Source organism: Wohlfahrtiimonas populi (genome assembly GCF_002006795.1).
Taxonomy (GTDB): Bacteria; Pseudomonadota; Gammaproteobacteria; order Cardiobacteriales; family Wohlfahrtiimonadaceae; genus Wohlfahrtiimonas; species Wohlfahrtiimonas populi.
In genome coordinates this window covers 1-92,539 of the sequence record NZ_MVDN01000010.1, presented here as the reverse complement: position 1 = coordinate 92,539, position 92,539 = coordinate 1, and the positions used below count along the sequence as shown (strand labels likewise).

At 36.9% G+C, this 92,539-nt stretch carries 93 protein-coding genes, 3 pseudogenes and 2 riboswitches; of the genes and pseudogenes, 56 read left to right on the top strand and 40 right to left on the bottom strand.

Annotated features, from left to right (window positions below):
• Positions 1-103 precede the first annotated feature (103 nt).
• The 15 genes and pseudogenes from dapA (at position 104) to BZK16_RS10995 (ending at position 14,046) form a co-directional block, all read left to right on the top strand.
• The gene (gene dapA / locus BZK16_RS11065) at positions 104-967 is read left to right on the top strand and encodes a 4-hydroxy-tetrahydrodipicolinate synthase (RefSeq protein ID WP_077928955.1); all 864 of its coding nucleotides are present in this window, start codon (positions 104-106) and stop codon (positions 965-967) included.
• A gap of 11 nt (positions 968-978) precedes the next feature.
• The gene (locus tag BZK16_RS11060) at positions 979-2,460 is read left to right on the top strand and encodes an aldehyde dehydrogenase (protein ID WP_077928954.1); all 1,482 of its coding nucleotides are present in this window, start codon (positions 979-981) and stop codon (positions 2,458-2,460) included.
• 64 nt (positions 2,461-2,524) lie between these two features.
• Complete coding sequence (gene abaF / locus BZK16_RS11055; RefSeq protein ID WP_077928953.1) at positions 2,525-3,835, top strand: fosfomycin efflux MFS transporter AbaF; 1,311 nt, start codon at positions 2,525-2,527, stop codon at positions 3,833-3,835.
• Positions 3,826-4,095 (top strand): annotated as a pseudogene (locus BZK16_RS11050) (fosfomycin efflux MFS transporter AbaF); the annotation flags it as partial. The gene abaF and the pseudogene BZK16_RS11050, both read left to right, overlap by 10 nt.
• An 82-nt stretch (positions 4,096-4,177) precedes the next feature.
• Positions 4,178-4,957, top strand: a complete 780-nt coding sequence (locus BZK16_RS11045) for an AraC family transcriptional regulator (RefSeq protein ID WP_077928951.1) — start codon at positions 4,178-4,180, stop codon at positions 4,955-4,957.
• Positions 4,958-5,051: 94 nt separating this feature from the next.
• Positions 5,052-6,347, top strand: a complete 1,296-nt coding sequence (locus BZK16_RS11040; RefSeq protein ID WP_077928950.1) for a 2-hydroxycarboxylate transporter family protein — start codon at positions 5,052-5,054, stop codon at positions 6,345-6,347.
• Between the two features lie 16 nt (positions 6,348-6,363).
• Positions 6,364-6,642 carry a citrate lyase ACP gene (locus BZK16_RS11035; protein ID WP_077928949.1) on the top strand — a complete coding sequence of 93 codons (279 nt, stop codon included), beginning with the start codon at positions 6,364-6,366 and terminating at the stop codon, positions 6,640-6,642.
• Positions 6,642-7,508: an HpcH/HpaI aldolase/citrate lyase family protein gene (locus tag BZK16_RS11030; protein ID WP_077928948.1), complete on the top strand. Its 867-nt coding sequence runs from the start codon at positions 6,642-6,644 to the stop codon at positions 7,506-7,508. The genes BZK16_RS11035 and BZK16_RS11030 overlap by 1 nt, the downstream gene beginning before the upstream one ends.
• On the top strand, positions 7,508-9,052 hold the full coding sequence (citF, locus tag BZK16_RS11025; protein WP_198932457.1) for a citrate lyase subunit alpha: 1,545 nt from the start codon (positions 7,508-7,510) through the stop codon (positions 9,050-9,052). The genes BZK16_RS11030 and citF overlap by 1 nt, the downstream gene beginning before the upstream one ends.
• Positions 9,053-9,116: 64 nt before the next feature.
• Positions 9,117-10,127: a [citrate (pro-3S)-lyase] ligase gene (gene citC, locus BZK16_RS11020; RefSeq protein WP_077928946.1), complete on the top strand. Its 1,011-nt coding sequence runs from the start codon at positions 9,117-9,119 to the stop codon at positions 10,125-10,127.
• A complete protein-coding gene (citG, locus tag BZK16_RS11015; RefSeq protein WP_077928945.1) occupies positions 10,124-10,990 on the top strand; it encodes a triphosphoribosyl-dephospho-CoA synthase CitG in 867 nt (288 codons plus the stop codon). Before citC ends, citG begins: the two co-directional genes overlap by 4 nt.
• 3 nt (positions 10,991-10,993) lie before the next feature.
• Positions 10,994-11,539 (top strand): citrate lyase holo-[acyl-carrier protein] synthase, encoded by a 546-nt coding sequence (citX, locus tag BZK16_RS11010; RefSeq protein WP_143691169.1) that lies wholly within the window; start codon positions 10,994-10,996, stop codon positions 11,537-11,539.
• Between the two features lie 19 nt (positions 11,540-11,558).
• A complete protein-coding gene (locus BZK16_RS11005; RefSeq protein ID WP_143691168.1) occupies positions 11,559-11,732 on the top strand; it encodes a citrate lyase holo-[acyl-carrier protein] synthase in 174 nt (57 codons plus the stop codon).
• A gap of 22 nt (positions 11,733-11,754) precedes the next feature.
• A complete protein-coding gene (locus tag BZK16_RS11000; RefSeq protein WP_077928942.1) occupies positions 11,755-13,368 on the top strand; it encodes an ATP-binding protein in 1,614 nt (537 codons plus the stop codon).
• A 3-nt stretch (positions 13,369-13,371) separates the two neighbouring features.
• On the top strand, positions 13,372-14,046 hold the full coding sequence (locus tag BZK16_RS10995) for a response regulator (RefSeq protein WP_077928941.1): 675 nt from the start codon (positions 13,372-13,374) through the stop codon (positions 14,044-14,046).
• Between the two features lie 44 nt (positions 14,047-14,090).
• Here the strand turns inward: BZK16_RS10995 and nhaA are convergent, their stop codons facing one another.
• Both nhaA and BZK16_RS10985 read right to left on the bottom strand, forming a co-directional pair.
• Entirely contained in the window at positions 14,091-15,236 is a 1,146-nt protein-coding gene (nhaA, locus tag BZK16_RS10990) for a Na+/H+ antiporter NhaA (protein ID WP_077928940.1), read from the bottom strand.
• Positions 15,237-15,457: 221 nt separating this feature from the next.
• Positions 15,458-16,333, bottom strand: a complete 876-nt coding sequence (locus tag BZK16_RS10985; protein WP_408645574.1) for a substrate-binding domain-containing protein — start codon at positions 16,331-16,333, stop codon at positions 15,458-15,460.
• Between the two features lie 194 nt (positions 16,334-16,527).
• On the opposite strand from BZK16_RS10985, the pseudogene BZK16_RS10980 reads away from it, so the two are divergent.
• The 5 genes and pseudogenes from BZK16_RS10980 to BZK16_RS10960 all read left to right on the top strand — a co-directional run.
• Positions 16,528-16,677, top strand: a pseudogene (locus BZK16_RS10980) (ATP-binding cassette domain-containing protein); the annotation flags it as partial.
• 18 nt (positions 16,678-16,695) lie between these two features.
• On the top strand, positions 16,696-18,189 hold the full coding sequence (locus tag BZK16_RS10975) for a sugar ABC transporter ATP-binding protein (RefSeq protein ID WP_077928937.1): 1,494 nt from the start codon (positions 16,696-16,698) through the stop codon (positions 18,187-18,189).
• Positions 18,190-18,231: 42 nt separating this feature from the next.
• Positions 18,232-19,272: an ABC transporter permease gene (locus BZK16_RS10970; protein WP_077928936.1), complete on the top strand. Its 1,041-nt coding sequence runs from the start codon at positions 18,232-18,234 to the stop codon at positions 19,270-19,272.
• Positions 19,273-19,289: 17 nt separating this feature from the next.
• Entirely contained in the window at positions 19,290-20,276 is a 987-nt protein-coding gene (locus BZK16_RS10965; RefSeq protein WP_077928935.1) for a nucleoside hydrolase, read from the top strand.
• Positions 20,254-20,673 carry a nucleoside hydrolase gene (locus BZK16_RS10960; RefSeq protein ID WP_077928934.1) on the top strand — a complete coding sequence of 140 codons (420 nt, stop codon included), beginning with the start codon at positions 20,254-20,256 and terminating at the stop codon, positions 20,671-20,673. Before BZK16_RS10965 ends, BZK16_RS10960 begins: the two co-directional genes overlap by 23 nt.
• Positions 20,674-20,729: 56 nt before the next feature.
• Here the strand turns inward: BZK16_RS10960 and BZK16_RS10955 are convergent, their stop codons facing one another.
• The 8 genes from BZK16_RS10955 to BZK16_RS10920 form a co-directional block, all read right to left on the bottom strand.
• Positions 20,730-21,530 carry an ABC transporter ATP-binding protein gene (locus tag BZK16_RS10955; RefSeq protein ID WP_077928933.1) on the bottom strand — a complete coding sequence of 267 codons (801 nt, stop codon included), beginning with the start codon at positions 21,528-21,530 and terminating at the stop codon, positions 20,730-20,732.
• A complete protein-coding gene (locus tag BZK16_RS10950) occupies positions 21,527-22,438 on the bottom strand; it encodes an ABC transporter permease (protein ID WP_077928932.1) in 912 nt (303 codons plus the stop codon). The genes BZK16_RS10955 and BZK16_RS10950 overlap by 4 nt, the downstream gene beginning before the upstream one ends.
• A gap of 17 nt (positions 22,439-22,455) precedes the next feature.
• Complete coding sequence (locus BZK16_RS10945; RefSeq protein WP_077928960.1) at positions 22,456-23,652, bottom strand: ABC transporter substrate-binding protein; 1,197 nt, start codon at positions 23,650-23,652, stop codon at positions 22,456-22,458.
• 146 nt (positions 23,653-23,798) lie between these two features.
• Positions 23,799-24,842: a hypothetical protein gene (locus BZK16_RS10940; protein ID WP_077928931.1), complete on the bottom strand. Its 1,044-nt coding sequence runs from the start codon at positions 24,840-24,842 to the stop codon at positions 23,799-23,801.
• A 131-nt stretch (positions 24,843-24,973) separates the two neighbouring features.
• Positions 24,974-25,750 (bottom strand): alpha/beta fold hydrolase, encoded by a 777-nt coding sequence (locus BZK16_RS10935; RefSeq protein WP_077928930.1) that lies wholly within the window; start codon positions 25,748-25,750, stop codon positions 24,974-24,976.
• Between the two features lie 97 nt (positions 25,751-25,847).
• Positions 25,848-27,236 (bottom strand): 2-oxoadipate dioxygenase/decarboxylase HglS, encoded by a 1,389-nt coding sequence (gene hglS, locus BZK16_RS10930; protein WP_077928929.1) that lies wholly within the window; start codon positions 27,234-27,236, stop codon positions 25,848-25,850.
• 33 nt (positions 27,237-27,269) lie between these two features.
• A complete protein-coding gene (locus BZK16_RS10925; RefSeq protein ID WP_077928928.1) occupies positions 27,270-28,514 on the bottom strand; it encodes a 2-aminoadipate transaminase in 1,245 nt (414 codons plus the stop codon).
• Between the two features lie 124 nt (positions 28,515-28,638).
• Complete coding sequence (locus tag BZK16_RS10920) at positions 28,639-29,580, bottom strand: LysR substrate-binding domain-containing protein (protein ID WP_233145282.1); 942 nt, start codon at positions 29,578-29,580, stop codon at positions 28,639-28,641.
• 269 nt (positions 29,581-29,849) lie between these two features.
• Here BZK16_RS10920 and BZK16_RS10915 point away from each other — a divergent pair, with 269 nt between their 5' ends.
• The gene (locus BZK16_RS10915) at positions 29,850-31,112 is read left to right on the top strand and encodes a dicarboxylate/amino acid:cation symporter (protein WP_233145281.1); all 1,263 of its coding nucleotides are present in this window, start codon (positions 29,850-29,852) and stop codon (positions 31,110-31,112) included.
• Between the two features lie 204 nt (positions 31,113-31,316).
• Positions 31,317-31,880, top strand: a complete 564-nt coding sequence (gene trpF / locus BZK16_RS10910; protein ID WP_077928927.1) for a phosphoribosylanthranilate isomerase — start codon at positions 31,317-31,319, stop codon at positions 31,878-31,880.
• Here the strand turns inward: trpF and BZK16_RS10905 are convergent.
• Positions 31,870-32,544 (bottom strand): Dph6-related ATP pyrophosphatase, encoded by a 675-nt coding sequence (locus BZK16_RS10905; protein ID WP_077928926.1) that lies wholly within the window; start codon positions 32,542-32,544, stop codon positions 31,870-31,872. The genes trpF and BZK16_RS10905 overlap by 11 nt on opposite strands.
• A gap of 116 nt (positions 32,545-32,660) precedes the next feature.
• Between BZK16_RS10905 and BZK16_RS10900 the strand changes: the two genes are divergently transcribed.
• The gene (locus tag BZK16_RS10900; protein WP_077928925.1) at positions 32,661-33,443 is read left to right on the top strand and encodes an SDR family oxidoreductase; all 783 of its coding nucleotides are present in this window, start codon (positions 32,661-32,663) and stop codon (positions 33,441-33,443) included.
• A 126-nt stretch (positions 33,444-33,569) separates the two neighbouring features.
• Positions 33,570-33,998, top strand: coding sequence for a large conductance mechanosensitive channel protein MscL (gene mscL / locus BZK16_RS10895; protein ID WP_077928924.1), 429 nt, complete (start codon positions 33,570-33,572; stop codon positions 33,996-33,998).
• 65 nt (positions 33,999-34,063) lie between these two features.
• Here the strand turns inward: mscL and BZK16_RS10890 are convergent, their stop codons facing one another.
• From BZK16_RS10890 to BZK16_RS10840, 11 genes are all read right to left on the bottom strand, one after another.
• Positions 34,064-35,578 carry a fumarate hydratase gene (locus tag BZK16_RS10890; RefSeq protein WP_077928923.1) on the bottom strand — a complete coding sequence of 505 codons (1,515 nt, stop codon included), beginning with the start codon at positions 35,576-35,578 and terminating at the stop codon, positions 34,064-34,066.
• Positions 35,579-35,652: 74 nt separating this feature from the next.
• Positions 35,653-36,474: a 4-(cytidine 5'-diphospho)-2-C-methyl-D-erythritol kinase gene (gene ispE, locus BZK16_RS10885; protein ID WP_077928922.1), complete on the bottom strand. Its 822-nt coding sequence runs from the start codon at positions 36,472-36,474 to the stop codon at positions 35,653-35,655.
• Position 36,475: 1 nt separating this feature from the next.
• On the bottom strand, positions 36,476-37,030 hold the full coding sequence (gene lolB / locus BZK16_RS10880) for a lipoprotein insertase outer membrane protein LolB (RefSeq protein ID WP_077928921.1): 555 nt from the start codon (positions 37,028-37,030) through the stop codon (positions 36,476-36,478).
• A gap of 97 nt (positions 37,031-37,127) precedes the next feature.
• Entirely contained in the window at positions 37,128-38,558 is a 1,431-nt protein-coding gene (locus BZK16_RS10875) for an APC family permease (RefSeq protein WP_077928920.1), read from the bottom strand.
• A 358-nt stretch (positions 38,559-38,916) separates the two neighbouring features.
• Complete coding sequence (locus BZK16_RS10870; protein WP_077928919.1) at positions 38,917-39,576, bottom strand: tetratricopeptide repeat protein; 660 nt, start codon at positions 39,574-39,576, stop codon at positions 38,917-38,919.
• A 150-nt stretch (positions 39,577-39,726) separates the two neighbouring features.
• On the bottom strand, positions 39,727-40,146 hold the full coding sequence (locus tag BZK16_RS10865; protein ID WP_077928918.1) for a hypothetical protein: 420 nt from the start codon (positions 40,144-40,146) through the stop codon (positions 39,727-39,729).
• On the bottom strand, positions 40,139-41,035 hold the full coding sequence (locus BZK16_RS10860; RefSeq protein WP_077928917.1) for a tetratricopeptide repeat protein: 897 nt from the start codon (positions 41,033-41,035) through the stop codon (positions 40,139-40,141). Before BZK16_RS10860 ends, BZK16_RS10865 begins: the two co-directional genes overlap by 8 nt.
• A gap of 25 nt (positions 41,036-41,060) precedes the next feature.
• Positions 41,061-41,645: a Maf family protein gene (locus BZK16_RS10855; RefSeq protein ID WP_077928916.1), complete on the bottom strand. Its 585-nt coding sequence runs from the start codon at positions 41,643-41,645 to the stop codon at positions 41,061-41,063.
• Complete coding sequence (gene kdsA, locus BZK16_RS10850; protein WP_077928915.1) at positions 41,645-42,463, bottom strand: 3-deoxy-8-phosphooctulonate synthase; 819 nt, start codon at positions 42,461-42,463, stop codon at positions 41,645-41,647. Before kdsA ends, BZK16_RS10855 begins: the two co-directional genes overlap by 1 nt.
• Before the next feature lie 4 nt (positions 42,464-42,467).
• Positions 42,468-42,863, bottom strand: a complete 396-nt coding sequence (locus BZK16_RS10845) for a methylglyoxal synthase (RefSeq protein ID WP_077928914.1) — start codon at positions 42,861-42,863, stop codon at positions 42,468-42,470.
• Positions 42,864-42,877: 14 nt separating this feature from the next.
• Complete coding sequence (locus BZK16_RS10840; protein ID WP_077928913.1) at positions 42,878-43,207, bottom strand: outer membrane protein assembly factor BamE; 330 nt, start codon at positions 43,205-43,207, stop codon at positions 42,878-42,880.
• Between the two features lie 131 nt (positions 43,208-43,338).
• Between BZK16_RS10840 and BZK16_RS10835 the strand changes: the two genes are divergently transcribed.
• Together BZK16_RS10835 and BZK16_RS10830 are read left to right on the top strand one after the other, a co-directional pair.
• Positions 43,339-44,202, top strand: coding sequence for a ribonuclease D (locus tag BZK16_RS10835; protein WP_077928912.1), 864 nt, complete (start codon positions 43,339-43,341; stop codon positions 44,200-44,202).
• Positions 44,203-44,216: 14 nt separating this feature from the next.
• The gene (locus BZK16_RS10830; RefSeq protein WP_077928911.1) at positions 44,217-44,423 is read left to right on the top strand and encodes a YqaE/Pmp3 family membrane protein; all 207 of its coding nucleotides are present in this window, start codon (positions 44,217-44,219) and stop codon (positions 44,421-44,423) included.
• On the opposite strand, the gene BZK16_RS10825 is transcribed toward BZK16_RS10830, so the two are convergent.
• Entirely contained in the window at positions 44,420-45,337 is a 918-nt protein-coding gene (locus BZK16_RS10825) for a LysR substrate-binding domain-containing protein (protein ID WP_077928910.1), read from the bottom strand. The two genes, BZK16_RS10830 and BZK16_RS10825, sit on opposite strands and share 4 nt — an antisense overlap.
• A 119-nt stretch (positions 45,338-45,456) precedes the next feature.
• On the opposite strand from BZK16_RS10825, the gene BZK16_RS10820 reads away from it, so the two are divergent.
• The 3 genes and pseudogenes from BZK16_RS10820 to BZK16_RS10810 all read left to right on the top strand — a co-directional run bounded on the left by BZK16_RS10820 (position 45,457) and on the right by BZK16_RS10810 (position 48,898).
• Entirely contained in the window at positions 45,457-46,542 is a 1,086-nt protein-coding gene (locus BZK16_RS10820; RefSeq protein WP_077928909.1) for a tartrate dehydrogenase, read from the top strand.
• A gap of 53 nt (positions 46,543-46,595) precedes the next feature.
• A pseudogene (locus tag BZK16_RS10815) lies at positions 46,596-47,904 on the top strand (MFS transporter).
• Between the two features lie 10 nt (positions 47,905-47,914).
• Entirely contained in the window at positions 47,915-48,898 is a 984-nt protein-coding gene (locus BZK16_RS10810; protein WP_077928908.1) for an asparaginase, read from the top strand.
• 64 nt (positions 48,899-48,962) lie between these two features.
• Here BZK16_RS10810 and BZK16_RS10805 read toward each other — a convergent pair whose 3' ends face one another.
• A complete protein-coding gene (locus BZK16_RS10805; RefSeq protein ID WP_077928907.1) occupies positions 48,963-49,655 on the bottom strand; it encodes a hypothetical protein in 693 nt (230 codons plus the stop codon).
• A 102-nt stretch (positions 49,656-49,757) separates the two neighbouring features.
• Between BZK16_RS10805 and BZK16_RS10800 the strand changes: the two genes are divergently transcribed.
• Together BZK16_RS10800 and BZK16_RS10795 are read left to right on the top strand one after the other, a co-directional pair.
• Positions 49,758-50,267: a hypothetical protein gene (locus tag BZK16_RS10800; protein ID WP_077928906.1), complete on the top strand. Its 510-nt coding sequence runs from the start codon at positions 49,758-49,760 to the stop codon at positions 50,265-50,267.
• Between the two features lie 84 nt (positions 50,268-50,351).
• Positions 50,352-50,540: a YgaP family membrane protein gene (locus BZK16_RS10795; protein WP_077928905.1), complete on the top strand. Its 189-nt coding sequence runs from the start codon at positions 50,352-50,354 to the stop codon at positions 50,538-50,540.
• A gap of 58 nt (positions 50,541-50,598) precedes the next feature.
• Here BZK16_RS10795 and BZK16_RS10790 read toward each other — a convergent pair whose 3' ends face one another.
• Together BZK16_RS10790 and prfB are read right to left on the bottom strand one after the other, a co-directional pair.
• Entirely contained in the window at positions 50,599-51,087 is a 489-nt protein-coding gene (locus tag BZK16_RS10790; protein ID WP_077928904.1) for a P-loop NTPase family protein, read from the bottom strand.
• A 61-nt stretch (positions 51,088-51,148) separates the two neighbouring features.
• Positions 51,149-52,244, bottom strand: a protein-coding gene (gene prfB / locus BZK16_RS10785; RefSeq protein ID WP_096777519.1) for a peptide chain release factor 2 whose coding sequence is annotated in 2 segments (ribosomal slippage) — positions 51,149-52,171 and positions 52,173-52,244 — 1,095 coding nt in all. Because the reading frame shifts where the segments join, the coding sequence is not laid out codon by codon here.
• Between the two features lie 231 nt (positions 52,245-52,475).
• Between prfB and adhP the strand changes: the two genes are divergently transcribed.
• Positions 52,476-53,495 carry an alcohol dehydrogenase AdhP gene (gene adhP / locus BZK16_RS10780; protein ID WP_077928902.1) on the top strand — a complete coding sequence of 340 codons (1,020 nt, stop codon included), beginning with the start codon at positions 52,476-52,478 and terminating at the stop codon, positions 53,493-53,495.
• An 89-nt stretch (positions 53,496-53,584) separates the two neighbouring features.
• On the opposite strand, the gene BZK16_RS14630 is transcribed toward adhP, so the two are convergent.
• The 3 genes from BZK16_RS14630 to trxA form a co-directional block, all read right to left on the bottom strand.
• Positions 53,585-54,235, bottom strand: a complete 651-nt coding sequence (locus tag BZK16_RS14630) for a DUF4145 domain-containing protein (RefSeq protein ID WP_233145280.1) — start codon at positions 54,233-54,235, stop codon at positions 53,585-53,587.
• Positions 54,236-54,326: 91 nt separating this feature from the next.
• Positions 54,327-54,833: a thiol peroxidase gene (tpx, locus tag BZK16_RS10770; RefSeq protein WP_077928901.1), complete on the bottom strand. Its 507-nt coding sequence runs from the start codon at positions 54,831-54,833 to the stop codon at positions 54,327-54,329.
• A 140-nt stretch (positions 54,834-54,973) separates the two neighbouring features.
• Positions 54,974-55,297 carry a thioredoxin gene (gene trxA / locus BZK16_RS10765; RefSeq protein WP_077928900.1) on the bottom strand — a complete coding sequence of 108 codons (324 nt, stop codon included), beginning with the start codon at positions 55,295-55,297 and terminating at the stop codon, positions 54,974-54,976.
• Between the two features lie 170 nt (positions 55,298-55,467).
• Between trxA and BZK16_RS10760 the strand changes: the two genes are divergently transcribed.
• The 9 genes from BZK16_RS10760 (at position 55,468) to BZK16_RS10715 (ending at position 62,342) form a co-directional block, all read left to right on the top strand.
• Positions 55,468-56,958: a DEAD/DEAH box helicase gene (locus tag BZK16_RS10760; RefSeq protein WP_077928899.1), complete on the top strand. Its 1,491-nt coding sequence runs from the start codon at positions 55,468-55,470 to the stop codon at positions 56,956-56,958.
• A gap of 255 nt (positions 56,959-57,213) precedes the next feature.
• Positions 57,214-57,489, top strand: a complete 276-nt coding sequence (locus BZK16_RS10750; protein ID WP_077928956.1) for a hypothetical protein — start codon at positions 57,214-57,216, stop codon at positions 57,487-57,489.
• A complete protein-coding gene (locus tag BZK16_RS10745; RefSeq protein WP_077928897.1) occupies positions 57,486-58,673 on the top strand; it encodes a class I SAM-dependent methyltransferase in 1,188 nt (395 codons plus the stop codon). The genes BZK16_RS10750 and BZK16_RS10745 overlap by 4 nt, the downstream gene beginning before the upstream one ends.
• Positions 58,674-58,688: 15 nt before the next feature.
• A complete protein-coding gene (locus BZK16_RS10740) occupies positions 58,689-59,189 on the top strand; it encodes a YcxB family protein (RefSeq protein WP_077928896.1) in 501 nt (166 codons plus the stop codon).
• The gene (locus BZK16_RS10735) at positions 59,182-59,946 is read left to right on the top strand and encodes a molybdenum-dependent transcriptional regulator (RefSeq protein WP_077928895.1); all 765 of its coding nucleotides are present in this window, start codon (positions 59,182-59,184) and stop codon (positions 59,944-59,946) included. Before BZK16_RS10740 ends, BZK16_RS10735 begins: the two co-directional genes overlap by 8 nt.
• Positions 59,947-59,950: 4 nt before the next feature.
• A complete protein-coding gene (locus BZK16_RS10730; protein ID WP_077928894.1) occupies positions 59,951-60,568 on the top strand; it encodes a GDSL-type esterase/lipase family protein in 618 nt (205 codons plus the stop codon).
• Positions 60,569-60,619: 51 nt separating this feature from the next.
• The gene (locus BZK16_RS10725; protein ID WP_077928893.1) at positions 60,620-60,922 is read left to right on the top strand and encodes an ArsR/SmtB family transcription factor; all 303 of its coding nucleotides are present in this window, start codon (positions 60,620-60,622) and stop codon (positions 60,920-60,922) included.
• 42 nt (positions 60,923-60,964) lie between these two features.
• A riboswitch (PreQ1 riboswitch) is annotated at positions 60,965-61,009 on the top strand.
• Positions 61,010-61,012: 3 nt separating this feature from the next.
• Positions 61,013-61,681 (top strand): 7-cyano-7-deazaguanine synthase QueC, encoded by a 669-nt coding sequence (queC, locus tag BZK16_RS10720; RefSeq protein ID WP_077928892.1) that lies wholly within the window; start codon positions 61,013-61,015, stop codon positions 61,679-61,681.
• Entirely contained in the window at positions 61,674-62,342 is a 669-nt protein-coding gene (locus BZK16_RS10715; RefSeq protein WP_077928891.1) for a 7-cyano-7-deazaguanine/7-aminomethyl-7-deazaguanine transporter, read from the top strand. The genes queC and BZK16_RS10715 overlap by 8 nt, the downstream gene beginning before the upstream one ends.
• A gap of 125 nt (positions 62,343-62,467) precedes the next feature.
• Here the strand turns inward: BZK16_RS10715 and BZK16_RS10710 are convergent, their stop codons facing one another.
• Positions 62,468-63,610: a DUF6138 family protein gene (locus BZK16_RS10710; protein ID WP_077928890.1), complete on the bottom strand. Its 1,143-nt coding sequence runs from the start codon at positions 63,608-63,610 to the stop codon at positions 62,468-62,470.
• Positions 63,611-63,683: 73 nt separating this feature from the next.
• Complete coding sequence (locus BZK16_RS10705; RefSeq protein WP_077928889.1) at positions 63,684-64,895, bottom strand: multidrug effflux MFS transporter; 1,212 nt, start codon at positions 64,893-64,895, stop codon at positions 63,684-63,686.
• A gap of 277 nt (positions 64,896-65,172) precedes the next feature.
• Between BZK16_RS10705 and BZK16_RS10700 the strand changes: the two genes are divergently transcribed.
• Positions 65,173-66,135 (top strand): DMT family transporter, encoded by a 963-nt coding sequence (locus BZK16_RS10700; protein ID WP_077928888.1) that lies wholly within the window; start codon positions 65,173-65,175, stop codon positions 66,133-66,135.
• A 122-nt stretch (positions 66,136-66,257) separates the two neighbouring features.
• Here BZK16_RS10700 and BZK16_RS10695 read toward each other — a convergent pair whose 3' ends face one another.
• From BZK16_RS10695 to BZK16_RS10670, 6 genes are all read right to left on the bottom strand, one after another.
• Entirely contained in the window at positions 66,258-66,389 is a 132-nt protein-coding gene (locus BZK16_RS10695; protein WP_077928887.1) for a DUF2474 family protein, read from the bottom strand.
• On the bottom strand, positions 66,389-67,381 hold the full coding sequence (gene cydB / locus BZK16_RS10690; protein WP_077928886.1) for a cytochrome d ubiquinol oxidase subunit II: 993 nt from the start codon (positions 67,379-67,381) through the stop codon (positions 66,389-66,391). The genes BZK16_RS10695 and cydB overlap by 1 nt, the downstream gene beginning before the upstream one ends.
• Entirely contained in the window at positions 67,381-68,715 is a 1,335-nt protein-coding gene (locus BZK16_RS10685; RefSeq protein WP_077928885.1) for a cytochrome ubiquinol oxidase subunit I, read from the bottom strand. The genes cydB and BZK16_RS10685 overlap by 1 nt, the downstream gene beginning before the upstream one ends.
• Before the next feature lie 137 nt (positions 68,716-68,852).
• Entirely contained in the window at positions 68,853-70,271 is a 1,419-nt protein-coding gene (locus BZK16_RS10680; RefSeq protein WP_077928884.1) for an aminotransferase-like domain-containing protein, read from the bottom strand.
• Positions 70,268-71,275: a phosphatidate phosphatase App1 family protein gene (locus BZK16_RS10675; RefSeq protein WP_233145284.1), complete on the bottom strand. Its 1,008-nt coding sequence runs from the start codon at positions 71,273-71,275 to the stop codon at positions 70,268-70,270. Before BZK16_RS10675 ends, BZK16_RS10680 begins: the two co-directional genes overlap by 4 nt.
• 12 nt (positions 71,276-71,287) lie before the next feature.
• The gene (locus BZK16_RS10670) at positions 71,288-71,929 is read right to left on the bottom strand and encodes a hypothetical protein (protein ID WP_077928882.1); all 642 of its coding nucleotides are present in this window, start codon (positions 71,927-71,929) and stop codon (positions 71,288-71,290) included.
• A gap of 106 nt (positions 71,930-72,035) precedes the next feature.
• Between BZK16_RS10670 and BZK16_RS10665 the strand changes: the two genes are divergently transcribed.
• On the top strand, positions 72,036-72,461 hold the full coding sequence (locus BZK16_RS10665; protein WP_077928881.1) for a PACE efflux transporter: 426 nt from the start codon (positions 72,036-72,038) through the stop codon (positions 72,459-72,461).
• A gap of 77 nt (positions 72,462-72,538) precedes the next feature.
• Positions 72,539-73,399: a KPN_02809 family neutral zinc metallopeptidase gene (gene ypfJ / locus BZK16_RS10660; protein WP_077928880.1), complete on the top strand. Its 861-nt coding sequence runs from the start codon at positions 72,539-72,541 to the stop codon at positions 73,397-73,399.
• Here ypfJ and BZK16_RS10655 read toward each other — a convergent pair.
• Positions 73,396-74,007 (bottom strand): TetR/AcrR family transcriptional regulator, encoded by a 612-nt coding sequence (locus tag BZK16_RS10655; RefSeq protein ID WP_077928879.1) that lies wholly within the window; start codon positions 74,005-74,007, stop codon positions 73,396-73,398. The two genes, ypfJ and BZK16_RS10655, sit on opposite strands and share 4 nt — an antisense overlap.
• 139 nt (positions 74,008-74,146) lie before the next feature.
• Here BZK16_RS10655 and BZK16_RS10650 point away from each other — a divergent pair, with 139 nt between their 5' ends.
• Positions 74,147-75,352, top strand: coding sequence for an MFS transporter (locus BZK16_RS10650; protein ID WP_077928878.1), 1,206 nt, complete (start codon positions 74,147-74,149; stop codon positions 75,350-75,352).
• Positions 75,353-75,424: 72 nt separating this feature from the next.
• On the opposite strand, the gene BZK16_RS10645 is transcribed toward BZK16_RS10650, so the two are convergent.
• The gene (locus tag BZK16_RS10645; protein WP_077928877.1) at positions 75,425-77,305 is read right to left on the bottom strand and encodes an acyltransferase family protein; all 1,881 of its coding nucleotides are present in this window, start codon (positions 77,303-77,305) and stop codon (positions 75,425-75,427) included.
• Between the two features lie 141 nt (positions 77,306-77,446).
• Here BZK16_RS10645 and BZK16_RS10640 point away from each other — a divergent pair, with 141 nt between their 5' ends.
• Together BZK16_RS10640 and BZK16_RS10635 are read left to right on the top strand one after the other, a co-directional pair.
• Positions 77,447-77,923, top strand: coding sequence for a MarR family winged helix-turn-helix transcriptional regulator (locus tag BZK16_RS10640; RefSeq protein ID WP_158076851.1), 477 nt, complete (start codon positions 77,447-77,449; stop codon positions 77,921-77,923).
• A 16-nt stretch (positions 77,924-77,939) separates the two neighbouring features.
• Positions 77,940-78,575 carry a peroxiredoxin-like family protein gene (locus BZK16_RS10635; protein WP_077928875.1) on the top strand — a complete coding sequence of 212 codons (636 nt, stop codon included), beginning with the start codon at positions 77,940-77,942 and terminating at the stop codon, positions 78,573-78,575.
• A 64-nt stretch (positions 78,576-78,639) separates the two neighbouring features.
• Here BZK16_RS10635 and metH read toward each other — a convergent pair whose 3' ends face one another.
• Positions 78,640-82,308 (bottom strand): methionine synthase, encoded by a 3,669-nt coding sequence (gene metH / locus BZK16_RS10630; protein WP_077928874.1) that lies wholly within the window; start codon positions 82,306-82,308, stop codon positions 78,640-78,642.
• Positions 82,309-82,404: 96 nt separating this feature from the next.
• Positions 82,405-82,506: riboswitch (SAM riboswitch) on the bottom strand.
• Positions 82,507-82,700: 194 nt separating this feature from the next.
• On the opposite strand from metH, the gene BZK16_RS10625 reads away from it, so the two are divergent.
• From BZK16_RS10625 to BZK16_RS10585, 9 genes are all read left to right on the top strand, one after another.
• The gene (locus BZK16_RS10625; protein ID WP_077928873.1) at positions 82,701-84,380 is read left to right on the top strand and encodes a hypothetical protein; all 1,680 of its coding nucleotides are present in this window, start codon (positions 82,701-82,703) and stop codon (positions 84,378-84,380) included.
• Positions 84,380-86,116 (top strand): hypothetical protein, encoded by a 1,737-nt coding sequence (locus tag BZK16_RS10620; RefSeq protein WP_077928872.1) that lies wholly within the window; start codon positions 84,380-84,382, stop codon positions 86,114-86,116. The genes BZK16_RS10625 and BZK16_RS10620 overlap by 1 nt, the downstream gene beginning before the upstream one ends.
• Before the next feature lie 85 nt (positions 86,117-86,201).
• Positions 86,202-87,155 carry a uridine-preferring nucleoside hydrolase UriH gene (uriH, locus tag BZK16_RS10615; protein WP_077928871.1) on the top strand — a complete coding sequence of 318 codons (954 nt, stop codon included), beginning with the start codon at positions 86,202-86,204 and terminating at the stop codon, positions 87,153-87,155.
• Positions 87,145-88,533, top strand: coding sequence for a uridine transporter UriT (gene uriT, locus BZK16_RS10610; protein WP_077928870.1), 1,389 nt, complete (start codon positions 87,145-87,147; stop codon positions 88,531-88,533). Before uriH ends, uriT begins: the two co-directional genes overlap by 11 nt.
• Positions 88,534-88,657: 124 nt before the next feature.
• Entirely contained in the window at positions 88,658-89,137 is a 480-nt protein-coding gene (locus tag BZK16_RS10605; protein WP_077928869.1) for a copper resistance protein NlpE N-terminal domain-containing protein, read from the top strand.
• Between the two features lie 123 nt (positions 89,138-89,260).
• Positions 89,261-89,956, top strand: coding sequence for a M15 family metallopeptidase (locus tag BZK16_RS10600; protein ID WP_077928868.1), 696 nt, complete (start codon positions 89,261-89,263; stop codon positions 89,954-89,956).
• A gap of 21 nt (positions 89,957-89,977) precedes the next feature.
• Positions 89,978-91,198, top strand: coding sequence for a DUF819 family protein (locus BZK16_RS10595; protein ID WP_077928867.1), 1,221 nt, complete (start codon positions 89,978-89,980; stop codon positions 91,196-91,198).
• 177 nt (positions 91,199-91,375) lie between these two features.
• Complete coding sequence (locus BZK16_RS10590) at positions 91,376-91,759, top strand: lysozyme inhibitor LprI family protein (RefSeq protein WP_077928866.1); 384 nt, start codon at positions 91,376-91,378, stop codon at positions 91,757-91,759.
• A 73-nt stretch (positions 91,760-91,832) separates the two neighbouring features.
• Positions 91,833-92,210 (top strand): lysozyme inhibitor LprI family protein, encoded by a 378-nt coding sequence (locus BZK16_RS10585; RefSeq protein ID WP_158076850.1) that lies wholly within the window; start codon positions 91,833-91,835, stop codon positions 92,208-92,210.
• Positions 92,211-92,539 lie beyond the last annotated feature (329 nt).

Sequence of the window (92,539 nt, the reverse complement as noted above, 5' to 3'; positions counted from 1 at the left end):
TTTTTTTTATGTTTTTCATCAAGAAAACTTAAGTCAAATAATAGAATCTAGATATAGCAGCTACAAAATTGCTACTAATTTATAATTGACTTAGGAGGATTGTATGAGATTTCAAGGTATTTATGTGCCATTAGTTACACCATTCAAAGCAGATAAAAGTTTAGATGTTGAAACATTAAAAATATTAGTGCAAAGCTTTATTGATAAAGGTGTCTCTGGTTTAGTGGCATGTGGTACGACTGGTGAATACTATACTTTTTCAGAAGAGGAGCGCAAGACAGTATTAACAACAGTGGCAGAAATTGCTAAAGGGAAAGTTACATTAATTGCAGGGATTAATGATCTTTCGACAGAAGGTGCTTGCCGCCGTGCAAAAGAAGCAGAAGCATTGGGTTATGAAGCCTTTATGTTGTCTCCACCTGCGTATAGTTTACCTGATCAAGCAGGGGTTATTGCGCACTATGAAACAGTTGCTCAAGCAACAAATTTGCCAATCATTATGTACAACTTCCCAGCACGCGTAGGTGTTTCAATTGAATATGAAACAGTGGTGCATTTGGCAAAAAATCCTAATATTGCAGGAATTAAAGAAAGTAGCGGTGATTTCAGTAGAGCTTTACGTTTATTGCAGACTGATTTCAAAGATTTTGAAGTTGTTTGTGGTTGTGATGATCAGCCTGTTGATTTCTTTTTCTGGGGCGCAAAAAGCTGGATTGCTGGTGCAGGTAATGTATTCCCTGAAGAACAAGTGGCATTATTTAATGCAACGCAAAATAATGATTGGGATCTGGCTCGCAAGATCATGAAAGAGATCTATCCGGCCATTCACTCTATGGAATCAGGTAACTATAACCAAAAAGCAAAACTAGGTTGTTTGAAAGCAACAATTGATGTAGGCACAGTACGTTTACCATTGTCAGATCTATCTCATGAAGAGAAAGAAGAATTTTTGAAATTTTTTCGTTAAGGGAGGCAATTATGATTAAGACAAAAGAAGAAATATTTCAGTTAGCGAAAGATGGAAAGCTTTGGGCAGGGAATTTGATTGCAGAACATACTAGTTCAGCTGGAAAAATTGAGTGTGTTTCTCCCATTGATAATGTTGTGATTGGTTATATTGCTGATGGGAATGCTCAAGATATTGATGCGGCAGTGAAAGTTGCTCGAAATACATTTGAGGGTGGTGAATGGAGTCAAAAATCGCCAGCTGAGCGAAAAGCCGTAATGTTGAAGTTTTCTGCATTGTTAGAAACACACAGTGAAGAACTAGCTGCATTAGACTGTGTGGATGCAGGTAAGCCCATTACAGAATGTTTAAATACAGACATTCCAGCGACGATTGATACATTTTATTGGTATGCAGAAGCGATTGATAAAGTATTCGGAAAAATTGCACCCACAGCGAATGATGTGATGGGTTTGATTGTGAATGAGCCCATTGGTGTTGTAGGCGCGGTTTTGCCATGGAATTTCCCTGCACAAATGTTCGCTTGGAAAGTTGCACCTGCATTAACAGCAGGGAATTCAGTAATTGTTAAACCGGCAGAATTAACCTCACTCAGTGCTTATCGTATGGTGGAACTAGCCTATGAAGCTGGTGTGCCTAAAGGCGCTTTGAGCTTAGTGTGCGGATTTGGGGAAAAAGTAGGCGAGCCGTTGGGTCGACATATGGATGTGGATATTGTTTCCTTCACAGGTTCCACAGAAGTTGGGCGTTATTTCTTAAAGTACTCCGCAGAAAGCAATTTAAAAGAGATTGTTTTGGAATGCGGTGGTAAAAGCCCGCAAATTGTCTTTGAAGATGCTGATCTTGATGCTGCCGTTCCCCATATTTTAGCTTCAGCTTTTTGGAACATGAGTGAAAACTGTAGCTGCGGTTCTCGTTTGCTTGTTCATGAAAATGTTAAAGATGCACTATTGACTAAGTTAAAAGAAGGTTTGAAATCGTGGAAAGTAGGCAATCCACTAGATCCTGAAGTTTCAATTGGCCCAATGGTGGAAGAGGCCCATTTCAATAAAGTTAAATCTTTCATTGATGTCACTTTAAAAGAAGGTGGCAAGCTAATTACAGGTGGGAATATTCATAGTGATTTAGGTAGTGGCTGGTATGTAGAGCCAACGATTTTTGATCATGTCACAAAAGATATGACACTTTTCCAAAATGAAGTTTTTGGCCCTGTTTTAGCTGTGTGTAGCTTTACAACAGATGATGAGGCGGTGACTTTAGCCAATGATTCACATTATGGATTAGCAGCATCGTTTTATACCGAAAATCTCAAACGTGCTTTTAAGGTTGCCAATGGCATTAAGGCTGGAACAATTTCAGTGAATGGTTTTAGTGAAGGTGATATTACAACACCATTTGGAGGTTTTAAACAGTCAGGTTTTGGCGGCAAAGATAATGGCTTAGAAGCTTTTGAACAATATATACAACAAAAGGTTATTTGGTATATGAATTAACCTAAATTAAGGGATTAAACATCTATTAGAGTTTCCTAATGGATGTTTATAAAGAGGTAAGGATATGAAGAAGAATAAGGCATCAAAAGAGTTAAAATTGGCGGTTGCTGCTTCTACAGTGGGATCCGTTGCTGAATGGTATGAGTTTTTTCTATATGGAACTGCATCTGCCTTAGTTTTTGGGCAAGTATTTTTTAAACAAACAGGTAATGCTATTGACGGCATTTTGGCGGCATTTGCTTTGTATGCTGTAGGTTTTTTAGCAAGACCTTTGGGTGGATTGGTATTTGGTCATTTTGGTGATAAATATGGCCGTAAAAAACTATTACAAATTAGTTTAATTATGGTGGGAATTACAACCTTTTTGATGGGCACAATTCCAGGTTTTGACAGCATTGGTTATTGGGCACCCATTTTATTAGTTTCACTACGTTTAATACAAGGTTTTGCATTTGGTGGTGAATGGGGTGGTGCTGTGATCTTAGTGTCTGAACATAGCCCACCAGATCGTAGAGGATTTTGGGCAAGTTGGCCGCAAGCAGGTGTACCATTAGGGAATTTAGTTGCAACGATTGTTTTATTAATTCTCTCTACAACTTTAACGCAAGAACAATTTTTAGACTGGGGATGGCGTGTTGCATTCTGGTTCTCTGCTGTTGTTGTATTAATTGGCTTATGGATTCGTAAAAGTGTGGATGATGCTCCCGTATTTAAAGAAGCACAAAAACAGCAAGAACTTAGAGAAGATAAACAGTTGGGGATTGTAGAAGTTTTAAAACATCACAAAAGAGCAATTGTTGCAGGCATTGGTGCACGATTTGTAGAAAATATTTTGTATTACATGGTTGTAACTTTTTCAATTAGTTATTTGAAGTTGGTTGTTGAAAAAGACACGACTGAAATATTACTGATGATGTTTGGTGCCCATTTTGTACATGTATTTTTTATCCCATTAATGGGGCATTTAAGTGATATTCACGGTAGAAAGCCTATATTTATGATAGGTGCGGTCTTGACTGCAACATGGGGGTTCTTTGCATTCCCAATGATGGATACAGGCAATGACTGGATCATTATATTAGCAATTATTATTGGGTTATTTTTCCAGTCAATGACATACTCGCCTTATTCTGCATTGATGACAGAGCTATTTCCAACACATGTACGCTATACATCCTTGTCATTGTGTTACCAAGTTGCTCCTATTTTAGCAGGATCATGGGCGCCATTAATTTCTTTAGCATTGTTAAATAAATTTCAGAGTTCAATCCCTATCGCTATTTATTTAGTTTTTGCAAGTTTGGTATCAATCATCTGTATTTCATTGGTAAAGGAAACAAAAGGAAAAGAGTTAACATTTGANTCCAGTCAATGACATACTCGCCTTATTCTGCATTGATGACAGAGCTATTTCCAACACATGTACGCTATACATCCTTGTCATTGTGTTACCAAGTTGCTCCTATTTTAGCAGGATCATGGGCGCCATTAATTTCTTTAGCATTGTTAAATAAATTTCAGAGTTCAATCCCTATCGCTATTTATTTAGTTTTTGCAAGTTTGGTATCAATCATCTGTATTTCATTGGTAAAGGAAACAAAAGGAAAAGAGTTAACATTTGATAAAGCAGAATAGAAATATTGCAATCTTGAGTTGAACTGGATAAATTCTATAGAGTTTATCCAGTTTTTTATGGCTTGAGTATTGAGAAATAGCTATGTTGAGTGAAGCAGGTTTTGATTTTGAATTAAGTAATGCGGCATTTGAAGTCGATGATTTACAAGGCTTCTTAAAGCATATTCGATTAGTTATGCCATTGATTAATCAACTACAAAATATTACTTTTTTCGTAAAAGATACTGAGGGTAATTATGTGATTGCCAATCAGAATTTAGTTTATCGTTCGCAAAAAAAAGATGTTTCTGAATTAATTGGTCAAAAAGCAGAAGAAGTCTTTGGAGTAGTTGGTGCGGCATTCACTAATCAAGATTTAGAAGTCATGACAAATAAACCTCTCATTAATCATTTAGAATTACATCACTATAAATCGGGTTTATTGGGATGGTGCATGGCAACAAAAATTCCATTAATAGATCCGATGGGTATTGTTGTTGGAATGGTTGGAATGGCAATAGATTTACAAGATGAAAAAGAAAATAGGCCAAAGATTAACTCTAAATTGAGTAAAGTTGAACAATATATAAGCCAAAATTTTCAAGAAAATATGACAATTGAAGATTTAGCACATATTGCCAACTTGTCAAAGTCACAACTCAATCGTCAATTTAAAAATATTTTTCAGATGACACCATTACAATTAATCCATAAGAAACGTTTTGACTTAGCGATTTCTTTATTATCTCAAGACATTTCTATTACAGAAATTTCATTAAAGTGTGGCTACAGTGACCACAGCGCATTTAGCCGAAAATTTAAAGAAGTGACACAAATGTCACCCAGTGAGTTTAAAGAGAGAGTTTACCAAACTAAGTCTTAAGTTTAATTACTTTCATTAGTTACGTAAGTAGTGAAAATGTAGTTTGCCATGTTACAAAGAATTTACTTTTTATAGTAATTTTGGGGACTCAAACATGGCGGAGAATAGTAGTTTTTCTAATAAAGGCAAGTGGATGGAGATGCAAATAGGCATTCTTCCATTACCTGTTTATATTGTATTGGCAGCCATTATTTTATTAGCTGCTTATGTGGGTAAATTACCTGTCGATATGATTGGTGGTTTCGCGCTTATGATGATTATAGGTATGTTATTAGGCGATTTGGGCTTAAAAATTCCTATTTTAAAAGATATTGGTGGACCAGCAATATTATCTATTTTTATTCCATCAATTCTCGTTTTTTATAATGTTTTTAATAAAAATACCATTGATGCGATTACTGCTGTCACTAAAACATCTAACTTCTTGTATTTTTATATTGCTTGCTTGGTTACAGGTAGCATTTTAGGCATGGTTAGAAAAACATTAATTAGTGGATTTGTACGATTATTTGTACCATTAATTGTTGGTACAGTGGCATCTTGTATTGTTGGTACATTAGTAGGAACAGTATTGGGTTTAGGGACATTTGAATCTTTCTTCTATATTGTTGTGCCAATTATTTCTGGTGGTATTGGTGAAGGTATTTTACCTTTATCTATTGGTTACTCTGCTGTTTTGGGTAAAAGCCCAGAAGATTTTATTGGTATGTTAGTACCTGCTGCGATGTTGGGCAATGTTGTAGCAATTATGTCTGCTGGCTTTTTACATCGTTTAGGCATCAAGAAACCACATCTAACAGGTAATGGAACACTTGTTAAATCAGGTGATGAAATTTTTGAAGAAAAAAAAGAGCTTCCATTTAATGTTTCTTTAATGGGGGCTGGCATGGTTTTAGCATGTAGTGCTTTTATTTTGGGTGGTTTGTTGAATACGATTATTCCAATTCCCGCTCCAATCATTATGATTATCAGCGTTGCATTAATTAAATTACTTGCGATTTTGCCAGAAAAAATGGAAGTGGGAGCCTATCAATTCTATCGCTTTGTTGCGACTAATTTAACATGGGCATTATTGGTAGGTGTCGGGGTTTTATACACACCATGGGATAAAGTATTACAAGCTATTAGTCCTGCTTATGTCATTACCGTTGTTGCAACTGTTTTAACAATGATTACATCAGGCTTTTTTGTGGGTAAATATATGAAGATGTATCCGATTGAGGCAGCTATTGTTACAGGAACTCACAGTGGATTAGGTGGTACAGGCGATGTTGCAATTTTATCAGCAGCAAATCGTATGGAGCTTATGCCTTTTGCACAAATTGCGACCCGTTTAGGTGGTGCAGGTGTTGTTGTGCTTGCTGTCATTATCATGCGATTGATGGCTTAAAATTTTGGAGACCAACATGATTAAAGTAAGCGCAGGCACACTAGAATCTAATGACATTTGGATAACATTAGAAGTTTTAGAAAACGGTGACGATATCACTATTGAGTTAGAAAGTATTGTCATGGCTCAATTTGGTGATTCTATTAGAGAAACATTATTAAATTTGGTTCAAACGAGAGCTAAGAGTTGTGCCCTTTTGATTAAGGCTATAGATAAAGGTGCTCTACCATACACTATCGAAGCAAGAATGGTAACTGCATTATCGAGAGCCAATCTTTTAAAAGGAGAAAAATAATGAATTTATTAAGATCGTTATTATTCTTACCTGGTAACAATCCTGGGATGTTACAGAATGCTGGAGTCTTTGGAGCAGATGGTATTATTTTTGATTTGGAAGATGCAGTTTCTCCTCTTGAAAAAGATTCAGCAAGGCACTTGGTTTATTATGCATTGACTAATAATGAGTATGGTCCAACCAAAACTATTGTAAGAATTAATCCATTAATTTATGGTGGGCGTGATGATATCGCAATGATTGCTCAGGCAAAACCAGATGCTTTAATGCTTCCTATGATTCAACATCCGAATGAATTGTTAGAAATCATTGAATTAATAGATCATCATGCAGATGGTAAAAAAATAGATGTTATTCCATTAATTGAAACAGCTGGTGGAATCGCAAATATTGATGCAATTGCAGGCACAAGTGACCGAATTTTAGCATTGGCTTTTGGCGCTGAAGATTATAGTGTTTCTATTGGTACAGAAAGAACAACAGAAGGCACAGAAATATTATTTGCAAGGCAAAAAATAGTTAATGCCGCTGCTGCGCACGGCTTAACTGCGATTGATACACCGTTTACTGATGTGCAAGATAAAGAAGGTTTATTGAAAGATACTCTTTATGCTAAGCAAATAGGATTTAAAGGCAAATTAGCGATTAATCCACGACAAATTGATAGTATTCACAAGGCTTTTACACCATCTAAAAATGAAATTAAGTGGTCAATGAGGGTTTTAGAGGCAATCAATATTGCAAAACAAACAGGTTCAGGTGTGATTGCATTAGATGGAAAAATGATTGATGCCCCGATTGTATCACGCGCAGAAAGAACAATTAAAATCGCCCAACATTTAAATTTAATTATGGGGGAACAATAATGAAAAATTTAGTTGGTAGAGAATTGCCAGAATTTATAGAAGGTTATGGTGTCGTTAAGCCATTTAATGGTGCATTCAGCACAACACCAGATATGAATCGATATGCGCCTAAAGTTAAATACTCATTACCTGCTCAGGATAAAATCTTAGAGGATTTAGAGGCTGTATTTAAGAAAATTCCTATAGTTGATGGTATGACATTAGGTTTCCATCATCATTTTAGAAATGGTGATTTTGTTGTTAATAAAGTGATGGCTGTCGCGCATAAGCTCAATATTAAAAATTTAACAGTCGCACTGAGTTCTATTTTTCCTGTACATGCGCCATTAGTTGATTACATGAAAGATGAGACAGTTACTCAAATTGATACAAATTATATGTCAGGGCCAGTTGCTCAGGCAATTTCTGAAGGCAAGCTGAAAAAACCTGCCATTTTGAGAACTCATGGTGGAAGGGCAAGAGCTATAGAGTGTGGACAATTAAAGGTTGATGTTGCTTTTATTGCAGCACCTTGTGTTGATACATATGGCAATATTAATGGTGTAGAAGGTGATGTTGCATGTGGCTCTTTAGGTTATGCTTTTCCTGATATGGAATATGCTGAACATGTCGTGGCTGTAACGAATAATATATTGCCTTATCCTTTGAATCGTATTTCTATACCACAAACACGAGTCGACTATATTGTAGAATTGGATGAAATTGGTGACCCTAAAGGAATTGTGTCAGGCACAACTACTATTACAAAGGACCCCGTGCAATTAAAGATTGCTTCACTAGCCGCAAAAGCGATTGAGTGTTCAGGATTATTAAAAAATGGTTTCTCTTTTCAAACAGGTGCAGGCGGTGCATCTTTAGCAGTGGCTGAATATATTCGAGAAATGATGAAAGAACAAAATATTACGGGTAGTTTTGCACTAGGTGGTATTACAGGTTATTTAGTTCAAATGTTAGAAGAAGGATTATTTAAGAACCTATTAGATGTTCAAGGGTTTGATTTAGAAGCCGTTAGATCTTTAAGAGATAATCCAAATCATATTGAAATTGGCGCTGGCATGTATGCTAATCCATTTAATTCAGGTTGTGTTGTCAATCAACTAGATTGCGTAGTATTAGGGGCAACTGAGATGGATACATCATTCAATGTTAATGTTACCACAAGCTCCAATGGTTTAATTATGGGAGGATCAGGTGGGCACAGTGATACAGCTGCAGGTGCTAAATTAACAATTGTAACAGCTAATTTATTACGTAGCCGTTTACCAATTATTTGTGATGACATTATGGTAATCACTACACCTGGTGAAACTGTAGATGTGTTAGTGACAGAGTATGGTATTTGTGTGAATCCACGTAGACAAGATTTAATTGAGTTATACACGCAGAATAAACTTCCATTATTTAGTATTGAAGAGATGAAAGAGCTTGCTGAAAAGAAAGCTGGCAAATCTCAGGTTGCTGAAGTTAATAAAGATCGAATCGTTGGCATTTTAGAATATAGAGATGGCACTGTTATTGATCTTATTTATTCAATAAAAAAATAATTAGTTAGATGATAGGTTTTACATTGTGATAGTAAAGCCTATCCTAAAATAATATGGGAGCGATATGTCATATATTTATAATCATATTACGAAGGAGCATAATGTTGCGTACCAAGAAATAAAAGAGTTTCTAGAGCAAAATAATCTTTTAATGGATTGTAATGTGACAGATTTTATAGAAGTACGCGATAAGTCTATGTTGGTAGCTTGTGCAGGTTTGGATGGCAATATTATCAAATGTGTTGCAATTAATGAAAATAATAGAGGCTCAGGAATATCACTGTCTATGCTGAGTGAAGTACAAAAACTAGCGATATCACAAGGTTATTCAGAGCTTTTTTTATTTACCAAGCCATGTAATGTAGAGCTGTTTAAAGCCGCAGGATTTTACCCAATCATCATCCATGACCAAGTGGTACTGATGGAGAATAGCCAGAATCGTTTCGCAAAATTTTGTCATCATTTAACACAATATCAAAAAATCGATGGTGTAAGTGGTGCAATAGTTATGAATGCTAATCCTTTCACTCTAGGCCATCAGTATTTAATCCAGAAAGCTTTAGAAAATTGTGATTGGTTACATGTTTTTGTTGTACAAGAGAATTTATCATTTTTTAGTTTTGAAGATCGTTATCAGTTAGTTCAAGAAGGAACAAAACAGTTCGATAGGGTAACGGTTCATAAAGGATCTGACTATATTATTTCTCGTGCATCATTTCCTAATTATTTTTTAAAAGATACTAATTTAGTATCAAGCAGTCATGCTGGCTTAGATCTATCAATTTTTAGAAAATTTATTGCGCCAGCATTAAACATTAGTTGTCGTTTTGTAGGAACAGAGCCCACAGATATGATTACTCGGCAATATAATGGAGAAATGGTGCATTATTTACAGGAAACACAAGATGAGTCTCTTACCATTAATGTAATAGAGATTCCTAGGATATCAATCACAGAAAATGTTATATCAGCATCTTCTGTTAGGCGATATTTAGCAGATCAAAATTTTGATGCAATTGCTCAGTTAGTACCAGATTCTACGTTGAAATATTTAGTAGAAAGGTATAAGAAATGAAGTTGTTAGAATATACATTCTTGAATAATCTTGCAGTAACAGCTTTAAAGTCTGAAGTGTTATTGAGCCCGAAACCTGGCTTGGTTGATCGTTTGAACAATGGTGCACATTGTGACATGAATGTTGAATTATTCATGAAAAGTGCAGACATTATTTCAACTTACATGGAACATTTTGTATCTATAGGGTGGGAAAATAGGTTTTTGCCATCAAGTATGCTGTTGTCAATTATTAGAGAAGTTGGGATCCAGTGTGAAGCAGATATGTTTAATGTAACGCATGGTATTAATACACATAAAGGCGCAATTTTTTCGTTTGCTTTGATCAGTGCTGCTATGGGGAAGCATTGGGATAATATTGGTAAGGTTTCAATTGATGATTTATGTAATGAGGTTGCTAATATTTGTTCGGGTATTGTTAACAAAGAGTTGAAAAATTCAGATGAGCAGAATACTGCTGGGCAAAAAATTTTTAAAAAATATGGTATTGCTGGCGCACGAGGAGAAGCTGAAAATGGCTTTCGGTCAGTGAGACTGATTACTTTGCCTATTCTAGAGGAGTTATCAGGTCAGCATTCTGAAGAACAAATATATTTACACATATTAATGAGCCTAGTTGCATATACCAATGATACAAATATTATTTCACGCAAAGATATGAAAGGATTGATGTTTGCACAAGATATTGCTAAATATTATTTAGATTCAGGCAGCGTTTTTAATGATCACAATTTAATGCGTTTAAAAGGTATTGATAACCTTTTTATCCTTAATAATATCAGCCCAGGTGGTTGTGCTGACTTATTAGCTATTACATTATATTTAAAAGCATTTCAGGAATGGCAAATAAGTAGAGGTATTTAAGTGATGCAATATCGCGAAATGCTAAATGGTACACAAGTCACACTAGATGAAGTTTTATTATCTAAAGAAACTAGACAAAAGACACAATTACAATTGTTACATCAGCATGATGGCACACTTGTTTACTTGACCTTAGTAGCTCCTGGTAATATCAAAAATAATGATGGTTTTAGATATGTTTTCTATAGAGCATTACTGGACTTTGAGAAACAATGCATACAACAGAAACTATCAATCATTTGTCATGGACGAATTATTGAAAACACTGGATTAGAAGCATATTGGATGGTTAAAACTGAAGACATGTATAGTGTAAAAAAGCTCTGTATAAATCTAGAAGAACAGATGATATATGGGCGATTATGCGATTTTGATGTCATCATTTGTAATGCGATGAGTCATCATATAGTTTCTCGAAGTGATTTAAATTTATCAGGTCGGAAGTGCCTTGTATGTGGTTCATTTGCACATGTTTGTGCTAGATCACAAAAACATTCTTATACAGATGTTTTAGATAGTGTAAGTGATATTATTTATCANCGATTTTGATGTCATCATTTGTAATGCGATGAGTCATCATATAGTTTCTCGAAGTGATTTAAATTTATCAGGTCGGAAGTGCCTTGTATGTGGTTCATTTGCACATGTTTGTGCTAGATCACAAAAACATTCTTATACAGATGTTTTAGATAGTGTAAGTGATATTATTTATCAAAGTATTCAAGATACATTAGTGATTTAATTCAAAGTAATAGACTTATCATATGATGAAATTTTTCAGTAAAATAAAGCTGCAAACTAAAATATTACTCTTAGGAGGAGTGATATTAATCTTAGCCATCAGTGTGGGTGGTGTAGTTATTTTAAGGATTGTGGATACATATTTTAATGATATTGCTTTAAACAGAGGCAATCATGCAATGAGTGAAATTATTAACCAACCACTCGTTGCTCAATCGCTTATAAACCCAACACTTGAAAACTCGAAAGAATTGGTGAATTTAACAAATATTATTCAACGTGCATCAATTGTAGATTTTATAGTGATCATAGATATGGATGGCATTCGTTTAACACATCCTAATCCAAACAAAATTGGATTGTTAGTAGAGGGTGATGATGTCAGTGATGTATTTTTAGGCAAATCTTATATATCTACAGCTGCTGGCACTTTAGGAAGATCTTTGAGGTTGTTTGAGCCTGTTTATAATGGAAAACAACAAGTTGGTGCTGTCATTATTGGCATTACAGTAGAGTCTATTAGTTTAATGGCAGCTAAAATATATATGCCAATTATGTATTTTTTGGCCTTCATTTTATGTGTGACAGTTGTATCAACAGTTTATTTAGCTAAGCATATTAAAAAAATATTAAATAATTTAGAGCCACATGAAATAGCAAGGATGCTGGAAGAAAAAAACTCTATGTTTCGCACAGTTAAAGAAGGCGTCATTGTGATCAATACGTCTGGCTATATTTCACTGATCAATGATGCAGCTAAAAGAATCTTAGGATTAGATAATCGAATTGAAGGAAATTTTTTTCAGCAGAATATTTATAAAATTGATGATTATTTGGCTAATTCTAGGTTGGAAGATGTTATGAAGTCTCAGATGCCTGAATATGATAGCGAACAAAAATTGGATAATACGATTATTATCACAAACAGAGTACCATTAATTGTCAAAGGAAAAGTCGTTGGAGCAATGGCGACTTTTAGAGATATGACTGAACTCAGAAAATTGGCTGAGCGATTAACAGGTGTTAAGCGTTATTTAGAAGCACTTCGAGTGCAGCAACATGATTTTTCAAATAAGATGCATGTTATTCACGGATTATTCAGTACACAAAATTATAGCGATTTGGGGGATTATCTTAATGAACTCATGTATGAATTGAATGAAGAAGAATATAGTTTAACTGCATCTGTGAAAGATCCAATTTTACAAAGTTATTTACACAGCAAGTTAAGACATGCTAATGAGTTAGGTGTTAACTTAGATATTGATATTCATAATAATATTGATGTCATAGACAATAAAAGTATCGCCTATTCTTTAGTGACTTTATTAGGTAATTTAATCAACAATGCATTTGATGCTGTCGCCAATGAAGATGCTAAGGATGTTACTGTTATTATGTCATTACATGAAGGTCAGCTTTTATGCATGATAGAGGACAGTGGAAAAGGTATTAATCCTGATGATTTAGATAAAATTATGAATAAAGGTTATTCTTCTAAAGGAGAAGGTCGAGGTTATGGCTTATATATTATTCTTAATATATTGAGTGAGTTAAACGGTAAAATTAGTTTTGATTCTGGAAAAAAAGCTGGCTTTGGTGTTAGCATACAAATACCTCAGAAGAATATTTGGTAAGTTATGATGATATCAGTTTTAATAGTTGAAGATGATCCAATGGTAGCAGAGCTGAATCGCTTGTATACTGAGAAGATTGATGGCTTTCATGTTATTAAAATTGTTAATAATGGGCGAGATGCTATCGATTTTTTGAGTAATCATAGTGTGCATTTAGTTTTACTGGATGTGTTTATGCCACATATGCAGGGATTAGCAGTGCTCAAAAAAATAAAATCATCATTCTCAGATGTGAATGTCATTATGATTACTGCTAATAGGGCAAGTTTAGATATTAAAACTGCATTAAATCATGGTGTGATAGATTATATTGTGAAGCCTTTTACCTTTGAAAGATTTCAATCAACACTTTTAGCTTTTAGTCAAAGATACAAAATATTGCATTCAGAGGAAGAGTTGACACAATCTGCTTTGGACAAAATTATCTCTATAGATATACCTAAATTACAAAGCCAACACCCTAAAGGAATTAATGAGCAAACATTATTAACAATTAAAAAACTCATAAAAGATTTTACTCATACTTTTACTGTGGCTGAGATTGCCGATATTAGTGGTTTGTCACGCATATCATTAAAGAAATATTTAGACTATCTTGAAAATCAAGGAGAATTAGAAAGTGAGTTGCTCTATTCCACAATGGGTAGACCTGCGAAGCTATACAAAATATCTAATTAGTTTCTAAAAAGGCTGAATACATTTCATATCCAGCCTAGTTATGATTACTTAATTTGCGGATGTAATCTCAAGATCATATAACCCAATCCACCTGATAAGAATGAGCCTATGAATACGCCGATTTTGCTTAAATCCTGCAATTCAGGTGAAACAAATGCCAACATGCTGATGAATAAACTCATTGTAAAGCCAATGCCACACAATAATGCAACACCATAAACTTGTAGCCATGTTGCACCATTTGGACGCTGGAATAAGCCTAATTTTTCGCCCAAATATACAATGCCAAAAATACCAATTTGCTTACCAAAGAATAAGCCTAAAGCAACACCTAAAACGACAGGATGAGCAAGCATAGATAATTCTAAACCAGCAAATGAAACGCCAGCATTGGCAAAGCCAAAGATAGGAATGATTAAGAAACTTACCCAATTGCTTAAGCTATGTTCCCACGCAATCAATGGTGGTTCACCTTTTGCATTAAGCGCAACATTATTGAGTGGAATGGTTAAGGCTAAAGTTACACCTGCTAAAGTTGCATGAATGCCTGATTTTAAAACCATGAACCATAAGATTAAGCCAAAGATTAGATATAAATACGGCGATGTTACTTTTTTGAAGTTCAAGAATACGAGCGCAATGATGCTGCCTAATGCGCCTAATAGATAGACTAAACTCAATTCTTGTGTGTAAAACACAGCAATGATGATAATGGCTGCTAAATCATCAATGATGGCTAAAGCAGTTAAAAATATCTTGAGTGATAAAGGTACTCGGCTACCTAACAAAGCCAAAATACCTAATGCAAATGCGATATCTGTCGCTGTTGGGATCGCCCAACCATTCAAAGCAGCAGCATCGCCTTTGTTGAGATAGAAATAGATGACAGCTGGTACAGCTAAACCTGCCAATGCCGCCAATCCTGGTAAAATTCGTTGTGAATTAGTGGCCAATTCGCCCACTAAAAATTCACGTTTAAGCTCTAAGCCAACGTAGAGAAAAAAGATAGCCATCAACGCATCATTAATCCAGTGCAAAATGGATAAACCTGCAACATAGCTATTTAAAATTGAGAAATATGATTCTGCCAATGGACTATTGGCAATGAGTAATCCCAGCAATGCCGAGATCATTAAAACGATGCCACCTGCTGTGGGTAAAGCAAAAAAGTACTGAAGTTTTTTATACATCCATTCTCCCAAAGTTGTATTTTATAAAAAACGTAAATTTACTAGAAAGTGATAGTAAAACACAATATTTTTATTTAAAAATCGATAAAAATTATAAATATATTTATTTTAAATATAAAAATTAGCATTGTTTTTGGAAGATTGTCCTTTGTTTTTAAAGCATAAAAAAACAGCCATAAAAATATGGCTGTTTATGTTGAATAATGAATGAGTTAGGCTATTTATTGCACATTGCTTTTATCAATGACAATTAAATCTTGGTAGAAACGCTCAGGAACTTCTTCTTTTTTGATGCGTTTAACTGCAAATTCTAAGCCTTTTGCTGCTTGTGCGCCTGGACCTTGATCAATTGTATTCAGCATTTTACCTTCTTTAATGTATTGCAATGCCAATGGTAATGCATCATAGCCAGAAACCAATACTTTACCTTCTAATCCAGCATTTTCGATTGCTGTAATTGCGCCGATCGCCATATTGTCATTCGCTGCAAATACACCGACAACATCAGGATTCGCAGTTAGAATATTTGTCATCACATTCAATGCTTGTTCTGTTTCCCAATTAGCTGTTTGTGATGCTACAACAGTGATTTCAGGTGCTTCAGAGAAAGCTTTCATTGCACCAGCTTTGCGTTGCTCGCCATTATCAACACCTGGGATACCTTCTAGAATAACTACTTTACCTTTGCCACCTAATTCATCCACTAGACGCTTTGCTGATTTATAGCCACCTTCAAAGTTATTCACACCAACATAGTAATAAGTTAAGCCAGCAGCTTTTGCGGCATCTTTATCTAATTCTACGTCTAAATCAATGATTGGCACGCCAGCTTTTTCAGAATCGCTGAATACAGAAACGAAAGCATGAGAATCGTTTGGCGTCACAATGATTGCATCAACTTTAGAAGCAATCATATTTTCAACTAATGATACTAATTGTTCTGTGGAATCTTCTTTTTCTGCCACTTGAACAATGAGATCAATATTTTGTTCTTTTGCGGCTTTATCTGCACCTTCTTTCATAGCAATGAAATATTCATTACTGAGGGTTTTCATGATAAGTGCAATTTTAGGTTTATCTGCTTGACCGAAAGCCATAACACTGAGTACAGTGATTGTTGCTAATAATGTTTGTAATAGACGTTTCATACTGATTTACCTCTGATTAATTGATATAGTAAAAATAGAGAAATCACAACAAAGCATGATTATTATGTAGTAAAATTGTTAAGCAAGCAAATCTATACAGTAGTTGAAATTTTCATTAACTATTTAATTAAAAGAATAATGATATGAATGAAATAGATAGAAGAATTGTTTTCGAGATGCATGAGGTAACAAAGGCTTTCAATCAAGTGGAAGTCCTGAAAGGCGTAGATTTTACATTACATGCTGGCGAAGTTCACTGCTTGGTAGGTGAAAATGGCGCAGGTAAATCAACANATTAAAAGAATAATGATATGAATGAAATAGATAGAAGAATTGTTTTCGAGATGCATGAGGTAACAAAGGCTTTCAATCAAGTGGAAGTCCTGAAAGGCGTAGATTTTACATTACATGCTGGCGAAGTTCACTGCTTGGTAGGTGAAAATGGCGCAGGTAAATCAACACTTTGTAAAATAATTGCAGGCGTTTATCCTGCCAATAGCGGATCGATGACGTTATTTGGGCAAGATTACAAACCTACTACAGTGAAAGAAGCACAACAAAAAGGCATTGGTTTTATTCATCAGGAATTATTATTAGTTTCTGAGCTGACAGTTTTAGAAAATATATTTCTTGGTAGTGAAAAGCACAATGCATTTGGTCAGATGAAATGGAAAGAGATGTATGATCGTTCCAAGAAAGTGATCGATGAGTTGGAATTGGATATTTCCCCAAATGCTAAAGTTAGTTCATTATCCATCGCACAGCAACAAATGGTGGAAATCGCCAAAGCTATTTTACATGATTATAAAATCATCATTTTTGATGAGCCAACGGCATCCATTTCTCGTAAAAACACTGAAACGCTCTTTAGAATCATTCATCAATTGAAAGCAAAAGGCGTTGGTATGGTTTATATTTCCCATCGCTTAGAAGAATTTAATCATATTGCCGATCGTGTCACTGTTTTACGCGATGGCGTTCGTACAGGCACAATGCTTTATAAAGATACTAACAATAATGAGATCATTAAATTAATGGTTGGCAGAGAGATCAAAGCATCCAATGAAGAAGATTATACGGATTATAGTCATGTCAAACTCAGCGTGAAAAACCTCGAAAATTCCCATGTGCAGAAATTATCTTTCGATGTGCATGCAGGTGAAATCTTAGGCTTTGCAGGCTTAGTGGGATCAGGGCGTACAGAAATTCTCCGTGCCATGTTTGGCGCAGATGAAAGCAGTGGTGAAATTTATATTGATGGCATTCACAAAGCCATTCGTTCCCCAAAAGATGCGGTGGATGCTGGCATTGGTTTATTAACAGAAGATCGAAAAGGGCAAGGCTTAGTACTCGGCACAAGTATTCGTAAAAATGTGACATTACCAATATTGCATCGCTTATGGAATGGTCTGTTCATTGATCAGAAAAAAGAGAAAGATTGCGTTCAAAAGAATCTAGAAAAGCTCCGCATTGTGGCAAGTAGCCAAGAGCAAACGGCAGGTACATTATCAGGCGGCAATCAGCAAAAAGTAGTGTTGGCTCGCTGGCTAGAAAGTGGCGTGAAAATCCTCTTTTTTGATGAGCCTACACGAGGCATTGATGTGGGTGCTAAAGCTGAAATTTATGATTTGATGCGTGAATTTACAAAAGAAGGTGGCACTGTAGTAATGGTTTCCTCAGATTTACCTGAGCTTTTACTATTATCTAATCGCATTATGGTGATGCGACAAGGCAAAATGGTGGGTGAAGTTGCACGCAAAGATGCAACAGAAGAGAAATTGATGCACTTAATGGTGGGTGTATAAATCCATTAATCGAAGAATTTAAAATATTTGGGTGACATAATTATGCAAAAACTAACAAAATCATCTGCACTTGCCATTATTTCCAATCTCGGGATTGGCCTCGTTTTAGTCGGGCTTGTGATTGGTATGAGCTTCGCTTCGCCTGTTTTCTTAAAAACAAATAATATTGTGAATATTCTCTTGCAAGTGGCAACCATTTCCATCATCGCAACAGGGATGACTTATGTGATTTTAACGGGTGGAATTGATTTATCAGTAGGATCAATTGTTGCATTGAGTGCTGTATGTTTAGGCACGTTCATTCATGCTGGGATGGAATGGATTGGTCAAGATCCATCACAATTCATGGTGCTTTTGGTTGTGGCTCTGTCTATCATTGGGGCGATTTTAGTTGGCACGATATGTGGCTTAATCAATGGATTTGTCATTGTGTGTATGAAGGTTCCACCATTCATTGCAACATTAGGCATGATGGGGATTGCACGTGGTTTAGCATTGACAATCGCTGGTGGTAAAACGCTTTACAGTTTTCCTCAATCATTGCGTTATTTAGGCAATGGTAAAATACCAGTGACTCAGAATTTTAGTTTGCCTGTGCCTGTTATTATCGCTTTTGCAGTTGTGATGGTGAGTTATTATGTATTAACTCAAACGAGATTTGGCCGACAAATTTATGCATTGGGCGGTAATCGCGAAGCAGTGCGTTTATCAGGGATCAATGTTTCTTGGTTAGAAATTCGTGCATATATTATTAATGGTGGCTTAGCTGCATTAGGTGCAGTGATTTTAGTGGGGCGCTTGAATGCCGCGCAACCAATCGCTGGTGATGGTTATGAGTTGGATGCTATTGCTGCAACTGTGATTGGCGGAACAAGTTTAGTGGGTGGTGTAGGTTCTGTGATTGGCACAGCAATTGGTGCATTGATCATGGGCGTTTTACAAAATGGTTTAACACTGCTTAACGTAGCATCTTACTCACAAAGATTGATTATTGGTGTTGTGATTATTCTTGCAGTTTTCTTAGATCAAGTACGCCGAGGTCAGGTTTCTTTTACATTCATTACACGTTGGTTTAAGCGATAATAATTCCAGGAGATGATATGAAATCTACAAAAATATTATTAACCACAGCAGTATTGGCAACTTCTATGACAATGACTATGGCAAAAGAAAAAGTAATTCTAGATACAGATATGGTGGAACTGTTTGATGATGGTTTGGCTATGATCATGCTCGCGAATTCAGATAAAGTAGATCTTCTTGGTGTGACAACAGTTTCTGGTAATACTTGGTCACGAGAAGGTACAGCGTATGCCATTAAGCAATTGGAATTGATTGATCGCATGGATATCCCTGTTGTCGAGGGAATTCGTTATCCTTTACGCGCAAGCCGCCATGAAGGCATTAAATTAGAACAGCAAATGTTTGGCATTGGGCCTTCAAATTATTTAGGCTCATTGGGCTATGATGAAAGATCAACAGGTGAACCTAAATCATGGGACATTTTTTATAAAAAGATCTACCTAGAACCACCAAAAATGAAGCCAATTGAACGAGATGCTGTTGATTTTATTATTGATACGATTCATAAAAATCCAAATGAAGTCACAATTGCAGCAATTGGGCCATGCACTAATGTTGCAATGGCAATTCGAAAAGATCCTGACATTATTCCATTGGTGAAGCGCATTATTTATATGGGTGGCGCTTTCGAAGTACCTGGTAATACATCGCCAGCGGCTGAATTTAATTGGTGGTTTGATCCTGAAGCTGCAAAAATGTGTGTAAGAGCACCATTTAAAGAGCAAATAGTTGTTGGACTAGATGTCACAGATAAAGTATTTGTGACGAAAGATCGCTATGAGAAAATGAAAGCGTTGCCACATTTATATCCAGAATTGAAAGATATGTTTTTAACAAGTTGGTATGAGCGTAAGTTTAAAGATCCTAAGGCAACTTCATATGTTTGGGATTTATTAGTGTCAGCGATTATCATTGATCCATCGATCATTACAGAATCGAAAAATCAGTGGATTGATGTGAATACTGAATATACGCAGGATTATGGTAGAAGNAGCACCATTTAAAGAGCAAATAGTTGTTGGACTAGATGTCACAGATAAAGTATTTGTGACGAAAGATCGCTATGAGAAAATGAAAGCGTTGCCACATTTATATCCAGAATTGAAAGATATGTTTTTAACAAGTTGGTATGAGCGTAAGTTTAAAGATCCTAAGGCAACTTCATATGTTTGGGATTTATTAGTGTCAGCGATTATCATTGATCCATCGATCATTACAGAATCGAAAAATCAGTGGATTGATGTGAATACTGAATATACGCAGGATTATGGTAGAAGTTTAGCTTATACAATCCAAGGGCCATTGGGCACAAAGATCGCGAAGGTCGTCCATACCATTGATGAAGATAAATTCTGGGATTTAACGTTTGATTTGATTCAACAACCAGTTGTGAAGAAATAATGGAAAGTAGATATAAGCATCATCCTAAAAGATGATGCTTATATTTATAAAATTATTTAACCCAGCAATAAGGCATCATCGCTAACTTTGGTGCCTTTTTTATGTTCAAATAATTCTAGCAAATCAGAAATGCTTAAATTCTCACGAACTTCGCCTGAAACATCCAGCATGATTTCACCTTGATGTAACATGATGGTTCTCGTGCCATACGTTAAAGCCTGCTGCATGGAATGTGTTACCATCAATGTTGTGAGCTTATTTTGGCGTACAATTTTATCTGTCAATTGTAAAACGAAAGATGCTGTTTTAGGATCAAGTGCAGCAGTATGTTCATCCAACAATAAAATTTTAGAAGGTTGCAGGGATGACATTAGCAAGCTAATGGCTTGGCGTTGTCCACCTGATAATAAGCCCATGCTATCGCCCAAGCGATTTTCTAAGCCTAAATTCAATGTTGCCAAATGTTCACGGAAGATTTGTCTGCGCTCTTCTGTAATCGCTGAGCCTAATCCTAAACCTGATTCATCGTTTCTACCATAAGCAAGTGCCATATTTTCTTCAATGGTTAATGCTTCACAAGTGCCCACCATTGGGTCTTGGAAAACACGTGCCACCATATTTGCACGCTTAGAAACTGAATGATTCGTAACATCGATATCATTGATTTTGATCGTGCCTTCTGTCACAGGAATATCGCCACTGATCACATTCAATAACGTGGATTTACCTGCGCCATTACTGCCGATTACCGTCACAAACTCGCCTTCACGAATCGTTAAATTGATCTTTCTAATTGCGATATTTTCCAAAGGAGTATGCTCATTAAAAATGACACGAATATCTTTTAATTGCATCATGATGGTTTTCTCCTTCTCATTCTTTTAAATTTTGTTTTGATTTGTGGCAATACCAAGGCAATCACAACTAATACCGCTGTGATTAAGTTTAAATCCTGTGCGCCAATGCCGATTTTATTCAATGGCCCGCTGTGCAATGCTAATGCGATGAATAAGCGATATAAGATTGCACCTACAATCACAGAAAGGGTAATCCAAAAGATTTTTCTTGAAGTGATCAGCGTTTCACCAATGATCACAGCTGCTAAGCCAATTACGATTGTACCAATGCCTATGGAAATATCCGCACCGCCTTGTGTTTGCACATATAAAGCACCGCCCAAAGCAATCAAAGCATTTGATAACATCATGCCCAAATAAGTCATCACATTAGTATTGATGCCTTGCGCGCGGGACATGCGAGGATTAGCGCCCGTTGCACGGAGTGATAAACCAGTTTGGCTTTTAAAGAAGCGATCTAACAAGAGTTTAATCGCGATGACGAACAAGAGGATGATTAAAGGTTTCACCCAAAACTGATTGCTGTAATCTTCTGCAATGAATGGGCTGAAAATCGTTGGATCCCAAATGATTGGCACGTTTGGTGCCCCCATGATTCGTAAATTCACAGAATAGAGTGCGATCATTACCAAAATACTTGCCAATAATTGCATGATTCTTAATGAAACATTGAGCCAGGCTGTGACAAAGCCAGCCATTGCACCGCCTAATGTGCCAAGCAATGTTGCGAGCCAAGGATTCATGCCAGAAACGATACAAATGGCACAAATTGCACCGCCTAAAGGAAAACTACCATCGGCGGTTAAGTCAGGGAAGTTTAAGATACGAAATGAAATTAAGACGCCAAGGGCAACCAATCCGTAGATTAGCCCAACTTCCAAGGCGCCAAATAAAGAAATTAAAGACATCGATGCTCCAGAATAATTTACTCAATAACCTTAGTTGCCGAATCAATCATAGATTGTGGCAATGTTGCGCCTTGTTGTTTTGCTGCTTTTACATTGACATACAATTGTGTTTTTTGTGGTTTTTCAGAAGGAATGTCACCTGCTTTTTCACCTTCTAAAATGCGCACAACCAATTTGCCTGTTTGTCTGCCCATGCCGTAATAGTCACCACCTAATGCTGCAACAGCACCACGTTCAGCAGATGAAGTATCCGATGCAATCAATGGAATTTTAGTTTGCACAGCAGCTTGATACATGGATTCATAAGCAGAAACCACATTGTTATCTGTGCTTGTATAAATCACATCTACACGACCTTGTAAACTTTTTACAGCAGTAGAAATGTCTGTCGTGCGTTGTGCAGGTGCTGCCACAACTTTAATGCCATCTTTATCTAAAACTTCTTGAAGTTCTTTTAACACAATTGTTGAGTTCACTTCGCCAGGGCTATAAACAAAGCCGACATTTTTTACAGTTGGCACAATCGCTTTGATCAATTCTACTTGTGGTTCTAAAGGTAAATGATCCGAAACGCCAGTTACATTACCGCCTGTTGCTTCCCAGCTTCTCACTAAGTTAGCAGCTACAGGATCTGTCACGGCGGTATAAACGATAGGCACAGTTCTTGTAGATGCAATCAATGCTTGCGCGCTTGGTGTGCCGATTCCTACGATTACATCAGGATTATCGCCCGCATATTTTTTAGCAATTTGCGCTGCGGTTGCAGTGTTTCCTTGTGCGCTTTGGAATTCTACTGTTAAGTTTTGACCTTCCACATAACCTGCATCTTTCAGTTCATCAATCACACCTTGGCGCGCTTGATCCAATGCAGGATGCTCAACAATCGCAGTGATTGCCACGCGCTTGTTGGCTTTTTCTGCCAAGNTTCTTGTAGATGCAATCAATGCTTGCGCGCTTGGTGTGCCGATTCCTACGATTACATCAGGATTATCGCCCGCATATTTTTTAGCAATTTGCGCTGCGGTTGCAGTGTTTCCTTGTGCGCTTTGGAATTCTACTGTTAAGTTTTGACCTTCCACATAACCTGCATCTTTCAGTTCATCAATCACACCTTGGCGCGCTTGATCCAATGCAGGATGCTCAACAATCGCAGTGATTGCCACGCGCTTGTTGGCTTTTTCTGCCAAGGATAATGTGCCCACTGAAAATGGCATCAAAACTGACAATAACAATAAAATTTTACTTGTTCTCATAAACCTTCTTCCTCCCAATTTTAGTAATTTTGCTTACTTTCTGAACATAGCACAAAAGCAATAGATTGAGAATATGGGCGAGAAGAAGTTGTTTTAATCACTAATGATTAATCTATTTTTTCTTTAGTTTCACTGTAAAAAGTAAAATCTTTTCTTTCAAAAAAGGCTAATGCAACTTTGTCATCATTAATTTTTCGTAAGCCTGTGCATTCTGAACCTTCGCAATCGAGTAGATAGATATTTTCTTGTGTAGCTTTTAACATTATGTGGTTATGGGATTTCAGATATTTGTCATCTAATATTTTAATTAATATATCTTTTCCAGCTGATTGACCATAGTAACTAGCTATATAGTTATTAACGGAGACTGTACCAATGGGATACCAACTAAAACTGTAGACTAAAACACAATAAGAAACACTATATAAAATTATTTTGTCTTCTTGTTTTTTGGCAGGTTTATTATTTTTATTAGCTGAATATTGAGCATACGTTAAGAAGGTAGTAAATGCGCATATGTAGAAAAAGTAATACCATAATGAGCTTATTCTAAAGAATTCAAAATATGAAAATCCAATTACAAATGCTATGCAGAAACTAGATAAAATTTTTCTAAATATGCTAGATGTTTGAGGCTTTATGGCATCAATCCAAGCCGTAATATAAATAATTAGTAATATATTAATGCTTACAAATATTGCTATGAGTATTTGAGGATGTGAAATATAGAAAGACCACGAATTTATTCTATTTAATCCTTCCAAATAAGGAATACCAAGAGTTTTGTAGTAAGATTCATAAAATTGTGCAGCTGAAGAATAAAGTGAATATAAAATGAAGGCCGTAAACATAATGCTGGCTGTTGTAGCAAAGAATTTTTTTGCATATAAAGGAATGTTATTAACAAATGCTTCATGTCTCGTAATAGGTGTTTCTTCTACTGTTGTCTTAATAGTAGTTGTGGGCTTTGTATTTATAGTTGAGGCATATTTATTTTCTAAAGCTGATAATTTTGTATGAAATTTATCTTGAGTAGTTTTTAATAGTTTATTGGTTGTTCTTAATTGCTTAAATAAGATAATAATTAAGACTAAGCAAAGAACAATCAAAGATATATAGATAATATTGCTAACCAAAATATTTTCTTCCATTTCTATTTATAAATAATGAAGGAAATTATATAGATCAATAATATAAAGTCTATGATTAGCTGAGTTACTAATGAATAAGCATTAAAAAAGCCACATAAGTGGCTTTTTTAATATTTGGGAATTATTAGATATTAATCATTATGTTCATCTAAAAACGTATGAATCGTGCGGAGCACCGCATCGGTTTTTTGAGCATGAACCCAATGGCCAGCACCAGCGATCACTTTAGCAGTTGCATTAGGAAATTGTGCTGTGATCAATGCTTGATCTTCTTTGCGAACATAGCCAGATTCACCGCCAATGATGAATAATGTTGGCTTTATGAAAGCAGGAACATCCTGCCAACCAATGATCTCTAAATAACGATCTTGCAAGGTTGCCACATTAAATTTCCAAGTACCTTGCTTGAATGATTTCAATAAGAATTGAATTACAAATTCTTCATCCAAAATCGTGCGCATTAACTCAGCCGCTTCTTTGCGATCTGTAATTTTAGCATCGCTCACAGCATTCAATGCTGCAAAGATTTCAGTATGGCGATGAACGTTGTAAGCCACAGGTGCAACATCAATCACAATAAGATTTTTGATTTTTTCAGGGATATATTCCGTGACTTTCATTGCAATTTTACCGCCCATAGAATGTCCGATAATTGTGACTTCAGGAATATTTAGATCATCGAGTAGGGCTACGATATCTTGCGCCATCGCAGAATAATTCATTTCATCGGAATGGCAAGAATCACCATGATTACGTGCATCCACTTGGATTGTTGTGTAATCCGTCAAACCGCGTGCGATCATGCCAAGGTTATTCATATCGCCAAATAAGCCATGAATTAACAAAATAGGTGTTGCATGAATCTCGGTTTCAGGTTGGGTGATTTTATAGTTTAATAATGTTGCCATTCGATCATATCCTCAGTGACTGCATAACATAGTGGGATATTATGCCATGAAAAAAAGCAAATGGCGGGAGGAACGCCATTTGCTTTGAAAGATGAGATTAGATCGCCAAAGCTTCTTTACATGCTTCCCACGAACGTGCTTGGGATGAAGCATATAACTCTAATTCATCGATTGTTTTTGTACCTAAATCTCTCATGAATTCTTCTTGATTTGAGCTGATTGTATATTCCGCTTGTGCATTGTCGCCCAAGTTAGATTGGAAAATACCTGCAGCGCTCACTGGCAAGAAATCTTCATAAACGATTGGTTCATAGCTGATTGCACCAGCTGCGATTAAATCTTCAATCGTAGCATTTGCTGCAAATGAACCTGCTTTTGCGATGCCATCTTGTGTTGGATAGTAAGCAAAATATGCTAATTTGTTATCGTGCAACTCTTTGTAGCTGTCTGGGAATGCTGCAAAGTGTTTTGCCAATGCTGCACGATATTGATCAGCATTAGATTCATTGGTTGTACCAACTTCTGCACGCGTTTGATTCAACAATTGATCATACAAAATTCTGCCTTTTGGCGTTAATGCTGCACCGCGTTGCTCAATTTCACCGAAGCGAGCAGTGTGATTGCCTGTGCCATTTTGATCTGCTTGATCTGTAAAGCGTACATTTTCTTGTAGTGCTTTAAAGCTTGTTTGACGAAGCAAAATAGGGCATTTACGTGAAGGTGGGCCTTCCACAACTGCTTTTGGCGTAATGCCACGTTTTGGCATCATATCTTGCACCACATCAATGTCCACAGTTCTTGGCGTTAAGTGGTTAATGTGTGGGCCTTTGAATGCTACAACGTCCGCGATTAAGCGGTGTTGATCATGCAAAGTTTGGTATTGATCAGCTGTTACTGTTGCATTTGAATGCCAGCGGAAAGTTTCTAGCACTTCTTTAATGAATTCATCAGCATCTGCTTCATTCAAACCGCCTTCTTTCTCATTCTTTTCAATCAAGCGAATTGCGCCATCAGTGAAAATATTGCGTTGAGAAAGAATTTCTTTAACTTCTTTTTGTAAGTCAGCATCATCAATCAATTCCAAGCGCAATAATGATGTGAATACGCGGAATGGACTGACATTCAAAGAATCTTCATGAATCGCACGGAATGCTGTTGAATGAACTGGAACACCCGCAGGAGTTAAGTCATAATAACCAACAGGGAACATGCCCATGACTGAAAATAAGCGGCGAATTGTGTTCAATTCTTCTGCTGTACCCAAACGAATTGCACCATGGCGTTCTTCATCTAAGCGCTCGATTTCGCCAGTTTTGATCAAGTGTTTATGAAGCAATGGATTGCTGTCCAATGTTGATTGGTTTACATCAGAAACCAACTGCATTAAGTCACCATATAATGGTACTTCATCGCGGTACATGTGGGACATTGCTCTGGAAAATTTCGCTCTGATTAAATCAGGCGAGATAAATGCTGTATTTGACATGGTGAGTTCCTCCAAATGAATTCTTTACTATTGTTATTGATTTGCTTCAGCTAAACATTCGCCTAAAATGTTCAAGCCTTCTTCTAATACTTCAGGTTCGATTGTAATCGGTGCTAATAAGCGGATGATGTTGCGGCTTTTACCACTTGGCATTAATAGCAAACCACGTTCACGAGCACTTGCTAGTACTTTTGCCAATATTTCTGTGCCTGCTGAACCATCTTTATTCAATAAAGTAATGCCACGCATTGCATCCACACCTGTTAATGGGCCAACACATGTTAAGCCTTCAGTTTGCCATTTTGCATGGTACTTTTCGATCATTTGTGTGTATTGCTGATTCCATTGTGCCATTTGCTGATCATCAGACATAATTTCCATAGTTGCCAATGCCGCAGCACAAGCAATAGGATTGCCTGAATAAGTACCACCTAAGCTACCTTTTGGTAAATTATTCATCAAATGCTCTTTGCCCATTACCGCACCCAATGGCAAGCCACCTGCGATGCTTTTTGCGAGCAATAATAGATCTGGTTCAATGCCTAAATGTTCAAAGCCAAAGCGTTTACCTGTACGACCAAAGCCTGATTGGATTTCATCTAACACTAATAAAATGCCATTTTGGTCACAGAATTCACGCAAGTATTGTGCGAACTCTTTATCCATCAATTGGAAGCCTGCTTCACCTTGGATTGGCTCTAGGAAAATACATGCGATATTTTGTACATCTACTTCTACACTGAATAAACGTGCCAATGCTGCTTTAGCTTCAGCGCAAGTGACACCTGTGTCTTTACTTGGGAAAGGTAAATGATAAACAGGACCAGGCAATGGGCCAATGCCTTGTTTGTAGGGTGCAACTTTACCATTCAAGTTCAATGCAGCCAATGTACGGCCATGAAAGCCACCATCAAATGCGATTACGCCAGTGCGCTTAGTTTGTAAGCGTGCAATTTTCAAAGCATTTTCTGTCGCTTCTGCACCGCAGTTAGTGAACATGCCCACCATTGGCTTTGCAGTTGGAACAAACTTTGCCAAAGCACTCATTGCTTTCGGATATGTGCCATGTGGTACAGCATTGTAAGCATAATGAGTTAATTTTTGTGCTTGTTCAGTAATTGCAGCAACGATCTTAGGATTACAGTGACCTAAGTTTAAAACACCAATGCCACCAACGAAGTCGATGTAAGATTTACCGCTTTCATCCCAAACTTTAGCATTCAAGCCGTGAGACAAAGTGATAGGGTGCACGATAGAAAGTGCTGATGTAATGCTCATGTAGTTTCCTCCAAAGATAACACTGATGGCTTTCCTCTCATGGAAAAGTATGATCAGTGCTATTGATTATGGAGTTATGAAATCAAAAATCTGAAAGTGGTTCAAACGAAAAAAATGCTGTGAATTATTCCTTTTTTTCCGATTCTAGGGCACTCATGTTCGCTAAGTGACTTTTTAGCCAAGTAATGAATTTTTTAATTCTAGGAATATCAATGGATTGTGCTTCATAAGCTAAATAATAAGCGCCGTGGCTATCAAGTTCATAATCCCAAGGAATGATCAAAGTTCCGCGTTCTAATTCTTCTTGTGCTAAAAATTTTGGCACTAAAGCGATGCCATAACCCATTTCAGCAGCACGAATACAAGCCGACCAAGTCTCGAATTCAGGGCCTTGATAACAATTATCTATGTTGGCACCTTGGCTAGAAAAATATAAGTACCAAGAAGCTACACGAGATTGACATTGTAATAAGGTGTAATGTTTGAAATCTTCCAACTCTTTAATGGGATGACCTTTATCTTGAAGGAATGTTGGATGACAAACAGGTATCATCCATTCATCGAATAATTTGATACATTCAATATCTTCCCAAACGCCACCACCAAATATGAAGGCAACATCAATGCCTGCTTTGGCTAAGTCAAAAGGTTGAACATAATCTTTAAGGTTTAAATGAATGTTGGGATAGATATCATAAAATTCTTTGAGTGCAGGAATAAGCCAGCGCGCACCAAATGTTGGGTGAGCGGCTAGGCTTAAAATTTCACGATCGCCACCATAAGTGAGCATATGCAAAGTAGAATCTTCCACGATACCGAGAATTTTTCTTACTTCTGGCAAATAAGCAGCACCAGCTGCGGATAATTTCAAACGCTTACGTACACGGTAAAATAAACTTGTTTGTAACGTTGCTTCTAATTGCGCCACTTGTTTACTCACAGCGCTTTGAGTCAAAAAGAGTTCTTCAGCTGCTTGCGTGAAACTTAAATAACGCGCTGAGGCTTCAAAACACTGCAAAGAAGCCATCGATGGAATCTGTTTGCGCGGTATTTGAGAAAGGTTCATACATCTTGTCCTTAAAAATATAAAACTACTGTTCAATCCAATATGGAATGAATTAATGCGGAAAGCTCGCTTGCATTTATAACACATTTACTACTAATCTAGCCGACTGCATGACCTAGATCAAATTATAGGTTATGTTCATCAAAAATTCTGGACATCAGTTGTATCAGTATTTTACCGAAGTCGTCAATCTTTGGATTGATATTTTCATCGGTAAAAATAAGAATGTTTTAAGGAGGAATGTAGTGAAGTTGTTGTGGAATTGGTACATGAGCAAATCTTTTATGCTCAAAATTACGGTAGGTTTTATTCTTGGATTGGTTTTTGGTGTTGTACTGGGCCCACAAAATGAAATTTTTTCACCGCTAGGTGCGATCTTTATGAATTTGTTGAAAATGATCGTAATTCCGCTCATTTTCTTATCATTAGTTGTTGCTGTGAATCATTCAAGCCCATCTGAGTTGGGGCGCATTGGTGTAAAAGTTTTTCCAATCTATATTGTAACGACAGCATTATCTGTTGTGATTGGTATTGTGATTGCAAAATTGATGAATCCTGGTGCTGGCGTAAAGTTAAAAGAAGGTCTTTCTGTGACTGTGCCTGATCGTCCAAGTTTCTTGGATACGATCATTAATATGGTGCCAACAAATATTGTGAAAACATTTGCAGATGGTAATATTTTAGCGATCGTATTTGTGGCGATCATCATTGGTATCTCTATGTTGTATATGCGCCATTCTGAAAATGACGTTCACAAAGATATGGGTGAAACTCTCATGAAATTTGTGGAAGCTGCGAATGAAGTGACGTTAAGAATCTTGAGCGGTATTTTGCAATATGCACCGATTGGTGTATTTGGCATTACAGCGGCAACAATTGGTGCGCAAGGCTTGGATACTGTGATTGCATTGGGTAAATTTATTTTAACTTCATACATTGGCGTTGGCTTATTACTAGTGGTTTTCTATCCACTCATTTTGAAATTATGGGGCTGTAAGGTTATTCAGTTCTACCGTGATATCAAAGAATGTATGCTGACATCATTTGTGACAGCAAGTAGCTTAGGCACATTGCCAATTTCGATTCGTGCAGCGAAAAAAGCAGGCATTGATGAAAGCATTGCGAACTTAACATTGCCAATTGGTGCAACTGTGAATATGAACGGTACAGCATTGCGCTTAGGTGTTGCGGTGATCTTTGCATCAGAAATCATGGGCATCGATTTAAGTATTGTAGAGCTTGTGTCGATTATCTTAATTGGTACATTGACAGCAGTGGGTACAGCTGGCGTTCCTGGCACTGGTTTGATCGCGATGTCTGCAGTATTTGCTCAAGCAGGTTTGCCAATTGAGATCGTTGCGTTAACAGCAGGGATTAATATCATTGTCGATATGGTGTTTACATTAGGTAATGTAACAGGTGACTTGGTTGCAGCTAAAATGGTGGATCTATCAGAGAAACGAGCAGCAGCTAAACTTGGTGAATCAGGCAGTTTAGCAACTGTGAATGAATCATCAGTAGAACCTTCTTGACTTCTTTTTTTAAAAGATTATGATCAATCTGTTATCTAAATTATTTTAACTGAATATCTATGAACCAATTTTTTGCGAACTACTATTATTACTATTATCTCCACAAGCGGGAGATATGGCTGTTCGTGAATGAAAAATAGTTCACCCTATATCAAATGAAAGCCCGCTAGAAAGCGGGCTTTTTTTATACCTAAAGGAAATGAAATGGCAGTGTTAACACAATTGAAAACATTACAATCGAAAGAATCCATAGTCAGTGGCATTACGAATCGTACAGATTTAATAGCGGCGCATGCTGCGGGTGCAACTTATGCGGGCTTTATCTTCGTATTGACGTCGCCTTATGGTATTGCGATTGAAGATGCCAAAGAGATTGCCAAGGATTCACCTTTAAAGCACATTGGTATTTTTCAAAACTCAGATTTAGCAGATATTTTATATGTGGTGAATGAAATAAAGCTCTATGCAATTTTGTTGAATGGTTGGGAAACGCAAGCTTTCATCACTAAATTGCGTGAACAACTGCCTGAATCCATTAAAATTATCAAAATTGCTCATTTGAAAGATGATGCACCGAAAATGAATTACCAACATGTAGATTTTTACTTATTAGGTGGGCATGTTGGTGAAATTTTAGAGCCAAATTGGACATTACTCAAAAATATAGATTTGAGTAATGTGTTTTTATCAGGGAATTGGAAAGATAGTGCTTTGTTACCCAATATTCAATCTCGTCCATTAGGCATTGAGCTAAACTTTAAGATGTAAGCTGCAAAAATGCATTCGTGCCATTAGAACGAATATCAATAGGGAAGACTTCGATGGGCGATTTGAAAATTGGCCCATCTATGACCAATGTATGGAATTCACCTGCTTCGCCACAAGGATCAATACCACGATCTTCTAAGTTTTGGATCATCTCTAATGTAAGTATTTTGCCTAAATCTTCAGTTGTCATGCCCATTGTGAGGTTCACTGAAACAATCATAGCTTTAAAACCACGATTCACAAACTCTTCAACAATTTCTCTGCGGGGGCGATTCCATAATGGTATATGTAAATCTAAATCTACTTTTTGTACGATTTGTTCATGCCATGATGCATGTTCTGGCACATCAATATCGCCGGTGACTAAAAGCTCTGCACCTTTAAGTTTGGCATCTTCCAAGAGCTGTAAATAATTCACTTCATAATCATCCCAGCTAGATTGTGCGCTGAGAATAGGGAAGTTCAATGAATCAGCCTGCTTTTGTGTGATGGACATTGGCACACCGTGTGAGCGGGAATGATCGCCTTCATCCGATAACATCATGATTAAGCCAACACATTCACCATGTTGTAATGCATGATAGAGCGCCAAGATACTGTCTTTACCACCACTGAAAGATAAGATGAATTTAGGATTGGAGTTTTTTGGCCATTGATTGAGCATGGGAATCCTTTTGAGAATGATTTTTGCCAAATGTTCAAAATTAAGCATATTAATCGCTAATTTTTCGCTATGATTAATATTAACATTTGATAATGATTTTGATCAAAGGAGATCTCATGGATTTAGGAATTAAAGATCGCTGGGCGATTGTATGTGCGGGTAGTAAAGGTTTAGGTAAAGCGTGCGCGAAAGCATTGGCGAGTGAAGGTGTGAATGTTGTGATCAATGGTCGTACTGAAGCATCATTATTGGCAACACAAAAAGAGTTAGAAGCTCTGCCTAACGTTGGCAAAATCATCACTGTTGTTGCTGATATTACAACACCAGAAGGCCGTGAGAAAGTATTAGCGGCAGCACCTCAAATTGATATTTTGATCAATAACGCAGGCGGCCCACCACCAGGAAACTACTTAGATTGGACGACTGAAGATTGGATGAAGGCATTGAATAACAATATGCTCACAGCTATTGAGCTAATCAAAGCTGTCACACCAAAGATGCAAGCACAGCAATTTGGTCGCATTGTGAATATTACCTCGAGTGCAGTGAAAGCGCCGATTGCTGTTTTGGGCTTATCCAATGGTGCACGTGCAGGTTTAACTGGTTTTGTGGCAGGTGTTGCGCGTACAACTGTGCACGATAATGTGACGATTAATAGCATTTTGCCTGGTGCATTTGCAACAGATCGTTTATTGCAAACAATTGCAGCAGAAGCTGATAAAAATGGTATTTCACAAGAAGCAGCAGTGGATGCACGTATGCAGAAAATTCCTGCTAAACGCTTTGGTCAACCTGATGAGTTTGGCGCATTGTGTGCATATTTATGTAGTGCACAAGCAGCTTACATAACTGGACAAAATTTTCTAATTGATGGGGGTGCATATCCTGGTACTTTCTAATATGATGGTTGTGCTGTAATAGTAAATTTAAATAATAAGTAAAAATTATACAGGGTAGCTCAATATCTGTGATTTTGTACTACTCTGTTAGCTCTTCAATTTTATAATCATATAAGTGAGATAATTATGTTACAAGAATTTAAAAAGTTTTTATTGCGCGGTAACATCCTTGATTTATCAGTGGGTGTTGTGATCGGTAGTGCATTTACAGCGATCGTAAATAAAATTGTAGAGGGTTTATTAACACCAATCATTAGTTTGATTTTCGTAGTAACCACAGGCAGTAAATCAGCAGATGATGCTTTGGGTAACATGGTTTTCCAAGTGAAAGGCGTAACTTTCAACGTGGGCTCTGTATTGAGTGCTTTAATCACATTTTTAATCACAGCAGTTGTGTTGTTTGCAATTATGAAAACTGTGAATAAAGTGATGGCAGCAACTCAGCGTGCGGAAGAAGAAGCGGCGGCAGCAGCGCCAGCTGAACCAGCAGCACCAACTTCAGAAGATTACTTGAAAGAAATTCGTGATTTGTTGGCGAAACAAGCTGAAAAATAAATATTGAGCATTAAACATAAAAACCAGTTCAAAGAACTGGTTTTTTATTATGTATATATTGTTACTTATTGTGTGATCACTGGAATCTTACCAATTTTTGCTTGCCATTTAACAGGTTCAGTTTTGTGAACTGATTGACCTAATGTATCAACAGCAACAGTCACAGGCATATCTTCTACTGTGAATTCATAGATTGCTTCCATGCCCAAGTCTTCAAATGCTAATACTTTAGATGCTTTGATGGCTTTAGAAACCAAGTAAGCAGCACCGCCAACAGCCATCAAATAAACAGCTTTATTATCTTTGATTGCTTCGATGGCAATATCACCACGTTCTGATTTACCAATCATACCGATTAAACCAGTTGTTTCTAAGATTTGGCGAGTAAATTTATCCATGCGCGTTGCCGTTGTCGGGCCAGCAGGTCCAACAACTTCATCATTGATTGGATCAACAGGGCCAACGTAGTAGATAAAGCGGTTAGTGAAATCTACAGGTAGCTTTTCACCTTTATTCAACATGTCGATCATGCGTTTATGCGCAGCGTCACGACCTGTTAAAATTTTACCTGATAACAATAAAGTATCACCTGGTTGCCATGTTGCGATTTCTTCTTTTGTGATGTTATCTAGGTTAACTTTTTTACCAGCCGAACTATCATTTGTGATTTTTGGCCAGATATCTAAGTTAGGTGGTGTTAATACTGCAGGACCATTGCCATCCAATGTGAAATGAACATGACGAGTTGCGGCACAGTTTGGAATCATTGCAACAGGCAAGTTTGCAGCATGCGTTGGGCATTCTAGAATTTTAATGTCCAATACTGTTGTTAAGCCACCCAAACCTTGCGCGCCAATGCCCAAAGCATTCACTTTGTCATAAAGCTCTAAGCGAACTTCTTCTGCACGAGTTTCAGCACCTTTTGCAATTAAGTCTTGGATATCGATGGGTTCCATCAATGACTTTTTAGCCATCAACATTGCTTCTTCAGCCGTACCGCCAATACCAATGCCCAAAATTCCTGGTGGACACCAGCCTGCGCCCATTTCAGGAACCATTTTTAAAACCCAATCCACAACAGAATCAGAAGGATTTAGCATTGCGAATTTACTTTTTGCTTCACTGCCGCCACCTTTGGCTGCTACATGAACTTCGATTTTATCGCCAGGTACTAAATCGTAATGGATAACAGCAGGCGTATTATCTTTAGTATTGATGCGCTTGCCCATAGGATCAGCCAATACAGATGCACGCAAGATATTGTCAGGATCAGTGTAAGCTTTTGCAACGCCTTCATTGATTGCTTGAGTGACATCAAAGCCATCTTCAAATTGTACGGATGTACCAATCTCTACAAATACAGTCACAATCCCTGTGTCTTGGCAGATTGGGCGGCGACCTTCTGCACACATTCTAGAGTTAATAAGGATTTGTGCCATTGCATCTTTAGCTGCTTTTGACTCTTCGCATTCATAAGCCGCTGTAAGATTTTTAATATAATCTTCAGGATGATAATAGGAGATGAATTGCAAACTATCGTGGATAGATTGAACAAGATCTTCACGTTTGATAATGGTCACTATGCGCTCCTTTAGTGAATTGATGGTAATTATCGAGCTGAATCATACCATAAAAGAGCGCATTAAATGAATGGCTAGCCGTGATAAGGCGAGCGATTTAACGTATTGAAAGTACGATATTGGAGGTTTTCCACTTGCAAAAATTGATCCAGTTGAACTTGTTGTTCAATTGTTGGTTCATCAATATAGATACAAGAACCTGTGCCTGTAATTTTAGGTGATAAACCTAAATCAGTTAGAGCTGTCATGTAACCTTGCATTTTAGGGTAGAGCGCATAAATTGCAGAGGTACAATCATTCAAATAATCAGGGTGATCTGTCTTTTCTAGAATTGGATTAGTGCGCGATAGGGCAGGATACTGAAAAACTTTTTGCGTACTGATGGAAATATTGGGAATGATCAAGCCATATGCTTTTTCTTTAGGCTGCATTGGGATGAATAAATCACCAATCCCTTCTGCCCACGCACTTTGACCATAGATAAAGATTGGTACATCAGCACCTAAAGTACGACCCAAAGCTTGGAGCTTTTCTGAGCTGTAATCGAGTTGATATAGCTCATTGATAGCCATTAATGTGGTTGCTGCATTAGAGCTTCCACCACCTAAACCTGCGCCCATTGGAATATTTTTATTGAGCTTGATGTTTAAGCCAGTTGTGATGCCACTTTCTTTTTGCAATAAACGAATGGCTTTAACAATGAGATCATTCTCTTCTGTGATGAATTCATTGTGATAATCCGCAATGATTTTGTCATCGTTGCGTAATTCAAACCCTATTTCATCTTGCAATGAGATGAATTGAAATAGGGTTTGCAGATAGTGATAGCCATTCGGTTCTGGACGAACAATGCGAAGAAATAGGTTAATCTTCGCAGGAGATTTGAAAAATTGCATCTTAATATAACCAGTGCTCAACTAATAAACGTAAACGAACATCACCGCGTGTTAATTCGATGCTCTGTGGAATGTCACGTTTTTTGTAGTTCATCCATTTTTTATATTGGATGTTCCAGCCATCTTCTTTAAAGGCAATGATACGATTTTTATCATCGCGTTCAATGCTGGTTGCTTTAGCATTGGGTGTGCCCACTAACCAATTTTGCATGCCAGAAATTGGCCAATCAAAGCCTGTAATTTCTGTGAATAATTCATCAGGTGATTTGCCTGTGTAAGTTTTCTCTTCTGTTTTTAATATACTTTCATTCGGTGCAACAGCCAAGTCAATTCTGCCACTACCCAAAGGACCTTGAACAATCAGTTTTAATTCTTCAGGTGTTTTTTGTTCCCAATTGAAGCTTGCTTGGCCACTGTTTTCAGGTGCTTTTAATGCGGCGCGACCAATGGCTGTATATTTTTCTAAAGGCTTATTAGGATCAGGAATTGTCGTTGCACAACCTGCTGTAATTGCAATGATTGTGAGTAGGCTACCAATGCGTTTTAAGTTAAGCATGAATGGATTCTCATGAGTGAATAAAATTATAGAAACTTTAACACAAAAACACCCGCTATTGGGCACGGGTGTTTTTCTTGGGGGATTTTTTATGTTATTAGTCTACATTGCTTTGGCGATCCAAAAATGCTTTAGGGTATTTCCTAAATCCTTTGGTCACAATTGCTAGGTAGATAATGCCTAATGCACCCCATACTAAACCAATTTTCAATGCCATCTCTTCTAAGTTGTACCATAAGTAACCAATGAAGAGCATGCCACAGAAAGGTAGGATTAGATAATTCATAGTATTTTTAAAGCCATCTTTTTGACCATCTCTGAAGTAACATTGTACGATTACGCACACGTTAACAATAAAGAAAGCTGTCAATGCACCAAAGTTAACCAAATGTAATGCAAAGTCTAAGTCAAAGAAGCCAGCGCTTAAAGATACAATCCCAACGATTACAATGTTAATTGAAGGTGTTTTGTATTTTGGATTAATATAACCAAATGCTTTTTTAGGGAAAATACCATCACGACCCATTACATACATCATACGAGAAACACCTGTATGAGCTGCCAAGCCTGATGCAAATACCGCAAAGATTGCTAACCATAAACCAATAGATTGGAAGAATGTTGATGCTAAGAACTTACCGATTTGCACACCGCTCATCGCTTGTTCACCAGCATATAACAATACTTCTGGTTGGCTTTCTTCAGGATTAGTGAATGTATAACCTTCGAAAAACAACTGCATAAAATATGTGATGAAAATGAATATCACACCACCAATTAATGTTGTTAAAAAGATCGCTTTTGGTACAGCTTTAGCAGCATCTTTTGCTTCTTCTGATAGTGAACTTAAACCATCAAAGCCTAAGAATGAGAAGCAAAGAATTGCAGAACCTGCTGCTACAACGCTGATTGACATTTCGGGGCTAACAAAAGGTTTAGAACTCACTAATGTTGCAGCACCTACGCCATCAAAATACAGACCTTTTAAAACTAAAATAACAAAGATAACCATTAACAATAACTGGAAGAATACGATGATGCTGTTAAAGCTCGCCACCATTTCTACACCGCGATAGTTAATGTAAGTCATCAATGCTGCCAATGGAACAACGTAGTACCAAATATTGATGTCACCAAATTGTGATTTCAAATAAATAGTTGCTAGCAAAATGTTGATCATTGGATTGAACAAATAGTCTAATAATGTACACCAGCCGACAACGAAACCTACTTTAGGATCAATTGACTTTTGTGTATATGTATAAGCTGAACCTGCAGAAGGATAACGGCGAACCATCTTGCCGTAACTTAATGCAGTGAACATCATAGCGACTAATGTGATGATATATGCAGTTGGAACGTGTCCACCTGTGTCCTGACTTACAATACCGAAAGTATCGAATACAGTCATAGGTTGCATATATGCTAAACCGATCATGACAAGCTGCCAAAGTACTAATGTTTTTTGTAAGCTTGCAGAACCGTTATTGGTAACGTTAGGAGATAACGTTTGTGTGTTTGATAACATAAGTTTATTTCCCCCAGCCTTTCCGTGGCATGTTGAAAGAGAGATAAATATGCGCGTTAATTCAAAAGAATTATTGCCCCCTTGTGTGCGAGTTAAAGACCCAATATAAATTTAACTCTAAAAAAAATTCCTCATAACTAGATGAGGAATCAGGGGATTTTACAGCATTTTTCTCATTTGGCTACATTTTTTTATTTTGAACATTGATAATTTTTATCCAGATCGCTATTTTTTCAATCTAACAATTATAATTTCTTGATTATTAATCAATAAAATTTAAAAGGCTAAAGGTAAAAAGTTTACTTCAATGTGAAAATTCAATGATGCTCTAAGTGAGGTTATGTCATTTGACTAACTTTTAAGGGTGTAATGTATTTAATTTTGAGCATGCTTCTGCAACACGTTGTGCGCAAGCTTTGTTATACCAATAATATGCTTCGCCACCATTTCTTCTAGTGCCACGGCCAATATTGTACCAATGGGCAACTGTTAAAATAGCACGCCAATCATCCATATAGGCTAATTTTTTATACCAAATCAGTTGTTCATTAGGATTGTCTGAATTCATGGCAGTCAACATCAAGAAAGATTCAGGCGTATTTGCGCGTGCTAATAAGGTTTTAGCACGGATTTTATTTAAAGGTGCACCATCATAACCATTCCACATAATCATGCCCATGTAATAATCTACATAAGGCGATAAGTAACCATATGCCCCAACTTTTTGGAAATATTGTAGAGCTTTTTTATGATCTCTTTGGAAAGGTACGCCAGCATGATTGTGGTAGCCTAAATAATAGAGTAAACCCACATAAAATGCGTGTTCAGGGTGAGCTTCTGTTGCATAATCAATGAGCTCTTGCGCTGAAAATCTGCTGTTATTCACCACATTAAAGACATTTGTTTCCACAGACGTATCACGTTTCCATCCATCCCAAAAGTTAGGATCATCAACGTTGTATGCAAGTGCTATGGAAGACATGATCATAATCATGACTGATAGTATATATTTAACCATAATGGGCACCTTAAAACTCTGTACAAAAACTTTACTATTTAAGATTGTATGTTATTTATACGACATTTTTATAACAATATTTAGATTTTTTTTGACTTAAAAGGGTGGAAATATTGTTTTAGAGTTTCACTCATTGATTAAATCAGTTACTTATAGCGGTTTGTTTTTAATCAAGAATAAAAATATTGCGAGTGCAAATGCAATGCAAACGGTGTATATCGGGTAAATCGTTGCTAAGCCTAAAAATAATAATGCTAATAAATAACAGGCAAAGAGAATGGCACCAATCCAAAGAATGATTCTATAAAAACTTTGATATTTAAAGGCAAATATAGCGATAGCAATATTGAGTAAGAAGAGATATTTGATTGCTTTGAAAAGAGTTTCTAAATCAACATTCCAATTCATTGATAACAATAAACGACCAGATTCAAACCAAACTTTAGCCACAAAAGGATACAAATAAGCAAAGACTGGAAAATATTCTTTATTGATGCTCATGACCAAATAATGGCTAGCTAAAAAGAATATAAATCCAGTCAGTACTGTAATGCGAATGGCTTTATTCATTAACCAATCGAGCTTTTAATTGGTTCAATTCAGGGTTTAATGGATCAGCTTTTAAGCCTAAATCCACATAATCCAATGCTGAAAAATAATCATTACGACTGAATTCTTTTTGGGCAAGATTCAAATAATGCGTTGCTAATTTATTTAAACCTGTCAATGCGGCTTGGTTATTAGCGTCCGCAGCTAATGCTTGATGATAATAAGCAAGGGCAGAGCCTTGATAAGGTTCACTCAATTGTCCACGATCCCATGCTGCGTTGGCTTGTTGAACCATTGAATTAGATTCTGGGTTGCTAGAAACTGTATTTTGTTCAGCAGGCTGTGATGAAGATTCTAACTGTAATGATTCCATATTTAAACCAAATGGAGAATCACCATAGAAGTTTTCTGCATTATGTTCTGCTTCATCATCTTCTGTCGCAGAAATTAAGCTCAGTGCAGGTAAATCTAAATTAGCTGTTGGATTTTTAGCAGCTTCACTCAATAATTCAATTTCATCTAATGCTGGTTTTTCTGTAGCTTTTGGACGTCTCACAGGTGGTTTATAGACAAATGATTCACGCTCTTCCTCTGATAAAGCAGGATTGTAGATTGCTTTGCCTAGATCATTAGTGCGATCAATTGAATATTTCGGTAAACCTGAGCGTGTTGTTTCGCTGCCCATCATAAAATAAGCAAAAATTAAACAGATAGTTAAAAAGCTGCCTGTAATGAATAAGTTAAAGCCCTGAAACCATCCCCAGCCTAAAGAACTACCATATTTTTTGGATTTCTTTTTCTGGACAATTTCAGCTTCTTTATTCTGCTCATTGACATTTTTGGTTTCAATGGCAACAGATTCTTTATTACCGCTTTCTGGATTTTTGATGTATTTGAATGATGGTTCCATATTAAATCTTGTCTAGTTGCATGATCTATGAAAAGGCTAATGAAGAATCATTATACCCAATTTCTCGTAAAGCTTCGGATAATTCAAACAGCGGTAAGCCCATGATGCCAGAATAACTACCTTTAATTTCTGCTATGTATCTCGCCATTAAGCCTTGAATTGCATAACCGCCAGCCTTATCGCAAGGTTCATGAGTTGCCCAATAATCTTTGATAAAAGTTTCAGGTAATTTTACAAAAGTAACTAAGCTCACACTAGTTTTCACAATAATTTTATCTTGATATTGCACAGCAATGGCTGATAAAACTTGATGTGTCGAACCTGATAACATTGTCATCATTCTTAGAAAATCAGCATAATCTTCAGGTTTGCCTAAAATCACATCATCTTTAATCACGCTGGTATCAGCCGTTAAAATTGGATGCTCTACAGTGCCCAAAAGTGATTGTGCTGCAATGGCTTTTGAATGCGCCATACGCGCCACATAATCATGGGGATTTTCATTTGGTAAAACTGATTCATCAATATCGGTATTGATCACTTGATAATCAACACCGATCTGTTTCAGCAGTTCTTGTCGCCTAGGCGATTTCGATGCGAGTAAAATCATTAGCCTTTAACAATCTCATCAATGGCTTTTAATTTCATCAATAATGCTTCTAATTCTGACAATTTGATTGCATTTGGACCATCTGATAATGCTTTATCAGGATCTGGGTGAGTTTCCATGAATAAACCACCCACGCCCACAGCAACTGCCGCTTTAGATAACACAGGAACGAATTGACGTTGACCGCCAGAACTCGTGCCTTGTCCGCCTGGCAATTGCACTGAATGCGTTGCATCAAATACAACTGGGCAGCCGATATCTTTCATCACTTCTAATGAACGCATATCTGAAACTAAGTTGTTATAACCAAAAGAAACACCGCGCTCACAAGCCATGATGTTTTGGTTGCCTGTTGCACGTGCTTTTTCGATTACATGTTGCATATCCCAAGGTGCTAAGAATTGACCTTTTTTGATATTCACAGGTTTCATTGTTTTTGCAACATTTTGGATAAAGTTAGTTTGGCGGCATAAAAATGCTGGTGTTTGTAATACATCCACAACAGCGGCCACTTCATCTAAAGGTGTATCTTCATGCACATCTGTTAATACAGGCACATTTAAATCTGCACGAATTTTCTCAAGAATTGCCAAACCTTTTTCAATACCAGGACCACGATAGCTATTGATAGAAGAACGGTTAGCTTTATCAAATGATGACTTATAGATAAATGGAATGTTGAGTTTTTCACACATCTCTTTTAAACGACCTGCAACTTCAAATGTCATTTCTTTTGATTCAATTACGCATGTACCAGCGATCAAGAAAAAAGGTGTATCATTGCTAACTGGAGTTTTAAATAGAGAGATATTAACCATTGTATTAACCTTTTTGTGAGTAAACATGAGTGAGACCTGTCATTAATAGGTCCGCTGTACCTTGATTACAAGCCATTGGGATATTATAAAGTGTTGATAAACGAATTAATGCTTTAACATCAACATCATGTGGCATCGGTGTTAATGGATCTGTGAAGAAAATGAGCAAGCCCAATTCGCCAGTACAAATCAACGAGCCTAATTGTTGATCTCCGCCCAATGGCCCACTTTTTAAACGTGTTAAATTCAAATCAGGGTAGGATTCTAAAATCACTTTACCTGTTGTACCTGTTGCATAAAGAGGGAATTGTTTGAAAAATTCGTAATGTGGTTTGATCCATTCGACCAACTCTAATTTCTTTTGGTCATGTGCGACTAAACCAATGCCTTTATGAAGCATAACTTCTCCTATCATTATTGAAGTCTTTCAATAGATTGAACTTTTTTGTTTTTATCAAATGTCACTTTGACGCTTTGATGAGCGACTTGCTCGCCAGTGGATAATGAGCTCATGAAGGTATAGTGCCAAACATCAGGATGATATGCATCACGCACTAATGGCGTGCCTAAAATACGTTGAACATCCACTTGCGCCATGCCTGGTTTAATTTGTTCTAAGCGTGAATCTTCAACTTGATTGCCTTGAAGAATAACAGTTTTGTGCAAGCCTGGCATATTTGAACACGCCGAAGCAAGGCCCGCGATTAATAATAGACTGCTGATCTGCATTACTCTCTTTTTCATCATCATTTCCATGCAAAGTAAGTCGGTAAATAGTGCTAATTCTATACTAGAACGAATCTTTATAAAAATAATCTTTGTTATTGTTGAATTTACTCTATAATTTCGCCATGTTTTTAAAATAACTGGACAGCATGGCTAGAGAATATCTTTTCATCGATAGTGATGAAGCATTAAAAAACTGGTTGGCCAATCAACAAGATTTAACAGCGATAGCGGTGGATACAGAATTCATGCGTTTTCGTACTTACTTTTCAAAATTATGTTTAATACAGTTGGCAACAGATAAAGAAGCCATTTGTATCGATCCATTAGCAATCACAAATTTTGAGCCATTATTGGCGATGTTAACGCATCCAAAAATTGTGAAAATTTTCCATTCAGCAAGCCAAGATTTGGAAACTCTATATACGACTTTTAATCTGATTCCTAAGCCAGTTTTTGACACACAAATTGCAGAAACAGTTTTGGGTGCGGATCATTTGATGAGCTACCAAGATACTGTGGAAATGCGTTTAGATGTTTTATTAGAAAAAACAGAAACGCGCACAGATTGGGAAAAGCGCCCATTATCACAGAGCCAAATTGATTATGCCTACGATGATGTGACGTATTTATATGATCTTTATCTGTTAATGAAAGGGAAGATCGAAACGAAAGAAGAACAACGTATGTTTTTTGATAAAACCGAAGCCTTATATATGGTGGAAAAATATGCACCGAATCCTGAAATGGCTTGGATGAAAGTTAAAGCGCGCAAGACTTTACGCGGCAAACGTTTGCAGTTGTTGAAAATGCTCGCTAAAAAAAGGGAAGAAGTTGCTATTGAGCATGATATGCCTAAACGTTGGGTTGTGGATGATGCTGCTTTAATCAGTATGTCTAAAGATTTCAACCAAGCAACAAATGAAAAAACGTTGGTTTCATACTTTCAAAAACAGAGAATGGCTCCATATTTCCAGCCTGTGATTGATGAGTTTTTATCGAATTATAGTTAAATAAAGGAAGAGTAATGCGCTTATTATTGGCATTTTTATTGCCTTGGTTACAATTTTTCACGATCGCTCGCCCAATTGCTGGGATTGTCTGTTTAATTCTGCAATTAACAATTATTGGTTGGTTGCCTGCAATGATTTGGTCAGTTTATGCTTTATCACAATACACAACGGATCAGAAAATCAGAGATGCTCAAATGTCAGGTAGACAATTTAGAGATTAATGGCTTTGTAGGTGCTTTAAGCGTTGTGGCAGATTATTTTGTAAGAAATCAACACAGACACGTAGTTTGGCGGAATGATTAAGTCTTGTAGGATAAACTGCCCATATATCTGCATTTTGCCAATAATTGGGTAAAATTTGAATGAGATCTTTACATTTGAGTTCTTCATGAATATCCCATAAAGATCGTAACATAATGCCATGGCTATTTAAGGCCCAATATTTGACTAAATCACCATTATTTGAAGCTAACTGCCCAAATACTTTGACAGACACTTTTCCCTTTTTATTATCCAATTCCCATAGCCCAAAGGGATGATCACGCTCCTTGATTATTAAGCATTGGTGGTCGGATAGTTCATTGAGTTTCTTAGGTGTGCCATATTTTTTCAAATAATTAGGTGTAGCACATAAAATACGGCGGTTAGAGAATAATTTCCGTGCAATTAAATTAGGCGCAATATTATTGCCAATCCTGATATCTAAATCTATTTGTTCGCTGGCCAAATCTAAAATTTGATCAATAGTATCAAAACGAATTGTTAATTTTGGATATTTATTGGATAACTCGGAGATTAATGGCGCTACATGTTGCCTACCAAAGCCTAAGCTGCTGGTAATGTTTAATGATCCACTAGGCTTATTCATTTGGTTAGAAATACTTTCTACAACATTTTCTATATCTAATAAGATATCGATGCCTTTTTCATAAACTAATAGCCCGTGACTAGTAATGTTTAAGGATCTTGTTGTTCTATTAAGTAATTTTACGCCTAGACAATCTTCTAATATTTGAATTCGTTTACTAATATAGGCTGGTGACATACCTATTTCATCTGCAGCTTTTGCAAAGCTTCCATTTTTTACCACTTGAATAAATACATTTAAATCTTCAGTTTGCGGTAGATTCTTCACGATTCATGTCCTTTGTATTCATAGATGGAGGATTAGTTACAAAACAGATACAGGGTACTATATTTTTGCTCAGATAGTGAATTGAGTTAAAAGATATGCATAACAGTGAGGAAGGATATATGTCAAAGGTTTATAAGGTTGCAGCATTGGCTGGCGATGGGATTGGTAAAGAAGTAATGCCTGAAGGGTTAAAAATTTTAAATACAGTTAAAGAGAAATTCAATTTACCTATTGAAATTGACATATTCGATTGGGCGAGCTGTGATTATTATATTGAGCATCAAAAAATGATGCCAGATGATTGGTTTGAAAAATTGAAAGGTTATGATGCTATCTATTTTGGTGCAGTTGGTTGGCCTGATACTGTACCGGATCATATTTCTTTATGGGGATCATTATTGCAATTTAGGCAGAAATTTGATCAATATGTCAATCTTCGACCAGTGCGATTGTTTGAAGGTGTCACTTCGCCATTGGCTGGATTTAAAGCAGGGGATATTGATTATTATGTGGTGCGTGAAAACACTGAAGGTGAATATTCTTCAGTGGGTGGTAAAATGTTCGCAGGCACAGATCGAGAATTTGTAACACAAGAAGCAATTTTTACACGCCATGGCGTAGATCGCATTTTAAAATTTGCTTTTGAATTGGCAGAAAGCCGTCCTAGACAGTTATTAACCTCAGCAACTAAATCTAATGGTATCGCAATTAGCATGCCGTATTGGGATGAGCGAGTAGAGGTGATGGCAGAAAAATATCCTTCTGTAAAATGGGATAAACAACATATTGATATTTTATCTGCACGTTTTGTCTTACAACCTAATCGATTTGATGTTGTTGTAGCTTCCAATTTATTTGGTGATATTTTATCTGATTTAGGTCCTGCAACAACGGGCACAATTGGTTTATCAGCATCTGCTAACTTAAATCCTGATCGCAAATTCCCTTCGTTGTTTGAACCTGTACATGGTTCGGCACCTGATATTTATGGAAAGAATATTGCAAATCCAATAGCCATGATTTGGTCAGCAGCAATGATGTTGGAATTCTTTGGCCAAGAAAATGAACAGTTTAAGAAGGCTCATGATTCAATTTTACATGCGATTGAAACGATTTTAGTTCAGGGCCCAATCACAAGAGATCTAGGTGGAACTGCTTCAACAACTGAGGTAGGTTCTGCAATTAATCAGTTGATTGCAAAATAATCCATGTGTTAAAAAATAATAAAATACAGCGAATGGTATCAAAGGAGTTAGATATGGTTAAGTCACATAATAAATTTCGTTATCAAATATTTTTCTTGGTTTTGGTGGTTGCTTTAATTAACTATATTGACCGTGGTGCATTATCTTATGCTGGGTCTCAGGTTATGGGAGAGTTTGGTTTTAATAATCAAGATTGGGGAAAAATTTTAGGATATTTTGGCTATGGTTACATGTTTGGTGCATTGATTGGTGGTGCATTAGGCGATTATTGGGGACCAAAGAAGGTTTGGTTGATTGCAGGTATTGCATGGTCAATTTTTGAAGTAGGTACAGCATTTGCTGGTGAGATAGGCATGATGTTTTTTTGGTGGTTCTGCTTTAGCAGGCTTTGCAATTATGCGTGTATTATTTGGCTTCTCTGAAGGACCTGCTTATTCAATTATTAATAAAACAATTGGTAATTGGGCAACACCTAAAGAACGTGGCTTTGTTGTAGGTATTGGTTTATTAAGTACACCATTAGGAGCATTGTTAACAGCACCTGTGTCCGTTGGCTTATTAGCATTAACAGGCAGTTGGAGAGCAATGTTTATCATTTTAGGTATTGTTGGGTTAGTTGCATTATTTTTCTTAATGCGTGTATTTACGAATAGCCCTCGCGAAAGTAAATATGTATCAGAAGAAGAGTTAGCTGAAATTGAAGCAAGTCAAATAGCATCTGCAAATGCAGCTGAACAGGCTAGCCAAGAAGGCTCTAGTTTAAGATGGTTTGATTTCTTTCAAAGTCGTACATTAATTTTTAATACTGTAGGATATTTTGCATTCATTTATGTGAATTTCTTATTGTTAACTTGGACTCCAAAATTTTTGCAAGATCAGTTTAACTACAATTTGTCATCGTTATGGTATATGGGGATGGTTCCTTGGGTAGGTGCATGTTTCACAGTATTGTTAGGTGGACGTTTTTCAGATTGGTTATTCCAAAAAACTGGTAAATTAACGATTGCAAGAAGTTGGTTTGCGGCAAGTATTTTATTTTTCACAACGATCTGTTTCATCTCTGTTAATTTTGTGAGTAGTGCTGCTGCTGTGATTGCATTGATATCGATTGGTAATGCTTTAAATGCATTAGCAAATACGGTTTATTGGACGGTTGTGATTGATACCACACCTAAAGCGAAAATTGGTACATACAGTGGAATGATGCATTTCCTTTCTAATATTGGTGCGGTATTAGCACCAACATTGACGGGTTACTTAGTCAGTCAATCGGGCTATGGCGCTATGTTTACAGCAGCAGCTGTAGTGACTTGTATTGGTATGGTTGCAATGTTATTAGTGCGTCCAGGAAAATTGAAGTAAGGAATATATTATGACTACCATTAAAATTTCACTTGGCTCCTTAGGTGGCACAGTCAGTATGACTAAAGAAGCAACGGAAGCTGGTGTTAAACCGCGCTTGACTGCTACAGACTTGATTGCTTCTGTTGGGCAACCTTTGGATGGTTTAGAAATTTTTGCTGAAAATATTTTGCAAGTACCCAGTAGTTATATAACCTTTGAACATGTTTTACAATGTTATGACTGGGCAAAACAGCAAGTGAGTGAAGGTGCTGAAGGTATTGTATTAACGCAAGGCACAGATACTTTAGAAGAAACTGCGTATTTATTGGATTTACTTTGGGATTCCGATGTGCCTTTAGTCTTGATGGGAGCAATGCGATCGCCTCAACAAGCGGGTGCAGAAGGTCCTGGTAATTTATTGGCTTCACTTCTAACAGCATCTTCTGTTAATAGTTGTGGGCGTGGTGTGTTGGTTGTGATGAATAACTGGATTCATGAAGCGCGATGGGTTCAAAAAAATCACACTGCCGATGTTGATGCATTTCAATCACAAGTTGGAGTTTCTGGAACTGTCTTTGAAAGTCAGTGCCAATATTTTAAAGCACCATCCAAAAGATATGTTTTTGATAGACCTCAACAATCTATTCCTCAAGTATTTTTATGGGAATCATCGTTAAGTGATTCCGTAAAATTACTAGATATGATTGCTGCTGAGTATCAAGGTATTGTCGTGTCTGCTTTTGGTGCAGGGCATGTATCAGAAGATATGGCTAATCAATTAGGTGAGCTAGCACAAAAGCTACCTATTGTTGTTTCTTCTGCAACACTTAAAGGTTCAACTGCATCTCAAACTTATGGCTATGTTGGTGGGGAGATAGATCTTCAAAATAAAGGTATAACGATGAGTGAATGGTTGAGTCCTAAAAAAGCTAGATTGTTATTATCCGTTGTTTTGGCGAATGGTTTATCAATGGATGAGTATAAGCAGTATTTGGCAAGTCTCACGTATTAACACTTTTTTATCATGACTTAAATTTCAACAGCCCCTTAAATTTTTATGGGGCTTTTTTATTTTGCTAAATTCTCACCAATTTATATTGCGGGAAATTATGCTTAGGATTAATCACAACAAACTCATAGTTTTCAAAATCTGTTAATACTTTTTGAAACTCTACTGTGGCTTTCTCTAAGCTCCAATCTTTCGAAAAATAAAAACCATCAAAAGCAACATCATTTAAATCTGTTTTAAATTGATGAATGAATTCTGTGAATCCGCTATAAAGCAGTGCAATATCACCTTGCCAAATAATGTGGAATTTACCATCATTTTGTTGGTTAAATGTGATTTCATGATTAGCACAAGCATCATGCCCTGCAAGATAAATACTAAAAGCGAATTCTTCATCTTCTAAAGATGGTTCATCATCAATGTGAAATGTCTTTCCATTCAATGCTGAAAACTCAAAGGGATTGTCAGCATCACCCACTGGAAAACCTTGCTCATCTGACCAATGAGTCGAAGATAATATGCAGTTATGATAATTATTCCAAAGGTCTTTCGCTTGCCAGTAAGCCAAGCTTGTATGTTCATCATCTTCTGTTTCTTCATCTTCAAAATCATCAGGTTCATTGGCATCATAATCTTCGCTGATTAAGTGCAAGTCAAACCATAATTTACCCTGATCATCTAATCGACCCGACCAAACAAATTCACGTAGATTATGTGGCTCAGGATATGTGCTATCAATAAAAGTAATGGTTTGAGTCATGATTTGCTCGAAAGATTAGGATTGAGAATAGTTTGCCATTGTAACGATCCTCAATATTGATTACCATCATCGTTTTAGGGCAATATCGCAATCGGAGTAACTATGTTAAAAATCTTAGGGCTTTTAGCCATTATGGCGGCAATATCTGCGATTGTTTATAAACTCTTTTTTTCATTCAGAAAAAAGCATATTGGCTCTGGCAATATTTTTTATGTCTGTGCGAATGGCGCTTTTAATGAAGTTTTAGAGACTGAAAAAGTTCATCAAGAAAATTTGCAAATCATCACAGCGCGATCAACTGAAACAGTGAATATTATGGATGGGATGATCACACAAAATATATTGAGTCGAGATAATCATGCTCAGCATCGTATATTGATCAATGGCATGCCTGTGGGGCATTTGAAAGCAGAAACCGCACAAGCGCTCAAACAAGAGAAAGAAGAATTAGGTATTCACAGTGGTTTAATTTACTGCAAAGTAAAAATCACGAAAGCGCCAAATAATGAAATGCAGGCAACAGTGGATTTACCGCCCATTGAGCGACTAGCTAAAGTTCTATCTAGCCAATCTTTCGAACATAGTGCAGAGAAATTTTCTAAGCTGAAATAATTAAATTTTCTAATTTCCTTTGGGTTTCTTTATGATATGATAAATTTAAGTTACCTTTGGTAATTTATAAAATGAGGAGAGAAAATGAAAAAGAATATTGGTACAACTGATATGGTGGTTCGCTTCATTATTGGTCTATTCATATTGAGTTTAATTTTTTGGGGACCAAAAACATTGTGGGGTTTAGTTGGCTTGGTGCCAATCTTGGCTGGAGCCATCCGCTTTTGTCCGTTATATCCATTGTTTGGCATTAATACTTGTAAGAAAAATTAATAATAATGACTGAGTATGAAAAAGCACCTAAGGGTGCTTTTTTTATTCCTACATAATATTACTGTGGAATGTTTTGAACACATCCACCCAAATCTTTCACAACCACAACTTTGTCTGAAAGCTCAGGATACTTTTTGAAAAATTCATCTAACCTTTGATCAAAGTTTTTAGAAAACTTGAGTAGTTCTACTGTATGTGCCCATGTTTCTATAGGCTGTTTATGAGTGATTTGCGCACCAATAAAACGCTTAATTAAGCGAAAAGCACAGAGCCAATAAGGAATTTTTAAGCGAAGAATCGTGGATGATTCTTGAAAAAAGGGCAGTAAACGTTTGTCGTAAGCGCCTTCCATGATCCATTGATCCAATTGCAGGATTGCTTGAATACGTACATCCATATTTTCTTGTGAGCTTTTCACATAATGCTCATTAGATAAATCCCAATAGATATCATCAAATTCATGATTGGTGATATTCAATCTACAAGACAATTGTTGGGAGATACTTGTTTTGCCCACACCAGATGGGCCAATGATACAAATTTTCATAAGATAAGGTGGTTGAGTGGAAAGAAAAAAGCTCTTGGTTTTCAAGAGCTTTTTGTTTGGTTTATAGGCCTGATTTCAAGCTAGCTTCAATGAAGCCATCTAGATCGCCATCCAATACTGCTTGTGTGTTACCCATTTCGTAACCAGTACGAAGATCTTTAATGCGTGATTGATCCAATACATAAGAGCGGATTTGGCTACCCCAACCCACATCTGACTTAGAATCTTCTAAAGCATCAGATTTTTCACGACGCTTTTGCATTTCAAATTCATATAGCTTGGAGCGCAATTGGTTCATTGCGACTTCTTTGTTACGGTGCTGAGAACGATCATTCTGGCACTGTACAACGATATTCGTTGGCAAGTGAGTAATACGTACTGCAGATTCAGTTTTGTTAACGTGCTGTCCGCCAGCGCCCGATGCGCGATAAACGTCAATACGTAAATCAGCAGGGTTGATTTCGATTTCTACATTGTCATCAATTTCGGGTGAGATAAACACAGCGCAGAATGATGTATGGCGTTTGTTGTTAGAGTCGAAAGGTGATTTACGAACTAAGCGGTGAATCCCTGTTTCTGTTCTTAACCAACCATAAGCATGATCGCCTTCGAATTTGATTGTGGCAGATTTTAAGCCTGCAACATCGCCAGGTGATTCTTCTAGGATCTCAGTTTTGAAGCCTTTATCTTCGCCCCAGCGCAAATACATACGCATCACCATAGAAGCCCAATCTTGTGCTTCTGTACCGCCTGCGCCTGCTTGAATGTCCATAAACGCACTTGCGCTATCTAATTCGCCAGAGAACATACGACGGAATTCTAATGCTTCAACATCTTTTTCATAAGTAGCAATATCAGCTAACACTGCTTCGAGAGAATCTTCATCATTCTCCATTTCACAGAGTTCTAATAAGTCTTTCGCATCGCTTAAGTGAGCAGTCAGATCACGAATGTTGTAAACGATGTTTTCTAGAGAAGAGCGCTCTTTACCGAGCTTTTGTGCATATTCTGGATCATTCCAGATTTCAGGGCTTTCAAGTTCCATGAGAACTTCAGTTAATCGTTCTGACTTTGTATCAAAGTCAAAGATACCCCCTAAGATCGTGCAATCTTGTTAAGAGGTCATCAATTTTTTCGTAATGTAAATTGAGTTCCATTGTGTTTCCTTTCGACTGATGAAAATTTTAAGTCGGCTATTATAGCGCTAAAATTCGATGTGCTTCTATAAAAAGCTTTGATCTCCAAATTATTAGAATTAAATGGGTACTAAATTTTTGATTTATTTTTCTAATTAATAGTATGATAGATTTTGCACTGTAAATGATAATCATTATCAATATTTTAATAAAATTTTATTTTAATTGATGTAAACAATATAAGGAGCTTTTATGAAAGCAGCAGTTGTCAATCAAAATAGTGACGGTAAAGTTGAAATTAAAGAGCTAAAAGTTCGTGATCTAAAGCCTGGTGAAGCATTGGTGGATGTAGAATGTTGCGGCGTTTGCCATACTGACTTACACGTTGCAAAAGGTGATTTTGGTAAAGTGCCCGGGCGAGTGATTGGTCATGAAGGTATTGGTAAAGTTTCTAAAGTTGCGGATGGCGTAACAAGCTTGAAAGTGGGCGATCGCGTAAGTGTTGCTTGGTTCTTTGAAGGCTGCGGCGTTTGTGAATATTGTATTACAGGCAAAGAAACCTATTGCCGTAGCGTGAAAAATGCAGGTTATTCTGTGGATGGTGCAATGGCAGAGCAATGTATTGTTGCTGCTGATTATGCGGTAAAAGTACCAGATGGCTTAGATTCGTTCCAAGCAAGTAGTGTAACTTGCGCGGGTGTAACTACTTATAAAGCTGTAAAAGTTGCAGATGTGAAAGCAGGGCAATGGATCGCGATTTTTGGCGTGGGCGGTTTGGGTAACTTGGCTGTGCAATACGCTAAGAAAGTATTCAATGCCAAAGTAATTGCCGTTGATATTAATGATGATAAATTGCAGTTAGCAAAAGAAGTTGGTGCGGATTTGATTTATAACTCAGCAAAAATCAAAGATGTTGCTAAACAAATCCAAGAAGATGTTGGTGGTGCACATGCAGCGGTTGTTACGGCTGTATCAAAAGTTGCCTTCAATCAGGCTGTAGATTCACTTCGTGCAACGGGTAAAGTTATCGCAGTTGGCTTGCCATCAGAAACAATGGATTTAGCAATTGTTAAAACAGTGCTAGATGGCATTGAAGTGATTGGTAGCTTAGTTGGCACACGCCAAGATTTAACAGAAGCATTCCAATTCGCGGCAGAAGGCTTAGTTGTGCCAGTTGTGCAAAAACGTAAGTTGGCTGATGTGAATGCTATTTTTGAAGAAATGGAAGCAGGTAAAATCCAAGGCCGAATGGTTGTGGATATGAAAGCTTAATTAGCTTCTGTATTTAACTAAGAGTCTCTACAATCCCTTGCTACGCAAGGGATTTTGTTTTAGTAGTAGTTTTAAATTTTCATAGAGATTTATTCTGATGTATTTTTATCATCCCTTTTATTTATAGCATCTTGTAAATTTTTAGGGATGAGATTGTACAATGATTCAATTTCTTTTTGATTGCTAATTTTTTCTTGTATTAATAGGTTTACTAGTTTAAATAAAGCATGAACAATATCTTTATTATCTTGTAGATTTAGCCCAATTTTATCAGGATGCACAGCATTATTACCTAGCACTCTTAATGTGTCACAAGCCTGTTGCAAGTGTCGTGGTAAAATATCTTCTTTAACTAGAAAGCTGATATCTTTATCAATAGTTTTTCCTGGGCTACCTATATGAATTAAAAGGTTTTGAAGACATAATCGCAATAACGCAGCCGCTCCTCTAGGAGAATCTTTGGCAATTTTTCTCGCTTCTTCAAAATCTACTTTTATTTCTTCTGGCATATCAGGATGAGCTGGTTCTGCTGTGATAGCTGAAGGGTAAACTACGTGAAAAACATCTGGTGCTTCTCTACAATCCCAGATAGATAGCTGATCACAATGATAACAACTTAATGTAATAAAACTTTCATCATTTTCTGTATTGGTTTTTGGGTACCTTAATATTATTTTTGCATGGCTGGTATTGATAGGGATATTTGTATTGCAGGCTGGGCATAATAATTTATTAGACATAATTTTCCTTCAAGGTTTTATTATAAGTATTAAATCACGCTTAAATAAAAAAGGCAGTTTCCTGCCTTTTAAATATCTGTTTCTTAGAAAATTATAAAGATTTTGCAACTTCCAATGCTTTGTCATAATCAGGTTCGTTAGTCACTTCCTGAACATATTCAACATGGCGAATGATGTTGTTTTTATCTAACACAACGATACCGCGAGATAACAATGCTAAGCCTTCGATTTCGAAGCCATATTCAACACCAAAATCATGGGTTTGGTAATCAGACAACATGCTTTGATGGTTGATAGAGTTTTCATCTGCAAAGCGTTTTTGTGCAAATGGTAAATCCACAGAGATCGTTAGTACTGCAACATCTGCCAATGCTTTTGCTTCTTCTTCAAAACGTTTAGTTTGAATTGAGCAAACACCTGTATCGATCGATGGCACAACGGAGATGATTTTAATTTTTCCGTCAAAATTATCCAAAGTAACAGGATTCAAACCTAAATCAACTACTCTAAAGTTTGCGCCTTCTTGTCCAACAACTGCTTCTGTACCCAATAATGTGATTGGATTGCCTTTCATTGTAATGCTAGATCTTTGTGACATTGTCATCTCCTTGAGAATCGTTCAATAACGGAAAGCTTTTAGAATTATAGTTGAAAAATGATGCAATAGATATTTCGGGTATTTAAGATGCAAAAAAGGCAGGAAAACCTGCCTTTTAAATACTGTAATCTAATGAAAGATTAGATGTTTTTGTTGATGAAAGCTTCTAATGCAGCTTTAGGAATTGCACCAACTTGCGTATCAACAACTTCACCATTTTTGAAAATCATCAATGCTGGGATTGAACGGATTTGTAATTGAGTTGCGATTGCTTGGTTGTTTTGAACATCCAACTTAACAACTTTCAATTTGCCTGCAAACGTTTCAGCAGCAGCTTCAACGTGTGGGCCAATCATCTTACAAGGGCCACACCAATCAGCCCAAAAATCCACTAAAACAGGTAGATCTGATTGCAAAACTTCTGCTTCAAATGTAGCATCTGTTGCATTAACGTAATTACTCATGATAAAACTCCTTAAAATAATTTATAATAGACAATTTTAGTCTGTTATTTAAAATTCTGGTTTATTAAAACGGAATTAGTTAGAAATAACAAGCATAGTTTGTATTTAAAGTTTAAACGCTTTCAGTAAAAATTGTTTATTACACATTTCAATCAAAGGTCAAGATACACATGGCAAAACCAGAATTAAGTCACATAATGTTTAAGGATTTACCGCTTGATGAATCTTTGCAAGAAGCGTTAGAAGATAACAATTATGTGCAATGTACTCCAATTCAAGCTTTATCATTGCCACTTTTATTGGCAGGTAGAGATATAGTTGGCCAAGCGCAAACGGGCACGGGGAAAAGTGCGGCGTTCTTATTGGCAACCTTGAATCGTTTGATGACTGTTCCAGTTCAGCAAGGCAAGCGTGGGCCTTTTGCCATCATCATGGCACCAACGCGCGAATTAGCGATTCAGATTTATGAAGATGCAGAAATGTTAGGTCGTTACACAGGCTTAAAATTCAGCTGTATTTATGGCGGTACTGGTTACGAGAAGCAACGCAGTGATTTAGCATCAGATGTGGATGTAGTGATTGGTACAGTTGGCCGCATTTTAGATTTCTATAAGCAAGGTGAGTTGAATCTTAAAGAGATCGAAGTTGTCGTATTGGATGAAGCAGATCGCATGTTCGACTTGGGCTTTATTTCTGATATTCGTTACTTGTTCAAAAAAATGCCAGACGTAACAGAGCGCCAAAATCTATTTTTCTCAGCAACGTTCTCTCAGCGCGTTTTAGAATTAGCGTATGAGCACATGGATATGCCAGAAAAAGTTCAGATCGAAGCGGATAACGTAACGGCTGATAAGATCAAACAATACTTAATCCATGTAGGTTCACCTGATAAAATTTCATTGCTATTCGGTGTGTTGAAAAAAGAACAACCAGCTCGCACAATCATTTTTGTGAACACAAAACGTGCAGCGGAAGAAATCTCTAATTACTTAGCAGCAAATGATTATAAAGCTGGCGTATTATCTGGTGATATTCCACAAAATAAACGTGAACGTTTATTAGGTGATTTCAAAGATGGAAAAATTTCCATCATGGTAGCAACGGATGTTGCAGCACGTGGTTTACACATTTCTGATGTAACGCATGTCATCAACTATGATCTACCACAAGATGTGGAAGATTATGTTCACCGTATTGGCCGTACAGCGCGTGCTGGCGAAGAAGGCACTGCAATCAGCTTTGCATGTGAAGAATATGTTTACTCATTACCTGACATCGAAGAATACATTGAGATGAGAATCCCAACCATTCAGTTGGAAGATGATTTATTGGTTGAACCTAAAAAGCCAAGCAGAAATCAATCATCGAATAAACCTCGTCAAAATCAGAATCGCAATAAGCCAAGAACTGAACGTCCACAATCAACTGAACAATCAGAGAAATCTGAAAAAGCTGAGAAAGAACCTGTATTCATCGTAGAAGATGCTGTGGAAGAATCTTCAGACAATAATGAAATGGTTCAATCAGCAGAAGATAAGATCGAGCGTAAATTTGATAAGCGCCGTCGCCCACGCAATATGCACACGCGCGGTCGTAGCAAATCACATCAACGCAATAATACACAAGCACCGACAGAAAATGGAGGCAATGGTGAAGGTTAAATTTTTAACAGCTGTATTGACAGGTTTAATGGTTGTGGGTTGTGCAAATGCACCTGTACNAGAAAGAACCTGTATTCATCGTAGAAGATGCTGTGGAAGAATCTTCAGACAATAATGAAATGGTTCAATCAGCAGAAGATAAGATCGAGCGTAAATTTGATAAGCGCCGTCGCCCACGCAATATGCACACGCGCGGTCGTAGCAAATCACATCAACGCAATAATACACAAGCACCGACAGAAAATGGAGGCAATGGTGAAGGTTAAATTTTTAACAGCTGTATTGACAGGTTTAATGGTTGTGGGTTGTGCAAATGCACCTGTACCTGAAGATCAAAAATCGGCTTATACAGGCAATGGTGAAATCTCTTCTGTGATTATTCGTGAAGATAACCAACAAGAAGTTGGTGTGAAAATTGAAGAACAAGGTTATATGGTTGTGATGTTGAAAGAACCTAAAGATCTTTTCCCAGGCCAAAAAGTTCATGTGAAAAGACATGCAGGTGGTTACGGTGAGGTAACGGTTCGATGAAGGTTGAGTTAGATCTTCCTGAGCTAACAGACGATGAGCGCGCACATAGTGCGCGTTTAGCGCATTTGTTGGTTGAGAAAATCAAGGCCAATGGCTCAATCCCATTCAGCGAATACTTTGCTGAGTGCTTGTATCATCCTGAGCTGGGCTATTACACCGGTGCTTTACCTAAATTTGGCAGTTCAGGTGACTTTGTGACTGCGCCGATGATTTCACCTTATTTTTCTTATTGCTTAGCCAATCAGATCGCAGAGATTTTAGCACTGTGCGAATCGCCTTCTGTCATGGAAGTGGGGGCAGGCACAGGCGTGATGGCAACAGATATTTTAACGCAGTTAAAAGCGATCAATGCATTGCCAAAGCATTATTATATCCTAGAAATTTCACCAGTTTTGCGTGAAAGACAGCGTGAAAGTATTGCCAAAACACATCCTGATTTGATTGACCGTGTGATTTGGTTGAATGAGCCACCGAAAGAAGCATGGCAAGGTTGCATCATTGGCAATGAAATTGTGGATGCATTGCCTGTGGAACGCTTTACGATTCAAAATGGCGAAGCGTATTATGCAGATGTTGGTTATGATGAAAAATCTGAACAGTTCATCACAGTTGCACATCGCCAAGATGAGCAATTAACAGAGTTTATGGCACAATTGGCGGAAGAAAATATCACATTGCCCGATGGCTATTTGAGTGAAGTTTGCCCGATGGTGAAAAATTGGTTGGCTAATCTCACTCAAACACTCACAAAAGGTGCTGTATTGATGATTGACTATGGTTATAGTCGTCAGCAATATTATATGCAAGAGCGTGTAGAAGGCACGTTGATCGCTCACTTTAAACATCGTGTGCACAACAGTTGGGAATTATTCCAAGGCTTGCAGGATTTGACTGCGAATGTGGATTTCACATTGTTGGCAGAAGCAGGTTTAGAAGCTGATTTAGATTTCTTAGGTTATACATCCCAAGCTTATTTCTTATACGGTAATGGTTTGGAAGCGATGCTTACAGAAGCTAAAGAGCAAATCAGTGATGAAATGGCATGGTATAAAATCGCGCAGGCGATCCAAATACTCGTTTTACCAGCCGAAATGGGTGAACGCTTTAAGGTATTAGCTTTGGGTAAGAATATCGCAATAGAACCGCAAGGATTTACGTTGTACGATATGAGTCAGCAATTATAACTCGAGGAAAATAGGATGCAGATTAAAGTTGCCTATATTGCAACGTTGGAAGAATACTATCATGCAGATGAGGCTTTCCGTCAGGCTTTGAATAAAGGCTCAGTAGATTTATATGTGCAGATTGCTTTATGGCTCATTGCGATTGCTTTCATGGCAATTGGTCAGTTTTTTTTAGGTGGAACCATTGCTGTGATTGCGTTCATTTTGCATCAAGGTTATGCAAAACGTTGGATTGTGCGTCGTAACTTTTATAAAATGGTGAATGCAGGAGAGCTGGAAACGCTGACTTTCTCTGAAGAAAAAATTATCTATGAATGTGGCATGGTTGCCGAAGTAATTACATGGGATGATTACGCAGCTTATTTAGAAACAGACGAGTTATTCATAGTATTTTATGATTCATCAGATCATTATATGATCATTCCTAAACGAGCCCTAAAAGATGATGCAGAGATTGACCAATTGCGCCAGTTGTGTGTTCGTCAATTAGCAGATTATGAGGTGACAAATGTTTAACTTTGAAGGTGATCTCCGGTTAACAGCGGAAGGTGTTCATTTTGGTAACCCACAACAGATTAAATTATTGAAAGAGATCCAAAATACAGGTTCTATTACTCATGCAGCGAAAGCTGTGCCAATGAGCTATAAGGCTGCTTGGGATGCCATCAATAAAATGAATAATCTATCGGATGAACCTTTGGTTGTTCGTGTTACTGGCGGCAAGGGCGGTGGTGGCACATGTTTAACGGAGCGTGGCTTACAATTAGTTAAACATTTTGATTTAATCCAAGAAGCTCATTCAGCATTTTTGAAAAGTATGAGCCAATATTCTCAAAGTTTTGCAGTAGATATTAACTTGTTACAGCAGTTACGCTTTCAAACGAGTGCGCGCAATCAGTTATCAGGCAAAGTTGTGAAAATTGAATCATTTGGGATTCATGATGATATCTATTTTGACATTGGTGCAGAGAATATTCTAAAAGCAACCATCACTGATGAAAGTACAAAGCTACTAGAGATTGAGGAAAATGGCCGTTTCATTTTGCTCATCAAAGCGCCAAATGTAGATGTTGTACCAAATACAACAGAGAACTGCATTTTAGGCGAAGTCATTTCTCATAAATCAGATAAAGATGGCTGTGAAGTAACATTGAAAGTAGGTAATCAAACAGTTGTTTCCAGTAACATTTATGCAGATGTTAAGGCATTGAATGAAGGCGATTCAGTAGGAATTAGAATTGATCCTAAAAATATCATTTTAGTGAAGGTATAAATCAATGAGATATCTTTGGGTATTGTTATTAAGCTTTGTTGTGATGGCTTGTGGTGATAAACCACAGAAATATAATCGTTTATCATCAGGTGCAACGGTATTAGCATTTGGGGATAGCGTGACATTTGGCTATGGCGTTGATCCCAAAGATTCCTACCCTACAATTTTGGCAGAATTATCCTATTGGAATGTGATCAATGCTGGAATTAGTGGCGAACGTGCTGATCAAGCTAAATCACGCATTGATGGTGTTTTGGCAGAGTATAATCCAAAGTTAGTGATCATCGAATTGGGTGGCAATGATTTTTTGCAAAGACGCAATGCTAAAGCTGTTAAGGAAGATTTAAGAGCCATCATTCAAAGCGTGAAAGCTCATGGTTCGATTCCTGTATTGGTTGCCGTACCTGCATTGTCACCAGTTGCAGCGATTACAGGAAAGCCAAGCGATGCTGATATTTATAAGGAACTTGCGAAAGAAGAGAAAATTAATCTTATTCCAAACGTATTTTCAGATATTTTAGGGCAAGAGAATTTAAAGCAAGATCATGTTCACCCAAATCAAGCAGGCTATAGAGTTTTAGCTGAAGGCATTTATCAAGCTTTGAGTAAGATGGGTTTGTAATGATTGAGCGATTTTTTGACTATGTAAACAGTTAATATTATGATAATCGCCATGGATACCGTTGAAATTTTCAAAGCCCTCGCAAATGATAAACGTTTAGAGATTTTGCAATGGCTTAAAGAGCCAGAGAAACACTTTGATACTAGCAATGAGAAATTAATGCTCAGAGGCGGTGTTTGTGTGGGCGATATCCAAACAAAATCAGGTTTGTCCCAATCTACGATTTCCCAATATTTATCCATGATGCAAAAGGCAGAATTATTAGAATCTGTGCGTAATGGGAAATGGACATATTATCGCCGCAATGAAGAAACCCTTGCCAAACTTGCGAGTTTTATTGGTCAAAATCTTTGATCTACTAAAAAACTTGATGTTATTAGAAAGCACGTTAGAATAGCATCCGTGGTTCGAAAACCTCCCACTTTAAAAAACTAAGGAATTAATATGCTTTCTTCAAAAAAGGCATTGGTGATCTTTTCTGGCGGACAAGATTCCACCACATGCTTATTGCAAGCCATTCGAAATTATGGCATGCAGAATGTTTCTACGATTACTTTTCAGTATGGCCAGCGCCATGCAATTGAGTTGGATAAATCTAAACTCATTGCTGAAAAGTTAGGTGTTTCCCAAACTTTTATTGATACTTCTGTGATTAAAACTGTAACGCACAGTGCGTTAACGGATGATTCTGTCACGATTATACATAATGATGGTGAACCTTATCCCAACAGCATTGTGGAAGGGCGCAATGCGCTATTTCTACTATTGGCAGGTTGTCACGCCAAGGAAAATGGCATTACAGATATCATCATTGGCGTATGTGAAACAGATTTCAGTGGCTATCCCGATTGTCGTGATGTGTTCATTAAATCCATGAATGTGACGCTGAATTTAGCGATGGATTATAAATTCAATCTCATCACGCCCTTAATGTATTTAACCAAAGCTGAAACATGGGCATTGGCAGATCAAATGGGGCAGTTAGAGTTTATTCAAGAATATACACACACTTGTTATGAAGGCGTGGAAGGCGGTTGTGGGCAGTGCCCAAGTTGCCAATTGCGCGAACAAGGGTTAGCGACATATTTAGCAGAAAGGGAACATCATGTATAGTTTTACACACGAACAACGCCACCGTGCTTTGTATCAGTTATCGTTTTTTCATATTTTAATCATTGCATCCAGTAACTATTTGGTGCAGTTGCCATTTACGATTTTTGGCTTTCACACAACATGGGGCGCTTTCACATTTCCATTCATCTTTTTAACCACAGATTTAACGATCCGCGTATTTGGGGCATCCCTTGCACGTAAGATCATTTTTGTAGTGATGATGCCAGCGTTATTAATCTCGTATGTTTTATCCGTTGTATTTTTTAAAGGGCAATGGATGGGCTTGAGTGAACTTTCTCAATTCAACATGTTTGTGGCACGTATTGCATTGGCAAGTTTTGCTGCTTATTTAGTTGGGCAGTTGATGGATATTACTGTGTTCAGTTATTTGCGCCGTCAACAAAAATGGTGGGTTGCGCCAAGTGCTGCTGCGGTTGCAGGTAACTTGATTGATACGATTGTGTTCTTCAGCGTTGCATTTTATATGAGTGAAGATCCATTTATGGCGGCAAATTGGCAAGAAATCGCAATGGTGGATTATGCGTTTAAGATCATCATTTGTGCGCTATTTTTCTTGCCGTTGTATGGTGTTTTGCTGAATTACATCTTGAAGAAAATGGCAACGGATCATAAAGATCAGAGCCATTTAAATATGGCTTAAACTTGTTGAAATATCTCGCCTTTTGGCGAGATATTTGTTTGTGGCTAATTAAAATTACTACAAGAACAATCCTATATCGTTCCCAATAATACTATTTTTGTGCCTAGCTCCCATAGGGAACAAAGTTAATAGTTAATATTGTTAAATTCTGTTTGATTGTAGGTTGTATAAAGCACGCTATCCCACATATAAGCCAATAATTCATTGATCTCTTCATCCGTTTCGAGATCCATATCTTCCCAATCTTCATCTGTAAAATAATAATCACGCATATTCTGTCGACTATCTTCTAGTAATGCTTTAGCTTCGTCTGTTGAAAAGAGCTCTGCAAAGAGTGGGAAATGCTCATGTTCCTGCATGGATAAAATGCACTGAATATAAACGCGAATGCTCTTTTTAGTTACGCCATATTTTTCCATAAATACAGGCGTAAAGAGCGTTTGAATGCATTGATGCTCATCATCAGAATTTTTGAAATAACGAAGCGTGAGATCAAAATATTGTTCATCCAATAACGCTAAGGCAAACACAGCAAATGTGGATGGCATCGCACAAGGATCTTCCAATTCAGGATTGTTATAACTGTGCCATTTATGCTGTGCTAATTGGATATATTCCACCATCAAAGGATGTAACGCTGGGTATTTTATGGCTTCTGCAAATAATTGATGGGGCGCACAAATCGGTAGATCTTCAATTGGTAATATTGTAAATTCTACACCTGATTCAACCTCAAAAGTGAGCTGATAGCTTTTAGGGAATTCTTTCGTAGCTAATAGCTGATTAATTGCTGTTAATGCAGTTTTTAAAGCTTCTTCATCTGTTTGATGGAAGATAATGTGAATGGTGGCAAAGTACTCATTGTATTGAAAAGTGATCTGTTCATTTTGAGCTGTATTATCAACTTTCAAAGTTTCATAAAATTCAGGTGATAACTTTTGAATGATGCCATACAAACGATTGGCTGTGACTTGATCATAGCTTGCACCATATTTCATGTGGCACAGTGCCAAATAAGCCAAGGCTTTTAGAATATCTGCTTGAATGGGAGAAAGTTCCTCATTCAATGTAGTTTGCACTGCTTGATCAAAAGATTTCAGCATTGGAAAGTGCTGAATTGCAACGCTTTCTACGGCTTTAGTGAATGGATAACGATACTTCTCAAAATTCTCAGCAGGATTAAAGGATTCACATAATGAATGAATACTTGAATAGCTAAATTCATTGTGATCAAAATACTCTAAAACGAGCGCACGATAGTCTTGCATGTAAATCCTTGAGGAAAATAGAGGAATGTGGCAGGTTACTCCATTGGCTCAATTTGAGCAATTTTCTTGTGTACTAGCTATTATGTGTTGTTGTGCTCACTTCTCTCCAAGGCTGATAGAGAGTTAAATAAGCAATCACCGCTAAGATGCCTGAAATGCCCATGACTGGCACTAACATCTCTTGATGATGGGTGACGATTAAACTTGCGATTGCGCCCACAAAGAATTGTGTGGAAGAATTCAGTGCCATTGCCGCGCCAGCACGATGGTAATTGAGTTCAATAATTTGCGAGACAATATTATTACCAATAAAGCCAGAAACACACATCAGCAAGAATGTAGAAACAAAGAAGCCAATCAAAGAATGATCACCGATCACCAGCATCACAATACCGGAAAGGCTCATCCAACCTAATCCAAATATTACCAATGTAATCACATTAAAACGGCGCAAACAGAAAATGTTTAAGAGCGCGCTCACAATTACACCCACAATATTTAGCCCAAAAATAATACTAAAATGGAGCTCTGAAATGCCGTACTTTGCTTGATAGAGATAGGATGATCCTGTGAGATACGCAAATGTAATACCGGAAGGAAACGCACAGCCAAGCATCGCACCTAATGAACGACGATCTTTTAAGATTAAAAAGTAATTATTAAATGTTTCACACAACGTAATATTGGGGCGATCTTCTTTCTGATAAGTTTCTGGCAAAAAGAAAAAGGTGAGAAAAAATGCCATAGAGCCAAAAAAGGTTAATGCCCAAAAGAGTGCGCGCCAGCTATTAAAAATATAGAGCAACATTACGCCAACTAATGGTGCGAGCAAAGGTGCAATCATCATAATCACCTGCACAACTGACATCATTACCGCCACTTGCTTGCCTTTAAAGACATCTCGGATCACTGCTCGTCCGACAACCATACACGCACCTGCACCAATTGCTTGTACTAATCGTAACGCTTGCAATCCTTCAATATTGGCAATAAACGTACTCGCAATACTCGTTAAGGAATAGATTGTTGCACCAATTAAGATAATGTTTCGGCGACCATATTTATCCGACAACGGCCCATAAAACATCATGCCAATGCAAAGTCCTACCAAAAAGAGCGTTAAGGTCTTTTTTACTTCGGAATCTGTCGTTCCTAATCCTTCCTGAATTTGTAAAAATGCCGGCAAATAGAGATCTATCGACATTGGTGCAAATGCGCCCATCAGAGTAATAATAATCACCAACAACGGCGCATTGGGGAGTTTTTTAGGAGTAAACAAAGTCATAAGATTGAAGTGCCATTTATTAAAGATCGGTTGAGTTGCTAGTTTTTATCAGCGTGAAGATCAAAATAAAAATGAAAAATTATAGCATAACTATTCCTATCCCCATTCTTGCGCTCGATAGCAGTCATTACGGCTTAAGTAACTTGGCAATATAATATGTATGAGTTATTAAACAAAATCAGAATAAAATAATAAATAAAGTATGATGAATTAATCATAATCTGCTAATTAGTAGTGTGGGGATATACTAACTACGAAAAATAGAGAAGGAGAAGATGTGGTTAATCGAGAAAATCTAGGATTCATTGCGCTACTATTAGTAGCGACTTTCTGTATGGGATCATCATTTCCCACAGGAAAGTTCTTAATTTCAACAGAATCATTACCACCATTTTTCTTAGGTGGCGTTCGTTTTGTGGTGGCCGGCATGATTGTTTTAGCCATTTGTCGCTATAAATATGGTTTAGCTGGCGTGATTCCAACATTCCGAGACTCGATGTTCTTTGGCTTCTTGAATGTTACCATTGTGGGGATATTACAAACAGCAGCTGCCATGGGATTTTTAAATCTAGCATTGATGCGTATTGATTCTGCATTAGCATCAGTTCTATTCTTTACGAATCCTTTATGGGTTTTGATTTTGGCACATTTCACTAAAATGGAGAAAATGACAATGAAGCGTTTGATTGGCTTATTGCTCGGCATTTTTGGTGTGATTTTGTGCTTAAAATTAGGTAAAGGCGGCAGTTATTTGGGGATGATGTTTGCATTGTTGGGTGCATTGAGCTGGGCATTATGCACGATCTCTGTACGAAGCTTTTGTAGAATTGATAGCACGCCATTTAGTTTGGCAGGTTGGCAGATGTTGATGGGCGGTTTCATATTGTCTGTGATTTCGCTTTCTTCATCAGAATCGTATGATTGGGCACAATTGAGTGGTTTAGGTTGGTTTAACTTGATTTGGTTAATCATACCTGCATCGATTGGCTCATTTTCATTATGGTTTATGGCATTACAAAAAGGCGGTGTTTCTCAAACTTCTTCATTCCTGTTTTTAGTGCCAATGTTTGCGACAGTGTTTGCCATTATTTTCTTGGGCGAAGCATTAACATTAAAATTTTTCTTAGGCTGTTTGTTTATCTTTTTGGCGATCTATTTAGTGAACCAATCTTCAAAATCCAGACAAAAAGAAAGAGAAAACAAAACGTCTTCTCTGATCGGAGAAATGATCAAAGACTAGCTTTAATCATGGTGAGAATAGGGCGCATCCCAATCAGCAAGGGTATCACATCTCAGATTAAAAAGATGGGACGATAACTTGGGAGTAAGGGGGCTGATTGGAATGCATTGTTTGTGAATTTGTTAGCTAGTTAATCCCGCTGAAGTCAGCATGAATCGTATGATCAAGGCAATGATGAATAAGCCACCAACGCCACTGCACCATAATAAAAACATCCAGCCATATTGTTTCAGTGTTGAGTTTTGATTAGACATTAGTAATGCACCTCCGATGAAACCTTGCCGCGAAATACGTAGTACGTCCAACTTAAGTAGAGCAGAATGATCGGGAGCATGATCAATGTGCCTACAAGAGAGAACATTTGACTTGCACCCGATGATGCTGCATCGACCAATGTTAAGCTTGGTGGAATGATGTAAGGGAAGAACATTGTGATGAAACCAATCATGCCCAAACATACAATGCCAAGCGTTAATAAGAATTTCGTCATATCTTTAATCTTTGCAGCAAACAAGATGATTGCGATCACAAGGATTAAGATGAAACATGCTGCAATGATGATTTTTCTGCCATTGCTCAAGTCATAAGAGATATTGCTTGAATAGTGCATCAAGATTGCAATTAAAGCTAAAGCAACGATCAATGCGATTAAAATAGGCTGACTGAGTTGGGCAAGGCGATTTCTGATGCTAGTTTGACATTTCATCATTCCCCAATAATTACCAATCAATGCAAAAGCGATCACCAAGCCAAACCCAGTCAAAATTGAAAACGGTGTGAACCAATCCATATCTGTACCGACAAATTTCTGAGCATCCATATCAAAGCCTTGTAAGAATGCGCCAGCCATAGCGCCTTGCATGAAACTTGCCACCCAAGAACCGATGATGAATGAACGTGTCCACAATAATTTATGGTTAGAATGCACACGGAATTCAAAAGCAACACCGCGTAAAATTAAAGCAAATAGCATGATGACAACAGGAATTGTGAAGGCTTCTAAAATAACTGCGTAAGCTAATGGAAAAGCACCCATCAATGCTGCACCGCCCAAAACTAACCATGTTTCATTGCCATCCCAAACAGGTGCAACACTATCTACAAATTGGTCTTGTTCTGCTTCATCTTTGAGGAATGGCAATAAGATGCCAATCCCTAAGTCAAATCCATCTGTGATGATATAAATCGTGACCCCAATTAAGATCAAAGCTGCCCAGATGAATGAAGGATCAAATGTTGTGCTCATTAGTTTGCTCCTTGTGTTGTGTTAACGCCTTTTTTCATTAGCTTGATCATGTATAAATAACCTGTGATGAAGACCAATGCATAAACGATGATGAAGCTGATTAAACTGATGCTCATGTGTAAAGTAGTATGCGGTGAAACGGCATCTTTAGTGCGCAGCAATCCATAAACTACCCAAGGTTGACGGCCAACTTCTGTCACAAACCATCCTGCTAAGATTGCGATTAAACCTGTTGGGCCCATTGCGATGGCTAGACGAAGCCAGTTTTTGTTGGTGTAGAAAGTCTGCTTTTTACGTTGATAAACACTGATCACTGCTGTGAGTAGCATTAAGCAACCTAAGCCAACCATGATGCGGAAGCTCCAGAATACTAACGGTACATTTGGGCGATCTTCTTTAGCAGCTTCCTTCAACGCTGGCACTTGTTCAGTTAAGCTGTGTGTCAAAATCAAGCTCGCAAGCGCTGGGATTTTGATTTCAAAATGGTTCTTTTCTTGTGCCATATCTGGGATTGCAAATAGGATCAATGGTGTTGGCTCATTGCCCACATTTTCCCAATGTCCTTCCATCGCAGCAACTTTCATTGGCTGATGTTTGAGTGTATTTAAACCATGCATATCGCCTGCAAAAAACTGTAATGGAATCACTGCTAATAGTAACCACATCGCCATTGAGAACATTGTTTTGTTTTCAGGGCGTTGATCGCCTTTCAATAAATGCCATGCACCCACAGCACCAATGAATAATGCTGTTGTCATGAATACTGCAATTGCCATGTGCACTAAGCGATAGATGAATGATGGGTTAAAGACAACGGCAAACCAATCTGTTGGTACCACTTGATTGTTGATGATTTCGTAACCTGCTGGCGTTTGCATCCAACTGTTGGATGACAAAATCCAGAACATAGAGATATTTGTACCGAGTGCCACCATACATGTTGCAAAGAAATGCATGCCTTTGCTGACTTTATTGCGGCCAAACATCATCACACCTAAGAATCCTGCTTCTAAGAAGAATGCTGTTGTAACTTCATAAGTTAATAATGGGCCTGTAATACCGCCTGCGAATCTTGAAAATTCACTCCAATGTGTGCCGAATTGGAATGCCATAACAACACCTGAAACAACGCCCATGCCGAAGTTAACGGCGAAAATTTTGCTCCAGAAGTTAAATAAATTGATGTATTTGGGTTGATTTGTTTTGAGCCATAAACCTTCGAGGACAGCAAGATATGTTGCCAATCCGATTGTAATGGCTGGAAAGATAATGTGAAATGAAACTGTGAATGCGAACTGTATGCGCGCCAGATCCAGCGCTTCTAACCCAAACATGATTTGCTCCTATAACTGCAATGACTAGCACTTTTGGTAGCGCTCATTCTACAAGCAGAATAAAAGCAGTACAGATACAGTTTTTAGTTAAAAACCATAACAGTTTTGCTGAATATATTGATTTTATTTATACATTATTAATTAAATTCTTTAATAATAGCGCCCAATTTCATCATGGCTTCTTCTAATTCTAATGTCCATTCCATCCCATAATTCAGACGAATACAGTTTTTAAATTCATCAGATGCTGAGAAAATGGGCCCAGGCGCGATGCTGATCTTGTGTTCTAGCGCTTTTTGACAGAGTTCTAGTGCATTCACTTTAGGATTAAGTTCAATCCACAAGAAATAACCACCTTCAGGCTCTGTTACCGCAATGTCATCAGGGAAGTACTTAGAAACTGCTGCGAGCATTTTGCGTTGTGACAGTGCTAACACATAGCGCAATCGCTGTAAGTGGCGATCATAATGTTTATGTTGAAGATAATGGCTGAGTGCCAATTGTGATGGCATGGATGGCGAAATCGTCGTCATGAGCTTTAATCGTTCAATTTGATCAGTAAATTTACCACCAGCAACCCAGCCAATGCGAAAGCCTGGTGCTAAGCACTTAGAAAAAGAGTTGCAGTGAATCACTAAGCCTGAGCGATCTAGTGATTTCAAAGAAATCGGTGGATTTTTACTGTAATACAGCTCAGAGTGAACATCATCCACAATCGTTGGTAATTGGTGCTTTTCGATAATCTCGATGAGTTGAAGTTGCTTTTCTTTGGAAAGGCTTGCACCAATAGGATTTTGAAAACTTGTCATCAACACAACAGCTTTGATATTGAACTTCTCGATGGAATCTTCCAACGCATTTAAATCCATACCATGTTCTGCAGCCAATGGAATTTCAACAGCTTTAAGCTGTAAGCGTTCTAGAATTTGTAAAATTGCATAAAAAACAGGAGATTCAATGGCAACTAAATCACCCGGTTGTGTTGTGATTTGAAGGGATAAGCTTAAAGCTTCCATCGCACCATTGGTGATCACTAATTCATTGGGCAATAATGGAATACCACTCAAAATATAACGGAGTTCAATTTGACGAATGAGCTCAGTATTGCCCGTTGCAACATCTGAAATCAGCTTATAAGGCTGGCTTAATAAAGCATGCAGTGATTTATTCATGCTTTGTGATAATTCTGCGATGGGGAACAAACTAGGATCAGGAAAGGCTGAGCCAAATTGCACAGTATCAGGATCTTTCAATACTTTGAGAATAGAGAAGATGAAATCACTGACTTCCACAGTGGTTTCATGAATGTATTTTTCGCTCGGGCTTGGCGCTTTTAATGTGTGATTAAATGTAGGTTTAACATAAAATCCCGAGCGCTCTTTCGCGTAGATAATCCCTTGAGTTTCTAATAAATAATAAGCCTCGATTACTGTTGCTTGGCTAATGCCATAGCGTTTACTAGCATGACGAATGGATGGCAACTTTTCAGAGCCTTTGAGCGTACCATTGCGGATCAGTTCGATCAGTTCACTGGCAAATTTTTCATATAACTTCATGGGGAAATAATGGTCAACTTCGATTGGGGAAAGGCTTGATAGCGTTGGCTATCTTTGGCTTCGTTCGTCACATTACGAATGTAGATAGCTTCAACACGATCAGAATAATTTTGGACAATATCCAAATAAATTTCTGGATCATTTTCACCTGAATCACCCAATAAAATCAAAGTTTTATTAGGATAAGCATCTAACAATTGTGTAATGCTGGATTTTTTATGTGCCATGGATTCTTCTTTCGATGCTAAAACTTGGTTCCAAGCTGTGCTTTGTCTTAATTTAATAAAGCCTTGCGGATAGTTTTTCGCGATGAATTGATCTAGCGTTGGCAATAATTGAATGGGGCTTGATGAAACATAAGTAAACAGTGGTGATTCTAAATCTTGTTGGAATTGTTTGAACAGTTCTGGCATGCCTTTGGCAATTTTAGGCTCATGCAAGAAAGTATTGCGAAGCAATGTTTTTGTATCCAATACAGAGGAATCTTTGATCGTATCATCAATATCAGAAATCACGAGATAGCCTTTGTCTTGTGAATAGAGTGCGTAGCCTTTGGCTCGCTCATCATTTTCTATTGTGAAGTGAATGCGATTATCTTTGATTAAATGTTGAGCTTCGGCGATATCGAATGTGAAAGTATTGTTGCTGCGACCAGCGCGATCTGTAGCGATTAATGGTTTCTTTGTGCCATTTTCAAATTGGACAGTGAATACTTTATTGCGCTCAGAATCCACTTTAAAAAGGGCAGTTTGCTGTTCAAAATAGGCCAATTGATTTTTCGGTAATGAGGCACGATCAATTTTTAAATACGAACTTAAAACTGTATTAAAACCAGGACGAGACTCTTTTTCATAAACCCAAACATTCACTTCCACATGAAGCTGATTGTCCTTCACATAAGCAATGCTTGGTAGGAACATGACATGTTCATCAGATTTTAAAGGCGATGCATAAGCACCCACAAATGACAGTGCATTAGAAATAAAAAACAGAGTTTTCAGCATTTTTCTCACGATTTATTCCTTGTAAAGTTCTCGTTCGAGTTGGCTCATTATCTCATAAGGCACAAAAACCTGACGATTTTCGATGGTGATGGGCTGTAAACGAGGAAAACTACCTTGAGCTTGTGCTGTTTTATTGTCTTTCTCGCACTCTCTGAAGCCACTTTGCAAGTTTTTATTCTGTGTATAAACAGCATCGCCAGTGTTTAAATTGTAAGTTAACTCTTTAAAGTGACAGCCACCATCAAACGATTTAGATGTATGTTCAACTAAGATTAATTGTCCATCTTGAAAGCGATATTTATCAGTATAAGACCATTTAATCTGGCTACCACCAAAATGGCTGATGTTGAGCGTATCGTTATCAAAATGCATGCCCATAAAAGGATCGCCCATAATTCCACCTGCATTGGCATCTAAAACTGCGGATTTTGAACGAATCCAAGGGATTAATGCACCTTGATGATCAGCTTTATAAAAGACCAATTCTCTTGGTGATCCAAAGTTAGCATCTTCAGGATCTGTAATGGTATATAGAACCATTAATTCATAGTTTTTATCTTTATCAATGTCCATCATGGATGAATCCAAAATGGTGTATTGTGGCTCCGCCAACGACACAGGAAATAGGCATAAAAATAGCCATGAAAAACGCATGATGAACTCCTAAAAGTTAATAAAGCCTTTAAAGTGATGGGGTTATAATTATTGGGGTGTTTACTCTATAATACATAAATGTTTTTAATTTAAAATTTTATTTAAAATGGCATTATCTAATAACCGTTCAGTGAAAGAACGTATTTTTCACGCATGTACTTTTGAGTTTTTTGCGATTGTTTTCACGATATTAATTGGTGTATTTTTATTGAATAAACCCATTGAATCCATGGGCGTTTTATCAGTATTAATTTCAGTCACAGCTTTACTATTAAATATTGTATTTAACTGGTTATTTGATCGATTTTTCCCATTTGTGAATGGTGATAGACCTGTCAAAATTCGTATGCTTCATGCGATTGGCTTTGAAGGAACTTTAGTATTATTCACAGTGCCAATGATTGCTTTCTTTCTAAAAGTGAGCTTTGTGGAAGCCTTTATGATTGAAATTGGCTTTTTGATTTTCTTCTTGTTTTACACCTATATTTATAATTGGTGTTATGACAAAGTTAGAAAGAAATTGATGGGATAACGGAAAGGTAAGCTCAATATTGCTCTTCATGTTTTATACTGAATAATTTAATTACCATTATTAATAAAGTGAAATAAATGCGCTGGGAAAATGAAAGACGTAGTGACAATATCGAAGATCGACGTGGATCAGGTCGCCAACAAGGTTTTGGAAGATTGCCAATACCAAAAGGGAAGGTGGGCGCTGTTCTATTAATCGTTGTATTAGTGGCAGGTTATTATGGCGTGGATTTAACGCCATTATTGAATGGTGAAATTCCACAACAAGTACAAACACAAGGTCAAATACAAACTAAAGCTTCACCACAAGAAGAGCGCATGGCGAATTTCACAGCAGCAGCTTTAGGAATGACTGAGGATTTATGGCAATCTGAATTCAGAAAATTAGGTAAAAATTATCAAGCGCCTAAATTAGTTTTATATACAGGGCAAACTTCAACTGCTTGTGGTTATGGTCAAGCGGCAATGGGGCCGTTTTACTGCCCAGCGGATTATAAAGTTTATATAGATTTATCATTTTATAATGATATGAAACGCAATTTAGGCGGTGGCGGCGATTTTGCACAAGGTTATGTCATTGCACATGAAGTTGGGCACCATATTCAAAACTTGTTGGGCGTTAATCAACAAGTGAGAGAAATGCAAAGCCGAGTGAATAAGAAACAAGCGAATCAATTATCTGTGAAACAAGAGCTACAGGCAGATTGCTTTGCGGGCATTTGGGGCAAATATGTTCAAGATAAAGGCTTGATGGAAGTAGGCGATTTTGAATCTGCCATGAATACAGCTTCTGCAATTGGTGATGATCGTTTACAGCAACAAAGCGGTGGTCGAGTTGTACCAGATAGCTTCACGCACGGCACATCTAAAGAGCGCCAAGCTTGGTTTAATAAAGGCTTTACAACAGGTAGTATCCAAGCTTGTAATACGTTTAATTAACCCTCAAAAACTGGCCAAGCTTTAATGGCGTTGCAAATGATACGGTTCAATGTTTCTAGATCAGCGCCATCGCAAGCTTTAATGGATAAGCCATTAAAGATCGTGAGATAAAAATCTAAAATGTCTTGAATTGGCGTGTTGGGTGCAATGTCGCCATCTTCAACGCCTTGCTGTAATCGTTGCATCAACAATGTTCTGTAGCTTTCTTTCTTTTCTTGAATATTGTGTTGCACTTCTTGGATCTGTTTAGAATTGCCCAAAGTTGTCGTGACCAACATACATCCCATAGGTTTATCAGGTTGTACAAGGCGTTTTGCTGTATCGTATAAAAACAGTTCAAAGGCAACTTTTGTGGTTTTGGCTTGTTTTAAAATGGGCACAATAGGGCAAGCTTCATTAGCTAAATAGTAATCAATGCAACGGTTAAAAAGTGTTGCCTTATCACCAAAGCTGCAATATAAGCTCGGTGCTGTGATGCCCAATGCTTTGGTTAAATCACTGATGGACGTCGCAATATAGCCATTTTCCCAAAATAATAGCATAGCTTTTTCGAGTGCAGCTTGCTCATCGAAAGTCTTTGGTCGTCCTAGTTTTACTGGTTTTGTCATGATTCATCATCTCTAAAAACTTATTTTATAGTGATCGTTATAAAATAAATTGACAGCATTAAAATTTCGATAAATAATACCACACTATTTTTATAACGATCGATATAAAAGTATTTCTTCTTTCGCTTTTGGAATCTATATGACAACCTCAAACTCTTCACTGCACAATGGCAGCTGGCTCGCTTTATTGTCCGCAACATTTGCATGCTTCATCATCGTCACAGGAGAATTCTTAGCCATTGGTGTATTGAATAATATCGCTGATGATTTTCAAATCTCCGCAGGTACAGCAGGTTTAACTGTGACTGCAACATCTATTGCGGGCATGATTTCCGCACTTTTGATTCCTATTTACACCAAAACAATGGATCGCCGTTTTATCTTATTGGCGCTCATTGTATTGATGATGATTGCAAACTTAATCACAGCTTTTTCCAATAATTTCAATATTGTTCTATTAGGGCGATTTGCTTTAGGCATTGCTTTAGGTGGATTTTGGGGCGTAGCAGCAGGACTTGTTTTACGCTTAGCACCACAAACTTTATCAACCTCTATGGCGATCACAATCTTCTTTTCCGCAGTAACATTAGTGACAGTGCTTGGAGTACCTATTGGCTCATGGTTAGCGAACCATTATGGTTGGCGCGTGCCTTATATGGTGTTGGCAGGCTTGGGTGGTGTTGCTTTGATTGCACAATATTGGTCATTGCCTTCATTGAAGCCATCTTCAACGTTACAATGGAAAGAGTTGCTATTGATGCCAATGCATCCAATTGCTCGTAAGGGATTGATTTTATTTGTCTTGATTTTCTTGGCACACTTCTCAGCTTATAACTATTTCACTGCATTCTTTAAGCAAGCAGCAGGTTTTTCTGATGCACAGATTTCAGGTTTATTATTAGTATTTGGCGTTGCTAGTGTATTAGGAAATTTATTGGCAGGTTATTTAGGTAAAATTAATGTGCGTTATAATTTTGCTGTGATGGCTTTATTGTTAACGATTGTATTTTTAACATTTGCTATCATCAATATTGGTTTAGTTCATGCGGTATTATTGATTCTATTGTGGGGCATTGCAGCAGGCATGGTACCATCGAGCATCAATATTTGGATGTATATTCATGTGCCACATTTGACTGAAAAAGGTTCTGCATTGATCACATTTATGTTCTTAATTTTGATCACGATCGGTAGTTTAGTGGGTGGCTTTTTGATGGATAAATTTAATGGCACTACTTTGATGGCAAGTATGTTAACCATCACAGCATTAGCATTTTTATTGGTGTTTACGATGACAAGAGGCTTGAGAAATGAGCCAACCAGTGAATGTGATCAGTGTTGTTAATGTTCTTTAGATAATGTTACATATAAAAATAGCCTTGCGTAAAAGCAAGGCTATTTCTAGTGAGTTGCATTGTTAATGTATTTTATTATTTAATTGCTCAAAGATCAACTTACCCACTTTTTGTGCACCAATAACAGAAAAATGAGATTGATCACTATATAGAGATAAATTATCTTCAATTTGTATACATGTTTGGTCTGTACAAATAGCATCATTTGGATTAATGAACTCTAACCAGTCTTCAGTCTGTGCAAGCGTTGCTAATTTTTTATTAAAGTTCTCAACCTTATCAGTATATTGTCTCAATGCATTATCTTGACAGTTGGAGAGATGGAAGAAAGGCTCAAAAGTGTCTTTGATGAATTTTTGTGAAATACATTCCTCAGGTGATGGACCTATAAAACCATTATTAATACCTATTAATACGATTTTATTCATATTTAGATCATTTCTCATTAGTATTAATTCAGATTTTAGGTTGTTGATAAAATCATCCATATCATTATTAATCACTGCTTGAGTTTTCTTGTCTTTCAAATTTTGAAGGATATGATGCCATGATTGAGCAATTACTAAAGTATTACTTGGATTTTTTTTGATCCCCGCTTTAAGTAAATCATACAGCTCAATGCAACGTGCATCATATGAGAAATAATTTGGTGTACTAAAACACTCACCTTCATAGATATTAGCAATACTTTTATCTTGCTGAGTAAAGTAATCAGTATATTGGGCGCTAAAACTATCACCATAAATAATATAATCGACTTGTTGAGTATTATCTTCTAGGTTAAATGTGTGCCATTGTTTGGCAGCCCAGCCAGTATGACCGTGTGATAATGATTTTTGTGAAACATCAGGAACAGCAAAACGTTCTTTACCCGATGTTTCTCGTGCATAAATTGCTATGAGTAGTATAACAATATAGGCGATCAATAATCCCCATTTGTAGTTACGGCGTTTCTCAACGGTATAATATAAGAGTATTGATAGTACTAATGTAGTGCCTAAATAAACACCCATGGATAAATTCCAGTCCAATAGAATGCTTAAGGATAATAGTGGCCAATGAACCAAATAAATAGAGTAAGACCATAATCCAATTTTATTGATGGGGTAAAACCTTAAAAAAGTGGATTGATTGTGTGCCAATATACATAAATAAGTACCAAATACTGGAATGATGGCCATATAACCTGGCCAAATAACTGTATGATCTATGAGAAAAAATGAAGCGATAATGAGAGCTAATCCTGCCAATTCAAAAAGTAATTTATATTTTTGACGCAAAGAAGACAAAGGATATAAAAAGGCTACACCGCCTAACATCATTTCCCAAGCGCGTGTATAAAATTGAAAGTATCCATTGATTGGATTCTTATATGTAATATAAACGGATAGAATTAATGAGATAAACAATAAAATAAGAACAAATATTTTGAGAGTTTGAATTTTAGTAAAGCGTTTCAGTATTAAGAGAATAGCAGGATAAATAAGATAAAATTGCCATTCAACGGATAGAGACCAAGTGTGCAATAGCAATTTGTATGTTGATGAAACATCAAAGTAATCATTCTCTTTTGCATACGTGATATTAGAGATAAAAAGTAAGCTATCCCTCGCGTGTTTGCCTAGTAATTTATAAGCATCTTGTCCTAGGCTAATGTATCCAATCACCAATAAAATTAAGACAATGGCTAATAATGCGGGAACAATACGTTTAGCTCTATTAATTATAAATGTTAAATAGGAAAAATTTTTATTTTCAAACCCGCGGAAAATGATAGATGTCATTAAGAATCCTGAAATGACAAAAAATACATCTACACCTATGAATCCGCCTGGTAATAGGTTAGGCGAAAAATGAAATAATAGGACAGATAATACAGCAATAGCTCTTAACCCATTAATATCATATCTAAAGTTTGAATTATTAGAGTGAGTAGTTTGCATATTTATATAGACTTAGACTAATTATAAAAGTGGCAAGATTGTAGCAATTACTGTGGGGCAATGTTAAATATATTATTTGCCAAATTTCACAAGTTAATTCATAATATAGTACGTATGCTTACTAATTTAAAAAGCGAGATTATGTTAGCGCAAAAACACACAACGTTTATTGATCTGATTCGCACAAGAAATCCTGATAATTTGGAAAAAATTATCTTGTGTATGAAGCTATTGGCGACAACAGATGCAATAGATAAATCCTGTGCAGAGAAGTTGGATTGCCATCAATTGTCAGAATCGCGATTGTTGCTTTTGACATTGTTGAATGAAAAGGGCGCTTTGACACCACAAACAGCTGCGGAATTTTGTGGCGTAACAAAAGCGACGATGACGCAACAGATCAATACATTATTTAAAGATCAATTGATTGATAAGCAATCAATTGAGGAAGATCGTCGAAAATATTTATTGATGATCACAGGCAAAGGGCAACAAGTGATCACCAAAGCCTTAGCCGAACATACAGCATGGATTGAGAAAGTGACAAGCTCATTAAGCGATTCAGAAATGGATCAGCTCAGCGAAATATTAGCGAAAATTAAACACAACATTAGATAAGATGTAAGGAATTATTATGCATTTAAAAGCAACTTTAACAAAAATTCAAAATGAAATGGCAGAGCAATTACCGAGTGAAGTTTTACAAGCATTTGGTGCGAATTTAAATGAGTTGATTGAGCAAAAAATCGATCAGAAAGCTTTAAAAATCGGTGATCAAGCGCCTGATATTTCTATGTTAGATACAGATGGCAAAGAGATTAAATTATATGATCTATTAAAAAATGGTCCTGTTATCATTAACTTTTTCCGTGGTAACTGGTGCCCTTTCTGTATGGCAGAATTAGCAGATTATCAAGAATCCATTCAGCAATTCCATTTGCCGACAACGCAATTTTTATTCATTTCACCGCAGATGCAGGCTTATAGTGCACAGTTGAAATCAGAAAAAGACTTTGATTTAACGTTGATTGCTGATCAGCACAATGAAATTGCTCGTCAGTTTGGTTTAGTGTTTACGTTGGATGAGAATATTCGCGAGATTTACAAGAAAATTGGTGCAGATTTATCAGCAATCAATGGCGATAGTTCTTTTGAATTGCCGATTCCTGCGACTTATGTGGTAGCACCTTCTGGCAAAATTACTTATGCATTTGTGGAAACAAACTATATGATGCGCGCAGAGCCAAGAGAAGTTTTGGCGATGATTTAAAAGTAAAAGCCCATAATATTTAGATTATGGGCTTTGTTGTATACACATTATTTAATAAGAAAAATTACTCATCATCAGGCTCATAACCCAAGTTCGGAGCAAGCCATTTTTCAGCTTCTTTCAATTCCCAGCCTTTGCGTTTTGCATAATCAGCCACTTGATCACGTCCAATTTTGCCAACACCAAAATATGTCGCTTCAGGATCAGCGAAGTAAAAGCCTGATACAGAAGATTGCGGATACATCGCATAACTAGATGTTAAACTCATGCCGATTTCTTCAGGTTTTAAGAGTTCCCAAATTGTACCTTTTTCAGTGTGCTCAGGGCAGGCAGGATAACCAGGTGCAGGGCGAATGCCAACATATTCTTCACGAATTAATGCTTCATTATCCAAAGTTTCATCTTTTGCATAGCCCCATAAACTTGTGCGCACTAATTTATGGAGATATTCGGCAAAGCTTTCTGCAAAGCGATCTGCCAACGCTTTAAGCATAATGGATGCGTAATCATCATGCTTTGCTTCAAAAGCTTCTAAATATGGTTCAATACTTAAACCTGCTGTGCAAGCAAATGCACCCACATAATCTTCGTTGCCCACAAAATCAGCGAGTGAACGATTTGGCTTGCCTGCTGGGCGCTCCGTTTGTTGGCGAACATGGTGCAATGTTGCTAAAACTTCTGTACGAGATTCATCCGTATATAAAATTGTATCTTCACCTGCATTGCTTGCAGGGAATAAACCCACACGCGCTTTAGCTGTGATCCATTTTTCATCCAAGATTTTAGCAAGCATCGCTTGAGCATCTGCATAAACTTTACGAGCTTCTTCACCCACAACTTCATCTTCTAATACACGTGGAAATTTACCATGTAACTGCCAAGATGAGAAAAATGGCGTCCAATCAATTGTGCCGACTAATTCATGTAAATCTACAGTGATTTCATGAATCCCCAATTGCAACGGTTTCACTGCATTTTGTGCAATCGGCGCATGGTTAGCTTTGGCATCCGCAAAAGGAATTAAATCCACTTTTTGCTGGCGAGATAAATAGAGCTCACGACGCGTTGCGTAGAGCGCTTTGGTTTCTTTAACGAAATTATCACGGAGTTCAGGGCTAATTAAGGACTGTGCAACACCTACAGAGCGTGAAGCATCCTTCACATATACAATGGCATTGTCATAGTTTGGATCAATTTTAACCGCTGTATGGGAAAGGGAAGTCGTCGCACCACCAATCATTAAAGGTTTTGTGAATCCTAAGCGCTGCATCTCTTTTGCTACATGCACCATCTCTTCTAAAGATGGTGTAATTAAGCCTGATAAACCGATCACATCCACATTTTCTTTAATTGCAGTATCGAGAATAGTTTGGCAAGGCACCATCACACCGAGATCAATCACTTCAAAGTTATTGCATTGGAGCACAACGCCCACGATATTTTTACCAATATCATGAACATCGCCTTTCACAGTTGCGAGTAGAATTTTGCCGTTGGATTCATGGGTTTCACCGCTTGCAGCTTTTTCTTCTTCAATGAATGGCACTAAATAAGCCACTGATTTTTTCATCACACGCGCAGATTTCACCACTTGTGGTAGGAACATTTTGCCATCGCCAAAGAGATCACCCACGATGTTCATGCCTGTCATCAATGGACCTTCAATCACTTCAATCGGGCGCGTAAATTGCTGGCGTGCTTCTTCAGTATCTTCAATGATGTAAGTATCAATACCTTTGACAAGTGCATGAGTTAAGCGCTCTTGGATTGGCAATGAGCGCCATTCTAAATCCTCTTTTTTGCCTGAACTACTTTCTTGCCCTGCATATTCTTGTGCGATTTCTAAAAGTTGTTCACCTGCTTCAGGATGTGTATTTAATACAACAGCTTCTACAGCATTACGAAGTTTTGCAGGGATTTCATCATAAATTGCCAATTGCCCTGCATTCACAATACCCATGCTCATACCTTTTTGAATGGCATGATATAAGAACACTGCATGAATCGCTTCACGTACGAGGTTATTGCCACGGAATGAGAAGGAAACATTAGAAACACCACCAGAGATATGTGCATACGGTAGATTATTATGAATCCATTCTGTGGCATTGATGAAATCTACAGCGTAGTTTGCATGTTCTTCAATCCCTGTGGCAATGGCAAAGATGTTTGGATCAAAGATGATATCTTCCGCAGGGAAGCCAACTTTTTCAGTTAATACTTTGTAAGCACGGGCACAGATTTCTGTTTTGCGTTCATAAGTATCCGCTTGGCCATCTTCATCAAATGCCATCACAACAGCAGCCGCTCCGTAGCGTTTCAGCAATTTTGCATGTTCAATGAATAGCGCTTCGCCTTCTTTTAAGGAGATAGAGTTAACAATTGCTTTGCCTTGTACGCATTTTAAGCCTGCTTCTAAAATCTCCCATTTGGAAGAATCCAGCATGATGGGCACTTTAACAATGTCAGGTTCACCCGCAATCAAATTCAAAAATGTGATCATGGCTTGCTTAGAATCGAGCATGCCTTCATCCATGTTGATATCGATCACTTGGGCGCCACTTTCCACTTGTTCACGGGCAACGGATAGCGCTTCTGCATAATTGCCTTCTTTAATGAGGCGCTTAAACTTGGCTGAACCTGTGATGTTTGTGCGTTCACCCACATTCACAAATAACGATTTGCCTGATTCGATGTTACAAGCTTCTAGGCCTGATAAACGTGTGACTTTTGGGATTTCAGGCAATTGTCTTGGTGCATAGCCTGATACTAATTTTTTAATGGCAGCGATATGTTCTGGTGTTGTGCCACAGCAACCACCCACAATATTGATTAAGCCTGATTTTGCCCATGATTCCATGGATTTTGCCATATCATTGGCAGTTAAATCATATTCACCAAAAGCATTCGGTAAACCAGCATTGGCATGGACTGAAATTGGATATTCAGAAATACGGGATAGCTCTTCTAAATAAGCACGGAGCATATCAGGGCCGAGTGCACAGTTTAAGCCCATAGAAAATGGCTCAGCATGACGGAGCGAGTTATACATCGCTTCAGTTGTTTGGCCTGATAATGTTCGGCCAGATGCATCCGTAATAGTTGCGGAAATCATCACAGGCAAATGGATATTACATGCTTCAAACACCGATTCAATGGCAAAGATCGCTGCTTTTGCATTCAAAGTATCAAAAATCGTTTCCACCATGATGATGTCCGAACCACCATCGATTAATCCATTGATCGCTTCTGTGTAGCCTTCCACTAATTGATCAAAGGATGTGTTTCTAAAAGAAGGGTCATTCACATCAGGTGATATGGATGCTGTTTTACTTGTTGGACCTAATGTGCCTGCCACAAAGCGTGGCGATTCAGGTGTAGAAAATTCAGCAGTGGCTTGCTTTGCAAGTTTTGCGCCTGCCAAGTTAAATTCATACGCTAAATTTTCCATGCCGTAATCAGCAAGCGACATACTGGTTGAGTTGAATGTATTGGTTTCGATGATATCTGCACCTGCTTCTAAATAAGCACGGTGAATATCCAAAATTAATTCAGGTTGAGTTAAAGAGAGCAGATCATTATTGCCTTTTAAATCTTTGTGCCAATCTTTAAAGCGTTCCCCACGAAATGCATTTTCATCCAATTTATGTTTTTGGATCATCGTCCCCATTGCGCCATCGAGAATTAAGATTCTTTCAGCAAGCAGTTGTGACAGACGCAAACAATCATCCATTTTATTATCCCTCAATTCAGTAAAACTTTTCTTGCGGCATTAAAAAAGCCAACATTCTTAAATTTTTATCAAGAATGTTGGCTTTAAAATCCAATCCTCTTATCTCTCAAGTACAGTACTTGTGGGAGTTAGCACCTTAAACATTGTTCAGGTTGCCGGGTTTCACAGGGCCTATCCCTCCACCACTCTTGATAAGTGTCCTTTACAGAACGTGTTTTTATTATTAGCATGTTTGTGGCTAAATGCAAAGATAAAAGTGAATTTTTTGAATATTTTTGCTTTGGGATATTATTGAAGTGATTTTGAAATACTCTTTATTGATTTACTTAATAATTATAATCATTTATGTTTTTTAAACTAATATTTAATTAAATTAAGAGTTATAGGTATTTATGAATATCGAAGAATTAGTAGAAGCTTATTATAAAAATAAAGATCAAGAAGATGACTATGTTTTTGGAGAAGAACTTACAGAAGCTATTCGTAGTCAGCATGCGACTGGTGAAATAGATGTATTAAAGCTTTTTGTAGAGTTAAAAAAAGATAGCCCTCATTTTTTCACATCATTCTATATATTAGAGGAATTAGTAAAGATTATTGACCTTGATATTTATTTGGTCTTCGATTGTTACTTGCATCTTGCGAATGAATCTGGGAATGATGGGGCAAGCGGGGAACCTAAAAGAATTTTTATCAATTATTTATCTACTCAGAAAGAATCATTCGATACCTTTTTTGAAAATGTATTGAAAGAAGATAAATATAATCAATATTTAGATTGGTTTTTATTAGCAGGTTATCGCATTAATAAGCAGCTATATATAGAAAAATCAATAGAGTTGCTAGAAACAGATAATGAGCATTTATTGAGATTAGTAATTTTCTCATTGAGTTTATGTGAAACTATATCTCAGGAATATATATTTATAATCTTAAAAAAAATAGGGAAAATATTACAAGAAGAAAGTACAGAATTATATTTAGTTATTCTTAGATTTTTAGTTTCTGTAGGTAATAAAGATAGTTGTTATGAAACAGAAATATTATTACTATCTGATAGAATTTTGTTACATATAGATGATGATTTAATTCATAATTGTGCATGCTTTCTACGTTTTAATAATAATAATATGTTAGGTGAACTAGAATTAAAATTTATCGAAGTGATTTTAAGAGTAAATCCAAATAATAAAGGTACATTACAACAAATAGATTATTGGCTTATGAATTTAGTTAGCAAAAAAGAGATCACCAAAATTTTAGATTTTGTTGCAACTTTTAATCATAAAAATAATATTATTTTAGATTTGAGTATTTTTGATCATTTCAGTAAAAGTTTTTTTAATACACAAGAAACGTTGGAGAAATTAATCACAGCCATTTTTTTATCTCAAAATTTTCGTTTAATAGGGAGCTTTTACCATATTTGGAATGTCATGCTTCATGATAAAAATAATATCTCTGTTGATATCAACCAACTTCATAGCACTGTTATTCATAATCCATCACTTTACTTAGCTAAAAAAGCATATAGTTGGCTGTTCATTTACCCTGAAAGTATGGTTTCATACATCTTTTCTTTGTTACTACATACTAAAAAAAATGAACAAGAAGGCATGAAAGAGATCTTACGGTATATCGTGCTTAATTATCCAACATTATTTACTAAATATTTTCAAAACCATATTAAAAATAATAAGAAAAATAAATGGATATATGATGAAAAAATTTTAATAGATCAATATCTTGAAGATTTAAATAAATTACCTAAGCTTTTGGAATTACATACATCAAAAGAAAATAGAGCTTATAGAAATATGATTTGGCAAGATCAAGTAGCGATAGGTTTTAAGAGTGCACATAAAGATGGTTTTTTATCCTTAATTAGCAGGCAAACTATTTTATATGGTCGAGGAAGTATTTCTAAAGTTGATAATTTTCCTAGACAAGAAAGCGTATTGCACACAATGGGTAGAAATACATTTTTACCAATGATGCACTCCCTAGATCCACATGGTCATGGATTAATTTTAAAGGAATACAAAAAAGATAATTGTAAGGAAGATTTATAATGCGTTTGGTTTTAACTGAATATTTATCGTCACTTAGAGAAAGAGATGAACTTGATGTTGTTCTGCCAAATCTATTATCCCAAATGGGGTTGAATGTTTTTTCAACTCCTTTGCAAGGAGGAAGAGAATACGGTGTAGATGTTGCAGCAGTAGGAAAAATTGATACTGAAGTAAAAGTTTATCTTTTTTCAATTAAAGCAGGGGATTTGGATAGAAAAGAATGGGATAGTAGTGTGCAATCACTAAGGCAGTCAATGAATGACATTAAAGATGTATATCTTAGGTTACGTTTACCAAAAGAATATGCAGATCTCCCTATTGTTATTTGTCCTACTTTTGGTGGCAGAATGAAAACAGAAGTCCGAGATAATTATGAAGGTTATGTCAGGAATAATAGTACTTCTCAAATTACTTTTGAAGAATGGAATGGGGAGGTAATTGCTGAAAAGATTGAAAAATACTTATTAGATGATTCTTTATTTATTCATAATGAAAAAGAAATTGATTTTAGAAGTTTATTACGTAAATCATTATCCATGATTGAAGAGCCTGAAATATCTTTTAAGTATTTTAATCAAATTATTAATTTGTTATGTATTGATTATGATAAAAATGAACAAGTATTAACTGCGTTACGACAATTATATTTAGCTAATGGCATATTATTTAATTGGGCAAAATCTGATAATAATATAAAAAGTGCACTTTTAGCTTCTGAAAAATCTCTTTTATTTGCTTGGGATATGGTGAAAAAATATGAAAGTGATACGAATAAAGTGCCAACACAAATTAATAGTATTTTCCAAAAAATAATGGGTTTGTATGCCTCAGTTTTGGAGTGTTTTACAGCCAAGCTAATCAATTCTTGTAAGGTGCAATTTGGATTATCATGGCTTATTAATGCAAATTGTGATGTTGATGTTAATTTAAAACTTTATGAGGTTCTAGGTCAATTATCATTATCAGGATTATGGTTGAATTATTTATATGATAATTTTAAAGATGAACAAGAGAAACAAGCGCAATTACGCGAAGCTTTGGAATTAAAATTATTAATTCTAAAAAATATTATTCAAAATAATCCATTACTTTTTTCGCCATACTCAGATGACCAAACTATTGATTTAATGTTGTGTATTTTATTTTTAATGCAAGTTGATCAAGATGAGAAATTTATATTAAATTATGTATCACAAATGCTCGATAGAATAGCCAGCTTGTTTATAAGTAATGGCAAATATCCTACTGTTTTTAGAGAATATAGAGATCTGTATCATCACCCTAAAGATGATACAAAAGAATATTTTGAAGAAGCAACAACAGCAAGCATCTTATATCCTTTCATACAACTGGTTTCATCTATTTTTGGTTGGAATGATATTTATTCAGATTTAGCAGCAGCTAAAGCAGGTATTTTAAAAAAATGTACTTTTCAAACTTGGTTTCCCGATGATTTTTCTGAAAAGTATTATTTTAATAATAATGATGCACATGGTAAGGTCTTCATTCATACAAGTAGTAATTCTGAAGAAATTGCTATAACTGAATATAAGAGGTTGTTAGAGGAAGAAATTAATTCTAATAAATATTTTGAAGAACTTAGTGCCATTAAAGGAGGCTTATATCCATTAATATTAACAGCAAGCCGTCATTACAGAGTACCTATACCTCCACAATTTTTTGTTAGCATGTTTACTGCTAAATGCAAAGATAAAAACGATAATTTTATGACATGAATAAAATTTTTATACACTACAAACCATTATAAATAGAACTAGGCTATGATAGGCGTACTTCTAAACAATACAAGGTGATACACAGATGACCAAGAAAATAATTTTAGATTGTGATCCAGGCCATGATGATGCCATTGCAATACTTCTAGCGCATGGTAATCCTGAGATTGAATTGTTAGCAGTCACAACAGTTGTTGGTAACCAAACATTAGCAAAAGTAACACACAATGCATTGGCAATTGCTAAAGTTGCAAATATTGTGGGTGTACCATTTGCAGCAGGTTGCGTTAGACCATTAGTAAGAGATATCGAAATCGCTCCAGATGTTCATGGTGAATCAGGTTTGGATGGTCCAGAATTACCAAAACCAACATTAGAATTAGATTCTCGTCATGCTGTGGATTTGATCATTGAAACGATCATGAATCACCCACCAAAAACAGTAACAATCGTACCAACAGGCGGTTTAACAAATATTGCAATGGCTGCAAGAAAAGAGCCAAAAATTGTTGAGCGTGTGAAAGAAGTTGTATTGATGGGCGGCGGTTATCATGTCGGTAACTGGAGTGCAGTTGCAGAATTCAACATCAAAATCGATCCAGAAGCAGCGCACATTGTATTTAATGAAAAATGGCCATTAACAATGGTTGGTTTAGACTTAACTCATCAAGCATTGGCAACCCCTGAAGTGATTGAAAAGATTACTAAAGTTGGCACAAAGCCAGCTAAGTTTGTATTAGAGCTTTTAGAATGCTTTGGCAAAATGTATAAAAAGGCACAAGGCTTTGATTATCCACCTGTACATGACCCATGTGCTGTCGCTTATGTGATTGATCCCAAAGTAATGACAACGCAGAAAGTGCCAGTGGATATTGAGTTAACAGGTACTTTGACATTGGGTATGACGGTTGCTGATTTCAGAAATCCGCCAGAACCTGATTGCCACACGCAAGTGGCTGTAAAATTGGATCATGCTTATTTTTGGGATTTAATCGTGGATGCGCTAGAGCGCATTGGCGAGGTGGACTATGACAAATAGCACTCCGCTTAAGGAGAAAACCAATGTAGTGCCACTCATGGTGGCGCTGTTAATGGCATGTATGGCATTCCAGCTGAATGCCAGTATGCTCAATCCTGTATTGGTGACGATTGCAAAGAGCTTAGGCACATCAGAAGCGACTGTAGGTTTAACGCAAACGGCATTCTTTATGTCAGCGGCGTTATTCTCAATCTTTATCCCTCGTTTGAGTGATATTGTTGGTCGTCAAAAGGTCCTCTTTACTTTGATTGCAATTACAACTGTTGGTGGCGTTGTGGCGGCTTTAGCACCCAATATCGAGATCTATTTCTTATCTCGTGTGATTCAAGGTGTTTCAGGTCCAGTTGTGCCATTGTGTTTGTTGATGCTTCATCATGAAGTGAAAGATCCTAAGCAATATGGGATTTTGATGGGCATTATCACAGCGGTGAATGGTGGTATTGCAGGGATTGATGCTTTCTTGGGTGGTTATATCGCAACGAACTTTGGCTTTAGACCAGTATTTTGGTTCATTGCTGCCGTTGGTGTGATTACATTGCCATTCATTTTGAAAGGTGCGCCAGAATCTAAACCGAACGCAGGGCAGAGAATGGACTGGGTTGGCGTTATCTTCCTAGTGATCACTTTAGCTGGTTTCTTAACGGCATTGAACTTCACAAGCAATATTCCATTAGTGATTGGTTCTGTGGTGGTGGCTTTAGTTTCTTTCACTCTGTTTGTACAAGTGGAAAAGAAAGTGATCAATCCATTGGTGACCATTGCGGATCTCAAAAAGCGCTCAACGTGGGCTTTACTGTTAACGACAGTCTTAACCATGACAGGTATTTTTGCGATTGTGAATGGCTTGGTGGTTTCATTCGCACAAAATGGTGAGATTGGTTATAGCTTAACTGCAAATGCTACGGCGATTTATCTATTAGCACCTTATGCTTTGATCGGCTGGTTAGTCGGTCCATTCATGGGTAAATTAGCACCTGTTTATGGTTATAACAGAATCTTGCGTGTAGGTTTAATTGGTAGCTTACTCGGCGTTGTGGCGTTGATGTATTTAGGTTTAAATACTATGGCAATCTTGATTGCAGCGACGATCTTCATTGGTGTGACTTATGCAGGTACAGCTAATATCATGTTGAATGGTTTAGGTGTTGTATTATCACCCAAAGATAATCCAGGCTTTTTGCCAGGCATGAATGCTGCCGCTTTCCATATTGGTGCAGGTTTAAGTTTTGCGTTATTACCAGCAATGCAGGCGATGAATGCAACTTCTAAAGATGGCTATTTCAATGGTATGTTGCTCGGTTTAGGCATTACTGTATTGGCTTTCTTGGTATCATTCTTGATTCCAAAACCAGTGGATGCAGAAGTGCAGAGCGCTTAATTAACATAAATGAATATCAAATCCTGCTTCGGCAGGATTTTTTATTGATCAAGTTCAATAATGTGATGAATATTATTTGTTACCATGAGTAAATTAATCATAGATATCTATAGAGCACTATAAAATGATGAGAGCATTTATCTTGGGTATGATTTTAACTGGCATTGCGTTAGTCTCTTTCAATGTAATCATGCACGAGAAACCAGAAGTTAAAATGGAAATTGTCCAAGTGGATGATGTTATTGTTGACCCTGATAAAATCCCCAAGTTTAATGAGCAAAATACACCGAAAAAAGGCATTGAATATAATGGTACTTATGAAGGTATGTTGCCATGTGCTGATTGCAAAGGTACTAAAATTACGTTGAATTTAATGGATGGTCATTACAGTCAAACAGTGACAAGGATTGGCGTAGCGAGCAATTTAGATGAATTCCATACAGGTTTATATCAATGGGATGAAACAGGTGAAAAGTTTCAGCTAGATTCACCTGCTCAAAGTAAATACTTATTCAAAGATGGTAATCTTCAACAGTTAAACATGAATGGCATAGGTTGCCTAAGTGTGGATGGCAATCCATTTACGTTATATAAGGTTGAATAATCATTCAAAATATTTTTGTTCTAAAAATTAGAACAAAAGAATAAATTAATTTTTGTTGCTAAGTTGTAATCTTTTCCATAGTGTACTTTATTTGTGAACACGGTTGTAGAAGAGGATGGCAGCATGAATTTGGAAGATCGTATGATTCCAAAACAGACAACACCGAATTGGGATGGTGTCTTTACAGGTAAAATCATTGAAAATGAAGATGAATTAGTTAAGATTGAGAGCAGTGATAGAATTTTGTGTCAGTCTTTTTACTATGAAAATAAGATTGATGGCGCATTACCAGATATCTGGTTACGCAAGAATGTAGCAGAAAAGTTGCAGTTGATGGTTTCAACGTTACCGAAAACCATGGGCATTATCATTTTAGATGGTTGGCGCCCTTATCGTGTCCAAAAGGCATTGCGCGATGTTGTCGGTGAAGTGATTCATGAACAAGAGCCACATTTAACTCAAGAAGAATTTGAAGCACGTTTAAGTGAATTTGTGGCAGAACCACGCACGCAAAAAGATTCCCCAAGCCCACATTTAACAGGTGGCTCTGTGGATATTACTTTGTGTGATTTAGAAGGCAATGCTTTAGATATGGGCACAGCGTTTGATAGCCCAGAAGAAGATTCATGGACGGCAGCCTTTGAAGTAGAAGGAAAATCTTTAGAAATCCGCACGCGCCGCCGCATTTTATTCAATGCAATGGCAGATGTTGGATTCACCAATTTACCCACAGAATGGTGGCACTTTGATTATGGCAATCAATTGTGGGCGCATTACAGCGCTGCTAATCACGCCGTTTATTCAGCAACAAGCTTATAAAAAGAGATAAAAGGAGAGAGTATGGAAACTTGGATTTCCGCCGATAATACCATTGGTTTATGGGCGTTTTTATTGATTGCAGCAACCGTTTCCATCGTATTGGAGCAAAAGTATCAATGGGCAGCGAAGTTATCGGGTGCTGTGATTGCGTTGATTATTGGTTTGGCAGCCACTAACTTTGGTTTAGTGCCACAAGATACTGCTGTGTATGATGCTGTTTGGGCTTACATCGTACCATTAGCGATTCCTTTGTTGCTATTTCATGTGGATATTCACGCAATCTTTAGAGAAAGTGGTCGTTTATTGGCGATGTTCTTATTGAGTTCGATCGGTACAGTTTTGGGTGTCATCATTGCATTCTTTGCTTTGAAAGATTACATTCCAGAATTGGATAAAGTGAGCGCAATGATCGGCGCAACGTATACAGGCGGTGGTGTAAACTTTGCAGCAATGGTTGCAAAATATGAGCCAACAAAAGATATCGTAGCTGCAACAACAGTTGCTGATAACTTGGTGATGTCTGTTTACTTCATCATGTTGATTTTGATTGCTGGCATGGGCCTTTTCCGTAAGAAATATCCAACACCGCACATCAATCAATTTGAAAAAGAAGCGGCAGAAGGTACAAATGATAGAACGATTGCAGAAGCTTATTGGCAGCCTAAAACGATCGGTTTGAAAGATATTGGTATTTCAATCGCTGCATCTGCATTATTGGTGGCATTAGCATTTAAAGCATCAAGCTTATTGAAAGCATTCTTCGGCGCACCAAGCAATATCTTAGAAGAGATCGCTTTTGGTTTGATTACTGATAAATACTTATTGTTAACAACATTCACATTGGTTGCATTGTTAATTTTCAGAAAGCAATTTGCAAAATTACATGGTGCACAAGAGTTGGGAACATACGCGATTTATCTATTCTTCGTAGTGATCGCAATGCCTGCATCGATTGCTTTGATCGTACAAAAAGCGCCAATCTTATTTGTATTCGTGATTGTCGTAATGCTTGTGAACTTAATTTGGTCATTGGGTGTTGGTAAATTGTTCAAGTTTACATTGGAAGAAATTATCTTAGCGTGTAATGCAAACGTGGGCGGCCCAACAACAGCAGCTGCATTGGCAATCAGCCAAGGTTGGACGAAGTTAATTGGCCCAATCTTGGTTGTAGGTACAGTGGGCTATATCGTGGGTAACTACATTGGCACATTGTTATATATTTTCTTATCGAAACTAATGTAATGCACTGATTAATTTAATATAAAATTAATGTGAAAAATCCCGCTCAATGCGGGATTTTTTATTAGGAATTAATTACTTGTTCAATAAAGAGATTATTGACGATAATATGGGTATCTATTTATATTGTGTGAGTTGTTTTTTAAATTGTTACAAATTAGATAAGCCCATGGACTATTCATGAAAAATAAAATATTAATTAGCATCATACTCTTTCGACTTTTTTCATTTTCTTATGCTGAAATGAGCAAACAGAATAACTGTAATGAAATTATTAGAGATAAAGAACGGCTATATTGTCTAACTAACCATTTAAAAGTGAGTGACTTCCTTTTAAATAGTAGTTATCAAAAGCTACAAAAATTTTTAGATAAAGAAAATATTAAAAATTTAAAGAATGCTCAACTATCTTGGCTTTCGTATCGTGATAAAGATTGTTCTCTCATATCTTCTGCATATTTAGGAGGAACATTGGAAGCTGAAATAGAAACACGTTGTATTACAGATAAAAATGTAGTTAGAACAGAAGAGTTAAATAAGATTATTGATGCATGGAGTATGTAATATGAAACATAGATATTTACTCAATAATTTTTTAAATTGTTAAATGTTGCAAATAGATAATCAAGGATTATTCATGAAAAATAAAATATTAATTAGTGTCACACTCTCTCTATTTTTTTCATTTGTATCTGCGAATGAATTGTGTACTGATGCAAAGTCTGAAACTATTCGTAATCAGTGTATTAGCCAAGAATACCAAAAAATAGATGATAGTCTGAATATACTTTATAAAAAATATAGATCTTTATTAGATGATGAAGATAAAGAATTGCTAAAAGCAGCACAAATAAATTGGATTAAATATAAGGAAATAGATTGCCAGTTGTATGGTGATCGATATAAAAATGGTTATCTGTATCATTATGTCGTAACTAATTGTTATATCGAAAAAGCAACAACTAGAGTAAGTGAAATTAGTTTATTAATAAATTTAAAAATGGAAGATCAATAGGAGATTAAAGATGACAAATTTCATTAATCAATGAATGATAGGCAATTAGTATTTATGCTAATTGTAAACAGCAACACATTAATAATATAACAATTTAAGAAATCATTTATGCTACATGAGTTATTTTTTAAGTTATTTAAAATAAAGTGAAATTAAGGACTATTCATGAAAAACAAGATATTAACAGGCATAGCTTTATTACTACCCCTATCATTTTCGATGGCGAAAGAAAGCACTGCATCACAGATTTGTTTATCAAAACCTGAAACTGAAATAGCGCAGTGCCTTGCTGATGAATATACAAAATATGATTTAGCATTAAATAATAA

Coding starts and splice junctions, on each gene's coding strand:
- BZK16_RS10645 (WP_077928877.1), bottom strand. CDS start 77,305: ATGCAAACTACTCACTCTAATAATTCAAACTTTAGATATGATATTAAT.
- BZK16_RS11045 (WP_077928951.1), top strand. CDS start 4,178: ATGTTGAGTGAAGCAGGTTTTGATTTTGAATTAAGTAATGCGGCATTT.
- BZK16_RS11000 (WP_077928942.1), top strand. CDS start 11,755: ATGATGAAATTTTTCAGTAAAATAAAGCTGCAAACTAAAATATTACTC.
- BZK16_RS11035 (WP_077928949.1), top strand. CDS start 6,364: ATGATTAAAGTAAGCGCAGGCACACTAGAATCTAATGACATTTGGATA.
- BZK16_RS10870 (WP_077928919.1), bottom strand. CDS start 39,576: ATGGTTAAATATATACTATCAGTCATGATTATGATCATGTCTTCCATA.
- BZK16_RS14630 (WP_233145280.1), bottom strand. CDS start 54,235: ATGTCTAATAAATTATTATGCCCAGCCTGCAATACAAATATCCCTATC.
- BZK16_RS10595 (WP_077928867.1), top strand. CDS start 89,978: ATGGAAACTTGGATTTCCGCCGATAATACCATTGGTTTATGGGCGTTT.
- BZK16_RS10600 (WP_077928868.1), top strand. CDS start 89,261: ATGAATTTGGAAGATCGTATGATTCCAAAACAGACAACACCGAATTGG.
- mscL (WP_077928924.1), top strand. CDS start 33,570: ATGTTACAAGAATTTAAAAAGTTTTTATTGCGCGGTAACATCCTTGAT.
- trxA (WP_077928900.1), bottom strand. CDS start 55,297: ATGAGTAATTACGTTAATGCAACAGATGCTACATTTGAAGCAGAAGTT.
- BZK16_RS10940 (WP_077928931.1), bottom strand. CDS start 24,842: ATGGAAGAAAATATTTTGGTTAGCAATATTATCTATATATCTTTGATT.
- BZK16_RS10855 (WP_077928916.1), bottom strand. CDS start 41,645: ATGATTTTACTCGCATCGAAATCGCCTAGGCGACAAGAACTGCTGAAA.
- BZK16_RS10955 (WP_077928933.1), bottom strand. CDS start 21,530: ATGATGCAATTAAAAGATATTCGTGTCATTTTTAATGAGCATACTCCT.
- BZK16_RS10975 (WP_077928937.1), top strand. CDS start 16,696: ATGAATGAAATAGATAGAAGAATTGTTTTCGAGATGCATGAGGTAACA.
- BZK16_RS10680 (WP_077928884.1), bottom strand. CDS start 70,271: ATGAAGTTATATGAAAAATTTGCCAGTGAACTGATCGAACTGATCCGC.
- BZK16_RS10795 (WP_077928905.1), top strand. CDS start 50,352: ATGAAAAAGAATATTGGTACAACTGATATGGTGGTTCGCTTCATTATT.
- BZK16_RS10635 (WP_077928875.1), top strand. CDS start 77,940: ATGCATTTAAAAGCAACTTTAACAAAAATTCAAAATGAAATGGCAGAG.
- trpF (WP_077928927.1), top strand. CDS start 31,317: ATGGCAGTGTTAACACAATTGAAAACATTACAATCGAAAGAATCCATA.
- uriT (WP_077928870.1), top strand. CDS start 87,145: ATGACAAATAGCACTCCGCTTAAGGAGAAAACCAATGTAGTGCCACTC.
- BZK16_RS10735 (WP_077928895.1), top strand. CDS start 59,182: ATGTTTAACTTTGAAGGTGATCTCCGGTTAACAGCGGAAGGTGTTCAT.
- citG (WP_077928945.1), top strand. CDS start 10,124: ATGAAGTTGTTAGAATATACATTCTTGAATAATCTTGCAGTAACAGCT.
- metH (WP_077928874.1), bottom strand. CDS start 82,308: ATGGATGATTGTTTGCGTCTGTCACAACTGCTTGCTGAAAGAATCTTA.
- BZK16_RS10675 (WP_233145284.1), bottom strand. CDS start 71,275: ATGCTGAAAACTCTGTTTTTTATTTCTAATGCACTGTCATTTGTGGGT.
- ispE (WP_077928922.1), bottom strand. CDS start 36,474: ATGCAATTTTTCAAATCTCCTGCGAAGATTAACCTATTTCTTCGCATT.
- BZK16_RS10730 (WP_077928894.1), top strand. CDS start 59,951: ATGAGATATCTTTGGGTATTGTTATTAAGCTTTGTTGTGATGGCTTGT.
- BZK16_RS11060 (WP_077928954.1), top strand. CDS start 979: ATGATTAAGACAAAAGAAGAAATATTTCAGTTAGCGAAAGATGGAAAG.
- BZK16_RS11005 (WP_143691168.1), top strand. CDS start 11,559: ATGAGTCATCATATAGTTTCTCGAAGTGATTTAAATTTATCAGGTCGG.
- BZK16_RS10985 (WP_408645574.1), bottom strand. CDS start 16,333: ATGGCTTTCGGTCAAGCAGATAAACCTAAAATTGCACTTATCATGAAA.
- BZK16_RS10970 (WP_077928936.1), top strand. CDS start 18,232: ATGCAAAAACTAACAAAATCATCTGCACTTGCCATTATTTCCAATCTC.
- BZK16_RS10995 (WP_077928941.1), top strand. CDS start 13,372: ATGATGATATCAGTTTTAATAGTTGAAGATGATCCAATGGTAGCAGAG.
- BZK16_RS10860 (WP_077928917.1), bottom strand. CDS start 41,035: ATGGAACCATCATTCAAATACATCAAAAATCCAGAAAGCGGTAATAAA.
- BZK16_RS11040 (WP_077928950.1), top strand. CDS start 5,052: ATGGCGGAGAATAGTAGTTTTTCTAATAAAGGCAAGTGGATGGAGATG.
- BZK16_RS10840 (WP_077928913.1), bottom strand. CDS start 43,207: ATGAAAAAGAGAGTAATGCAGATCAGCAGTCTATTATTAATCGCGGGC.
- BZK16_RS10790 (WP_077928904.1), bottom strand. CDS start 51,087: ATGAAAATTTGTATCATTGGCCCATCTGGTGTGGGCAAAACAAGTATC.
- BZK16_RS10865 (WP_077928918.1), bottom strand. CDS start 40,146: ATGAATAAAGCCATTCGCATTACAGTACTGACTGGATTTATATTCTTT.
- BZK16_RS10640 (WP_158076851.1), top strand. CDS start 77,447: ATGTTAGCGCAAAAACACACAACGTTTATTGATCTGATTCGCACAAGA.
- BZK16_RS10800 (WP_077928906.1), top strand. CDS start 49,758: ATGTTAAAAATCTTAGGGCTTTTAGCCATTATGGCGGCAATATCTGCG.
- tpx (WP_077928901.1), bottom strand. CDS start 54,833: ATGTCACAAAGATCTAGCATTACAATGAAAGGCAATCCAATCACATTA.
- BZK16_RS10625 (WP_077928873.1), top strand. CDS start 82,701: ATGAATATCGAAGAATTAGTAGAAGCTTATTATAAAAATAAAGATCAA.
- BZK16_RS10900 (WP_077928925.1), top strand. CDS start 32,661: ATGGATTTAGGAATTAAAGATCGCTGGGCGATTGTATGTGCGGGTAGT.
- BZK16_RS10810 (WP_077928908.1), top strand. CDS start 47,915: ATGACTACCATTAAAATTTCACTTGGCTCCTTAGGTGGCACAGTCAGT.
- lolB (WP_077928921.1), bottom strand. CDS start 37,030: ATGCTTAACTTAAAACGCATTGGTAGCCTACTCACAATCATTGCAATT.
- BZK16_RS10845 (WP_077928914.1), bottom strand. CDS start 42,863: ATGCTTCATAAAGGCATTGGTTTAGTCGCACATGACCAAAAGAAATTA.
- BZK16_RS10760 (WP_077928899.1), top strand. CDS start 55,468: ATGGCAAAACCAGAATTAAGTCACATAATGTTTAAGGATTTACCGCTT.
- BZK16_RS10745 (WP_077928897.1), top strand. CDS start 57,486: ATGAAGGTTGAGTTAGATCTTCCTGAGCTAACAGACGATGAGCGCGCA.
- BZK16_RS10920 (WP_233145282.1), bottom strand. CDS start 29,580: ATGAACCTTTCTCAAATACCGCGCAAACAGATTCCATCGATGGCTTCT.
- BZK16_RS10665 (WP_077928881.1), top strand. CDS start 72,036: ATGGCATTATCTAATAACCGTTCAGTGAAAGAACGTATTTTTCACGCA.
- BZK16_RS10830 (WP_077928911.1), top strand. CDS start 44,217: ATGCGCTTATTATTGGCATTTTTATTGCCTTGGTTACAATTTTTCACG.
- BZK16_RS10805 (WP_077928907.1), bottom strand. CDS start 49,655: ATGACTCAAACCATTACTTTTATTGATAGCACATATCCTGAGCCACAT.
- uriH (WP_077928871.1), top strand. CDS start 86,202: ATGACCAAGAAAATAATTTTAGATTGTGATCCAGGCCATGATGATGCC.
- BZK16_RS10835 (WP_077928912.1), top strand. CDS start 43,339: ATGGCTAGAGAATATCTTTTCATCGATAGTGATGAAGCATTAAAAAAC.
- queC (WP_077928892.1), top strand. CDS start 61,013: ATGCTTTCTTCAAAAAAGGCATTGGTGATCTTTTCTGGCGGACAAGAT.
- BZK16_RS10650 (WP_077928878.1), top strand. CDS start 74,147: ATGACAACCTCAAACTCTTCACTGCACAATGGCAGCTGGCTCGCTTTA.
- BZK16_RS10590 (WP_077928866.1), top strand. CDS start 91,376: ATGAAAAATAAAATATTAATTAGCATCATACTCTTTCGACTTTTTTCA.
- BZK16_RS10705 (WP_077928889.1), bottom strand. CDS start 64,895: ATGACTTTGTTTACTCCTAAAAAACTCCCCAATGCGCCGTTGTTGGTG.
- dapA (WP_077928955.1), top strand. CDS start 104: ATGAGATTTCAAGGTATTTATGTGCCATTAGTTACACCATTCAAAGCA.
- BZK16_RS10740 (WP_077928896.1), top strand. CDS start 58,689: ATGCAGATTAAAGTTGCCTATATTGCAACGTTGGAAGAATACTATCAT.
- BZK16_RS10905 (WP_077928926.1), bottom strand. CDS start 32,544: ATGCTCAATCAATGGCCAAAAAACTCCAATCCTAAATTCATCTTATCT.
- BZK16_RS10950 (WP_077928932.1), bottom strand. CDS start 22,438: ATGTCTTTAATTTCTTTATTTGGCGCCTTGGAAGTTGGGCTAATCTAC.
- BZK16_RS10685 (WP_077928885.1), bottom strand. CDS start 68,715: ATGTTTGGGTTAGAAGCGCTGGATCTGGCGCGCATACAGTTCGCATTC.
- BZK16_RS11030 (WP_077928948.1), top strand. CDS start 6,642: ATGAATTTATTAAGATCGTTATTATTCTTACCTGGTAACAATCCTGGG.
- BZK16_RS10820 (WP_077928909.1), top strand. CDS start 45,457: ATGTCAAAGGTTTATAAGGTTGCAGCATTGGCTGGCGATGGGATTGGT.
- BZK16_RS10585 (WP_158076850.1), top strand. CDS start 91,833: ATGAAAAATAAAATATTAATTAGTGTCACACTCTCTCTATTTTTTTCA.
- BZK16_RS10655 (WP_077928879.1), bottom strand. CDS start 74,007: ATGACAAAACCAGTAAAACTAGGACGACCAAAGACTTTCGATGAGCAA.
- kdsA (WP_077928915.1), bottom strand. CDS start 42,463: ATGGTTAATATCTCTCTATTTAAAACTCCAGTTAGCAATGATACACCT.
- BZK16_RS10935 (WP_077928930.1), bottom strand. CDS start 25,750: ATGGCAACATTATTAAACTATAAAATCACCCAACCTGAAACCGAGATT.
- BZK16_RS10710 (WP_077928890.1), bottom strand. CDS start 63,610: ATGCAAGACTATCGTGCGCTCGTTTTAGAGTATTTTGATCACAATGAA.
- nhaA (WP_077928940.1), bottom strand. CDS start 15,236: ATGTATAAAAAACTTCAGTACTTTTTTGCTTTACCCACAGCAGGTGGC.
- citF (WP_198932457.1), top strand. CDS start 7,508: ATGAAAAATTTAGTTGGTAGAGAATTGCCAGAATTTATAGAAGGTTAT.
- BZK16_RS10915 (WP_233145281.1), top strand. CDS start 29,850: ATGAGCAAATCTTTTATGCTCAAAATTACGGTAGGTTTTATTCTTGGA.
- BZK16_RS10875 (WP_077928920.1), bottom strand. CDS start 38,558: ATGTTATCAAACACACAAACGTTATCTCCTAACGTTACCAATAACGGT.
- ypfJ (WP_077928880.1), top strand. CDS start 72,539: ATGCGCTGGGAAAATGAAAGACGTAGTGACAATATCGAAGATCGACGT.
- cydB (WP_077928886.1), bottom strand. CDS start 67,381: ATGAGCACAACATTTGATCCTTCATTCATCTGGGCAGCTTTGATCTTA.
- BZK16_RS10725 (WP_077928893.1), top strand. CDS start 60,620: ATGGATACCGTTGAAATTTTCAAAGCCCTCGCAAATGATAAACGTTTA.
- BZK16_RS10925 (WP_077928928.1), bottom strand. CDS start 28,514: ATGAGCATTACATCAGCACTTTCTATCGTGCACCCTATCACTTTGTCT.
- BZK16_RS10715 (WP_077928891.1), top strand. CDS start 61,674: ATGTATAGTTTTACACACGAACAACGCCACCGTGCTTTGTATCAGTTA.
- BZK16_RS10670 (WP_077928882.1), bottom strand. CDS start 71,929: ATGCGTTTTTCATGGCTATTTTTATGCCTATTTCCTGTGTCGTTGGCG.
- hglS (WP_077928929.1), bottom strand. CDS start 27,236: ATGTCAAATACAGCATTTATCTCGCCTGATTTAATCAGAGCGAAATTT.
- BZK16_RS10605 (WP_077928869.1), top strand. CDS start 88,658: ATGATGAGAGCATTTATCTTGGGTATGATTTTAACTGGCATTGCGTTA.
- BZK16_RS10695 (WP_077928887.1), bottom strand. CDS start 66,389: ATGTCTAATCAAAACTCAACACTGAAACAATATGGCTGGATGTTTTTA.
- BZK16_RS10620 (WP_077928872.1), top strand. CDS start 84,380: ATGCGTTTGGTTTTAACTGAATATTTATCGTCACTTAGAGAAAGAGAT.
- adhP (WP_077928902.1), top strand. CDS start 52,476: ATGAAAGCAGCAGTTGTCAATCAAAATAGTGACGGTAAAGTTGAAATT.
- citC (WP_077928946.1), top strand. CDS start 9,117: ATGTCATATATTTATAATCATATTACGAAGGAGCATAATGTTGCGTAC.